Origin of the sequence: Tateyamaria sp. ANG-S1 (genome assembly GCF_000814025.1) — a bacterium.
Taxonomy (GTDB): domain Bacteria; phylum Pseudomonadota; class Alphaproteobacteria; order Rhodobacterales; family Rhodobacteraceae; genus Tateyamaria.
Genome location: NZ_JWLL01000005.1, coordinates 397,753 through 509,731 on the forward strand (window position 1 = coordinate 397,753; position 111,979 = coordinate 509,731).

Genomic DNA, 111,979 nt, shown 5'->3' on the forward strand with positions numbered 1-111,979 from the left:
TGCAACACTCGCCGCCTGTGCCGAAGCCTGTTGTGCGGCAGGTGCCGCAGACGTGTGCGTCGCTGTACTGGCGCGTGTCGTCAAAGACGCCTAGATAACCGGCAAATGTGACTTCGCTCCGAAAAGGACCCGCGCTGTGAAAGCTGTCGAAATTTATACATCGCCCTTGTGTGGCTTCTGCCACGCCGCCAAGCGTTTGCTCAAAGAAAAAGGCGTGGAATTTTCCGAGGTAAATGTCCTCGCCAACCCTGGTCGCAAGGCCGAGATGATCAAGCGCGCCAATGGCGGTCGGACCGTTCCCCAGATCTTTATCGGGGACACCCATGTGGGTGGGTGTGATGACCTTTATGCGCTTGATGGTGCGGGCAAGCTCGACGCGCTGCTTGCATCCTGAATGAAGACAGCGCTGCTGCAACTCAACGTCTCTGACGATCCGATGGCCAACCTGCCGCAGACGATGGAGCTGGTTGAGAAAGCGGCAGACATGGGCGCCACGTTCATCTTGACGCCCGAAGTGACGAACTGCGTTTCGACCAGCCGGACACATCAACAGTTGGTTTTGCAGCCGGAAGAGGATGACCCGACCCTTGCCGCGCTCAGGCGGGTGGCGTCGGACAAGGGTGTCCATATCCTGATCGGCTCACTTGCACTCAAGACGGACGATCCGGATGGGCGGTTTGCCAACCGGTCCTTTCTGATCTGTCCCCGCGGGGACATCCTTGCCCGCTACGACAAGATCCACATGTTTGATGTGACGATCAGCGATACCGAGACCTATCGAGAATCCGCAGGTTATAGGCCTGGCGAGCGCGCAGTTCTCGCGCGCACTGAATTCGCGCCCATTGGCATGGCCGTTTGCTACGACATGCGCTTTCCGCGGTTGTCCGATGCTTTGGTCGGCGCGGGCGCACAAATTCTGACATTTCCATCCGCCTTTTCGCCCGTCACCGGTGCGGCGCATTGGCACAGCTTGCTGCGCGCCCGCGCAATCGAAGCCGGGGCGTGGGTTCTGGCCCCGGCCCAGACAGGCACGCATTCCAGCGCGCAGAACAAGACGCGGACCACATATGGGCATTCACTTGCCGTCGATCCGTGGGGAGAGGTCTTACTTGACGCAGGGACGGCCCCCGGCGTTTATGTCTTTGATCTGGATTTGGAAAAGGTGGCCGAGGCGCGCCGCCGTGTCCCATCAAGGGAAAATGCGCGCCCGTTCGAAGCCCCCTGATGGCGCATGAGCACGGACAAGAACGCACTTGCCATTTCGCTGTTCAGCGAGGTGTTGGCGGCGGACCAAATGGTCCGCAACCGGCTGAGCCGTGTGCTGCCCAAAGGCATGGAAATCTCGCACTTTTCAGTCCTGAACCACCTCGCCTGGCATGAGGGCGAGCGCAGCCCTGCGCAGTTGGCCGAGACGTTCAATGTGACCCGTGGGGCCATGACAAACACGCTCAATCGTCTGGAGTGGGCGGGATACATTCACATCCGCCCCGATTGGGACGACGCGCGTCGCAAGATGGTGGCCATCAGTCCCGCCGGTCGCCGCGCCCGTGATCAGGCGCTAAGTTCTATCGCGCCGGTGGTCGGAGAAGTGATCGACAAGCTGGGCGAGGATCGCGTGCGGTCGACCCTGCCCATTCTACGCCAGTTGCGCGTCGAGATGTCGAATAAGCCTAAGCCGGATTAAGGCTAGCGGTAACGTAGTTCACGCTCAGGTCTGTGTCGGACAGTTTCCAGGCCCAAGTCAGCGGATTGAACACGAATCCCTTGCGATCCACGGGGTCCAGACCAGCGTTCCGCATCAGATCAAACAATTCATCTGGTGTGATGAACTTGTTCCACTCATGCGTACCTTTGGGCAGCCAGCGCATCACATGCTCTGCCCCGATGATCGCCATCATGTAGGATTTCGGGTTCCGGTTGATGGTCGAGCAGATGTGCAGCCCCCCCGGTTTCAGAAGTTGCCGACACGCGGTGAGGTAGCTGAGCGGATCGGCCACATGCTCGACCACCTCCATGTTCAGCACGACGTCGAATTGTTCACCTGCCGCTGCCATATCTTCGGCCGTGGTGTGGCGATAGTCGATGGTCAGGCCGGATTGTTCTGCGTGAACCTTGGCCACGGGGATGTTGCGCTCTGCCGCGTCAGCGCCCACGACTTCGGCTCCCAAACGCGCCATCGGTTCAGATAGCAAACCGCCGCCGCATCCGATGTCGAGAATGCGCAGCCCTTTGAACGCCTCCGGCTCGGTCAGATCCCGGTCAAACTCTGCCGCGATCTGGCTGGTGATATAGTCCAGCCGACAGGGGTTCAGCATGTGCAGCGGCTTGAATTTCCCGTTCGGATCCCACCATTCCGCTGCCATTGCCTCGAATTTTGCGATTTCCGATGGGTCAACGGTGGTTTGATGCGTTTGCATTTGCGTCTCCGTATGCTCATGTGCGTCTTACGCCCTATGTAGGTCAGTAATGGACAAACACAGCGATCAAAAGCGCGCGGTACAATATCTGTATCCGCCCATGGACCCCTACGACCAACGGATGCTGGAGGTTGGGCAGGGGCACCGTATTTATGTAGAGCAATGCGGCAATCCCAACGGGATGCCCGTGGTCGTTTTGCATGGCGGCCCAGGCGGTGGGTGCAGCCCAGCGATGCGGCGCTATTTCGATCCCGAACACTACCGGGTGATTCTGTTTGATCAGCGCGGTTGTGGGCGATCCCGTCCGCATGCGTCGGTGATGAACAACACAACGTGGCATCTGGTTGATGACATCGAGTTGATCCGCAAGACGTTGGGTATCGACGCTTGGATCGTTTTTGGCGGGTCATGGGGCGCGACCCTTGCTCTAATCTATGCCGAGGCGCATCCGTCTCGCGTGCGTAACCTCGTCCTGCGCGGCGTGTTTCTGATGACACAGGCAGAATTGGATTGGTTCTATGGCGGTGGCGCGGGCAAATTCTGGCCCGAGGTCTGGTCGCGGTTCGAAGGGCTGATCCCCGAAGACGAGCGTGGCGATCTGATAGGTGCATATCATCGGCGCCTGTTTTCGGGCGATGTGGCGATGGAGACGCGGTTTGCCCGCGCTTGGTCGTCGTGGGAAAATGCTCTGGCTTCCATCCATTCGTCAGGTGCCGGTGGCGAAGCGCCCGGCGACTATGCCCGCGCCTTTGCCCGGCTTGAGAATCACTATTTCACTAACGCTGGGTTCCTTGAGTTCGACGGCCAGATCCTGGCCCATGCCGGGCGGATCAAGCACATTCCCGGCACCATTGTGCAGGGCCGCTACGATATGATTTGCCCGCCGGACAGCGCCTATGCCTTGTCCAAGGCGTGGCCGCTGGGTGAGCTGAAAATGGTGCGCAATGCCGGTCATGCCTTGTCTGAGCCGGGGATTTCGGCTGAATTGGTGCGCACCATGGACAGGATCGCAGGAAAATGACCCGCATCGACCGCCGCGCGCTATTTGCTTCCGGTGCTGCCGCAGCCTTGCTCGCGGCCACGGGCGCATCGGCGTTGCCACAGCGCGGTGGGCGGTTGCGGGCGGCATTGTCGCCTGAGTTGTTCGAGCGGGCGGTGGCCGCGACGGTCTATGACAACCTGACCGAGATTGCGGCAGATGGCACGTTGCGTGGCGAGCTGGCGACGGATTGGTCGTCGGACGCGGATGCGCGTGTGTGGCGGTTCAAGCTGCGTGAGGGCGTGACCTTCCACGATGGGACACCGTTTGATGCTTCAGCCGTCGCCCATCTGATGTGGGATGTTGAAGCACTGGATGCTCTGACAGTTCAGATCACTCTGGATGCGCCAAACCCGAGCCTGCCTTACCTGCTGGCCCAACCGGGCTTCGAAATTTGCGGGGCGACAGGCACTGGCCTTTATGAAGTGCAAAAGCTGGATGAAGGGCGCCACTTCATCGGGACGCGCTTGGCGGATCACTGGAAACAGGGCGCAGGCTGGTTCGATTCTGTTGAGTTCGTGCAGTTCAGTGCGGACCACGTACGTGGCGAAGCGCTGCGCGACGGGTTGGTCGATGTGGCGGATGTCATTGCGCTGGATGACTATGCAGACCCGCGCGATTTCCAGACGTTACCCAATGCGCACGCCCCGACGCATATTGCCAGCCGGTCAGTCACTGTGCCTGTCACGGTCGGCAAATCCTGGCCACTGGACAACCTGCGCATGTCGGAACGGTGGTGGATGGCCTGAAGGGCTTGCAGACTCAGGGGCACATGCGTATATCCCATTCAACAGCGGCGCGCTGGGGTCCACACCCAACGCTCCACCGGGTAACATCAACGGGCCGCGCGCCCGTTTTTTTGTGCCCTGCACATAGATATTGGACACCATGACCAACGACCTGATTGCCAAAGCTGCCATCGACCGCCGCCTGGCCGAGATCATCACCCCGGTGATCGAGGATCTGGGCTATGAGCTGGTGCGTGTGCGGCTGATGAGCGGCAAGGAAACGACGCTGCAGGTCATGGCCGACAAGCCCGATGGCGGGATTGAGGTCGATGATTGTGCGGCGATTTCGACTGCTGTGAGTGCGACCTTGGATGTCGAGGACCCGATCCTTGACGCCTACACGCTTGAAGTGTCCTCACCTGGCATCGACCGTCCGCTGACGCGGCTCAAGGACTTCGATATGTTCGAAGGGTACGAGGCCAAGCTGGAAACCGATGAGCTGATCGATGGACGTCGCCGCTTCAAAGGCGTGCTGGCCGGGATCGAGGACGATGAGGTTCTGATCAACGTCACGGGTGGCGGCGACGGCGAAGAGATCACCATCGGCCTGAAGTTCGAGTGGTTGAGCGATGCCAAGCTGGTCCTGACGGACGAGCTGATCAAAGAAATGCTGCGCCAGCGCAAAGCCGCGGGCGTGTTGAACGAAGACAATTTCGACGAGATTGAGACCGAAGGGTCAGAGGAGGACAGCTGATGGCCATTACATCTGCAAACCAGCTTGAGCTGCTGCAAACCGCCGAGGCGGTGGCCCGCGAAAAGATGATCGACCCCGCGCTCGTGGTCGAGGCGATGGAAGAATCGCTCGCCCGTGCGGCGAAGTCCCGCTACGGCGCCGAAATGGACATTCGCGTGTCCATCGACCGCAAGACCGGCAAGGCAACCTTTACCCGTGTCCGCACCGTGGTCGAGGAAGAAGAGCTGGAGAACTACCAGGCCGAGTTCACTGTTGAGCAGGCCAAGCAGTACATGGACAACCCAGCCGTCGGTGACACCTTTGTTGAGGAAGTCCCTCCGGTCGAGATGGGCCGGATCGCCGCCCAATCCGCCAAGCAGGTGATTCTGCAGAAGGTCCGCGAGGCTGAGCGGGATCGTCAGTACGAAGAGTTCAAGGATCGTGCGGGCACCATCATCAACGCGCTGGTCAAGCGTGAGGAATACGGCAACGTCATCGTCGATGTGGGTGCGGGCGAAGCAATCCTGCGCCGCAACGAAAAGATCGGCCGCGAATCGTACCGTCCGAATGATCGCATTCGCTGCTACATCAAGGATGTGCGGCGTGAGCAGCGTGGCCCGCAGATCTTTCTGAGCCGCACGGCGCCTGAGTTCATGGCCGAGCTGTTCAAGATGGAAGTGCCCGAGATCTACGACGGCATCATCGAGATCAAAGCGGTTGCCCGTGACCCGGGTTCGCGCGCGAAGATTGCCGTGATTTCCTATGACAACTCCATCGACCCCGTCGGTGCCTGTGTTGGTATGCGTGGTTCCCGCGTGCAGGCCGTTGTGAACGAACTGCAAGGCGAAAAGATCGACATCATTCCATGGAATGAGGACCAGCCGACCTTCCTCGTGAACGCATTGCAGCCCGCCGAGGTCAGCAAGGTGGTTCTGGATGAGGAGGCGGGCAAGATCGAAGTGGTTGTGCCCGAGGAGCAGTTGAGCCTCGCCATTGGTCGCCGTGGTCAGAACGTGCGTCTGGCCTCGCAACTGACCAACCTCGACATCGATATCATGACCGAGGCTGAAGAATCGGCGCGTCGTCAGGCCGAATTCGAAGAGCGCACCAAGCTGTTTATGGACACGTTGGACCTTGACGAATTCTTTGCCCAGCTGCTGGTGTCCGAAGGGTTCACGAACCTGGAAGAGGTCGCTTACGTCGAACTGGACGAACTGTTGGTCATCGACGGCGTGGACGAAGGCACTGCCGAAGAACTGCAGGCCCGTGCCCGCGACGTGCTGGAAGCCCAAGCCAAGGCAGCGCTAGACAATGCGCGCAGCATGGGAGCCGAGGACAGCCTTATTGAATTCGACGGGCTCACACCCCAAATGGTAGAGGCGCTCGCCAAGGACGACGTCAAAACCCTCGAAGATTTTGCAACTTGCGCAGACTGGGAACTGGCCGGTGGCTGGACAACCGTCGATGGCGAACGTCACAAGGACGATGGTGTTCTGGAACCCTTCGACGTGTCGCTGGAAGAGGCGCAGCACCTGATCATGACCGCCCGTGTTCTGCTGGGTTGGGTTGATCCCGCTGAATTGGAAGCCGAAGCCGAGGCTGAAGACGGCGAAGAGCTGACCGAGGAGGCCGAGGCCTGATCTCAGGCCTCGGGTGGGCCTGATGGGTCGCGGTGGCGTCTCAAAGGATCGGTCGGATGGACCGGAGCGCAAGTGCATTGCCACGGGCGAGGTGCAACCCAAGCATGGGTTGATCCGCTTTGTCGTGGGACCCGATGCGCAGATCGTGCCGGACATCGCGGGCAAGCTGCCCGGTCGTGGCATCTATGTTGCGGCGGATCGGGCAGCCTTGGACAAGGCGGTGCAGAAAAAGCTGTTTGCACGGGGTGCCAAGCAACCCGTGCAGGTGCCGGATGATCTGGTGGCTGAGGTTGAGCGGCAATTGGCGCGGCGGGTCATTGACCTGATCGCGCTGTCCCGCAAGGGCGGTCGGGCCGTCGCGGGCTATGAAAAGGTCAAGAACATGCTCCAGATGGAAGAGGCGCAGGTTCTGATCCAGGCGGTCGACGGGTCTGGTCGTGGCAAGTCCAAGTTGAGTACGCCGCATTTCGGCACGTATATCGGCTGGCTGACGGCAGATGAGTTGGGTTTGGCTTTTGGCCGTCAAACTGTGATACATGGGGCGCTCGCCTCTGGTGGACTCACGCAACGTGTTGTAGAGGAAGCCAACCGCTTACGCGGATTCCGCGAAAGTGCAGTGGCTGGCGCCACCGGGCGCGAAAATGACGGCGGCAAGGGCCGCCGGGAAGGATAGACGAGCTTTATGAGCGATACTGACGGGAAAAAGACACTGGGTCTGCGCAGCGGCGCGCGTCCGGGCAATGTGAAACAGAGTTTCAGCCACGGCCGGACCAAGAATGTCGTCGTCGAAACCAAGCGCAAGCGCGTTGTGGTGCCGAAGCCCGGTGCCGCGAAGCCTGCTGGTGCCGGTGGTGCTGCCGGGGGTGACCCCAGCCGTCGCCCGGCGGGCATTTCAGATGCCGAGATGGAGCGCCGCCTGAAGGCTGTTCAAGCGGCCAAGGCGCGTGAAGTCGAAGAAGCCGCCAAGCGCGAGGCCGAAGAAAAGGCCCGCGAAGCCGAACGCGAGCGTCGCCGTGCCGAAGCCGAAGCCAAGGAAAAGGCCGAGCGCGAACGCGAAGAGGCTTTGAAGGCTAAGGAAGAAGAAGAGAAGCGCAAGGCCGCCGAAGCGGCTGCGGCTGCTCAAGCTGCGGCTGCCGCACCTGCCGAAAAAGCGCAACCGGCGCAACGTCAGGCGCAGCCTGCCGCGACCCCGCGCAAGAACGAGCGTGACCGCGATCAGCGGCCCAACAACCGCGGTCGCGACGATGGCGGTCGCCGTTCGGGCAAGCTGACGCTGAACCAGGCGCTGTCCGGTGGCGAAGGTGGACGTCAGCGGTCGATGGCGGCCATGAAGCGCAAACAGGAACGTGCCCGGCAAAAAGCCATGGGCGGTTCGGTCGAGCGTGAAAAGGTTGTACGCGACGTGCAGGTGCCCGAGGCCATCGTCGTGAGCGAGCTTGCCAACCGCATGACCGAAAAGGTCGGCGATGTGGTCAAGGCGCTGATGAACAACGGCATGATGGTCACGCAGAACCAGACCATCGACGCCGACACCGCCGAACTGATCGTCGAGGAGTTCGGCCACCGCGTGCAGCGTGTGTCCGACGCCGATGTCGAGGACGTGATTAAAGAGGTTGAGGACAAGGCAGAAGACCTGCTGGGTCGTCCGCCGGTCATCACCATCATGGGTCACGTCGACCACGGTAAAACATCGCTGCTTGATGCGATTCGTGATGCGAAGGTTGTGGCCGGCGAAGCTGGCGGGATCACGCAGCACATTGGTGCCTACCAGGTCAAAACCGATGATGGCGTGACGCTGTCATTCCTCGATACACCTGGCCACGCGGCGTTTACGTCGATGCGGTCGCGCGGTGCGCAGGTGACGGACATCGTGGTGCTGGTTGTTGCGGCAGATGACGCCGTGATGCCGCAGACGATCGAGGCCATCAACCATGCCAAGGCAGCTGAGGTTCCGATGATCGTTGCGATCAACAAATGCGACAAGCCGGAGGCGAACCCGGACAAGGTGCGCACCGACCTGCTGCAGCACGAAGTGATCGTCGAGAAGATGTCCGGTGAAGTGCAGGACGTCGAAGTGTCTGCCATCACGGGTAAGGGTCTGGATGAACTGCTGGAAGCCATTGCGCTTCAGGCCGAAATTCTGGAACTGAAAGCGAACCCCGACCGCGCGGCCCAAGGTGCTGTGATCGAGGCGCAGCTGGATGTGGGCCGCGGGCCCGTTGCGACCGTTCTGGTTCAGACCGGCACGCTGCGCCAAGGCGATATCTTTGTTGTGGGTGAGCAGTACGGTAAGGTCCGGGCGCTCATCAACGACAAGGGCGAGCGCGTGAAAGAGGCGGGACCGTCTGTTCCGGTTGAGGTGCTTGGCCTGAACGGTACGCCCGAGGCGGGTGACGTTCTGAACGTGACCGAGACCGAAGCGCAAGCGCGCGAGATCGCGGAATATCGCGAGAAAGCGGCCAAGGATAAACGTGCCGCAGCCGGTGCGGCGACAACCCTCGAACAGCTTATGGCCAACGCTAAGGCGGACGAGAACGTCAGCGAACTGCCCATTCTGGTCAAAGCGGACGTGCAGGGTTCTGCCGAGGCTATCGTTCAGGCGATGGAAAAGATCGGCAACGACGAAGTCCGTGTGCGTGTGCTGCACTCCGGTGTGGGCGCGATCACTGAAACCGATGTCGGTCTCGCTGAAGCGAGCCAGGCGCCGATCATGGGCTTCAACGTCCGTGCGAATGCCTCGGCCCGGAACACGGCGAACCAGAAAGGCGTGGAGATTCGGTATTACTCGGTCATCTACGACCTTGTGGATGATGTGAAAGCGGCTGCGTCTGGCCTGCTGAGTGCTGAGATTCGCGAGAACTTCATCGGCTACGCCGAGATCAAGGAAGTCTTCAAAGTTACTGGCGTTGGCAAGGTTGCCGGGTGTCTGGTGACCGAAGGTGTTGCCCGCCGTTCGGCAGGTGTGCGGCTGCTGCGTGATAACGTGGTGATCCACGAAGGCACCCTGAAAACCCTCAAACGATTCAAGGATGAAGTGGCAGAAGTTCAGTCGGGTCAGGAATGCGGTATGGCGTTTGAAAACTACGACGATATTCGCCCGGCCGACGTCATCGAGATTTTCGAGCGGGAAGAAGTCACCCGGACGCTGGACTGATAGGTACCTGCAAGAACGAGAAAAGGGGACGGTATGAAACCGTCCCCTTTTCTATTCAGATCGTCGCGTTATGCAGCTTGCGAAACGGGCATTCCGGAATATTGGGCTCCGTCAACCCGAACAGTCATCCGTCCATCTGGAAGGGTCTTGACGTAAACCCCTTGGATCAAAACGGCGCTGCCCAAAGCAATAGTGCGTAGCATGACTTTCCTCCCCAAAAAGAAAGTTGTGCACTCAACTATAAGTAATTCGGTTAACGAGTCATCAACAATGTCACAAAAATGTCGTTTTTTTTGTCGTTTTGAGAAAGTTGTTACCCAACGTTACAACCAATCCCGAAGAATTGGGATCAAAGGAATGTCCGCTTCCGGCATTGGATAGTTTTTTAGGTCATTCGGTTTGACCCATTTTAGCGCCTGATTTTCGCGAGATTGGGGTGTGCCTTCCCACTTTCTACATGCAAAAAGCGGCATCAAAAGGTGGAAGTCCGCATAGCTGTGGCTGGCAAATGTAAGTGGTGCCAGGCACGACGCCCAGGTGTCTATGCCAAGTTCTTCGTCCAATTCACGAATCAGCGCTGCTTCGGGGCTTTCGCCCGCCTCGACCTTGCCCCCGGGAAACTCCCAAAGGCCGGCCATCGACTTGCCTTCGGGTCGCTGGGCCAGCAATACTCTGCCGTCAACGTCAATCAGCGCGACCGCTGATACCAGCACAACCTTCATGATCGATAATCCGCGTTGATGTCGATGTATCCGTGGGTCAAATCGCAGGTCCAGACCGTGGCCGATCCTTCGCCCATACCGCAATCCACGCGGATGCGAATGTTGTCCTGCTTCATATGTGCGGCGGCGTCCTCTTCGCGATAGGTCGGGCTGACCCAACCGTTTTCTGCCACGAGTATATCGCCGAACCAGATGGACAGTGTATCGCGGTCTGCCGGAGCGCCTGACTTACCAACGGCCATCACAACGCGGCCCCAATTGGGATCCTCGCCTGCGATAGCGGTTTTGACCAAGGGCGAATTTGCGATCGACAGACCATGGGTCTTGGCCGCCGACGCATCTGTGCAGCCTGTGACATCAATCGTGATGAACTTCGTAGCACCCTCTCCATCGCGCACCACTTGATGCGAGAGGTCGAGCATGACGGCTTGCAAAGCCTCTTCGAACTCTGCGTTGCCGGTGACGTCAACGCCGCTCCACCCTGTCGCGGCAACGATCAGGCTGTCCGACGTCGAGGTATCGCTATCCACTGTGATGCAGTTGAACGTCGTATCTGCTGCGGCGCCCACCATGTCCTGCAATGCGCTCTGCGACACCTGTGCATCGGTAAAGATGTAAACCAACATCGTCGCCATGTCGGGGGCAATCATGCCGCTGCCTTTCGCGATACCTGCAATCTTCACGGGCTTTCCGTTGGCGTTGATCGTGCGCGTGGCACCCTTGGGATAGGTGTCTGTGGTCATGATGGCAGACGCCGCAACTGCAATGGCGTCCGCGGATTGCAGCGTAACCAGATTGGACAGATGTGCTGTGATCCGCTCGTGCGGCAGCGGTTCGCCGATGACGCCGGTTGATGCGGTGAATATCCGTTCTGCGGGCAATCCGGTGGCTTGCGCTGTCGCATCGACAACAGCGGCCACTGCATCCACCCCGTTGCGTCCGGTGAATGCGTTGGCATTGCCTGCATTCACCAGAATGGCAGCGCCTGCGTCCTGTCGCCCGCCCAGTTTGGCCTGGCAATCCAGAACCGGTGCCGCGCGGGTCGAAGATTTGGTGAAAACGCCAGCGACGCTTGTGCCGGGGGCACAGATAGCCAGCATGACGTCCAGCCGTCCGGAATACCGGACGCCAGCCTCGACCGCGGCAAAGGTGATGCCGTCAATCTGTGGCAGCTTGGGAAACGTCTCGGGCGCCAGCGGCGAGCGAGGCAGCGCACCAGCCATCCCTTATTCCACCAGTCCCAGATCGGACAGGATCTCGGGATCAAGGTCAGCAGCGCCCGATTGGTCGATCTGAGCGTTTGCTGTCAGGGATGCGACGTATTCTTCGACCGCTGCATCGCGTACTTCCGCAAGCAACTCTTCGCGGACGTCATCCAGTTTGGGCGCATCGGGCACCCGCGTTTCGTTCAAAATGATGACGTGCCAGCCGAACTGCGTTTGCACCGGGTCGGAAACCTCGCCCACTTCCAGGGAGATCACGGCAGCTTCGAAACTCGGCACCATCGCACCTGCGCCAAACCAGCCAAGCTGTCCGCCATTGGGCCCGGACGGACCGGTCGATTTTTCCCGCGCGGTGGCGGCAAAGTCTGCTCCGCCGTCAAGCTCCGCCTTAATGGCTTTGGCTTCTTCCTCTGTCTCCACCAGAATGTGCGAGGCGTTGTACTCTTCCTGAGGGGTCACGCCTTCGTACTTTGCTTCATAGGCGGCCTGAATTGCTTCGTCCGTCAGCTTTTCCTGAAACAGCGTTTCCAGCTCTTCGCCCGCGGTGAGTGACCGCGTCTCGTTCTCGATCTGCAGCAAAGTCCGTTTGGGCAGGTCGCCGTCGAAAGACTGCGCCAAAAGCGTCTGGTTGATCAGTTGCTCAAGGATACCGCTGAACAGAACATCGTTCGGCAATTGTTGGAACTGCTGGGGCAGCGATGCGCGCGCCACGATCATGTGACCGACCGTGATGTCGGTCCCGTTTACCGTGGCAACAACCGTGTCTGCATCCTGCGCTGTTGCCGGGGTGGCCAGGGCTGCAATCAAACCCAGCGCGGGCAGCGAGAAGAAACGTTTATTCATGTAACAGTCCTTGGGGCTCTTGCGCCCCACCCGGGGCGCGCATTGACACGGTTTCACGTGACCCTTACATCGCCCTATGGACGCGGCCGGGGCCGATTTTCGCCCACCGTTATTATGGGCTTGGCACGCGCCCGGCAAGCAGTTGCTGTATAGACACTAACGATCGGCTGGAGAACGTATGCTCGGTTTCGGTACCCTCACGAAGAAGGTGTTTGGCACCCCCAATGATCGCAAGATCAAGAGCACGCGCCCGCTGGTTGAAAAGATCAACGCGCTAGAGCCGGAATTCGAGGCGCTGAGCGATGAGGGTCTGAAGGACAGGACACAGGCCCTTGCCGAACGCGCCATGGGTGGTGAAAGCCTGGACGACCTGCTGCCCGAAGCCTTCGCCAACTGCCGCGAGGCGGCGAAGCGTACGCTGGGCCTGCGCGCCTATGACACGCAACTTCTGGGCGCGATCTTTCTGCACCAGGGCAATATCGCCGAGCAGAAGACCGGTGAGGGCAAGACCCTGACCGCAACCTTTGCCACGTATCTGAATGCGCTGACGGGCAAGGGCGTGCATGTGGTCACGGTCAACGACTATCTGGTTCAGCGCGATGCAGAATGGATGGGTAAAGTGTTTTCGGCCCTTGGGCTGACAACGGGTGTTGCCATCGCTGGCATGGATGAAGAGGCCAAGCGCGCTGCCTATGCCTGCGACGTAACCTACGCCACCAACAACGAGCTGGGCTTCGATTATCTGCGCGACAACATGAAGCCGTCCATCGAAGAGATGGTGCAGCGCGGCCACAACTTCGCAATTGTGGATGAGGTCGACAGTATCCTGATCGATGAGGCGCGCACGCCGCTGGTCATCTCCGGCCCGCTGCAGGACCGGTCCGAGATGTACGTGACCATCGACGGCATCATCCCGTTGATCGAGGATGATCACTATACCCTCGACGAAAAGCAGAAGAACGTGACCTTCACTGACGAAGGCAACGAGTTCGTCGAAGAGCAGTTGCGCGTCCGTGGCCTGATTGAAGAGGGGGCGTCGCTTTACGATCCGGAAAGCACCACAATCGTTCACCACGTGAACCAGGGTCTGCGCGCGCACAAGCTGTTTCAGAAGGACAAGGACTATATCGTCCGCGACAGTCAGGTTGTCCTGATCGACGAATTTACCGGTCGGATGATGACGGGCCGCCGCCTGTCCGATGGTTTGCACCAGGCGATCGAAGCCAAAGAAGGCGTGCAGATCCAGCCCGAGAACCAGACGCTCGCGTCTGTGACCTTCCAGAACTACTTCCGGCTTTACGAAAAGCTTGCAGGCATGACCGGCACTGCTGCGACCGAAGCGGAAGAGTTCCAGACAATCTACGGCCTTGGTGTGGTCGAAGTGCCAACCCACAAGCCCATCGCACGACTGGACGAAGACGATCAGGTCTATCGCACCGGGCAGGAAAAATACAAAGCCATGATCGGTGAGATCAAGGCGGCGCATGAAAAGGGGCAACCGATTCTGGTCGGCACCACATCCATCGACAAGTCCGAAATGTTCTCGGAAGCGCTCAAGTCCGAAGGGATTGCGCACAACGTCCTGAACGCGCGCCAGCACGAGCAGGAGGCGCAGATCATCGCGGATGCGGGCAAATTCGGCGCCGTAACCATCGCAACCAACATGGCCGGGCGGGGCACGGACATTCAGCTTGGCGGCAATGTCGAGATGAAGGTACTGGAAGCCATCACCGCCGATCCCGAGGCTGATCCGGAAGATACGCGCAAGCGCATCGAAGCCGAACACGAGGACGAAAAGCGGAAGGTGCTTACCGCTGGTGGCCTCTTCGTTCTTGCGTCCGAACGGCACGAAAGCCGCCGGATCGACAACCAATTGCGCGGCCGGTCTGGTCGTCAGGGTGATCCGGGGCGCACGTCCTTCTATTTGAGCCTGGAAGATGACTTGATGCGCATCTTCGGCTCTGACCGGTTGGACAAGGTGCTGAAGACGCTTGGCCTGGAAGAAGGCGAAGCCATCGTGCACCCTTGGGTGAACAAGTCTCTTGAACGGGCGCAGGCCAAGGTCGAGGGGCGTAACTTCGACATCCGCAAGCAGCTTCTGAAGTTTGACGACGTGATGAACGATCAGCGCCGCGTGATCTTTTCGCAGCGCCGTGAGATCATGGAAGCCAAGGACTTGTCGGAAATCACCTCTGACATGCGGGACGAGGTCATTGACGACCTGATTGATCAATACATGCCCCCCAACAGCTATGCTGATCAGTGGGACACCGAAGCACTCTATGCAGCGGTCATTGAAAACCTTGGCATCGATGTACCTGTCATGGAATGGTGCGAAGAAGAGGGCGTTGACGATGAACAGGTCCGCGAGCGCCTGATCGAAGCCAGCGACAAGATGCTTGCCGAAAAGGCCGAAGCCTTTGGCGAAGAGAACATGCGCAGCATCGAAAAGCAGCTGATCCTGCAGGCGATTGATGGCAAGTGGCGCGAGCATCTGCTGACACTTGAACACCTGCGGTCTGTGGTCGGGTTCCGCGGCTATGCCCAACGCGATCCGCTGAACGAATACAAGAACGAGGCGTTCCAGCTGTTCGAAGGGATGCTTGAAAGCCTCCGCAGCGAGGTCACCAACAAACTGTCCCGTATCCGTCCGCTCACTGACGAGGAACGCGAACAGATGATGGCCCAGATGGCGGCCCAACAACAGCAGGTGGCTGATGTCTCCACACCGAACGCGCCACCGGCACCGACGGAAGAGGCCGTTGCCAACGGGTTCGATGAAAATGACCGAAGTACGTGGGGCAATCCGGGTCGGAATGACCTCTGCCCATGCGGTTCCGGCAAGAAGTTCAAGCATTGCCACGGCGCGTTTGTCTGATCTGCGCGCCGTATTCCTGCCGTAAAGACTCCCCACCGCCGTCATAAGACAGCCCGCTTCGTCGATCATCCTGACCATGAACCAATCCGTGGGAAGGGAATGGGACGATGCGATACCTCAAAGAGATCGCAACCGGCGTGGCGACGCTGGCAATTGCGGTCGGCATTGGCTTTGTTATGCAAAGTGGCGAAGCCGCCAAAGAACGATATGGAGCGGCTGCGCGTAACGCACCCGCGCCAGTGGATGAGACATTCACGGGTACGTCTGGCACCGACATCTTGCTGGAAGTGCAGGAGATTGAGCTGACGTCCGCTTCGGACCCGGCCGCTGTGCCGGTTCCACAGACCGATTCAAACGTGCAGCGCGTTTCAGTTCCGGCCACGACCGATAGACCGGAAGAGAGCGACTTCCTGCCGCGTGCCGCGGGATGTGAGATGCGCGCCGAAGCCCAGGTTGGCCCGGCTGCGATGGTTTTGCTGTCCCTCGCGGCACCCTGTGCGGCCAACGAACGGCTGACCGTGCATCACAACGGGATGATGTTCACTGAAACCACCGACGCTAGTGGCAATCTGAACCTGACCGTTCCAGCGCTGTCAGAGCAGGCGGTTTTCATCATGGCGTTTTCCAACGGTGACGGCGCGGTAGCGCAGGCCAACGTGCCTGATGTGGCGCAGTACGACCGGACGACCCTGCAATGGCGTGGACAAGCAGGTTTTGAACTGCATGCCCGCGAATTCGGTGCGTCCTATGGTCAGAACGGTCATGTCTGGTCTGGTACGTCTCAGAACATCGAAGGAATGATGACGGGCGAGAACGGTTACCTCATGCGTCTTGGCGATACGCAATTGGATGAGCCCCTGATGGCGGAGATTTACACCTACCCATCTGGCACATCCGCGAAATCGGGCACTATTGATCTGAGTGTCGAGGCCGAGGTCACGCTCAACAACTGTGGTATGGAGGTTGAGGCGCAGTCGCTTGAAATAATGGCGGATGGCGCGATGAAAACCCAGGATCTGACCCTCGCCGTTCCCGGTTGTGATGCCGTAGGCAGTTTTCTGGTGTTGAACAATTTGGTCGCAGACCTGAAAGTCGCAAGCAACTGACCGCAGCGACAACAGGCTTGATATGGCTTTGATACGTGCGGCGATTTTCGCCGCACTTTCTCTTTGGGGGATCGCTTGCTTTGCGCAGGACGTGACACTGACTTCGCCGGATGGACAGGTGGAGTTGAGCGGCACGCTTCTGGGCTTTGACGGTGAGTTCTATCGCATCGAAACCATCTATGGCGAGCTGACCGTGGATGGGTCCGGTGTGCTGTGCGAAGGACCGGCCTGCCCAAACCTGCAGGACTTCGTCGCTGAGATCAGCGTATCCGGATCCTCCACGATGGGGGCGGTTCTGATGCCCGCATTGATCGAAGGCTTCGCGCTGCGCAACAACTACACGGCCTCACGTGAGGTCGTTGACGCGCGCAATTTCACATACACCCTATTGGATACGGATAGCGGCAAACCCGTCGCGCGTTTCTACTTTCACGTCTCGACCACGGACGAAGGGTTTGCTGACCTGCTGGCCAACGACGCTGATATCGTCATGGCTTTGCGCGAAATTCGTCCCGATGAACGCCAGCGTGCCCGTGATGCCGGGATGGGCGACATGACGGAGGCCAACCGCAGCCGCGTTCTGGCGCTGGATGCGATGGTGCCGATTGTTTCGCCGTCGAACCCGGTAGACAGGATTTCGCCGCAAGACCTCGCCTCTGTCTTTGCAGGGCGCATCACCAACTGGACCGACCTTGGTGGAGCAGATGCACCGATTGCCCTACATCTGCCGGGCGCGCGAACGGGCCTTGGGCAGTCGGTGGAAGATGATGTCATGGGGCCAGCCCGGTCCACATTCGCCGAAGGGATCGAACGTCACGACCGCGGGCTGGACGTGGTGAACGCGGTGCTACGCGATCCTTTTGCCATTGGGATTGCAAGTTATGCCGATACGGGCGATGCCCGCGCGCTTACCCTGACAGGAGCCTGCGGTTTTTCGTTGTCGGCGGCGCGCGGTACGATCAAGACCGAGGACTATCCCCTCACGGCACCGATGTTTCTGTACCTTCCTGCGCGTCGGTTGCCCAAGATCGGGCGCGAATTTCTGGCTTTTACCCGCGGTCCGTCGGCGCAAGTTGTGATCCGGCGTGCAGGCTTTGTGGATCAGGCGCCAGAGGAGGTTTCGATCAATGATCAGGGTTACCGCTTTGCAAATGCAGTGACTTCTGCTGGTCCGGAGGTGTCGCTGGAGGAGTTGCAACGCATGACCCGGACGCTGTACGGCATGGCGCGTCTAACGACGTCGTTCCGGTTTGAGGCAGGGTCGGTGAGGCTCGATGCGCAATCGCGATCGAATGTGCAGCAATTGGCCCGCGCGCTTGAGCAGGGAAAGTATGATGCGCGGCAGATTTTGCTGGTGGGATTCAGCGACGGTGACGGGCCCGCAGCCGCCAATCGCGACATTGCAATGCGCCGGGCAGAGGCGGTGCGGAGGGCGGTTGAAACGGCTGCTCAGACCGCGAATTTCGAGCGATTTCAAATGGATGTGGATGCGTTTGGGGAGGCGCTGCCGATGGCCTGTGATGACAGCGCGTGGGGGCGGCAGGCCAATCGGCGGGTCGAGGTTTGGGTGCGCTAGAGGTACCCCTCGGACTTGAAGCTCAGCTCGCGGCTTTTGCCGACGATCAGGTGGTCGTGGACAGTGATGCCCAAGGCGGAACAAGCCATTTCCATCTTGGCTGTCATGTCGATGTCAGACTGGCTCGGGGTTGGATCGCCCGAGGGGTGATTGTGCACCAGGATCAGGGCGGAGGCGTTGAGTTCGAGTGCGCGTTTCGCCACCTCGCGTGGGTATACCGGCACGTGATCGACAGTGCCCTTGGCCTGCTCCTCGTCCGCGATCAGGACGTTTTTTCGATCAAGATACAGAACTCGAAACTGCTCGGTCTCGCGGTGAGCCATGGTGGTGTGACAGTAGTCGATCAGGGCGTCCCAACTTGAAATAGCGTTCTTTTTCAAAACTTTGGCGCGTGCCATTCGATGGGCCGCTGCTTCAACGATCTTCAACTCGCAGATCACGGCGTGGCCCACACCTTTGAAGGATTGCAACCGGTCCACGGGTGCCGTGATCACACGGTTGAAGTCGCCAAATTCCGCCATCAGGGCATGCGCCAGCGGCTTGACGTCCTGGCGTGGGATGGCCCGGAACAAGACGAGTTCAAGCATTTCGTAGTCGGGCAAGGCCGCCGCGCCGCCTGCCATGAAGCGGGTGCGCAGACGCTTGCGGTGATCGGCCATGTAGGATGGAGTGCGGCCCTTTGGCAGCGCAACCGGATCGGCTTCGTCCAGATCGAAAGGGAGCGGCTGTTCAGAGAAATGGGACATGCCCAAACGTGCGGCGAAGTTGGTTAGCGGGAAGTTAATTTTGCGGCCAAAACAGGGTGTCACCCCCCGTGCAGCATGCGTACACCCCCTGTGCACCCCCCATGCACCCCCACCGCGCGGTGAGATGCGGGGTCGCGCAACGCATCGCTGCGTTCAAACGGTGATTCGAACGCATGTTCCTGGCTGTTGTGTTGGTTAGGGTTGGAGCAGTGTAAGGCGGATCTTGATCCGCCTTACTGATGCTAGCCTTTCATCGAATCCCAGAAGGATTTGACGCTGGAAAAGAAGCTGGAGGATTCGGGGTTGTTCTCTTCCGAGAGGTCCTCGAATTCACGCAGTAGTTCCTTTTGGCGGGCTGTCAGGTTGACCGGTGTTTCGACCGCGAGTTCGATGAACATGTCCCCGGTTGCACCGCCGCGCAGGGCTGGCATGCCCTTGCTGCGCAAGCGCATCTGGCGACCCGATTGCGAGCCCGCCGGGATTTGAACACGGCCACGGCCACCGTCGATGGTGGGCACCTCGATGCTGCCACCGAGTGCGGCTGTCCCCATGCTGACCGGGACGCGGCAGAACAGGTTCGTGCCGTCGCGTTCGAACAGCTTGTGATCGGCCACGTCGATAAAGATGTAGAGATCGCCGGACGGTCCGCCGCGCATCCCTGCCTCGCCCTCGCCAGCCAGGCGGATGCGGGTACCGGTTTCGACACCGGCGGGGATGTTCACGGACAGGGCGCGGTCCTTCTCGACCCGGCCTGCGCCGCCGCAGGCGCGGCAGGGGTCCTTGATGATCTGACCGAGACCCGAACATGTAGGACAGGTGCGTTCCACGGTAAAGAAACCCTGCTGCGCACGCACCTTGCCCATGCCCGAACATGTGGGGCAGGTCGTTGGTTCGGACCCATCTTCGGCACCCGTGCCGGTACAGGCGTCACATTGGACAGAGGTCGGGACGTTGATGGTTTTCTGCATTCCTGCAAATGCGTCTTCGAGCGAGACGCGCAGGTTGTAGCGCAGGTCGGACCCGCGTGATGCGCGTTGGCGCCCGCCGCCGCCACCGCGTTGGCCGCCCATGAAGTCACCGAAAAGATCGTCGAATACGTCTGAGAACGCCGAGCCGAAGTCGCCCTGACCGCCGCCAAAGCCGCCGCCGGGGCGTCCGCCGCCACCGCCCATGCCGCCCTCGAATGCGGCGTGGCCGAATCGGTCATAGGCCGCTTTCTTATCGGCGTCCTTGAGGACTTCGTAGGCTTCGTTGGCTTCCTTGAACTGCGCTTCGGCGTTGGGGTTGTCCGCGTTGCGGTCGGGGTGCAGTTCCTTGGCCTTGCGGCGGTAGCCTTTCTTGATCTCGTCGGCCGAGGCGCCTTTCGAGACGCCAAGCACCTCGTAATAGTCACGTTTTGCCATGGATCATGTCCTTTGCTGGAACGTCTGAGGCCGGCCTAATAGGGGCCGGCCTCGTGATTGGTTCCTCTGAGGCCCAAAATCAGGCGCGTTTGTTATCGTCGAGATCTTCGAACTCTGCGTCGACGATGTCGTCATCGTCTGCGCGGGGCTCATCCGCAGCCTGCGGCTCGTCTTCGCCGTCTTCCTGCGCGGCTTTATAGATCGCTTCACCCAGTTTCATGGCCGCTTCAGTCACGTTCTGGATACCCGACTTGATCTTGTCGGCGTTTTCGCTTTCCAGCTCGTCCTTGAGCGCGGCGATGGCCAGTTCGATCGCTTCGACCGTGGTCGGGTCGACCTTGTCCGAATGCTCTTCCAGCGACTTTTCGGTCGAGTGGATGAGGCTTTCGGCCTGGTTGGTCGCTTCGACCAGCTCCTTGCGGGCCTTGTCGGCTTCGGCGTTTTCTTCGGCGTCTTTGACCATTTGTTCGATGTCTTCGTCCGAGAGGCCACCGGAGGCTTGGATCGTGATCTTCTGTTCCTTGCCCGTGCCCTTGTCCATCGCGCCGACCGACACGATGCCGTTGGCGTCGATGTCGAAGGTCACTTCGATCTGGGGCATGCCGCGTGGGGCGGGCGGGATGTTTTCAAGGTTGAAGGCACCCAGCAGCTTGTTGTCGGACGCCATTTCACGCTCACCCTGGAAGACCCGGATGGTCACGGCGTTCTGGTTGTCTTCGGCTGTCGAGAAAATCTGCGATTTCTTCGTCGGGATCGTGGTGTTGCGGTCGATCAGGCGGGTGAACACGCCACCCAGCGTCTCGATGCCCAGCGACAGCGGGGTCACGTCGAGCAGGACAACGTCTTTCACGTCACCTTGCAGAACACCGGCCTGGATGGCCGCACCCATGGCGACCACTTCGTCGGGGTTCACACCCTTGTGGGGTTCTTTGCCGAAGAACTTGGTCACTTCCTCGATCACTTTGGGCATGCGGGTCATACCGCCGACCAGAACCACTTCGTCGATGTCCGAGGCGGACAGCCCGGCATCCTTGAGCGCGGCCTGGCAGGGTTTCATCGAGGATTTGATCAGGTCACCGACCAGCTGTTCCAGCTTGGCGCGGGTCAGTTTCATGACCATGTGCAGCGGCTGGCCGTTCGACCCCATCGAGATGAACGGCTGGTTGATTTCGGTCTGGTTGGCCGAGGAAAGCTCGATCTTGGCCTTTTCGGCGGCTTCCTTCAGGCGTTGCAGCGCCATCTTGTCCGCGGTCAGGTCAACAGAGTGTTCTTTTTTGAACTCGTCGGCGAGGTAGTTGACGATGCGCATGTCGAAGTCTTCACCACCGAGGAACGTGTCACCGTTGGTGGATTTCACTTCGAAGAGGCCCTCGTCGATTTCGAGGATGGTCACGTCGAATGTACCGCCACCAAGGTCATAAACTGCGATGGTTTGCGAGTTCTCTTTGTCCAGGCCGTAGGCCAATGCGGCGGCTGTCGGTTCGTTGATGATCCGCAGCACTTCGAGGCCCGCGATCTTGCCGGCATCTTTGGTGGCCTGGCGCTGGGCGTCGTTGAAATAGGCGGGGACGGTGATGACCGCTTGGGTCACCTCTTCGCCGAGATACGATTCGGCGGTCTCTTTCATCTTGCCCAGGATGAAGGCGGAAATCTGGCTGGGCGAGTATTTCTCACCACGCGCTTCGACCCATGCGTCGCCATTGCCGCCGTCGATCACGTTGAAGGGCAGGTTTTTCTTGTCCTTGGCCAGATCCGCGTCGTCGTTGCGTCGGCCAATCAGGCGCTTGACGCCGAAGATGGTGTTGTCGGGGTTCGTGACCGCTTGCCGTTTGGCGGGTTGGCCGACGAGACGTTCGTTTTCGGTGAAAGCGACGATGGACGGGGTTGTCCGCGCGCCTTCCGCGTTTTCGATCACGCGGGGCTGACTGCCATCCATGATGGCGATGCAGCTGTTGGTGGTTCCAAGGTCAATACCAATGACTTTAGCCATGTTTTTCGATCCCTCATATCAGTTCAAGGCGATGACACGAGGCGGCGACCCGTTTCGGCATCGACGCCCCGCATAGGTTTGCGCACGATTTCGTGCGCGCTGCGGCGTATATAAGGAGGGGATATAGGCGCTGCAACCATTCTGACAGGGTGCGAAAGGCCAAAATGTCTACATATTGAGGGGGACATGCGCGATGCGGGTCACGGTGCGGGGATTCGAGATTTACAAAGGGTATCTGGACCCGGCTGCGCAGGCGTCACTTGTGTCGGACGTGCGTCAGGTTGCCGAGGCGGCGCCGATGTTTTCGCCCGAGACGCCATATGGCAAGCCGATGTCGGTGCGCATGACGTCCGCCGGGTCCGTGGGCTGGTATGCGGATCGGTCGGGGTATCGCTATGCGCCGCAGCATCCGAGTGGTGTTGCGTGGCCAGCGATTCCGGAAGCTGTCCTGACGTTATGGACAGATTTGACCGGTCTTGATCGGATGCCGGATTGCTGCCTGATCAACTACTATGGGGAAGGCGCGCGGATGGGCATGCACCAGGACAAGGATGAGGCGGATTTCAAATGGCCGGTCCTTTCGGTATCTCTGGGTGATGCGGGCCTGTTTCGCATCGGGAACACCACGCGCGGGGGCAAGACCGAGTCGCTTTGGTTGGAAAGCGGAGATGTGGTGGTGATGGGGGGCGATGCGCGCCTCACCTATCACGGGGTGGACCGCATCCGCTTTGGATCATCATCGCTGTTGCCAAAAGGTGGGCGGATCAACCTGACCTGCCGTGTAGTGCACGCAGATTTGTAAAAGTTTGACGTCACGTTATTGAACCGTCCAGTTCAGTTCATAGGTGTGGTGCAGCACGCACCACTCCCCTGCGCGCTTTGACGACATGACGTTCCCAACCACGCGGCACTGGCTTTGCGTGAACAATCGCGTTCGCCTGTGCAGCCACTACATGACTGGACACATATCGTGAGACATCCCCAAAGACTTGTTCCCTTGTTTGCAGGCCTTGCCGGGCTGATTGCTTTGCCAGCTGTCGCAGATACGGTCTACACCTCGCCCGGTGGCGCGACCTTTACCCCCTATGGGCACCTGAATTTCGGTATCACGTCCTTTGATGACGGGCAGGATGAGACCAGTCAGTTCACGGACAATGCGGCGTCCACCTCGCGCCTTGGCTTTCGTCTGCGCCAGCAATTTGGCGAAAGCGAACTGACATTCCGGTTCGAGACATCCATCGGCTTTGCGTCGAGTGACGATTTCAGTCAGACGTCTGATCCTGACGACTTCGACTGGGACCAGACAAACCTGCGGCACGTGGACCTGATCTATGACACGGGTCGGTTCGGGACGTTCTATCTGGGTCAGGGCAGTATGGCGTCCGATGGGATCGGTCAGTTCGACACCTCGGGCACAGGCTTGGCCGCATCGGTCGCCATCGGTGACGTCGCAGGCGGGTTCGAGTTGCGCGAGGCCAACGGGGCATTGAGCGGTATCGAGATCGGGGACGCCTTTGCCACGTTTGACGGCACCCGCGCAGGCCGCATTCGGTATGACACGCCCGAGTTCAATGGCTTCACGTTGTCTATCGCGGCGGGTGAAAACATTCTGAGCGATAACAATGATGACGAGTTTTACGACATCGCCTTTAGCTATGAGGGCGACATTGGCCCCACCCAAGTGTCGGCCGGTGTGGGCTATTCCGTGCGTGAACGTCCCGGCAGCGAAGACCGCGAAGACACATTCGGCTCGGTCGCCGTGATGTTGCAAAATGGGCTGAACTTCGCCCTTTCCGCGGGCGATCGGAATACGGCGGGTAACTATGTCTATGCCAAGGTTGGGTATGAAACCGATTGGTTTGATGTGGGATCAACCGCTTTGTCCCTGGACTACTTCAGTGGATCGGATGCTGTATCGAACGGGGACGATGCAGAATCCTTTGGTATCGCGGTGGTGCAGGACTTTGATCGCCAGAACATTGAGGCCTATTTCGGCTTCCGCGACTATTCGTACTCTGACACGAGCGGTACGCAGTTTCAGGATGCGTCATCTTATATCATCGGGGCGCGTTGGAGCTTTTGATCTGACCGGCCTTGGAGCGCGCGGTGCTATCGCCGCGCGTTCCAGCTGATCGAGGCGTGGCGCCGCGTATAAAACTCGCCCATCAGCCCGATCATCAACAGCACAACGCCCACCCACCATGCGTATTCCCAAGTTGAGTAACGCGGGTTGTAGTTGATGAAGGTGAAGCCGCGCGACTGGTCAATAATGTGAAACAGCGGGTTCCAGTCGAACATGGCCAGCATGAAACTGGGCAACGTATTGGCGACGAACATCTTGCCTGACGCGATCATGTTGGCGCGCTGGTAGATGGTTGAGAAAATCGACACGAATGTCGGAAACCACGGTTTGATCGCAAGCAGGACCACGCCGAGCGCACAGCCGGTGAACCACGCCAGCAGCAGCATACCGAACGCCGCAAAGGGTTGTTCGATATGAATGGGCGTGAACGCGACATGGTAGATGAACAGAATCACAAACAGAGACAGCACTTGGATATAGAGCGCGCCGAGTGCAGCCGAGCAGATGGACACGATGGTGTTCATCGGCGCGTGTTGCATCATGGGACTGGCCGGACCTTCGGCACCCATGACCGCGCCCAGTGACTTCACATGTGTCATGTACAGGAAGATGCCTGTCATGATGTAGAGCAGAAAGTCGCCCCGGATCGCAGCACCGCGCAGGCCGAGGATCGAGAACATCACGTAGAATGCCAACACGAAGATGGCGGCCTGCAACATATTGAGCGCAATCGCCATAAAGGCGTTGTTGTGGCTTTTCCGCACGCTCCGCACGATCGAGTGATAGATCACCTCGAACATTGCGACGGCGCTGCCCAGGCCCGTCTGCGGTTTGCGCGTTGATTGAAACATAAGCGGTTTTGCCTCGTGCGGTGCGAAAGTCGCAGGGAAATCTTGCCGTTCCGTTATCGCGCGACCATAAGGACGACGCGGGCCGTTTTCAACAAATGCCCGACAATGGAGACTTTTTGATGACCTATGATGATTTGATCCCGGTGATACGCAAGCTGGCACTCGAGGCGGGCGACAAGATCATGGAGATCTATGACGCCGACGATTTCGATGTGAAAGTCAAATCCGATGACAGCCCTGTGACCGAAGCCGACGAGGCGGCGGATGCGCTGATCTCGGCGGGTCTGCGCGCTGCCTTTCCTGATGTGATGCTGGTGACTGAAGAACAGGCCGCCACGCACGACACGACCGGCACCACCTTCCTGATTGTCGATCCGCTGGATGGGACCAAGGAGTTCGTGCATCGCCGTGGCGACTTCACCGTCAACATTGCGCTGGTCGAAGATGGCGCGCCGACCCGTGGTGTCGTCTATGCGCCCGCCAAGGGGCGGATGTTCTACACGCAGGCCGATGGTCAAACGGTCGAAGAAACTGGCGCGCTGGACAAGGATACCGTGGGTGAGGTCACGCCTCTGTCCGTTGCCGACAGCGACAATACCGCATTGATGGTTGTCGCCTCCAAATCCCACCGGGATCAGGCGACGGATGACTACATCAACAAATATGCAGTCAAAGACATGAAAAGCGCGGGATCGTCCCTGAAATTCTGCCTTGTGGCGACGGGCGAAGCGGACATTTACCCGCGCGTTGGCCGTACGATGGAATGGGACACCGCCGCAGGGCATGCCGTGTTGAAGGGTGCAGGCGGCAAGGTGGTTCGGTTCGATGACCACTCCCCCCTTGCTTATGGCAAGGACGGATATGCGAACCCGTTCTTCATCGCCTATGCGCCTGCGGTGGACCTGAAACCGGCCTGATGTCCGTACTGATCGTCATTCCGGCCCGCTATGCGTCGTCCCGCTATCCGGGCAAGCCGCTTGTGCCTTTGACCGGTGCGACCGGGCAGGCACAAACGCTGATCGAGCGCAGCTGGCGGGCTGCCATGGCGGTGAGCGGGGTCGACCGCGTCGTGGTTGCGACCGACGATGATCGGATCAAGGCGGCGTCCGAAGCGTTCGGCGCCGAGGTCGTGATGACATCCGAAGCCTGTCAGAATGGGACTGAGCGCTGCGCCGAAGCGCATGCCGCGCTGGGCGGTGGATATGACGTGGTTGTCAATCTGCAGGGCGATGCGCCGTTGACCCCCGCCTGGTTCATCGAAGATCTTGTCGCTGGTCTGAACGCTGCGCCAGAGGCCGAGATCGCAACGCCGGTGCTGCGCTGTGACGGTGCCACGCTGCGCGGGTTTCTGGAGGATCGCAAAGCCGGGCGTGTTGGAGGTACCACCGCGGTGTTCGGCGCGTCGGGGCAAGCGCTGTATTTTTCGAAGGAAGTGATTCCCTTCACCAACGAAACCTACGCAGACGATGCGGACACACCGGTGTTCCACCATGTCGGGGTCTATGCTTATCGTCCGGATGCACTGGCTGCCTATTCCGGCTGGTCTGTTGGACCGCTTGAGAGCCTGGAAGGTTTGGAGCAGTTGCGGTTCCTTGAGAACGGGCGGCAGGTCCTGTGTGTCGAGGTCGAGGCGCGGGGGCGGCAGTTCTGGGAGCTGAACAACCCGGCGGATGTGCCCAAGATCGAGGCGATGATGGCGGAGATGGGTGTGGCATGACCCAACCCAAGGTCAGTGTTGTGGTGGTCAGCCGCGACCGGCCAGATGCGCTGACCTGGTGCCTGACGGGACTGTCGCAACTTCAGTACACCGCGTTTGAAATTGTCGTCGTCGCCGATCCACCGGGGTATGAGGCCGTTCAGGCGGGCCCCTTTGCAGATCAGGTCAAGCTGGTTCCCTTCGACCGCCCGAATATCTCGGAGGCGCGCAATCTTGGGATCAGCCACGCCGCCGGTGACATTGTCGCTTTCATTGATGATGACGCTGTGCCTGAACCCAGCTGGCTGCATCAGCTGATTGCCCCGGTATCCCGACCTGACGTGGCGGCGATGGGCGGTTTCGTGCGCGGGCGCAACGGTATCTCGTGGCAGTGGCAAGCCCGTACAGTCGATGAAACCGGTGCAACCGAAGCGCTGGAAGTCAGTCCGCACCGGGCGACGGTTCTGACACCAAAGGGTGCTCGCGCCATCAAGACCGAAGGGACGAACATGGCCGTGCGCCGTGACGTGTTGGTCGCGCTTGAGGGGTTTGATCCGGGTTTTGCCTTTTACCTTGATGAAACGGACCTGAACCTGCGCTTGAAACGGGCGGGCTATGCCACCGCCTTGGTGCCTGGGGCCGAGGTGCATCATGGATTTGCTGCAAGCCCACGGCGGCGCAAGGATCGCGTGCCCCGCGATCTGTTTGATATCGGGTCAAGCTGGGCCGTTTTTCAGCGCAAGTATCTGCAAGAGGCGCAGCGCCGCGACCACTGGCGGCACCTCAGGGAACATGAGCGCAGGCGCGTGCTGGAGCATATGGTGTCCGGACGGCTTTTGCCGCGAGACGTGCGCTATCTCATGGCGCGTCTTGATCAGGGGTACAGCCAGGGTTTGATGCGGCAACGCGGCGGTGCTCAGATTTCGAACAGTCCGGTGTCAGCATTCAAACCGTTTCCGGCGTCGCAGCGCGCATCGATCGTACTGGCGGGCCGAAGCTGGCAGCGCAAAAAGTTGCGGGCCGAAGCTGCCGAGAGAGCGCAGAGCGGAGACATCGTGACCTTGTTCCTGTTCTCGCCAACGGCGCTCTATCACACGGTCCGATTTGACCCTGCCGGATTCTGGGAGCAACGGGGTGGTGTGTTTGGTCGCTCTGTGCGAGAAGCGCCCTTGTTTCGAATGTTTACATTTTCTGAGCGGGTCGCGGCGGAAACACGCCGCATCGGCAAACAAAGGCTGATTTTTTGATGCTCTTGGCGCCTACAGGCAATATTTATCCGTCGTGGATGACCCATCAGGTTTTGGACATTTTTTTATCGTGATTTAGTAGTAAGACACGATCAAACCCGGATAACTTTTAAGTTCAGAGGATGATTATGCGAAAAAAGGTAACCAAAGCGATCTTTCCGGTGGCAGGTTTGGGCACGCGGTTCTTGCCGGCGACCAAATCCGTCCCGAAAGAGATCATGACACTCGTTGATCGTCCGCTGATCCAGTATGCCATTGATGAAGCCCGCGCCGCTGGCATCAAGGAATTCATCTTTGTTACATCGCGCGGCAAGGGCGCACTTGAGGACTACTTTGATCATTCGCCAACCCTGGAACAGGAGTTGCGCAAGAAGGGCAAGGACGACTTGCTGGACGTGCTCAAGGGCACCAACATGGATAGCGGTGCAATCGCGTATATCCGTCAGCACAAGGCGCTTGGCCTGGGCCACGCGGTCTGGTGCGCGCGGCGTCTGATCGGCAATGAACCCTTTGCCGTGATCCTGCCCGATGACGTGATTGCCGCAGACACGCCGTGCCTGCAGCAAATGGTCGAGGCTTACAACGAAACCGGCGGCAACGTGGTTGCCGCCATGGAGGTGCCGCCCGAGCGTGCGTCGTCCTATGGTGTCTTGGACATCAAGGAAGACATGGGTCATCTGGTCGAAGCCAAGGGCATGGTTGAGAAACCGGCTCCGGGCGAGGCACCCTCGAACCTGGCGGTCATTGGCCGCTACATTCTCACGACCAAGGTGCTGCGTTCCCTGAACCAGATGAAGTCGGGTGCGGGTGGTGAAATTCAGCTGACCGACGCGATCGCGAGCGAGATTGGCGGCGAAGATGGGGTCTATGGCTACCGCTTCCGTGGTCAGCGGTTCGACTGCGGTTCGAAGTCGGGCTTCTTGCAAGCGACTGTTGCGTTCGGCCTGGCCCGCGAAGAATTGCGGGATGACCTTTTGGGTTATATCCGTGATGTTGTCCAAATGGACAAGGCGGCCGAATAGAACGGAACGACAGCTTGGCACATTTGCTTGTCACTGGTGGAGCCGGTTACATCGGCTCCCACGCATGCAAGGCGTTGCGGAACGCGGGCTTTGTTCCCGTCACCTTTGACAACCTGGAAACCGGCTGGAGCGATGCCGTAAAGTTTGGGCCGTTTGTGCAGGGCGATCTTTTGGACCGTGCGGCCGTTGACCGCGCCTTTGCCGAATACAGTCCTGTTGCAGTCATGCACTTTGCCGCGCTCAGCCAGGTTGGCGAGAGCATGCAGGACCCAGGTCGCTACTGGCGCAACAACGTTATGGGTTCGCTGACGCTGATTGAAGCTGCCGTGGCTGCGGGGTGTCTGGATTTCGTATTCTCCTCGACCTGCGCCACCTATGGCGATCAGGACAATGTCGTGCTGGATGAAAGCAGTGCGCAACTGCCGATCAACGCCTATGGCGCATCAAAGCGCGCCATCGAGGATATGCTGCGCGACTTTGAAGCGGCCCATGGGCTGCGCCATGTGATTTTTCGCTATTTCAACGTGGCGGGTGCCGATCCAGAGGGCGAGGTGGGTGAGTTCCACCAACCTGAGACGCATCTTGTCTCCCTGATGCTTGATGCCATTGCTGGCAAGCGTGATGCGCTGACCGTTTACGGTACCGACTATGACACGCCTGACGGCACGTGCATTCGTGACTACGTGCATGTGTGCGATCTGGTGGACGCGCATGTGCTGGGCCTGAAGTGGTTGCAGGACGGCAAGGGCAGTCGGGTGTTCAATCTGGGCACCGGCAGTGGCTTTTCCGTGCGGGAAGTGATTGATCATTCGCGTGCTGTCACGAACAAGAGCGTGCCGTACGTAGACGGGGAACGGCGCCCCGGCGATTGCACCAAGCTGGTGTCGGGTTCCACGCGCGCCGAGGCCGAACTGGGTTGGACGCCGAAGCGGTCAACGCTAGACATCATGATCAAAGACGCCTGGAGATGGCACCAAACTGGGCACTACGACGCATAAACCCCCTACTGCACGCCTGCTGGATCTGACACGGCTGATGCGCCGGGTGGGGCGTGTGTTGACAGGGGTGGACCGGGTTGAGCGTGCTTACCTGCTTGCACTGCAGGACGCGCCGGAACCGCTCTATGGCCTCGTCCGATCAAGATATGGGTACATTCTGCTGGATCCGGGTGGCGTTGCTGAAATGACGCCGATCCTGTCCGGTCGCGCGAACAAGGGTCAGTGCGCGAGGGCGTGGCAGGTCGCGCGCCGCGCCGCCGTGTCGCGTGGATTACCTTGGGCACTGCCCCGCATGTTGCGGAAGCATGTCCCAGCGGGCAGTGCTTACCTGAACACCGGTCATTCGAATGTCACTGAGCGTGTCCTGCGTGCCATGGAAAGCGCCGAAATCTCCATCGCGGTGTTTGTTCACGATGTTATTCCGCTGGAGTTTCCCCACTTCCAGCGTGACGGATCTGTCACACCATTTCGGGCGATGATCGACCGCGTCGCGGCGCGTGCGGACCTGGTTATCTACAATTCCGACGACACGAAGACACGGGCCGAAGCACATATGCCGGACCGCATACCGCAATCTATTGTCGCCCATCTGGGAACAGAGATTGCCTCTCCGCAGCCCGAGGATCTGCCAAAGGACCTGCCGCCCGAGGGTCCTTACTTTGTCACACCGGGCACGATTGAGCCGCGCAAAAACCATGCCTTTCTGCTCGATCTATGGGACGAAATGGGTGCGGATGCGCCTGTTCTTGTCATTGCTGGGTCGCGCGGGTGGAAGAATGAAGCCGTCTTTTCGCGTCTCGACGCGCTGGGCAAGGGAAGCCGTGTCAGGGAAGTGTCCGGGCTCAGCGACGGTGCGTTAAGCGCTCTGGTCAGTGGTGCGGCTGGCGTTTTGTTGCCCTCTCATGCCGAAGGGTTCGGGCTTCCTGCGGTCGAGGCTGCGGCTCTTGGTGTTCCTGTGGTGGTGAACACGCTGGATGTCTATGGCGAGTTCCTCGGCGACATACCCATTTACGCAGACGTTTCAGATCGTTATCTGTGGATAAGGACAATCAAAACACTGACCGAAGCAGGGCAACGCACGTATCAGGATCACACGTTTGATTTGCCCAGTTGGGAGGCGCACTTCAAGACTGTGTTAAGGTTGACCTGATAGGCGCGGACAAGGCCGGACCTCTCGGCCGGCACAGGACGGGGTAATTTGGGTGCTTGGCAGTCATATAGGCTGAGGCTTCAGCGTAAGCGGTGGCGTATCCGGGCGTTCCGGAAGCGCAGGGAATTGTCGCGTATCGTAGACCGCACGGATCAGATCCGCCCCTCTGACCTGTTGTGCTTTTCCACCCAACGGAACGAAGCGATCCGGCTGCCGTATTTCCTGAACTACTACCGCGACATGGGCATCAACCATTTCCTGATCGTGGACAATGACAGTTCGGACGGGTCGCTTGATTATCTTGCTCAGCAGCCCGATGTGTCCGTCTGGTCGACCAAGGCCAGCTACAAACGCTCGCGCTTTGGCGTGGACTGGTTGAACTGGCTTCAGATGAAGTACGGGCATGGTCACTGGACGCTGGTTGTCGATCCGGATGAGTTCCTTGTCTATCCGTTCTGCGACACGCGGCCATTGCGGGCGCTGACCGATTGGCTGGACGCCTCTTCGATCAAGTCGTTTTCGGCCATGCTGCTCGACATGTACCCGAAAGGGCGCTTGGATGCGCAGCCCTATGTTGCCGGGCAGAACCCGATGGAGATTGCCAGCTGGTTCGACAGCGGCAACTATACGATTTCGAAGAACCATGCGCTGGGAAATCTGTGGATTCAGGGCGGCCCCCGGGCACGTGTCTTTTTCCCCGACGAACCGGCCCGCGCGCCTGCGCTGAACAAGATACCGCTGGTCAAGTGGGACCGGCGCTATGCCTATGCCAGCTCGACCCATATGCTGTTGCCCCGTGGTCTGAACCAGGTGTTTGACGAATGGGGTGGTGAAAAGGCCTCGGGCGTTTTGTTGCATGCCAAGTTTCTCGACACGTTCACGGCCAAGGCGGCCGAGGAACTGGCCCGCAAGCAACACTATTCGGCTTCGGTTGAATACAAGGCGTATGCTGCAACCATGCGCGATGATCCGGATCTGTGGTGCAAGTGGTCCGAAAAGTACATCAACTGGCGCCAGCTTGAGATTCTGGGCCTGATGTCCAAGGGCAACTGGGCATGAGCGTCGGTATCGTCATGCTGGTGCATACCGCACTTGATCGCGCCGAACAGGCGGCGCGGTTCTGGGCCACCGGTGGCTGCCCGGTGGTCATCCATGTCGACGTAAACGTGCGGAAGCCGATATTTGAGGCTTTTGCAAAGGCGCTGTCTGACGTGCCAATGATCAAGTTTTCAAAGCGGTTCCGCTGTGAATGGGGCACCTGGGGCATCGTGGCCGCCAGTCAGGCCGCATCAGAGATGATGCTGGATAGCTTTCCGGATATGCGTCATGTCTACCTGGCGTCCGGGTCCTGTTTGCCGCTGCGCCCGGTCGATGAACTGGTCGATTACCTTGCCGATCGACCCCGGACGGATTTCATCGAAAGCGCTACCACGGCCGATGTCCCCTGGACCGTCGGTGGTCTGGACCACGAACGTTTTACCCTGCGCTTTCCATTCTCGTGGAAGCGGAACCGGTTCCTGTTTGATAAATACGTCGACCTGCAGCGCAAGTTTGGCATGAAGCGCAAGCTTCCAGCGGGCATTGTGCCGCATATGGGCAGCCAATGGTGGTGCCTGACGCGCCAAACCCTTTCGGCGATCCTTCAAGGCCCCGACCGTCAGGAATACGATGCCTATTTCAAGCAGGTGTGGATCCCGGACGAAAGCTATTATCAGACACTGGCGCGGCAATATTCGATTGAGATCGAAAGCAGGTCACTGACCCTGTCCAAGTTCGATTTCCAGGGCAAGCCTCACATTTTTTATGATGATCACCTGCAGCTTTTGCGCCGGTCCGACTGTTTTGTCGCGCGCAAGATCTGGCCCCATGCCAATCGTCTGTATGACGCATTCCTGACTGATCCGGCAGGCGCGATGAAGCGGACCGAGCCCAACCCGGGCAAGATTGACCGCATCTTTGCCAAGGCTGTTGAGCGCCGTACGCGCGGTCGGCCCGGGCTTTACATGCAAAGCCGTTTTCCGAACGAAGACTGGGAAAACGGGGTAACGGCGGCGCCTTATTCGGTCTTTCAGGGCTTTACCGAAATCTTTGAGAATTTCGAGCCATGGTTGGCCAAGGCAACGGGCGCGCGGGTGCATGGTCATCTGTTCCATCCCAAGCGCGTCGAGTTTGCGGATGGTGAGACGACGCTGAACGGTGCCCTCAGCAACAGCCCCAAAACGCGCGATTACAACGCCAATGCCTTTCTGACCAACCTGATCTGGAACACGCGCGGCGAACGGCAATGCTTCCAATTTGGCCCCGATGACAATCAGGCCGTCAATTGGAAGATCGCCAAGGACCCGAACGCGCAAATCTCAGTTATCTCGGGCGCCTGGTCGGTTCCTCTTTTTCGGTCGAACCTGAACTTCATGGACATCCGGAAAGAGGCAGCGCGCCTGCAAAAGATCGAAAGCGATCACCTTGACGTGTTGCGGTCGCCCTATGCCAAGGCGCGCATTCGCATCTGGACCATGGCCGAATTTGTCGAGGCACCGATGGAGCCCTTGCAGGGCATATTGGACGAGATTGGCCTGACCCACGCCCGTCGCTTGTCCGAGGTGCCGAAGCTCGCAAACCTGACGGGTTTTGGTCAGTTCCTGCAAAACCTGAAAAACCAGGGCATGCACCCGTATTTGATGGGTGATTTTCCCGTGGCACTCGGCCCCAAGGTGGCCGAGGCTCCGCCACGCAAACCTTACTTGGTGCGTTAATTCTCTATGGCCAATTTCGACTATTTCGTTGTGTTCGCAGAGATGCGCACAGGGTCCAATTTTCTTGAGACGAACCTGAACGCCTTTGACGGCATCTCGTGTCACGGAGAGGCTTTCAACCCGTTTTTCATCGGTTACCCGAACAAGGATGACATTCTGGGCGTCACGTTGGCCGCACGGGATGACAATCCGAAAACCCTGTTGCGCGCGATAAAGAAAGCGCCGGATCTGAACGGGTTTCGTTATTTCCACAACCATGATCCGCGCATCTTTGACAAGATCATGGACGATCCAAAATGCGCCAAGATCGTGCTGACGCGCAATCCGGTTGACAGCTATGTCTCTTGGAAGATTGCGCGGGCCACCGGCCAATGGAAGCTGACGGATGCCAAGGCGCGCAAGGATGGCAGAGCCACATTTGATGCAGACGAGTTCGCGGCCCATCTGGGTGCGCTGCAGGATTTTCAGGTGACCTTGCTGAACCGTCTGCAGGCATCGGGCCAGACCGCATTCTACCTTGCCTACGAGGATTTGCAGAGCTTGAGCGCCATGAACGGCCTGGCCAAGTGGTTGGGTGCGAACAGTACGCTTGAGGCATTGGACAAGAGCCTAAAGGTGCAAAACCCCAGTGCGTTGTCTGACAAGGTCAGCAATTTCCGGCATATGACCGATGCGTTGTCCGGTCTGGACCGGTTCAATCTGACGCGCACACCGAATTTCGAACCGCGGCGTGGTGCGGCTGTGCCCACTTACTTCGCCAGCCAGACTGCCCCGCTCATGTATCTTCCGGTTCGTGGTTGGCCAGAGGATCAGGCGCTGCGTTGGATGCAGGCGATAGATGGGGTTGAGGGCGCTAAGCCTGCATCGAAGTTGTCACAGAATGAAATGCGGGATTGGATGCGTGCCCATCCGGGCCACCGCAGTTTCAGTGTCCTGCGCAATCCGCTGGCCCGTGCCCACGCTGTGTTCTGCCACCGCATTCTGAATACGGGCCAGGGCGGCTACGGCGGCATCCGTTCCGTTCTGATCAAGCGGTACAAGATGGTCCTGCCCGATGATCCGGGCGCGGCCACCTACGACAAGGCTGCGCACAGGGATGCGTTCGCGGCCTTCCTGACGTTTCTCAAGGCCAATCTAAATGGCCAGACATCTGTGCGGGTGGACCCAGATTGGGCAAGCCAAGCCAAGATTATCGAGGGGTTTGCCGAGTTTGTCCTGCCGGATCGGTTGGTCCGCGCTGAAACGATGGCTGACGAATTGGCTGAACTGGGCGCAGCGGTCGGGCTGAACTCTGTGCCCGAACCCGGCGCTGCGGCTGCCGACGCGCCCTATCAATTGATCGACATTTACGATTCACAAATCGAAGAGATGTGTCGCGCCGTTTACGCTCGCGACTACCTGATGTTCGGCTTCAAAGACTGGGCGCCGGCCTAGGCGGCCTGCGCAGGTTTCGCTTCGTTCAGGATTGCAAAAAGCGTGCTGGCGTCGGGATTGGCGCGCAGCTTGGTGCAAATGGCCGGGTCGCGCAATGTGCGCGACACCAAGGCCAGCGCCTTGAGATGTTCAACGCCCGCCTCTTCGGGCGCAAACAAGGCAAAGGCGATGTCGACCGGCTGACGGTCAACCGCGTCGAAATCAATGGGCTTGTCGAGCAGAACAAACGCGCCGATCACGTCCGAGACGTCATCAAGCCGTGCATGGGGCAGCGCAACGCCATTGCCCACACCCGTGGGCCCCAATGCCTCGCGTGCGATCAAGGATTCGACCACTTGCCCGGCATTCACGTCATAGGCGCTTTGCACAAGATCACCGATCTCGTGAAAAAGCCGCTTCTTGGACGAGGCGGAGGTCACGACCTTGACCGCCTCGGGTTTCAAAAGGGTCCCAAAATTCATTCTGCTCGCTTGTCGGTGCGCCGTGGCACCGATCCCTTACGGGTCGATCCAGCCAATGTTCCCGTCATCGCGACGGTAGACCACGTTCAGCCCGTCTTTCCCTTCGTTTCGGAACACCAGCACAGGGGCGCCCGCCAATTCCATTTGCATGACCGCTTCACCGACCGAAAGGGATGGGATCTTGGTTTCCATCTCGGCCACGATCATTGGCTGCAGGGTCTCAGGCTCCGAGTCGCCTGCGCCATCGTCAGAGGCGAGGATATAAGAGGCTGCGCCGGAGAGTTCAACCGGCTGCGCGCGTTCCTTGTGATGGTCCTTGAGCCGCCGCTTGTAGCGCCGCAACTGCTTTTCCATTTTATCGGAACAGCCGTCAAAAGCGGCATAGATTTCAGTGGCATGGGCCTTGGCCTGGGCGGTCAGGCCGGTAGACAGGTGCACGGTCGCCTCGCAGACGAATTCATGTGCCGACTTGGAAAACACGACTTGGGCATTGGTCGGGCGTTCGGCATATTTCTGCACAACTGCCCCCAAATCATCCCGTACATGGGTTTGCAGCGCTTCGCCGATGTCGATCTGTTTGCCACTGATTTGATACTGCATTCTTGCTCCTTCTGGTATGTCCGCGACGCACGTCCTTGACCACCAAGTCATTGGCGGCGCTGACGTATCTAGAATGGCGGATTTGGCCTGTCGTGACCCTGATCTATGTCAACACGCCTCGGATGGGCGACGACATTGCAGATCATGGACAGCGTGACAGCCATACCGGTATTGCACGCCAAAAGTGCACCCGGAGTCAATGAAAAGCGGTTGTGTCGGTTACCCGATCCGGAAGTTCTCGCCCAGATAGACGCGGCGCACATTCTCGTTCTGTACCACGTCGTGTGGTGTGCCGGACATCAACACCTGCCCATCGTGCAGAATATAAGCGCGGTCCACGATTTCGAGCGTTTCACGCACATTGTGGTCCGTGATCAGCACGCCAATCCCACGCTTTTTCAGATCGCCAACCAGATGCCGGATGTCTCCGACAGAAATCGGGTCCACCCCGGCAAAGGGTTCGTCCAAAAGCAGGTATTTCGGATCCGCTGCGAGTGATCGCGCAATCTCCACCCGGCGCCGTTCCCCGCCAGACAGGGCCAGCGCGGGGGCGCGGCGCAAATGTTCGATCGAAAACTCGCTTAGTAACTCTTCGAGCCGTTCGCGCCGTTTGTGGCGATCCGGTTCAGTGATGTCGAGGATGGCAAGGATGTTGTCCTGCACGCTCAGCCCGCGAAAGATGCTCATCTCTTGCGGCAGATACCCGATCCCCATTTGCGCACGGCGATACATGGGCAGGTTGGTGACATCCGCACCGTCCAGCGTGACGGAACCACCCTCGGCAGTGACGAGGCCTGCGACAGCATAAAAGGTTGTCGTTTTGCCGGAACCGTTTGGCCCCAGCAATGCCACGACCTCGCCCCGGTTCAGCTCCATGGAAAAGTCCCGGATCACCAGCTTCTTGCGGTAGGACTTGCGCAAATGCGAAATGCGCAGACCGGATGAGCCCTCCGCCACTTTCAGGTCAGGGGCCGCCATCAGTCGCTACCGGTTTGCAGGATCGTTTTGACGCTGCCCTGCATCCGTGCGGTGCCGTCTTCGAGGTTGACGGTCATCCGTTCGGACGCAATCGCGCTTTGCCCTTGGGTCAGCAGTACGTCACCGGTCATCACGATCAGTCCGGTGTCGATGCTGTAATCAGCACGTTGGGATTCGGCCGCATCCGGGCCAGATACCAACGTGACGCCACCGGTTGCTTCCATCCGTTCGATCCCCGCCTGATTATCGCGATAGATCACAAGCACGCGGGGTGCAGACAGGCGCATCTCACCCTGACCGATGACCACGTTGCCCGTGAACACCGCGGCCCCCGTTTCCTGATCCACGTTCAATTCGTCCGCACTCACCTCGACGGGGGCGGACGTATCCTGCTGGATCGCGCCAAAGGCAACCTGGGTGCCCTGTGCGTAAAGTGGAGTGATCAGACCCATCAGGATCAGGCAGGCTATGGCACGCAAAAAAGTCACGGGTCTATTCTTCTTCCAAGTCTTGCGGGCGGTATATCAACTTTACGCCGTTTGTGAAAACCAATTGGGCGTTCTCGCCCCCGCCCGGCTTTTCCAGACGCATGTTGCCAGCTTCCAACGTGCCGGACAGGCCCGTTCCATTCACTGGCCCGGGCGATATGACGGTCATGTTTTCGAAGTCGGTCAGCAGTTCTTCGGAGTTTAGCTTGTATCCGGTCGATGTGGTGATCACGACGTTGCCTTCAAGCGATGAGGCGCCGCGCATCATGTCGAAGGCTCCCCTGTCCGAAAACAAAACCACGCGCGTCCCTCCCGCGAGGTCGATATGCGCGGCTAGCTCTGTGGCGGTGTTGCTCTGACCATCGGCAGTCACCATCGTCCCGGCAGAGACCGAGATACGGTCGCCGCTGCTGGAGGTGCCGGAAAAGAACGGCGCCGTTACTTGCTGGCCCTGCAATCGTTCCTGAATCTCTGTCTCTGCGAACGGGACCGACGCCATCGGATCGATGTTGCGCGACAGCAGGAACAGCGTGGACAGCAGGGCAAGCGCCGCTAGCGGCAGCAGCACCTTGAGCCAGGCGACGAGCTTTGAATACCTGTCCATGCCATGTCCTTAACCCAGCCCCACGCGCAAACAGTCGTGGATGTGAATGAGGCCCAGCGGCGTGCTGCCATTGTCCTCTTCCGCCACGAACAGGCACGTCACCGACCGCTCACCGGCGCGCCCGTTCATGATACTGACCGCTTCTTGCGCCAGAATGTCCGGGCCTATTGTTCTAGGAGAAATGGTCATCACGTCGCGGGCCTTCAAGCCCAGCAACCGGTCGCTCATATGACGTCGCAGGTCACCGTCGGTGATGATGCCAACGAGGCTGCCCACGCCGTTTGTGACCCCAACAACGCCAAAGCCCTTTTCGCTGATCTCAAGCAGTGCGTCGGCCATGGTCGTGTCCTCACCAACCAGCGGCATGGAGGTGCCGCCGTGCATCAGGTCGGATACGCGCGTCAATTGGGCGCCCAACTTGCCACCGGGGTGGAAGTCGCGGAAATGCTCGGCGGTAAATTCCCGATGCTCCATCAGTGCTACGGCGAGCGCATCCCCCAGCGCGAGTGTCAGCGTGGTCGATGTTGTGGGCACAACGCCTGTGCCGCACGCTTCACCCAGATCGGGCAATTGCAGGACGACATCGCACGCGACGCCCAACGCGCTTTTCGGTGCCTTGGTAATGCCGATCAGCGGAATGTCGAACCGCCGGGAAAAGGCGATCATGTTCGCCAGTTCGGGTGCTTCGCCGGAGTTCGAGATTGCCAGTACCACATCAGCCCGCGTCACCATGCCCAGATCGCCATGGCTCGCCTCGGCCGGATGCACAAATTGTGCGGGCGTGCCCGTGCTGGCCAGCGTCGCGGCAATCTTGCGCGCAATATGCCCTGACTTTCCGATCCCCGTCACGATCACCCGGCCTGTCGCGTTCAGCAGAACGTCGATGGCCGCGCGAAAGGTTTCATCCAGACCGTCAGCCAGGATGCCAAGCGCGTCTGCTTCCGTCCGGATCACCCGCCGTGCGGTGTCGATGAAAGGGGTCTTGCCGCTCATGAGTGGGCGAAGATGTCCGTGTCGGGCCAGCCCGCCAGGTCCAGACGCGCGCGCATGGGCAGGAAGTCGAAACATGCCTGCGCGATCTCCATCCGTCCCTCGCGCTCTAACCGCTCGTTGAGCGCCTCGCGCAGTTTGTGCAGGTACAGAACGTCCGATGCCGCATATTCCAACTGCGCATCGGTCAGTGTGTCGGCACCCCAGTCGCTGGATTGCTGCTGCTTCGAGATGTCGATGCCCAGCATTTCCTGAAGCAGGTTCTTCAACCCATGCCGGTCAGTGTATGTGCGGATCAGGCGGCTCGCGATCTTGGTGCAATAGACGGGTGCTGTGACCGCGCCAAAGGCGTTCAACATCGCCGCAATGTCGAAGCGACCGAAGTGAAAGAGCTTGAGTACGTTCGGGTCTTCGAGCAAGCGGCACAGGTTCGGTGCCTCGGTCTGTCCCAGCTTGATCTGCACGATGTGTGCGTTGCCGTCACCGCCCGATAGCTGCACCACACACAGCCTGTCGCGGTGCGGGTTCAGGCCCATGGTTTCGCAGTCGATGGCGACGACCGGTCCCAAATCAAGGTCATCGGGCAGGTCGGAAATATGCAAATGGTTCGTCATGCGCCCGCTATAACGCGCGTTTCGCCCTTGGGAAAGCGCGCTTTAGGCGGGTTTTATCGCATCCAGTGCGGGGCGCGGATACCGCTCCAGCAAGGTTTGCACCAGCGCCCGGCAGTCATGGCCCCGCCAATCGGGCGAATGGGCTGTCCGTGGCAAGTCCGGGTGTTTCAGGGTCAGCCGCCGCCAGGCGTGCACGATCAGCACCCGCAACGCTGCGGTTTGAACGGGCGTCATGTCCTGATCCAGTTCTTCCGAGATGTCGGTCAGAACGGCGTGCAGCGACTTGTAGGCGTCGCGCATCCCCTCCGTCTCGATCTGTGATCCCAGCCAAGGGGGCAGGCTGTCTGGCGTGAGGCGCATGGCGTCTGACGGCAGCGGTTCGGTTGAACTGCATAGAAACAGGCGGGATGCGATCTGTGCAAACCTGGTTGGATCAAGCTCTGTGTTGCCCTGCATCAGAATGGCCACAGCCTCGGTCGCCTGACCGCCACCATAGATGCGCCCGCGTGCCGCATCACTGTCCGACCGTCCCTTGGCGGTCAGACTGTGCAGGCTATTGCGCCCCTGTTTCGCCGAACTCACCCACCCGTCGCTGCGCAGGCGGTGCAGGGCCACGCGCGACGCCTCGGGCTTGATCCCGATCTCGCCCATGATGGCCGAAAGCGTCGGCCCATTCAGCGGCTGATCCGGCGCCAGATCGCCAAAAACAGTCACTAACAAGGACCAAACCCGTAACGGGCCAAGGTCGCTCAGGCTTTGAAGGGCTTGGGAATAAGCGTCAGTAGGCATTCATGGTCAGCAGTTCATACTCTGCCACCACATCATCATCTTGGTTGGTCAATGTCACGTGCCAACGCACTTCGCCGTAGTCATCGTTCCGCGGCGTCTTTGCCTTGACCGTCAGGCGTACCTTTATGCTGTCGCCTGCTTCCACCGGCTTCATGAAGCGCAGGTTGTCGAGGCCCGTGTTCGCCAGTACCGGCCCCGGATCGGGCTGCACGAACAGACCGGCGGCAAAACTGAGCAACAGATAGCCATGCGCCACGCGACCCGGGAAAAACGGGTTCGCCTTGGCTGCCGCATCGTCCATATGAGCATAGAATGTATCGCCGGTGAAATGAGCAAACGTCTCGATGTCGTCCAATGTCACCATGCGCGATGGGCTGTTGAATGTGTCGCCCAAAGCCAGATCGTCAAAGCGCCGGGTGAAGGGGTGAGGTTTGTCAGATGCCTCTGTCCCGCCTGGCACCCAACGCTGCCCGATGGCCGTCAGGATGTCGGGATTGCCCTGAATGGCCGTGCGCTGCATATAGTGTTTGACTGCGCGAATACCGCCCAGTTCCTCACCACCGCCCGCGCGGCCCGGTCCGCCATGCACCATGTGCGGCAAGGGCGCACCATGCCCTGTCGCCTCCGCCATGCTGTCGCGGTTGTTGAAATAAAGCCGCCCGTGGAACGCGGCAGAGGCCATCGTGATCTCACGCGCCACATCTGGGTCGTGGGTGATGACGGATGCGACCAGCGATCCCTTGCCCCGGTTCAGCAATTCCGCAGCGTGGCCCAAATCGCGGTATGGCATGATTGTCGAAACTGGGCCAAAGGCTTCGACATCATGCACCGCTTGCGCCGCGTCCGGATCGGCACAGTGAAACAGCATCGGCGGTAGAAAGGCACCCTTGCTGCCCGCCATGGCAAAATCGTCCGGGTTACCAAATACTCGTTCCGCCTCTGATCCGATCTGTGCAGCCTTTTCCAAAACATCGTTTTTCTGCGTGTTAGAGACCAATGCACCCATTTTCGTGGCCTCATCACGCGGATCGCCAATGGTCACGTTCTCAAGCCGCGCGCGGATTGCTGCCACCACTGCATCCACTTGCGCCTCTGGCACCATGATCCGCCGAATGGCCGTGCATTTCTGCCCGGCCTTCGCCGTCATCTCCCGCTGCACTTCCTTCACGAACAGATCGAACTCAGCGCTTCCAGGTTTGGCATCCGGCCCGAGAACGCTCGCGTTCAGACTGTCCTGTTCCGCAGTAAAGCGCACCGCGTTATCCAGCAAGTTCGCGTTGCTCCGCAGCTTGCGCGCCGTGTCGGCGGACCCTGTGAATGTCACCACATCCTGGCAATCCAGATGATCCAGTAGATCGCCAACGCCGCCAGACACAAGCTGCAACGCGCCTTCGGGCAGATACCCGCTGTCAATCATCAGGCGCACGCAGGCTTCGGTGACATAGGACGTCGCTGTCGCAGGCTTCACAATCGCGGGCACACCGGCCAGCAGTGTGGGAGCCACCTTTTCCAGCATCCCCCAGACCGGGAAGTTGAAGGCGTTGATATGCAGCGCAGCGCCTTGCAGCGGGGTACAGATGTGCTGGCCAAAAAACTGACCGCCACGCCCCAACTGCTCGGGCGGGCCATCCAGATACACCTGCGCATCCGGCATCTCGCGCCGACCTTTCGACGCAAACACCAGCATGGTGCCGATCCCACCATCAATGTCGATCAGGTGGTCGGACTGCGTGGCCCCCGTGTCAAAGCTGAGGTCATAAAGCACCTGCCGATGCTCCCGCAGATGCAGGGCCAGCGCCTTGAGCATCTTGGCCCGTTCATGAAATGTCATCGCGCGCAGGGTAGGGCCGCCAACATCGCGGGCATAGGCGCGCATCGCTTGCACATCCAGCGCGTCATTCCCGGCCTCGGCAATGACGTCACCGGTGATGGCGCTTGCAATCGACCGCGCCCCGGCCCCCGGCGGCACCCAGGCGCCCGCCGCAAATGAATGAACCTGGCGCATGATAGCCCCCTAGTGTTGATCGTAGTCGATGCTGAGCGTGTCGCTGATCGGATAGCACTGGCAGGTCAGGACAAAGCCTGCCTCGACCTCGTAATCCTCAAGCGCATGGTTGGTCAGCATCTCGTATTCGCCGTCCGTCACCTTGGCTTTGCAGGTCGAACAAACGCCCGCTTTGCAGGCGAATGGCGCGTCGAGGGAATTGGCCAAAGCAGTCTCTAACACCGACGAATCCTTGGCCATCTCCATCTGATGTGTTGTACCGTCCAGCGTGATCTGCACGGTCGTTTCCGCCGCGCCCTCGGCCCGCGCGCTGACGGCTTGTTTTGCCAAACGACCCTGCTGGCCCGCGCCAAAGAGCTCGAATTTGATCTGATCCTTGGTTAGCCCGTGCGTCTCCAGCGCCTCAGAAATGGCAAGCATCATCGGCTCTGGCCCGCAGATAAAGGCGGTGTCGACCGCCCCAACATCAATCCAGGATTTGAAGAGCAGCGCGCATTTCTCCTGATCGACACGGCCGGAAAACAGGTCGATGTCCTGCCCGGTTTCCAGCACGTGGATCAGTGTCAGGCGGCCCATGTAGCGGTTCTTCAGATCCTCCAGTTCCTCGCGGAACATGATCGTGTGGACCGCCCGATTGGCATAAACGAGGGTAAATGTGCTGTCTGGCTCGCGCGCAAGTACGGTTTTCAGGATCGATAGGACTGGCGTGATCCCGGACCCACCAGCAAAACCAAGGTAGGATTTGCACTTGTTAGGGTTTATTTCGGTGCCAAACTGCCCCATCGGCGCCATGGCGTGCAACGTGTCGCCCACCTGCAGCTCGGTATTGGCAAAGGTCGAAAATGCGCCGCCGTCGACGCGCTTGACCCCAACCTGCAGCTTGCCGTCATCCAGCCCGGCGCAGATGGAATAGTTCCGACGCAGCTCGGTCCCGTCGAAATCCTGTTTGAAGGTCAGGTACTGGCCGGGTGTGAAACGAAAGGTATCCGGTTCATCCGGTTGCAGCGTCAGCACCACCGCATCGCGGATCGTGCGGTGGATATCTGTTACAGTCAGAGGGTGGAATTGCGCCATGGTCAGCCTGTCAGTAGTGGCGGAACAGCTTGGCTGAGATACGCCAGGTGCCGTCATCCAGCTGAATGATCTGGAAGTGATTTTCGAAGGACATGCCCAGCAAGTTGCGTTCGGTGATCGAGGCTGTCGCGATCTTGTCATCGACCTTCAGCCCGGTGATCTCACCGCTGTAGTCGTCGCCGACCTCATTTGCCTCAAGTGCGCCGTAAAATGGTTCCGGCCCGCCATGTAGCAAGTCCGGCCCGAGCCAGCCGGTCATGACGGCGCCATCGTGAAACACGGTTCTCAATAGGTCGATGTCGCGGGTGCGGGTGCCTTCGATATAGGCTTCGACAACCGCGCGTGCGGATGCTGTGACATCGGTCATGGCAAGTCCTCCGTTAAATGCACTTGAAGTAATCAAAGGGTTCCAGGCAATCCGTGCAGCGCCATTGCGCCTTGCACGGGGTCGAGCCGAACTGGCTGATCTTCTCGACCTGGCTCGACTGGCAACGAGGGCATCGCTTTGGCCCGCCCGCGGGTTGCGGTGGCGCGATGCCATAGCTCTCCAGCTTGGCCTTGCCGGTGTCCGTCATCCAGTCGGTTGTCCAGGGCGGGGCGATTTGCCTTTTTAGAGACAGGTTTTCGATCCCTTTCGCATGCAGCGCGGTCTCAATCTCCATGTTGATGATGCTGGTGGCAGGGCAGCCGGAATAGGTGGGGGTCACGGTCACTTCCAGCGTGTCGTCCAGCCACTGCACGTTCCGGATGATCCCCAGATCGACCAGCGAGATGACCGGGATTTCCGGGTCCGGGATGGCTGCAAGCCAGGTCCAGACCTCTTCCACCGATGCGCGCGTCGTCACCATGTCGCATCCGGGTGGCTGCGGGGCAGCACCTGCATCGTCGCCAGCATGTGGCCCAGATGTTCGGTATGCCGCGCCCCGGTCTTGCCGCCCATATGCGCAAAGTCACTGTCGGGGCGTGACAAGGTCGCCTCCGCCAAAACAGTCTCTAAATAAGCGTCAAATGCGGGTCTCAGGGCCGACACGTCCATCAGATCGTCTTCATCCGTGCTGAACATCTCGCCCACATAAGGCCATAGCCGATCCAACGCCGCCTGCATCCGCTCATGGCTTTCCTCAGTTCCGTCGCCCAACGCGATGACGGTATCGGAAGAGCGTTCGCGATGATACGTCACCTCTTTCACAGACTTCTGGGCGATGGCGGCAATCTCGGCATCCTCATGCTCGGTTAAGGCCTTCAACGCCTCCAGATGCCACGCATCGAACAGGAATTGCCGCATCATGGTGACGCCGAAATCCCGGTTCGGCTGCTCGACCACCAAGAGGTTGCGAAAGTCCCACGCATCGCGGTGATAGGCGAGCGTGTCAGCAGTCCGCCCCTTGCCCTCACGTTCAGCAGCAAGGCCAAGCCAAAGCTGCGTTTGCCCGATCAAATCAAGCGCCGTGTTGGCGAGCGCAATGTCTTCCTCCAGCGCCGGCGCATGGCCGCACCATTCCGACACTCGCTGGCCCAGCACCAGTGTGTTGTCCCCCATGCGGATGAGACCCTGGACGCTCACATCGCCCCCACATCATCAGGAATGTCGAAGAAAGTCGGGTGGCGATACACCTTGTCATCCGCCGGGTCATAGAGTGACCCCTTGTCGTCGGGAGATGATGCCGTGATGTCGGCGGCAGGCACCACCCAGATGCTCACCCCTTCCTTGCGACGGGTATAAACGTCGCGCGCGTTTTGGATTGCGTGCTCGGCATCAGCGGCATGAAGCGAGCCGACATGCCGGTGGCTCAGCCCGTGCTGACCGCGAATGAACACTTCCCAAAGGGGCCATTCCTGTTTCATTCCGCCGCCACCTTTGCTGCCCGTTTTTTCGCGGCATGCGCCAGCCGCGCCTCGCGCACCCATGCGCCATCGTCCCACGCTTTCTGCCGCGCCTCGATCCGCTCGACCGAACAGGGGCCGTTGCCCTTCAGCACGTCAAAGAACTCGGACCAGTCCGGCTCGGCAAAGTCGTAGCCGCCCTTTTCCTCGTTCCATGCAAGCGTCTCGTCCGGGATCGTGAGGCCCAGATACTCCGCCTGCGGCACCGTCTGATCCACGAATTTCTGGCGCAGCTCGTCGTTGGAATTCATCTTGATCTTCCACGCCATCGATTGCTCGGAATGCACGCTTTCCTTGTCCGATGGACCAAACATCATAAGGGACGGATACCAGAACCGGTTCAGCGCATCCTGCGCCATGCGCTTCTGCGCTTCGGTCCCGTTCGCCATCTTCATCATGATGTCGAAGCCCTGACGCTGGTGGAACGACTCTTCCTTGCAAATGCGCACCATCGACCGAGCATATGGGCCGTACGATGTGCGCTGCAACGGCACTTGATTCATGATGGCGGCTCCATCAACCAACCAGCCAACCGCACCCATATCGGCCCATGTTAGGGTCGGATACGCAAAGATGGAGGAGTACTTCATCCGCCCATCCAGCAGCATTTCGGTCAGCTCATCGCGGCTCACACCCAGCGTCTCGGCGGCGCAATACAGGTACAGACCATGTCCGGCCTCATCCTGCACCTTGGCCAGCAGGATCGCCTTGCGTTCCAGCGTGGGCGCACGTGTGATCCAGTTGCCTTCGGGCAGCTGGCCGACAATCTCGGAATGCGCATGTTGACTGATCTGTCGGATCAACGTCTTGCGATAGCCTGCGGGCATCCAATCCTTCGGCTCGATCTTTTCGCCTGCGTCGATACGCGCCTGAAATGCGGCCAGCTTTTCAGGATCGTCCTGCGTCGCTTCGGATGTGATCATCTGTGCATACATCGTCTCAAGCCCTTTCGAGTATCATGGCGACCCCTTGCCCCACACCCACACACATGGTGCAGAGGGCATAGCGGCCGCCGGTGCGTTTCAATTGATAGGCGGCGGTCATCACCAACCGTGCGCCTGACATGCCCAGCGGATGCCCAATCGCGATGGCGCCGCCCTGCGCATTCACGCGCGGATCGTCATCGGCGACCCCAAAGCTACGCAGCGTCGCCAGCCCCTGCGAAGCAAAGGCCTCGTTCAACTCTATCACATCCATCTGGTCGATGCTGAGGCCCGCGCGCTTCAGCACCTTCTCCGATGCAGGCACCGGCCCGATCCCCATCACGCGCGGCTCAACCCCGGCGGCGCACATGCCAACGATCCGCGCCATAGGTGTCAGGCCCTGCGCCTCTGCCGCCTCGGTCGAGGCAATGAGCATCGCTGCCGCACCGTCATTCACGCCGGAGGCATTGCCTGCCGTCACGCTCAACTCTGTCCCGTTGATCCCACGCAAGCCCGCCAGCTTCTCTGCACTTGTACTGGGGCGCGGGTGCTCATCCGTATCCACCAAAACCGGCTCGCCCTTGCGCTGCGGGATCGTCACCGGCGCAATTTCCTCGGCAAAGGCGCCAGCCTCGTGTGCCGCAGCCCAACGCGCCTGCGACCGGGTGGCAAAGGCATCCTGCGCCTCGCGCTCGACCTTCCAGTCAGCCGCAACGTTGTCAGCGGTCTGCGGCATGGAATCGATGCCATATTCCGACTTCATCTTCGGGTTCACAAAACGCCAGCCGATGGTTGTGTCGTACACCTGATTTGCACGCGAAAACGCGGCTTCCGCCTTTGGCATGACAAAAGGCGCGCGGCTCATGCTTTCGATCCCGCCGGCGATGACCATATCCATGTCGCCCGCCTTGATCCCACGCGCCGCGATGCCGACGGCGTCCATGCCCGACGCACACAGCCGGTTCACCGTTATCCCCGGCACATCCACCGGCAGACCCGCCAGCAATCCGGCCATACGCGCCACATTGCGATTGTCCTCGCCCGCCTGATTGGCGCAGCCCATGACGACATCATCGATGGCGGCCCAGTCAACATCCGGATTGCGCGCCATCAAGGCAGCAATCGGCGCTGCCGCCAGATCATCGGCCCGAACGCCGGACAAAGCACCGCCATATCGCCCGATAGGCGTGCGCTGCGCGTCACAAATCCATGCGTCCATGAAACTCCTCCTGACGGGAAAGTAGGGCAGTCGCCGATTCCGATCAATCATAAATGTTACACAGATGCTTGATTGGTGGAAAATTTGTAACGCTTTATCACGCCCACTGGACCATTCCGCACCGGCAAGGTTCTATGTCGCCACATCAGCCACTTGATACGGACCCCGCCATGGACCGCGCCGCAATTGTTCACGACAACTTCCACCGGCGGCTCAAGGCCAGCGATCTGCCTTCGGGCGAGGGCGCAGGCGACATGGAGCCCGACGTGCTTCTGTCTCTCTACCGCGCGCAATGCCTGTCCCGGCAACTCGACCGCACCAGTCGTGCGATGCAGAAGGCAGGGCAGGGATACTACACCATCGGCTCCAGCGGGCATGAGGGGATGGCGGGCGTTGCCCACGCCCTGCGCCCCACCGATATGGCGTTCCTGCATTACCGCGACGCGGCGTTTCAGATCGCGCGCGCGGGGCAGGTGCCCGATCAGAACCCCGCATGGGACATCCTGCTCAGCTTTGCGGCGTCCTCTGAGGACCCAATGTCCGGCGGTCGCCATAAGGTGCTCGGGTCCAAGGCACTCAACATCCCGCCCCAAACCTCGACAATCGCGAGCCATCTGCCCAAGGCGGTGGGCGCTGCCTATTCCATTGGCCTTTCCAAACGGCAGCGCCCGGAACACGCGCACCTGCCCGATGACGCGATCATCATGTGCAGTTTCGGCGATGCCTCTGCCAACCACTCCACGGCCCAGGGCGCGATTAACACCGCCTGCTGGACCAGCTTCCAAAACGTACCGCTGCCCCTGCTGTTCGTGTGCGAGGACAATGGAATTGGCATATCGACCCCCACACCCTCCGGCTGGATCGCCGCCAACTTCTCCGCCAAGCCGGGCCTGACCTATTTCGCCTGTGACGGCCTCAATGTCGCGGAAACCGCGCGCGTCGCGGCTGAGGTGGCTGCGTTCGTCCGGCGGCACAAACGCCCCGCCTTCCTGCACATCCGGACCGTGCGGCTCTATGGACACGCGGGCTCCGACGTCGAGGCGACCTACCGTGCCAAGGCTCAGATCGAAGCTGATGAGGGCAACGACCCGCTCCTTCACACGGTCCGTCTTTTGCGCGACATCGGTGCGTCCACGCCCGAGGACGCGTTGGCCCTTTATGCAGAGATAGGCAAAGAGTGCGAAGTGCTCTCCGCCAAGGCGACGAAACGCCCCCGTCTGCAAATTGCCGCAGATGTCAGTGCCAGCCTGATCCCGCCAAAGCGCACATGCGCGCCCACGAACGGCCCGTCCACCTTGCAACGCAGCAAAATCTTCGGCACCGACCTGCGCAGCAGCGAAGAACCGCAGGTGATGAGCAAACTGATCTCTTGGGCCCTCACCGACCTCATGCTCGAACACCCCGAAATCGTCATGGCAGGCGAGGACATCGGCAAAAAGGGCGGCGTCTACGGCGCGACACAGAAACTGCAATCCCGCTTCGGCCCCCACCGCGTCATCGACACACTACTCGACGAACAATCCATCCTCGGCCTTGCCATCGGCATGGCCCACAACGGCTTCATCCCGATCCCCGAAATTCAGTTTCTTGCTTACCTCCACAATGCCGAGGATCAGTTGAGGGGCGAGGCGGCCACACTCCCCTTCTTCTCCAACGGCCAATACGCCAACCCCATGGTCCTGCGAATCGCCGGTCTGGGCTATCAGCGCGGCTTCGGCGGCCACTTCCACAACGACAACTCCCTTGCCGTCCTGCGTGACATCCCTGGCATCGTCATCGCTTGCCCCTCGCGCGGCGATGACGCGGCCAAGATGCTCCGCGAAGCGGTGCGGCTGGCCCGCGAAGAGCAGCGCGTCGTGGTCTTCATCGAACCCATAGCCCTCTACCCCATGCGTGACCTGCAAACCGAAGGCGACAGAGCGTGGATGTCGACCTACCCTGCGCCCGACGAACGGATCGCGCTGGGCGAGGTCGGGGTCAGTGGAAATGGAACGGATCTCGCCATCATAACATACGGAAACGGACGGTACCTGTCGGAACAAGCCGCCAAGCGCCTGCGCAGCGAGGGCATCAATGCGCGCATCATCGACATGCGCTGGCTCGCACCCATGCCCGAAGCTGCCCTGATCGAACAGGCCCAAGCGTGCCGCGCCGCTCTCATCGTAGACGAATGCCGCCGGACCGGCAGCCAGTCCGAGGCGCTCATGACCCTCTTCACCGACGCAGGCATCCCAAACATCGCCCGCATCACGGCCGAGGATTGCTTCATCGCCACTGGCCCCGCCTATGCTGCCACACTCCCATCGACAGACGGCATCGTGGACGCCGCCAGAACCCTCTGCGCCAAGTCTTGAGATTCCGGTTTCACGAAATTCACCCTAGCCCTTGATCGCCCCTTTCCCTCCGGTCCACAGTCGCGCCAACAGGGAGAGAGGACAGCACCCATGACGCATCAGGCAGCGTTCTACCGCGGCGGCAAACACTTCACGGTCGAGGCGGTCGAAACACCCCAGCCCGGCCCCGGTCAGGTACAGATCGACGTCGCCTATTGCGGGATTTGCGGCACTGACCTGCATATCTACCTCGGTCACATGGACGGGCGCGTCGGCTTTGAGCGGACCATCGGGCACGAGATGTCAGGCGTCATCGCAGCCATCGGTGAAGGTGTCGAAGGGTTCACGGCAGGCCAACCCATCGTCGTCCGTCCACTCGATCACTGCGGCGTATGCCCGGCGTGCAAAGCCGGGCACGAGCACATCTGCCACAACCTGAAATTCATCGGCATCGACAGCGACGGGGCATTCCAGCAAAAATGGAACGTCCCCGCCCACACGGTCCATATCCTCCCCAAAGACCTCAACCTCGCCCACGCTGCCCTCATCGAACCGCTCGCTGTGGCTGTCCACGACGTCGACCGCGGCAAGGTCCAGCCGGGCGAAGACGTCCTTGTCATTGGCGGCGGCCCCATCGGCATGCTCGTTGCTATGGCCGCGCGCAACGCGGGCGCGAACGTCACGGTGGCCGAGATCAACGACAACCGCCTCGCTTTCGCGGAGAAGGTCGGCTTCACGACCATGGACCCCAAAACCACCGATGTCGCCAAGGCGATGCACGACGCCACGGGCGGCAAGGGGGCCGACGTCGTCTTCGAAGTGTCTGGCAGCCAACCTGGCGTCGATTTGATGACCGCTGCTGCTTCCACACGAGGGCGTATTGTCATGGTCGCCATCCACGCCAGTAAACCCCAGATCGACATGTTTCAGTTCTTCTGGCGCGAGCTCGACCTGATCGGTGCCCGTGTCTACCGGCCTGAAGACTACGACAAGGCCATGGACCTGCTCGCCAAAGGCGTCGTCGATTGCGACGCCTTTATCACCGACATTCAGGGGCTGAACGACATCGAGGGCGCGTTCAAAATGCTCACCGAGAACCCCAACGCCATGAAATCCATGATCCGCGTGACGGAGGGCCTGTAAATGCCAGTTCTCGACAGTTTCGACCTCACCGGCAAAACCGCCCTCGTCACCGGCGCAAAACGTGGGATTGGACGCGGGATGGCCGAAGCCCTTGCCGAAGCCGGCGCCGACATCATCGGCGTCAGCGCAACCCTCGAACCGGGCTCAGACATACAGCAAACCGTCGAAGCTATGGGTCGTAAATTCGCACCATACGCCTGCGACTTCTCTGACCGCAGCGCCGTCAAAGCCTTTGCCGCCCAAGTCCTGCAAGACCACCCGCAGATAGACATCCTGATCAACAACGCGGGCACGATCCTGCGCACCCCCGCCGCCGACCATCCCGACGACATGTGGGATACGGTGATCGAGGTGAACCTGAACGCGCAGTTCATCCTCACCCGCGAGGTCGGGAAAACTATGGTCGCGCGCGGATCGGGTAAGATTATCTTCACCGCCTCTCTGCTCACGTTCCAAGGCGGGATCACAGTGCCGGGCTATGCGGCGTCCAAAGGTGGGATTGGCCAGCTCACTATGGCTTTTGCTAACGAATGGGCAGGCAAGGGCGTAAACGTCAACGCCATCGCCCCCGGCTATATCGACACCGACAACACCGAAGCGCTGCGCAACGACCCCGTGCGATCCAAATCCATACTAGAACGTATTCCGGCAGGTCGATGGGGCAAACCGGACGACTTCAAGGGCCCGGCTGTCTTCCTCGCCTCCGATGCCTCCGCTTACATGCACGGCCACGTTATGCTGGTCGATGGTGGTTGGATGGGCCGCTAGTCCGTGATCGGATTAGGGCCGGAATAGGTCCAGCGATAGTCCGGCGGGGTCGGGCCCTTGTTGCGACCCCCTTGCTGTTGCTGTTCCCACGCATGAGACAGAACACCGACGCTGCGGGACAGGCAAAACAGCCCGCGCGCCAGTGGCGCGGGAAAGCCCAACTCAGCAAAAATCACAGCCGTCGCTCCGTCAATGTTCATCGGCACAGGCCTGCCCTTTTCTGCGGCAAGCGCCATTTCAATGCTGCGCGCCACCGCAGCATAACGTCCGGATACGATACCGTATGTCTTGGCATCATCGACAAGCGCCAAAAGCCGTGGCGCGCGTGGATCAACCGGCTTGTGAAACCGATGGCCAAAGCCCGGCAAAAACGGACCGTGCTCCGCCCGCCAAGTATCCAGCACATCGGTCAGCGGCGCATCCGACGCCTCAACCAGATGGTACAACTCCACCGCCTGCTCGCCTGCCCCTCCATGCACGTCATCAAGCATGTTCACCGCCGATGCGATGGCGCCGTTCAACGGCAATCCGCACGTCACCGCCATCCGCGCCGCAGCAATTGAAGGCGCTTGTGGCCCATGATCGACCGCTGCGACCAGCGCTGCCTCGAACAGCTTGGCCTGAGCCTCGGATGGCATGTCCCCTCGCACCATCAGCCAGATCATCTGGGGAAAGCTGACGTTGCCGATCAGGTCCTCAATCGGATGCCCACGCATCCGGATCTGCCCGGGCGCCATGTCGATAATGTCAGTGGACCACCAATCAGAAACGTCACTCATATCGCCCCCTTGTCCGCCAGCGCGGCGATGTCCTCAACGCTCAGCCCCAAACTTCTCCAAACTTCGCCCGCATGCTCTCCAAGCTGTGGTGGTGGTGTCGCTACTTTCAACGGGGTCCCATCTAATTTGACGCCGGTATTAACGACCTCAATGTCGTGCCCCACACCGGGCACATCTGCATAGTGGGTCATCAAACCGCGCTCCGCCACCTGTGGATGCGCCAGCACGTCTGGCACCGACATCACGGCTCCGGCGGGCACACCGATGGCGTTCAACGCCTGCGCCAAGTCCCGCGCCGAGCGATCCGCCAGCGCATCTTCAATCTCCGAACGCAATTCCATACGGTTCCGTTTGCGATTTTCCCTCGTGTGGTACTCCGGCTTGTCTCGCAGCGCAGCCAAGCCCAGGAAGTCCGTCAGCAAAACCCACTGCTCATCCTTGTTCGCCGCGATATTGATCAGCCCGTCACCCGTCCGAAACGTCCCCGACGGGGCAGAGGTAGGATTCTCGTTCCCATTGGCCCCCGGCTCAACACCCGCAATCACGTGATTAGAGACAACCCACCCCATTGTCGCCAACACGCTTTCCAGCATCGAGCAGTCGATAAACGCCCCACGGGGACGCGCGTTCAGGGCCGATGCCACAGCAAAGGCCGCCGTCATCCCGCCAACCGTGTCGGCGACCGGATAGCCCACGCGCAAGGGCGCGCTGTCGCCATCTCCGGTGATCGACATGACGCCCGAAACGCCCTGCACAATCTGGTCGTAAGCCGGGCGATCCACCCACGGTCCGTCCTGCCCAAAACCCGAGATGGCGCAGTAGATCAGATCGGGTTTGTGCCCTTTCAGAACCTCATACCCAAGGCCCAATCGCGTCATCACACCCGGGCGAAAGTTCTCGACCACGACATCTGCCGTCTCGACCAGCCGTAGAAACAGCGCCTTTCCTTCGGGATGCTTGAAGTTCAATGTGACGGATTTTTTCCCTGCATTCTGTGCAAGGAAAGACACCCCCATCCCCTTCGCATTCAACTCGGGATCGGCACCCAATTGGCGGGCCAGATCACCGCGCCCCGGCGCTTCGACCTTGATCACTTCGGCGCCCATATGCGCCAGTTGGTGGCAGCAAAACGGCCCTGCCAGAACGTTGGTTAGATCAAGAACGCGGACTCCGTCCAACGGGGCAGGGCGGGGGTTCACCTCGCCGTACCCGTGGGGATCAATCCCCATCCGCCACCCCGGCCGCCCGCGCCCGGGCGCGCCGCGCGCGGTAGCTGGGCAGGATGACCAGCAAGCAGGCGATAACCAACAAGCCCAGCGTCATTGGGCGTTCCCAGATAAAGCTGATCCCGTCATAAAGTTGCATGGACCGGCTGAAGTTGTCCTCAAGCATCCCGCCAAGGATGAAGCCGATCAACAGTGGAGCAAGCGGGTAGTCCGCAAAGCGCAGGATCGTGGCGCAGATGCCGAAGCCGACGAGCAGCAGCAGTTCGGTCGCGTTGTTCTGCCCGATATAGGCCCCCATCAGTGTGAAGAAGAGGATGAAGGGGATCAGGAAGTTGCGCGGCACCGCAAGGATTTTCGCGATATAGGGGATCAGCGGCAGGTTCAGGATCAGAAGGATCAGGTTGCCGATATACATCGAGATAATAACGGCCCAGAAGATCTGCGGGTCGTCGACCATCAGGCGTGGGCCGGGTGTTACATTCAGTGCGATGAGCGCGCCGAGTAGGATCGCCGTGGTGCCTGAGCCGGGGATGCCGAGGGTCAGAAGCGGTACAAACGATCCGGTGCAGGCGGCGTTATTGGCGGTCTCCGGCGCGGCGAGGCCTTTGACGGAGCCTTTGCCGAACTCTTGCTTCTCCTTCTCGGGCGCGATGTTGCGTTCAACCGCATAGCCGAGGAATGAGGCGATGGTCGCGCCTGCGCCCGGCAGGACACCGATGAAGAAGCCTTGCAGGGACTGACGGCCAACGACCGGCGCGATGGATTTTGCCTCGTCTTTTGTGATCCGTAGGTCCTTGATGTCTCCGGACTGGCCAGTCTTGGAACGGCTGGGGTCCATTACGAGGTACAGCGCTTCGGGCAATGCGAACATGGCCATGGCAAGCGTGATGAAGGCAAAGCCCGATTGCAGGTCCATCAGGCCCATGGTGAAGCGGGGCATGTTGAACAGTGCACCTTCGCCCACTGTCGCCATGATAAGGCCAAGCAGGGTCATCATGATCGCTTTTGCCACTTGGCCCGTGCCAGCGAAGGCCGCGATGGCCGAAAGGCCGACGACCATAAGCGCGAAGTATTCGGCCGAGTGGAACAGCAGCGCGACCGACGACAGCATCGGCGCAAAGATCATCAACAGGATGGCTCCGATGGAGCCGCCGCAGAAGGACGCGATAGCGGCGATGGTGAGCGCTTTGCCCGCCTTGCCGTCGCGGGCCATCGGGTAGCCATCAAAGCTGGTCGCCACCGTGCCCGCGACCCCTGGCGCGTTGAGCAGGATGGATGAGGTCGAGCCGCCGAAGATCGCGCCGTAGTAAACGCCCGCGAGCAGGATGAGGGCGGCGGAGGGGTCGCCGAGCGAGATGGCGACGGGGATCATGATGGCAATGATCGACATCGGGCCAAGGCCGGGCAGCATGCCGATGAATGTGCCGATCAGGCAGCCGCCGATGACCATCAAGAGGTTCTGGAGGGAGAAGGCCGTTTGCAGGCCGATCAGGATACCTTCGAGCATGTCTTTACACCCCCATGAATGCAGGCAACGGGCGCAGGAAGATGCCAAGGACGACCTGCACGAGATACCAGACGACGCCGGTGGCGATGCCCGCGACCACGATCATCGTGATCCAGCGGCGTTCGCCGAGGATCACGGAGCCCATGACGAGGAAGCCGACGGTGGCGATGATGAACCCGGCGGGGCGGAGGAGCAGGGCATATGCGACCATGAGACCGAGGAGCAGACCGGCCTGGCCGAGTTTGAACTCCTTGAGCTGGCGGTAGACGATGACGGAGGGGTTTTCCTCGCGCGGTTTGTCGGACTTCTCAAGCCCGAGTACGATGATCAGACCGACGATGATGCCCATGACGCTCAGCACCTTGGGGAAGGTCGAGGGCCAGATGGGATTGCGCTGCATGAAAGGAGCCAGGCTGCCGTCCATGGTGAACCACGCGGCGTAGCCGTAGGCGGCGAAGATGCCCAAAAGGATCAGTCCGATCCAGCGATCGAGTGCCATGATGTCCCCCCGATTGATCTGTCCCCGCGGGGACACCCCTGATTTCATTGAAGAAAAGGGTTAATTTTACTTAATCTTAACGGATTTCGCCCGTTTTTGGCAGGTGTGGGACCATGCCAGCCCCACACCCAAGAGCGATCAGATCAGAGGAAGCCGAGCTTCTTCATCAGGTCGCCGATGACCTGTTCCTGATCTTCGAGGAAGGCTTTGAACTCGTCCCCGTTGTTGTGGATGTTGACCCAACCGTTGCGCGCACGCACGTCTTCCCACTCCGGGGTGTCATACATCTTGGTCAGCGCGTCCTGGTACATGGCCAGCTTGTCTTCGGGCAGACCCGGGGCGCCAAAGAAACCGCGCCAGTTCACGAACTCGGTGTCGATCCCTTGCTCTTTCATGGTCATGGCGTCGGGGGCTGCGTCCACGCGCTCTGGTGCTGTCACGCCGATGATCTTCACTTCGCCTGCGTTGGCCAGATCAACCGCTTCGGAAAAGCCGGTGGAGAGTGCTGCGATTTCACCCGACAGGAGCGCCGCCATGGCTTTGCCGCCCGCGTCATAGGGGATGTATTTCACGCCCAGCGCGTCCTTGCCTGCAGCTTCCATCACCATGGCCGCCACGAGGTGGTCCATGCCGCCGGGAACCGAACCACCGCCGATGGCGGTGCTGTTGGGGTCCGCATCATAGGCGGCCAGCAGGTCTTCCATCGAGTTGATGGGGCTGTCCTTGCCCACCACCATGGCGGCGTAGTCACCGATGGTGCCAGCGACCAGCGTCAGATCGCGGAAGTTATGCGGGAACACGCCTGTCAGCGAGCGGATCACGATGGGGGTCGAGTTGACCATCAGCGTGCCATGGTTGCTGTCTGCGTTTTCGATCAGGTAGCCGATGGCCTTGCCACCGCCGCCGCCCGACATGTTTTCGAACGATGCGTTGCCGACAAGGCCCGCACCTGTCAGCGCCTCACCGGTGCCGCGCGCGGTGCCGTCCCAACCGCCACCGGCGCCGCCGGGGATCAGGAAGTGGATGCTGTCGACGACCTGATGGCCGTCTGCGAATGCTGCGCCACCCAGGCCAAATGCCATAGCTGCGCCAAGCAGGGCCCTGCGGCCCATTGCCAATGATTTCATTGGTGTCCTCCCATTTGACTTCGCGCGCTTTCACGCGAATGTTGCCCTGAAAACATGCGAACCTGACACAGACCTGTCATGGAGCCGCAACAGGGGCGGATCGGATGAAATACCTGCTGATCGAGGACAATGCCGAACTTGCGGGCGCGCTGTGTACCCGGATGCGTCTGGATGGGCATGTGATCGACCACGCCTGTACATTGTCGGAAGGGTCGGACTTTTTGAGCGTGGGGGAGTACGATCTGATCCTGCTGGACATCATGCTGCCGGATGGCGACGGGCGTGCCTTTCTTGAGCGTCATCGGGCGCAGGCGGGGGATACGCCGGTCATTGTGCTCACCGCTCGGTCCGAGGTGTCGGATCGGGTGAGCATGCTGGATCTGGGGGCGGATGATTACCTGACGAAGCCGTTTGATCATGCCGAGTTGCAGGCGCGGTGTCGGGCTGTTTTGCGCCGGCGCACGGGATCGGCGCAGACGGTCATTCGGCGGGGCGATGCGGCGCTGGATCCGGTGGCGTCTGTTTTGCGCATTGGCGAGGCCGAGGTGACCTTGCGCAATCGGGAACTGCGCCTGCTGGAGCTGTTCATGAACGCGCCGGGCCAGATCTTTTCCAAGGACAAGCTGGTGGATCGGTTGTTTTCCTATGATGGGACGGTGACCGAGAACGCGATCGAGGTTTATGTGGGGCGGCTGCGCAAGCATCTGGAGCCGTCGAGCCTGACCATTTCGACCCATCGGGGTCTGGGGTACCGGTTGGATGAGGGGTAGGGCGACATCCCTGCGCCGTCGGCTGACCTGGACCCTGATCGGTGGGGCGGCGGTGTTGGCGGTGCTGTTTTATCTGGTGGTCCGCACCTACGCCCAGCAGATCGCGCAGCAGGGGCAGGACCGGATACTTGAGGCGTCGCTGACATCTCTTATGGATGCGGCGGTGGTGCGCGAGGGGCAGGTGGAGGTGGACGTGCCCTATGCCGCGTTTGCCATGCTGGACACGGCCGCCGATGACCGGGTTTTTTATGCCATCCATCAGGGTGCGGAGTTGCTGACTGGGTATGATGGCTTGGTCGAGGGGCCGTTTGCTGCGATGGCCGGACCTGTGTTCGATACGGTTGGCTTTGCCGGGACTGATCTGCGTTTGGCCCGCTTGACGCGGGTTTTGCCTGCCAGTCCCGCGCCGGTGATGCTGACTGTGAGTGTGGCGCAGACGCGGGATAGTCTGGCGGGAACATTGTGGGCGATTTCGGTGAATGCGGCGTTGTTTGGCGGTGCGTTTTTCGTATTGGCGGCGGGTATGGCATTGTGGACATCGCGATCCACCATGCGCCCGCTGAGCCAGATGGCGGAGGCTGTGGCGCGGCGGGGGCCGCGGGATCTGCGGCCCGTGGTGCGGGCGGTGCCGACCGAGCTGTCGCCGCTTGTGACCTCCCTCAATTCACTGATGACCCGGCTGAATGCGTCGCTCACCCAGTCCGAGACCTTTATTGCCGAGGCGGCGCATCGCGTGCGGACGCCGCTGGCCACCGTGCGCACTCACGCAGAGGCGACGCTGATGCGGGTGGATCGGGATGAGAATCGCGCGGCCTTGCGGTCCATGATCCGGGCCATCGACGAAAGCAGCCGCGCGGCGGGGCAGCTTTTGGACCATGCCATGGTCAGCTTTCGTGGTGATCAGATGGAGCGGAGCGCGGTTGATCTGGTCGGGATTTGCCGCGAGTTGGTGGATCGGCTGACCCCGGTGGCCGAGATGAAGGATCTGGAACTGGTTTTGCAGGCGGATGGGCCTGTCGTTGTGCAGGCTGACCCGATCCTGATCCAGAACGCCGTGCGCAACCTGATCGACAATGCGCTGAAGTATTCCCCGGCCGAGGGGGCCGTGCGGATCGAGGTGCAGGCGGATCCGGTGGCGATTGTCGTGTGTGACGAGGGGGCCGGGTTCCCTGTTGCGCAGATTGCGGAGTTGTCCCAGCGGTTTCAGCGGGGGGCCAATGCGGGCGATACGGTGGGCTCGGGTCTGGGCCTGACCATCGCGCGGGATGTGGCGGAGGCGCATGGGGGACGGTTGGAATTGGCGAATGTCGAGGGGGGCGGGGCGTGCGCAACTTTGTATTTGTGATCCTGTGCCTTTGGGCCAGTCTGGCCGCTGCTGCGGAACTGGAAGACCGGCAGACCTTTCATGGCGAGAACGGCGTGACCCTGCGCGTATTGTCGAGCACGGATACGGATATTTTCGCGCCCATTCTCGAAGGGTTCATCGCCCGCAATCCGTCTGTATCTATCGACTATGCCGTCGCGGGTTCGGCGGACATTGTGACGTTGATTGAGGACTGTCCCGACTGCTTTGACGTGGTGATTTCCAGCGCCATGGACCTGCAATTGAAGCTGGCCAATGATGGGCTCGCGCGGCGGTTACCGGGGCTGGCGCGCAGCAGTGATACCCAATGGCGCCAAAGCCTGTTCGGGTTCACGCTGGAGCCTGCGACCATGGTGCTGAACCGTGCGGCATTCGAGGGGCGCAAGATGCCCACGACGCGGCAGGAGTTGATCGAGGCCTTGCGCGCAGAGCCGGAGCGTTTTCGCGGGCGGTTGGGGACCTACGATGTGCGGTTGTCGGGGCTGGGGTACTTGTTTGCCACACAGGATGCCCGCACGTCCGAGACGTTCTGGCGGTTGATGGAGGTGTTCGGGAACCTTGATGCCCGGCTCTACTGTTGTTCGGGTGATATGATCGACGACTTGGCGTCGGGTGAGTTGTTCGTCGCCTACAACGTGCTGGGCAGCTACACACAGACGCGGCCCGAGACGCTGGACAAGGTCGCCGTCATCACGCCCGAGGATTTTGCCACGACGATGATGCGTACGGCGCTTGTGCTCGATACGACAGAACTGGGTGAGACGGCGGCGGCGCTTGTGGCGTATCTGACGTCTGGCGCGTGGGCGGCGCAGGATCGGCCGGGCTTTCCGCTGCCTTCCCTGCGGGATGCAGAGGCGCAAATGTTGAGCGTGGTCAGCCTGGACCCTGGATTGCTCGTATATCTGGACCGTCTGAAGCGCGCGCTTTTCCTTGAGGCGTGGGCCTCGGCCCTGCTGCGCTAGGTGGTTTCTATGCAGTGGCGGCGGAAGGCACGTTTGAGCATGTCCAGCTCTTCGCGCAGAAGCGCTACTTCGTTGCGGATGTCGTCGCCAAGGGCTTCGCCCGCGATCAATGTGAAGTCGCCCAACTTTTCGTCATCGGTCCCGTCGGTGATGACAAAGACCTGAACACCATCGGCGATGGCCTCTGCCGGAATCGGGACTTGCAACAGCCATCCGCCATTTTCGCCCTGTTCGGTCACCTGCACGTCCGGCACTTCGGTTTCCTGATGCGTCACCTTGATCTGGGGCACGCCGGTTCCGTTTTGCTGGATCCGGGCCTGCCAGATCCCGTGCTGCATCTTGATCGGGGTCAGGGTCAGTGTGCTCATGCGGTCCCTTTCATCACAGTGCCGCGCGCGGGCGGCGCGAGAAGGTCAGATCGCGCAGCGTGACCTGGTTCATTTCCGGCCCTTCAAAGATGAGGTCGATCCAGGCCCCTTCCACCCGCTTCTCGTTCAGCTTGGAATAGGCGAGGTCAAACTCGACCGTCACGTCCGCCTCGTGCAGCGGCAACTCGCGCACGATTTGTTCGGTGTTGGGACCGTGGCGGACGTTGAGCCGGGCAAAGATTTCGATGGGTTTTTCCATCTCCACAATGGTGTTCATGCCCAGCAGGTGGTTCTTGGTCAGGCCGTTGACGGCGTCGCCGGGCAAGTTGACCACAAGCGACAGGAACGAGCCGTCGAATTTGAAAACGTCGAGCCGGACACCGTAGGGCGCAAGGTCTTCCTCGCGCCGGTTGCGCAATTGGCGCAGGGTCATCTCGCTGAATTCGCAGTCGTGAAACAGCGTCACCTCACTGCCCAGCATCGACTTTGTCTGAACCGAAGACATGCCGGGGGTGCCCAGTGATCCGCGCCACAGCTCAGGCCGCCATGACCATTCGGTGTTGTGCGGGTGGGGAAAGGCCGAAGATCCGATGGCAGGCAGTCCAAGCCGTTCGTCGGCGCGGTGGATCAGCCGATCAAGATGCGTGCGCAGCAGGCGCGCGGCAGACCGCAGGCTGCGCAATTCACCCAAATCCGTGGTCTTTGCATTCCGCGCGGCGCGCGCCCAGCGGCGCATCATCCGCTTGTGCGCGATCCGGTCGATGAAAGAGATGCGGTTGCCTGCCATGTGCCCTGCGCAAATGCGTGTCGCGGTGCACTATCTATGCCAAAGGTTTCACTCGAATAAACCCGCGAAGAGACCTGTGGGTCGCTGTTAGGGGGTTGGCGTTGCAGAATTGCCTTGGGGTGCTACCACAGCGATAACCGACTGTGCCTGTGTCCGTTCCACCGTTTGCGTCAGCAGGCTTTGCCCCATCAGGTCGAGTGCCGCGCTGTCAGCATTTTCATATGCGGCGAGGCCGAGCACGTGGTTGCCCACCTGTGCAGCACCGCGCCAATAGGTTGTGCGCATATCGGCGCTGGGCGGTCCGCCCGTCACCTGTACCAGTGCCAGCGGTCCGTCGTCGCTGCGTTGCAGGACGGTTTCGGAGGCGCCTTCGAACTGGGCTGTGCTGATCGCGGCCGCGCCTGCCGCGGGCACCGTGGTGGCGGTTATGATCGCCAGCGGCGCCTCTGCCGTTTGTCGTCCCCCCAGCGTGTCGCAGCGCGCCATCAGCGCAAAGCTGTCGCGCAGGCTGCGCCTGTCGACGCAGAACCCGGGCGGTGGCATCAGTTTGATCGCGCCACCGCTCAGTTCTGCGTTGCTGAGCGCAAAGTTTTGCCCCGAACCGCCCAGATCGAGCCCTGCGAAGTCTTCGCAAGCGGCAAGGCCAAGCAGAGCGGCGCCGAGCAGGAGGCCCTTACAGGTCCCAGTACTCATGCCGTTCCGCTTTTGCTCCGGGATGTGTGACTGCGCCCTTGTACGTTTCGCCCACAAGCTGCGCATATTTCCACAGCGCGCCCGAGGCATAGATGTTTTCGCGTGGGCCGGACCAGTTGGCTTTGCGTTCCGCCAGTTCCTCGTCCGTGAGGTCCACGTTGATTGTGCCTTCGATCGCGTTGATCGTGATCACGTCGCCATCTTTCAGCAGGGCAATGGGGCCGCCATGGGCTGCTTCGGGGCCGACGTGGCCGATGCAGAAGCCGCGTGTTGCGCCCGAGAAACGGCCGTCGGTGATCAGCGCCACCTTCTTGCCCATGCCCTGGCCGGACAGGGCCGCCGTGGTGGCCAGCATCTCGCGCATGCCGGGGCCACCGGACGGTCCCTCGTTGCGGATGACGAACACGTCGCCTTCCTCGTAGGTGCGGTTCTGGACCGCATCAAAGGCATCCTGTTCGCATTCGAAGACGCGCGCCGGACCGGTGAAGATCTGGTGCTGGGCTTCCATGCCCGCGACCTTCACGATGGCACCTTCGGGGGCCACGTTGCCCTTCAGGCCAACAACGCCACCGGTCTTGGTGATCGGGTTTTCGATGGGGTGGATGACACGGCCATCAGCTTCGAGGCTGATCTTGTCCAGTTCTTCGCCGATGGAGTAGCCGGTTGCGGTGATGCAATCCTCGTGGATCAGGCCCGCTTTGCGCAGTTCCTTCATCACGACATAGATGCCGCCGACTTCATACATGTCCTTGGCAACGTATTGACCGCCCGGTTTGAGGTCGACGAAGTAGGGCGTGTCGCGGAAGATTTCGCAGACGTCATCAAGGTAGAAGTCGATCCCGGCCTCGTGCGCCATGGCGGGCAGGTGCAGACCGGCGTTGGTCGAGCCACCCGTGCAGGCCACGACGCGGGCCGCGTTTTCGAAGGCTTTGCGCGTGCAGATGTCGCGGGCGCGGATGTTTTTCTCGATCAGGTTCATGACCGCGGCGCCGGACGCTTCGCCGTATTGGTCACGGGATTCGTACGGTGCCGGGGCACCCGCGGAGTTGGGCAGGGCGAGGCCGATGGCTTCGGACACGCAGGCCATCGTGTTGGCGGTGAACTGGCCGCCGCACGCCCCGGCAGAGGGGCAGGCGACGCGCTCGAGGATGTCGAGCTCCGCCTCGGTCATAGCACCGCTTTGCTGCTGGCCGACGGCTTCGAACATGTCCTGCACGGTCAGATCGCGGTTGGCGTAGGCCTCGGGCACCTTGGCACCTACGGGTGCGCGGCCCGGAAGGATGGATCCGCCGTAGAGGAAGACGGACGGTACGTTGAGACGGATCATCGCCATCATCATGCCAGGCAGAGATTTGTCGCAACCGGCCAGACCCACGATGGCGTCATAGCAGTGGCCGCGCATGGTCAGCTCAACCGTGTCTGCGATGGCTTCGCGGGAGGCGAGCGAGGAGCGCATGCCCTCGTGCCCCATGGCAAGGCCGTCGGTGACGGTGATGGTGGTGAACTCGCGTGGGGTGCCGCTGGCCGACTTCACGCCCATCTTCACCGCTTGGGCCTGCCGGTTCAGGGCGATGTTGCACGGAGCCGCTTCGTTCCAGCAGGTGGCCACACCAACGAGAGGTTGGTGAATCTCCTGCTCCGTCATGCCCATGGCATAGTAGTAGGACCGGTGCGGCGCGCGTGCGGGCCCTTCGGTCACGTGGCGGCTGGGTAGCTTGGACTTGTCGAACTTGCCTGTAAGCATCTGGCGTCTCCCCCGAAAAAGCGTCTGGACTGCAATAGCCATTGGCCCGCTGCGCTGCAAGCGCTCGCGGTTGTAATAGGTGGGGGCTGGCACTAGGTTCTGCGGACGGGTCGCGCCCGGTTGCTTTTCCAACCGTTTGGACAGGGGTGCGGGCCATCAGGACGTGCCATGGATTCCACCATATTCGCTTTCATCTGGAAGCATTCCAAGCGTGATCAATTGATGTTGCTGGGGCTGACGCTTGTCACGTTCCCGTTTCTCTATGCCACGCTGGAATTGCCGAAGCGGATTATCAACGACGCGATTGGTGCGACCAGCAGTATCGTAGATGTGTTCGGCCTTGAGCTGACGCAAATCCAGTTCCTGCTGGCTTTGTGCTTTGGTTATCTGGGTGCCGTGCTGGCCCACGGCCTGCTGAAGATGCGCTTGAATACGATGAAGGGTGTGACGGCCGAACGGCTCCTGCGTCGCTTCCGCTTCCAGTTGATCAGCCGCATGCTGCGCTTTCCGCGCAGCTACTTCCGTTCGACCAGCCAGGGTGAGTTGGTCAGCATGGTCACGTCCGAGGCCGAGCCGATGGGCGGGCTGATGGGCGACATGGTGGCACAGCCTGTGTTCCAGGCAGGCCAGATGCTGATCATCGTGGTGTTTCTGTTCCTGCAATCGGTGTGGTTCGGGCTGGCCGGTATCGCGCTTATCCCGTTGCAGGCATGGATCATTCCGATGCTGCAGCGCCAGATCAACCTGCTGAACAAGGAACGTATCCGCGAGATTCGATCCTTCTCTTCCGAGATTGGGGAGAGTGCTGCAGGTATTTCGGATCTGCGCACCAATGGTGGCCTGCGGTATCGCCTTGCGCAGTTCACCGACCGGCTGAGCAAGCTGTTCGAGGTGCGCTTCCAGATCTACCAGAAAAAGTTCTTTATGAAGTTTCTGAACAACTTCATCACGCAGCTTACGCCGTTCTTTTTCTACTCGGTCGGGGGCGTGCTGGCCATTCGCGGTGAAATCACCGTGGGGGCGCTGGTGGCGGCGATCGCGGCCTACAAGGACCTGTCGAGCCCCTGGAAGGAACTGCTGACCTACTACAACCAGACGCAGGATATGTCCCTGCGGTGGGAGATCGTGACTGACCGGTTTGCGCCGCGCGACATGATTGATGAGAGGTTGTTCGAGGGCGAGCCGGACGTCATTCCACACCTGCAAGGCGACATCGTTCTGGACAACGTGACCGTCCGCAATGCCGAAAACACGCCCGTGCTTGAGCGCATCGACCTTACGATTCCCAAAGGCGCGCGGGTGGCCATTCAGGTCAAGAACCAGACCGAACGAACTGCCATTGCCGAGCTATTGGTGCGAGAGGTGCTGCCGACCCGTGGGTCGATCACCATCGCCGGTCACGATCTGTCGACCTTGCACCAGGAGGTCGTGTCGGCCCGCATCGGATATGCGCAATCGCGCCCCTATCTGTTCGATGGCACATTGGGCACCAACCTGTTGATGCCGCTGATGACGCGACCCAACACGGTCCCGTGGGGGCAGGGCCGCAAGGATCGCTACATGACCGAAGCGCTGCGGTCCGGCAACAGCCCGGACCGGGTCGATACCGAGTGGGTCGATCCCGCCCTTGCCGGTCTGGGCACCGAGGATGAGGTGCGCGCGTGGTGGTTTGCGCTGGTCGAGGCGATGGGCATCGACGAATTCATGTTCCGTCGTATGCTGGTCAGCCGCATGGATCCCAAGCAGCATCCGGAGCTGGCCAAGGCCATCGTTGCGTTGCGCCCGGTCGTTGAAGAGCGCTTGCGCGAGCAAGGGTTGAGCGATGCGGTTTATCGCTTCGATCCCGAAGAGTTCAACCCGGCGGTTCCGCTTGGCGGCAACCTGCTTTTTGCAGCGCCCTCCCGCGATATTTCGCAACAGGGGCTGGCGCGGGACGAACGGTTCATCAATCTGGTGTTTGAACACGGGCTTGCCGAACAAGGCATCGCCATCTCGCAAACCCTGATCGAGACGCTGCACCAGACCTTTGGCCGTGATGGCACGAGCCACCCGCTGTTTACCGCACTCAACATCGAGGAAGAGATGTATGAGCAACTGGTCGATATTTCCGCCCGCCGCCGCGAACGTGGGGATGTGGCGCTGACCGATGATGAGTTTGCGCTACTTCTGACCGTGCCATTTGCCTTTACCGCCGAACAGATTGGTCCGGCGTTCCCCGAAAGCTTCAAAAAAGAGATTGTGCAGATCCGTAAGACCAGAGGCTCCGCCCTGCGTGAGCAGACGCAGGAGTTCTTTATTCCCATTGCACCGGAGACATATCTGCCGCGTCTCACGCTGGTGGAAAACACCCTGTATGGTCGGATTTCGATGTTTGCCGGTGCCAAGGAAGAAGTAATCGAGGACCTCGTGGCCGATGTTGTGAAAGAGCACGATCTGCGCCGTCAGGTGGCCGAGACGGTGTTCGATATTCGCACCGGTCTGGGCGGCACGAACCTGCCTACCATCTTTCATGAACGGGCGGCGTTTTCCCGGGCGGGGATCAAGCGCCCGGACATCCTTCTCCTGGACCGCGCGCTTGCCAGCCACGGCAGCGAAGAGCGTCGCAAAACCCGAGAAGCGCTGCGCGAGCTGCTGCCAGACTCCACGCTGATTTTTTTGGAAGAGAGCTTTAACAACCCCGACGCCTACGACCTGTTTGTCGAGATCAAGGATGGGCGGATTGACGGCGTTCAGGCCCATGACGAAGACGACGAGGAAGCCGACGATCTGAGCCGCAAGCTGCGTGTGATTTCGCGAGCGGACCTCTTTTCGGGCGTCAACAGTCGTAACCAGCGCCTGCTGGCTTTTGCCGCGCAGTGGTACACCGCCGAACCGGGGCAGCGCATCTTTTCCATGGAGGAAAAGCCCGATGCTGCCTATCTGTGCGTCAAGGGAAGTGCCGTGCTGAGCTACGACGGTGAGAATGGCGAAGACCGACATGTGACCACGATTGAGCCTGGCCGCCTGATCGGCGATCTGGCCATCATCCTGAACGAGCCGCGGCAACTGCATTTGACGGCCCTGACCGAAGCGACTTTCCTGCGCATCGGTGCGGCCGAATTCCGCGCTGTTCTGGAGGAGGACGCCACCGTGCTGCGCAGCCTGCTGAACACCGTTGCCAGCCATTTGACCGGCGCTGCCGAGTTGCTGCGTCAGGCCAATGTGCAGATCCCCCAGGACGAGGGGCCGCCACCGCCGCCATTGGATCGCTGATGGGTGTTCTGAGTTTCGACTATCGCCCACATGCGCTGATGATTGATCCGGCGCGCGACCGGGCGCAGCTTTGGCGACTGGCCTTTGGCATCGTATTGGTTGCCGGTTTCTTTCTGGTGCTCAGCAATCTTGTCTTGGGCACGATTCTTGGGCTGCTTGAGCCGCAAACTGCCAGTGCGGTGTTGCGGGATGCGCAGACGGGTCGGACCGCGGGCGGGATGCTGTTGCTGTTGTTCCAGTTGGGTCTGTTGGGTGTTGCCGCGGCCATGGTCGTGATCATGGTGCACAAGAGGCAGCCCGCGACGCTGATTGGCCCCATTGGTCTGGCGGTGCGTCAGTTCGGTGCGGTGTTGTTCATGATGGTGCTGCTCACCATCGCGCTGTGGGTTTTGCCGCCCTATGACATGGGTGAGGGGACGTTGACCCTTAACATGTCGGTCAGCCGCTGGCTGCTCTTGCTGCCCATCGCCATCGTTGCGGTGCTTGTGCAGATCGGGGCGGAAGAGATCGTGTTTCGCGGTTATCTGCAGCAGCAACTTGCGGCGCGGTTCCGTTCGCCTTTGATCTGGATGATCCTGCCTGCCGTCTTGTTCGGTGCCGGGCACTACCTGCCCGAAAGTGCTGGCAGCAATGCGTTGACGATTGCGATCTGGGCGACTGTTTTTGGTGTCCTTATGGCCGATCTGACGGCTCGCTCCGGCACGCTTGGTCCCGCGATGGCGGTGCACTTCGCCAACAACATCTCGGCTATGGTGTTGACGGCCACGCCGGACGAGATGTCGGGCCTTGCGCTTTACGTTTTGCCGTTCGGGATGGCGGACGAGGCGGCGATGGCCGCTTGGCTGCCTGTTGATTTCGGTTTCATGCTGGTGAGCTGGTTGGCCGCGCGTCTTGCCATCCGCGCTTGATTGCATTTGACGCTGCCCCGGATTATCTGACGGAACGGAACCGCAGCAGGAAGCCCACATGAACTGGATCACCAACTATGTCCGGCCCCGGATCAACTCGATCTTTTCGCGGCGCGAGACCCCGGACAATCTGTGGACCAAGTGTGACAACTGCGGCACGATGCTGTTTCACCGCGAGCTGTCGGACAACCTGAATGTCTGCACCAACTGCGGGCACCACATGGCGGTCACGCCCCGCGACCGCTTCACGGCGCTGTTCGACGGCGGCATCTTTACCGAGGTCGAGGTGCCTGCGCCGCTGACCGACCCGCTGCAATTCCGGGACCAGAAGAAGTATCCCGATCGCATGAAGGCGGCGCAGAAATCGACGGGCGAGAACGAAGCGATGCTGGTCGCCCGGGGCGAGATTGGGCGCACGCCCATCGTCGCCTGCGCGCAGGACTTTTCGTTCATGGGTGGATCCATGGGCATGTATGTGGGCAACGCCATCATCGCGGCCGCCGAAGAGGCGGTGAAGTTGAAGCGCCCGCTGGTTTTGTTTTCAGCCGCCGGTGGCGCACGGATGCAGGAGGGGATCCTGAGCCTGATGCAGATGCCACGCACGACTGTTGCGGTGCAGATGCTGAAAGAGGCGAACCTGCCTTACATCGTCGTACTGACCCATCCCACCACGGGTGGTGTGACGGCCAGCTATGCGATGCTGGGCGACGTTCATATCGCCGAACCCAACGCGCTGATCTGCTTTGCCGGGCCGCGGGTGATCGAACAAACCATTCGCGAAAAACTGCCCGAAGGGTTCCAGCGGGCCGAGTACCTGCTGGACCACGGCATGCTTGACCGCGTGACCAAGCGGACCGAGATGCGGGATGAGTTGATCACCATCACCCGGATGCTCATGGGCGAGCCGCCTGCTGTCAAAGGCGACTTGCCAGCCCCCGCGCCCCTGCCTGTCGAAGAACCCGCTGCCGAGGATGCGGCAAAGGAATGAGCACCGGTTCCGACGCCATTCTCGAACGGATGATGGCGCTGCACCCCAAGGTCATCGACCTGACGCTGGACCGCGTGTGGCGGCTGCTGGAGGCGTTGGGTAATCCGCAGAATGACCTGCCTCCGGTGATCCACGTCGCCGGTACGAACGGCAAGGGGTCGACCCAGGCCATGATCCGCGCGGGTCTGGAAGCGGCGGGACATCGCGTCCATGCCTACACCTCGCCCCATCTGGCGCGGTTTCACGAGCGTATCCGGCTGGCAGGAACGCTGATCTCCGAGCCTGATCTGACCGCCTATCTTGATGAATGCTACGAGGCGAACGGTGGTGCCGACATCACCTATTTCGAGATCACGACGTGCGCCGCGATCCTTGCGTTCGCCCGGACGCCTGCGGACTACACGCTGCTTGAGGTCGGGCTGGGTGGGCGTTTGGACGCCACAAACGTCATTGACACGCCCAAGCTGACGATCATCACGCCGGTGTCCATGGATCACGAGGCATTCCTGGGCAACACGCTGGCCAAGATTGCAGGCGAAAAGGCGGGGATCATCAAGCGGGGCGTGCCCGTGATCGTGGGTCCGCAAGAGGATGACGGTCTGGACGTGATTGAGGCGCAGGCCACGCGGCTGGGCGCCCCTGTGTTGGCCTATGGCCAGCATTGGCACGCGGTGCCTGAACGCGATGGCATGGTCTATCAGGATGAGGTGGGTCTGCTCGACCTGCCGCGCCCCGTCTTGCCGGGGGATCACCAGATACAGAATGCGGGGATTGCGCTGGCCGCGTTGCGCCATCTGGGCTGTGATGCCTCTGCCTGCGAGGCGGCAGTGACCCAAGCGCAATGGCCCGCACGGATGCAACGGCTGCGCACCGGGCCGCTGGTCGACCAGGCGGGCGAGGCCGAGCTTTGGTTGGATGGCGGGCACAACCCTGCGGCCGGTGTGGCCCTGGCCAGTGTCCTGAGCGGCTTGCCCAAGCGTCCGACGCACCTGATCTGCGGTATGCTCAACACCAAGGATGCGCGCGGCTACCTGCGTCCGCTCGCGTCGCATGTGGACAGTCTGACCGCGCTCTCCATCCCCGGTGAAAAGAACACGCTTCCAGCGTCTGAGACGGCGCAAGCGGCGCGCGATGTTGGGATGGTAGCGCACGAGGCCGAGGATGCTACAGCCGCGCTACAGGCGATCATTGCACGCGATCCGCACGCGCGTGTCCTGATTTGCGGATCGTTGTACCTGGCTGGTGCGATCCTGCGCGAAAACGGCTGACCTACATTCATCGCCGGTGTCTCAATATTTCGGCACGCCCGCATTATGTTGACCATTCGGTGCCGAATTTGCTACATCTAGCGCAGTTTTTCACCCTAACGTGGAACAACCGCGACGGGTTTGCTTGTGGGGAAGCAGTATGTTCAGGCGAAAAAATGCGGGCGAATTGCCGTCCCAGGTCACGGATGATGCAGAGGACTACGCATCGTCCAACATGAAGATGCTGGTCATCGCTGCCGCCTTCTTGATGGTGACGATTGTCTTGATCCTCTTGCAACCCGGCAGTGCGATAGAACCGGCGCAGACATTTGCAGAGAGCCCCGTGGTGGATGATCTGAGTGCATCCGAAGCGGAGGTGACGCGCGCCGATGCATCCCTGCTTGATCTGCAGGTGGTGTCCGCGTCCGAAGCGGTCAGCCGACAGTTGCGCCAGCCCATTCGCCTGACCGATACCGATGCGCGGCACACGGACCTGCGCAGCCTGACATCAGCGGTGTTGATCGGGTTCGGATACACTCCGCAGCAAGGCGACCGGCTGCAAGCGCTGCTGGTGCAGGCCCTGACCGAAGGGCAATCGAATGCCTATATTGACGCATTGCTGAACACCGCTGCGGCGCGCAACGAATTTACCTTACCGCGCAAGCTGACGACGGCAGCAGGGCGGCTGGACACCGAAGCGTTGCTGGTGGCCCTGGTGCGTCAGTCGCAGGGCTAGGCGGCCCAGTCCGCGCTTTGCATTTCTCGCAGGCGCGAGGCTGTGCGTTCGAACTCGAACGTGCCTTCACCCTCAAGGTACAGCATTTCCGGTGTGTCGGCGGCAGAGCAGATCAGCCGAACATGCGCCTCATACAGCGCGTCGATCAGGGTGACAAAGCGCTTGGCTTCGTTGAAATTGCTGCGGCCCAGACACGGGATGTCGTCGACCATCAGCACCTTGCAGGCGTCGGCGATGGCGAGGTAGTCGCCCGGCCCAAGCGGCTTGGAACACAGGTCAAAGAAACTGCTGCGCCCGATGCCGTTGCGGAATTGCGGGATGGTGACGGTGCGCCCCTTGATTGTCAGGTCGAGCGGTTCAGCCCGCCCGCCTGACAGGTCCGCCCAGATCGCGTCCATCTCGGCCCGCGCGGTTGCGCCAAGGGGCGAGAAGTAGACCGGGCTGCCCGACAGTCGGTCCTGTCTGTAGTCGGTGGGAGAGGCGAGTTCCCAAACGACCATCTTGTCCTTGAGCAGGTCGATGAATGGCACAAAAAGCTGTCGGTTCAGCCCGTCCTTGTACAGATCATCGGGCACCCGGTTGGATGTCGTCACGACGACGACACCGGCGGCAAACAGCGCCTCGAACAGACGGCCTACGATCATCGCATCGGTGATGTCGGTGATCTGCATTTCATCAAAGGCGAGCAGCCGGACTGAGGCGGCAACATCTGCGGCCACAGGCGCAATGGCATCATCCACGCCGCGCTGGCGGGCTGCGTGCATCGCGGCGTGGATCTCCTGCATGAAGGCGTGGAAATGCACCCGGCGTGCAGGCACATCCACACGCGAGGCAAAGAAGTCCATCAGCATCGACTTGCCGCGCCCGACACCGCCCCACAGGTACAGCCCCTTGGGTGGCTCGGGGGCCTTTCGGAACAGCCCCTTCTTGACCGGTGCGGCCAGCGCCGCGCGGATGCGTTCAAACTCGGGCAACACGGCCAGTTGCGCCGGGTCGGGCTGCAACTCGCCCTTGTCCACAAGCGCTTGGTATTCTGTCAGCAAATCACTCATCGCTGCCTGTCGTAGCGTGCAGGTCCCCACATGGGAAGCGCCGTCCGTTCAGGAATAGTGATGCGTAGACCAAGAATTCCTGATTTGACCCAAGTGCCTGCGTCCATACAGTCGGTGGGCACGCTTGAAGGTAATCCCATGTCCGCACGTACGCCCCTGTTCACCCCTGTCCTGATTGTCGGCTGCGTGATCATCATGGTCAGCTTTGCGGTCCGCGCGTCTTTCGGCGTGTTCCAGATCCCGATTGCCGAGGAGTTCGGCTGGTTACGCACCGAGTTTTCACTCGCCATTGCGATCCAGAACCTGGCTTGGGGGATTGGGCAGCCCATCTTTGGCGCGATTGCGGAGAAGATCGGGGATCGCAAGGCCATCATCATGGGTGCGCTGACCTATGCGGCGGGTATGGTCCTGTCCGCGTGGTCGACGACCCCGCTGGAGCACCAGCTTTATGCCTGGCTTGTGGGTTTCGGCGTGGCTGGCACCGGTTTTGGTGTGATCCTGGCGGTCGTGGGCCGGGCGTCGAGCGACGATAATCGGTCGATGAGCCTTGCTATTGCCACTGCGGCCGGATCCGCCGGTCAGGTCTTTGGCGCGCCGATGGCCGAATGGATGCTGACCATGATGACCTGGCAAAGTGTGTTCGTGATCTTTGCCGCGGCCATCCTTGCCCTGATCCTGTGTCTGCCACTGATGCGGGCGCCTGCCATGGCGTCAAAGGCCGAGCTTGAGGAAAGCATGGGCGCCATTCTGATCAAGGCGTTCAAGGACCCGTCCTACACACTGATTTTCCTCGGCTTCTTTTCCTGCGGGTATCAATTGGCCTTTGTCACGGCGCACTTTCCCGCCTTTGTGACAGAGGTGTGCGGACCCATTCTGCCGGGCAGCATGTTGCACAACATTGGCATCACCACGACGTCGGCGCTGGGGGCGTGGGCGATTTCGTTGATCGGGCTGGCCAATATTGCCGGTACGCTGGCTGCGGGTTGGGCGGGCAAACGGTTTTCCAAGAAGTACCTGTTGGCGGGCATCTACACCGCCCGCACGCTCGTGGCGGCGCTGTTCATCATCTTCCCAATGACGCCGGTGACGGTGATCGTCTTCTCCATCGCGATGGGGTCGCTGTGGCTGGCAACGGTGCCGCTGACCAGCGGGCTGGTCGCGCATATCTACGGGCTGCGCTACATGGGTACGCTCTATGGCATCGTGTTCTTCAGCCACCAACTTGGCTCTTTCCTTGGGGTTTGGCTGGGTGGCCGGATGTACGATCTCTATGGCTCGTATGAACAGGTGTGGTGGATTGGTGTCGCCGTGGGCGCGTTCAGCGCCATCGTACATTTGCCGATCCGGGAACGGCCATTGGCGCAACCATCCGCTGCCTAACCGCGTGAGGCGCGGATTGCGTCCAGAACAGCATCGGTGTGGGTGTGGGGCAGACCGTGAGCAGCCTCGGGGATGACGGCCTGTTGCGCCGCCGGGTTCCATGCGGTCAAGGTGTCCTGACAGGTCAACAGTATCACATCGTCCTGCGCACCCCAGACGGCAAGCACTGGCACACCGGCGGCGGCGATGGCTTTGTGCTGATCTTCACAGGTGTCGCGCAGCAGGCCGCGCAGGCTGGACAAGACGGCGGGAAAGAACCCGCGCCGCGCCGTTTCCGCGTGTTGCAGATCGCATATGTCGTCCACTGACGATGGCGCGCCCGCCTCTTTCGAGATGCCGCGCCGCAAGATCCAAGGATAGGTAGCAAGGAACACCCAGTCGCCGATCAATCGCAGATCGCGGGCGAACATGAGTTTTCCACTTTCCAGTTTGAACATCCCGGCTGGTGCCAGAAGGATCAATTGCGTGACGGATTGTGGCCGTCTGGCAGCAAAATGCGCGGCAATGGCACCGCCCATAGAGTAGCCCAAAAGGGTCACCGGTTCCGTAACGCTCTCATGCGCCAGCAAATCGACAAGCTGCTGATCGAAGAAGTCCGCAGTCTGGCTGCCCTGCACCCGATCCGAATAGCCGCGCCCGTAAAGGTCATAGATCAGGACACGAAAGCCCAGCAGGGCAAGCCCCTTCGCCATCCCGTACCAGACAAAGGACGGTGTGGTCAGTCCATGTATGCACACCGCGACGGGCCCGCGGTCCGGTCCCAGCCATTCGAAATGCGTGGTGCCTTGGGACAGCAGGGCGAACTGCCCCGACGCCTTGGCCCGGTCCGCGTCCGTTATGCCCTTGCGCGTCCATTCGATGGTGAGCGGGATCGCGATGACCCCCAGAACGATCAGGATCGCCCACATCAAGAGGCGGTCCATCGATCCAGGATGTACCGGCTGGTCATCAGGTCCAAATGCGCGCCGCCGCCGTTCTTGAATAGGGTGATGTCGTCCGGGTCGCGGGTGAAGGCGTCCAGATCGTAGTAGTCCGCAAGCAGATGATCGCGGGTGATGGTGCCAGCCTCCAGAGGGATCTTTACCTCTCCGATATGCCCGACAGTGGTATCAAAACTGTCAACAAATATGCGCGATTTCAGCAGGGCGGTATCGTCAACCTCTCGCATATCGGGGCGGTAGGCACCGATCAGGTCGATATGCTGGCCGGGTTGCAGCCAGTCGCCCTGGATCAGCGGTTCAGTGGACATTGTCGCGCTGGTGATGATGTCGGCGCTGCGCACGGCTTGTTCCAGATCGTTTGCAACTGTCAGCGTCGGGCGTTCCGACGCCATGGTCAGCGCGTTGGCGCGGGTGCGGTTCCAGACCTGAAAATGGGCGTCCGGGAAAATGGTAGAGTAGGCATCATGCAGCGCGCGGCCCACGGTGCCAGCGCCCACGATCAGGATGTTGCGGCTGTCGGGCCGGGCCAACTTGCGCGCAGCGAGCAGACTGTCGCCCGCTGTCTTCCACTTGGTCACCAGATGAAAGTCGATGATGGCTTGCAAGGTCCCGTCGCGGTCGGAATACAGGTTCACGCCGCCATTGATCATCGGCGCACCGCGCCCCGGATTGCCGGGAAAGACGGTGGCCGTCTTGACCGCCATGCCCATCCCGTCGATCCACGCCGCGCGGCTGAGCAATGTATCAGGATCGCGGTAAAGGAACGTGTCGCCGATCTCGGCCTTGGGCAGTGCGTGGCCCGCCGCGAGCGCGTCGGTCAGGCCGATCCAGTCCAGCACCGCCTCGCCCTCCGCAAAGGGGATATAGGGGACGGAGGTCACGCCGCCTCGCTTTCGGTCAGCAACCCTTCGGTCACAAGGCGCTTGGCCCAGCCTTCCGGCCCCTTGAAATGATGCGTTCGCCAGCCGCGCATCTGGGCGGCGGCGATGTTGTCGCTGCGGTCGTCGGTAAACAGCAGGCTTTCGCCACGCAGGCCGCTGGCGTCTTCCAGCATCTGGTAGATCGTTGGGTCGGGTTTGACCACTTTCATGTGGCCGGAGATGAAATCGCGATCAAACTGGCGCATGAAGGGGTAATCCTTGGCCGCGCGATCATAGGTATCAACACCGAAATTGGTCAGGCTGAAGACCGGGACGCCATTGGCCCGCAAGGCGCCCATCAGCTTTACGGAATGGTCAATCTGGGGCGAGGCCATCTCGATCCAGCGGTCGTGCCACATCCGGATTTCCGTGACCCATTCGGGGTGCTTGGCGGCAAGATCATGGACTGACCGGGCGAAAGGTGCGCCGCGGTCTACCTCAAGGTTCATGCCATCCAGATCGACTTCGTTGAACAGCTGGCGCCGCCGCTCTTCCCCGATCACGCTGTCGTAGAACCGTTCGGGCTGCCATTCGATCAGCACGTTGCCGATGTCGAACACGACGGCTTGGATGGTCATCTTTTCGCTGCTCTCAATTCTCGTTCCAGTGCGTCCAGAAAACGCGATCTGTCGGCCTTGGTAAAGCCCTTGCCACCGCCTTGGCGGAACGGGTCGGCGGCGCGCAGGTCGGCCATCAGGTCGCGGGTGGCAAGGACATTGCCGATATTGGCCTGCGTCAGCGCCTCACCGTTGTGTTTCAAAACCCGTGCACCCGCTTCCACGCATTTGGCGGCAAGGGGGATGTCACCGGTCACCACCACGTCGCCGGGTCCGGCCCGGTCGGCGATCCACATGTCGGCGATGTCGGGTCCTTCGGGCACGATAACAGTCTCGATCAAGGGGTTTTGAGACGGGCGCAGCCCGCCGTTCGACACCACTTTCATCGGGACCTTGTGCCGTGTTGCGACCCGCTCTGCCTCGGCCTTTACCGGGCAGGCATCGGCGTCGATATAGAGCGTCGTCATGCCCAAAGGTGTTCGGCGTGGAAGGCGACGTGATCTTCCATGAAGGTCGAGACGAAGAAGTAGGAGTGGTCGTATCCCGGCTGCATCCGGAACTGGATCTGCTGGCGGCGTGCGGCGGCAGCTTCGGCGAGTGCTTCGGGTTTCAGAAGGTCGATGAACTGGTCGTTTGTGCCGGTGTCGATCAGCATCGGACCGTCAAAGCCACGCTCCCGCATGCACAGGGTCGCATCGTGGGGCGACCACAACTCTTCATTGTTCCCCAAATATGCAGAAAGCTGCTTGCGTCCCCAATCGCTGGCCGTGGGGTTTGTGATCGGTGAAAACGCCGACACAGACCGGAACTGTCCCCGCGGGGACATCGCCATGGTCAGCGCGCCGTGTCCGCCCATGGAATGGCCTGTGATCGACTGGCGATCCATGTCGATGTCGAAGTTGCGTTCCAGCAGGACAGGCAACTCGTCCATCACATAGTCCCACATGCGGTAATGGGAGGCCCACGGCTCTTCGGTGGCGTTCACGTAAAACCCGGCACCCTTCCCCAGATCATAGCCATCGTCATCTGCCACCTCATCGCCGCGCGGTGAGGTGTCGGGGAAGCACAGTGCAATGCCGTGCTCGGCCGCCCACGCCTGTGCGCCCGCCTTGGTCATGGCGTTCTCATGGGTGCAGGTCAGGCCCGACAGGTACCAGAGCAGGGGGACGGGTCCATCCTTGGCCTCGGCCGGTAGGAACAGGCCAAAGGTCATGTCGCAGGAACAGGCGGTCGAGGCGTGTGTGTAGACCGCCTGCGTGCCGCCGAAGCAGGCGTTTTCAGAGACAGTATCCATGGGCATGTTCCTTTCGTTTTCCCATCGCTACCGGGGGTTGGCGCGTGCGGCAAGTTGCAGGAGCCTCCGGCGGGAGTTTATTTGGCAAGATGAAGTTGGATCAGCTCACCCATGCGATCACCGCTGTGAGGGTTGCCACGCTGAGCGTGGTCGAGACGAGGATGGCGGCAGAGACCCGTTGCGGGGCGACGCCGTAGTGCTGGGCCAGCATGTAGATGTTGCCCGCCACGGGCATGGCAGCGCAGGCGATGATCATCGCGGCCCCGAACGGTTCCACGTTGAAGAGGAATATGGCCGAGAAGGCGACAAAGGCCGGGTGCAGCACCAGTTTGCAGAAGCTGAGCCAGCCTGCGATCTGGATGCGCTCCGCTGATTTTGACGCAAGCGACGCGCCAATGGCAAAGAGGGCACCGGGTGTGGCCGCACCGCCGAGGATGGTCAGGAAGTCGTTCATCGGATCGGGGATGGGGATTCGAAAGCCAGACCACATGAGCCCCAGCGCCATGGCGACGATCATCGGATTTTTCAGCAGGCCGATGCCGATGGTCTTGATGATCGCAGGTGACATACGCCCGTCGCGGCCCACGGTGATCAGGATGACGATCAGGCTGGAAAAGACGATGAGATCCGTGGCGAGCACCAGCATGACCGGGCCGATGGCTTCCGGGCCGAAGAGGAGGGCGAGCATGGGCAGGCCCAGGAATCCGGCGTTGCCGATGACGGCGCATTGCGCCTCGACCGCGTTGGTCTGCACGTCGAGCCCGCGCAGGAAGCCGACCATCGTGGCGATGCCGTAGACGAATGCGGTGCCCCACAGGTAAGCGGCCACCAGCCGCCCGTCCCACACCTGCGCCAGCTCTAGGTTCGCGGCAAAGCGGAAGATCATCGCGGACAGGGCGAAGTAGAAGACGAACTTGGTCAGATAGGCCGTCGCCTCCTCGGTGAAGAACCGCGTGCGGCCTGCCCAGTAGCCAAGGCCGATCAATGCGAAAAAGGGCAGGGTCTTCAAAAGGATGGGCAACATGGATCAGGCATAGCGCGTGTTGCGCTGCCTATCCACTGTCGATGGCCCCGCTTGCCGTGAAAAGCGCCATTGCATTCTGCGGGACATGGAAGCGGTGGGCGGAGCAAGGCGCACGTTTGATTTTCTTATAGAAACTGAACGAAACGGTTTATATTGTGCAGTATCCCGCCACACAGGAAGCCAGATGAACGACGCAACGCCTATTGTCCGCAGGGGCCGAAAGTTTGACCAGGTTCTGGAGGGCGCGCGCGATGTGTTCATGGTGGATGGGTTCGAAGGGGCGAGCGTGGACGACATTGCCCGCGCCGCAGGCGTCAGCAAGGCGACGCTTTACAGCTACTTTCCCGACAAGCGGCTGCTGTTCATGGAGGTGGCGAATTCCGAATGTGCGCGTCAAAGCCAGGATGCCATCGACAATATCGATATGAATGCGCCGCCTCGGGATGTTTTGAATCAGGCGGGCAAGCATTTTCTCAAGTTCATCACGTCCAAATTCGGCCAGCAGGTGTTTCGCATTTGCGTGGCGGAATCGGATCGTTTCCCCGAGATTGGGCGCGCATTTTACAAGTCCGGGCCCGAACGTATGCGCGCTGAAATGGGCGAGTATTTCGAGGCGGCCGTGGCGCGCGGGGACTTGAAGATCGATGACTATACCCTTGCCGCCGACCAGTTTGGTGAGCTGTGCAAGGCCGACCTCTGGCCGCGGCTGATGTTCGGGGTGATCGACAGTGTCACGGATGAGGACATCGACCGGGTGGTCGACAGCGCGGTCAAGACGTTCCTGGCGCGCTACGGCGCGTGATGTCGCAGGCGGGCTGACTCGACTCAAAGGGCCGACTCGGCCTAGTTTGCGATAAGAACAAATTGCGAACATTTGGTGATGCCCAACCGTCGTATCCTGTCCATCTGGTTCCCCCGGCTGGGGGCCGAGCGTCTGATCCGGCGCCAGCCTGTGCTGGCCGATCAGCCTGTGGCCGTGGTCGAGGAGCAGCAGAATATGCAGGTCATCACCGCCCTGAACGGAGTGGCGCAGGCCGATGGTTTGCAGGTGGGCCAGCCTGTGCGCGACGCTCATGCTATGTGCCTGAGATTATTGACATTTCCCCGTTCCATGCAGGAAGAGAAACGGTTCTTGGAGGCGCTGCAGCGCTGGGCGGGCAAGTTTTCCCCCTGGGTCGCGCCCGAGGATGGGGATGCCCTTGTCATTGATCTGACCGGATGCGCACATCTCTTTGGGGGAGAGCGCGAGTTGATGCAGGTGGTGCAGGATGATTGCACCGATCTGGGGTTGAGTGTGCTGTTGGGGCTGGCGGATACCCGCGGCGCGGCGTGGGCGCTGGCGCGCTATGCGGGTAAGGCGGCGGGGTCTGATCGGTCGGGTGATTCCATTGATCAGGAGGCGCGGGCCACGCGGTCGCGTGCAGGCAAGCGACGGCATTGGACCAAGGGGGGTGCCGCCCCTGCTGTGACCATGCAAGCCACTGATATCAAACGCATTGCGCCGCCCGGACAGACCTATGGCGCGCTGTCCCCGCTACCTATTGCTGCCTTGCGACTGGATGCCGAGATGACGGCACAGTTGGGCCGTCTGGGCTTGCGCCGGGTGGGGGATTTGCTGGGGCAACCGCGGGCCGGATTGGCGCGTCGGTTCGGGCGTGGGTTGGTCATGCGGCTGGATCAGGCGATGGGCAGCGCGCCCGAGCCTGTGTCGCCTGCAAAGCCGCCGGATCACTTTGCGGTTCGCATGACCTTGCCCGACCCGATTGGGCTGGCCGAGGACGTGATGGCGGCCATTGATCGGACCCTGCCTCGGCTATGTAAGATTTTGGAAGATAAGGGAAAAGGCGCGCGGCGGGTGATGCTGCAAGCCTATCGCAGCGACCATGCGGTTGAGGTGGTCGAGATCGGGCTGGCCCGCCCGACCCATGACCCGCACCGCATCCGCCCGCTGCTGGAGATGAAGATCGAGGAAATCGATGCGGGTTTTGGCATCGACATGATCCGGGTGCTGGCCACGCTGGTGGAGCCTGTCCACGACGTGATGACCGTGGGCCACCGCGAGGCGGGGGCGGCGGTGCAGGCGCGGCTGAACAACGCCAATGCGATGGATGATCTGATCGGGCGGCTGGGCGCACGGGTGGGCTTGGATTCCATCCGACGCTTTGAACCGGCGGACAGCCATATCCCTGAAAAATCACATAAAATCATGTCGGCGGCCTGGTCGAAACCGCATGAGGGACCGTGGCCCATGCCCACGAATCCGCGCCCCTTGCTGCTGTGGCACCCTGAACCTGTGCAGGCGCCGAACACGCCGAAACTGCCCGAAAATTTCCGCTGGCGGGGCATGAATCTGACCCGGCACCGCGCCATCGGGCCCGAGCGGATCGCGCCGGAATGGTGGCTGGACGATCCGAACTGGCGGTCAGGTACGCGGGACTATTGGGTGACGGACACGACGGACGGGCAGCGGTTGTGGCTGTTCTATGCGCATGGCGGCGCGATGTCGGCGGGGTGGTTTTGTCACGGATCCTTTGCCTGACCGTACGGTGGGGTTAATGCAGCGTGCGGTGGGTCCGAGCGTGCGAAACTGCGAAGTTTCGACGGGAAACTGCGATATTTGGGCAGGGCAAACAGGGGCGAAATCAGGCTGTTTTGCGGAAACTGCACATTTTCCGCGTCAAACTGCGTGTTTTAGCCCCCGATGATCAGAGGGCACCGGTTAACCATTCGGTAAGGTGCGATGTCGCGTTAACCTTGATAAATATCCGGTGAATTTCGGGCAGTCTTTGCCTGTCTACAGACCAGACAAAACGGTCCTTTTGGCAGGTCGCGGCGATCAAGGATGCGCTACGCTTCCTGACTTTGTGGGTGCGTCGACGATGTAGCCTGCAACCGGGTGTCGCGGTAGCCGCTGGCCGCGACCGACGCGCAAAGCGGTTTCCATTGACAGCCACCACATGCGCCTTGCACCCGTTCGACGGCATATGAGCCACGCAGGTTGGCGAGCTGCGCGGCGCCAAGCGTCAGCCGGTCGCCAGCGACAAGATCGCGTTCGAGGGTGGATGCGACCTCTGCCAGTGCAATCTGGTCGCGCCGCCGGACACTGGCCGTGTGGCAGTGCCCGTCGCCCCCTTCGAGAAGGGGGGCACAGATGTCATCGGGTCCTTCGACGATCAGGACGTCTTCGCCGTCGCTGAGACGGGCGGCGATCCTGTCGAGGTTCGCGACAAAGGCCGGGGTGTAGCCTTTGCCCACATAGGTCAGCACGCACAGCAGATGGTGCGCGCGCAGGCGGACCGTCACGAACCGGGCGCGCGTTTGGCCCGTTTGGCCAGACCGAGCAGGACCATTGCGCCAAGTGCGGATTTCAGCACGCCCCCGACGATGAAGGGCAGCACGCCGCCTGTGATCGCTGCTTCGACACCGATCAGAACTGCCAGCCATGCGGCACCCACGACGAGGCAGAGCGCGTTGCCTGCCAGCATTGCGGCGAAGGCGAGGCCAAGGCGGTGGCCGTTCCAGCCGCGTTCCACGAGCCAGCCGGTCAGCGCACCCGCGAGGATGAACGCGAAGAGGTAGCCGCCGGTCGGGCCGATGAAGTGATGCGCCCCGGCAGCACCGCCTGCGAGGACGGGAAGGCCAAGGGCCCCCTGACCGAGCCAGGCGATGATGGTCGCCCCGCCCAGCCGCCATCCGTAGAGCGCGCCGATCAGTGTTACCGCAAAGGTTTGCATCGTCACCGGGACGGGCACCATCGGCACCTCGATATAGGACGACAGCGCGAGGAACAGCGTGCCGCAGATCACAAATGTGGCCTTCCAAAGAGAGGACATTTCACCGATCCCGATGGGACTGCCGACTGTATGTGTGGATGTGGACAAGGGTTTGGCTCTTTTTTGTTGGACTGCGATCAAGGGTGCGAGTGACCAAGGTACTGTGGTCGAAGGACATTATGTTGGAAAGCAGGCGACATGCTGCGTCGGCTGTTACTTGCCGAAAGCATGGGGGTGTTTCAAGGGCAGTTGTGGCTCTGGCAGAGGGCGCCGGGCTATTTGCATCAGCGGTTGGTTCTTGGACCGGGTGCGGAGGGCAGGTATGCCAACATACCTATGACCGGTTTGGGAGGGATGTGCAGATGCAGTTTGATGAGGACCGGGTGCGCGCCGCGCTTGAGACCGCATGGTCGTTGGACACGGCGCAGCAATGGTCGAAGGAGAACCCGGCCAATGGGCAATGCAATGTCACCAGCGCCGTGATCCACGACCTGTTTGGGGGGCACGTTCTGCGGACGCCCTGTGCGGGCGTCTGGCATTACTACAACCGTATTGATGGTCAGCGTTGTGATCTGACCGACAGTCAGTTTGTCCGGCCGGGTGCGCGTTTTGCTGTGCCTGATCCCTATCAGGATGAAGTGACGGACCGTGATGCGGCTATGGAGGGCATTCCGGAGCGCGAATACGAGGCGTTGAAGGTGGCGCTGCTGGATCGGTTGTCGTGATCGTTGGCGTGGCTGTGCGCCCTATCGCTTGTCCACGATCCGCACCGCCTTGCCCTGTGACCGTTCCACGCTGCCGGGGTGGGCGACATCGACTTTGACGCTGATCCCGATGGTTTGCTTGATCCGTGACGCCAGCGCGCGGGCGGCGTCGGTGCTGTCGCCCCCGTTCGTCGCCTCGCACAGCACGCGCATCTGGTCCATGCGGTCGGGTTTGGTCAGTTCGATCTGGAAGTGTGGGGCGAGGCCGGGGGTGGCCATCAGGCATTCCTCGATCTGCGTCGGGAAGACGTTGACGCCGCGCAGGATGATCATGTCGTCGCTGCGACCTGTGACCTTTTCCATGCGCCGCATGGAGCGGGCGGTGCCGGGCAGGAGCCGGGTCAGGTCGCGGGTGCGGTAGCGGATGATTGGGAACGCTTCCTTGGTCAGCGAGGTGAAGACAAGTTCGCCCATTTCGCCGTCTTCGACGGGTTGCCCCGTGTTCGGGTCGATGATTTCGGGGAAGAAGTGGTCTTCCCAGATGTGCAGGCCGTCTTTGGTCTCAACACATTCCATGGAGACACCGGGGCCGATGACTTCCGACAGGCCGTATATGTCGACGGCGTGCATGTCGAAGGCCTGTTCGATTTCGGTGCGCATGGCGTTGGTCCATGGTTCGGCGCCGAAGATGCCAACTTCGAGCGAGGAGGCGCGGGGATCGAGGTTTTGGGCATCGAATTCGTCGAGGACCGAGAGCGCGTAGGACGGCGTGACGGTGATCCCCTTGGGTTTGAAGTCTTCGATCAGGCGCACCTGCCGGGGGGTCATGCCGCCGGAGATGGGGATGGTGGTGAGCCCCAGTGCGTCTGCACCGAGGTGGATGCCAAGCCCGCCGGTGAAGAGGCCGTAGCCGTAGGCGTTGTGCAGGAGGTCGCCCGGTTGCAGGCCCGCTGCGCGCAGGGACCGTGCGACCACGTTGCCCCAGTTTTTGAGGTCGTTCTCGGTGTAGCCGACGACTGTGGGCTGGCCTGTGGTGCCGGAGGAGGCGTGGATGCGTTTTACATCCTTACGGGGGACGGCGAACATGCCGAACGGGTAGTTGGCGCGCAGGTCCTGTTTGGTGGTGAAGGGGAATTTGGCGAGATCGCTGAGGGACGTGAGGTCATCGGGGTGGATGCCTGCGGCGTCGAAGGCTGCTTTGTAGTGTGGCACGTTTTGGTAGGCGTGGTTCAGAGACCATTTGAGCCGGTCGAGTTGCAGCGCCGCGATCTCGTCCCGGCTGGCGATTTCGATGGGGTCCAGGGTGTGCTTGGCTGGGGTAAGGTCTTTCATTCCGTGTCCTCCTCGAAATGGGTGCCGGAGATTTCGCGGGAGAGGCCGCGGAAAAGGGCGATTTGGCGATGGTCGTCCCCGGTGACTGTGACGTCGTAGGTGCCGGAGCGGCCCTGGCGTGCGATTTCCGTCGCTTTGGCTGTCAGCACCTCGTCCAGCTGGCCGGGGGCGAGGTAGGTGATCTGGTTGGAGTGCGCGACCGTGAGCCGGTTGTAGCTGTTGCAGGCGAAGGCAAAGGCGCTGTCGGCCAGCGTGAAGATCATGCCGCCGTGGCATATGCCGTGGCCGTTGAGCATGTGTTTGCGCACCTGCATTGTCAGGGTCGCGGTGCCGGGGCCGATGTTTTCGATCCGCATGCCGAGGGCCTGACTGGCCTCGTCTGTGGCCCACATGGCATCCGCGCAGCGCTGGGCGCGCTCTTCGGGGGTCATCCGGCATCCTCCCCTATGCGTTTCAGACTTGCCCGACTTTGCCGCCATTTTGTAACGTATTCAAGCGTGTTGGCACGGCTCTTGAATTTGTGAGCGGGCCGCGCAAGTGTGGTGCCATGACGCTTCAGACGCCACCCCCGTCCAATCTTCGCGAAATGCCGAGCCCGCAGGTGGCTTTTCACAGAACCGAACTGTCCGTGATCCTGTCGCTTTATGGCCGTATGGTCGCGGCGGGGGAATGGCGGGATTACGGGATTTCCTGTTTGCGCGATGTGGCCGTGTTTTCGGTGTTTCGGCGGACGGCGGAGAACCCGATGTACCGGATTGAGAAGCGGCCCAAGCTGCGCGGGAAGCAGGGGATGTATGCCGTCATCGGCATGGACGGGCAGGTGCTGCGCCGGGGGCAGGATTTGAAGACCGTGTTGCGCGTGCTGGAGCGTAAGTTGATCCGGGCGGTTGACTGAATTGTCCGCTGGCGCGGGCGCGATTTATTTTTGCTGACGAGGGGGCTGTCTGCCCCCTCGAGCTCCCCCGAAGGTATTTTTGGCCAGAAGAAAGGGTTAGGGGCGTTTGTGGCTGGTGAGGTCGCCGTCGCCGTTTGTTTTGATCCGTTTGATGGCGGGGGCGATGGGTTCTTCGACCACGGACATGTGGGTGGCGTTGGCGTGGATCATGTGGGTGGGGCTGGTGACGAGCGCCACGTGTCCCTTCCAGAAGAGGAGGTCGCCCGGTTGGTAGGGGCCGGTGGCGTCCTTGAACGCGGATTCCTGTTGGTCGCTGTCGCCGGGGCATGGGATGCCTGCCGTCGTGAGTGCGATTTGGGCGAGGCCGGAACAGTCGATGCCGGCGCGTGTGTTGCCGCCCCAAAGGTACGGCGTGCCGAGGAAGAGGCGGGCCGTGTCGATGGGGTTTGCGCTGTAGGGCAGGGGTGACAGGTTGGCCTTGGGCACGTGGCCGAAGGCGGTTTCGATGTAGTCCGTTGTGTCTGACAGGGCGGTCAGTTTGGTGCCGAAGGTCAGGCTCGCTGTGTCCGGCGATTTGAACGTCGCGCGGTCGTAGCTGTGTGCGGCGGGGGTTGTGACCATGTGGGTTGGGGTCGTCACTGGGCCGATGGCGTTGGCTGGGACAAAGCCGATATAGCCGTCGAGGTCGGCGCGGATATAGGCGTGGCCATCGGTTTGGCCTAGCATTGTCACATGCGCCCCGGCGATGAGTTGCCTGTCGCGAGGCCCGTTTGGGGCGCGGAGCAGGTCCACAAAAGGCGCTGTGATCTGGCCGGGGGCTGTGCCGTCCACCAGATGCGGGTCGGGGACGGTCCGGCGGTCTGTCACAGCTTGAGCATCTTTGGCAGCGCGTCGAGCAGGGCGCGGGTGCCCTGGCCGACGCCGCCCTTGGGCCGGGCGGGCGCGCTGCTGGGTTGCCAGCCGTAGATGTCAAAATGGATGTACGGGGCGCTGTCCACGAAGCGGCGCAGGAACAGGGCGGCTGTGATGGAGCCCGCAAACCCGCCCTTGGGGGCGTTGTCGAGGTCGGCGATGCCGGGTTCGATCATGGATTCGTAGGGCGCGTGGAAGGGCATGCGCCAGACCGGGTCGGCGGTTGTGGTCGCTGCCTCTTCGAGTGCCGCTGAAAGCGGCGTCTCATCGGTGTAGTAAGGGGCGAGGTCGGGGCCGACGGCCACACGGGCCGCGCCGGTGAGCGTGGCCATGGAGATGATAAGGTCTGGTGCGTCTTCATCCGCGAGGGCCAGTGCGTCGGCGAGCACGAGCCGCCCTTCGGCGTCGGTGTTGTTAATCTCGACCGTGAGGCCCTTGCGGCTGGTCAGGATATCCTGCGGACGGAAGGCGTTGCCGGAGACGCTGTTTTCCACCGCCGGGATCAGGACACGGAGTTGCACGGGCAGGCCGGTGGCCATGATCATATGCGCAAGGCCGAGGACGGCGGCAGATCCGCCCATGTCCTTTTTCATCAGGCCCATGGAGGCGCCGGGTTTGAGGTTCAGCCCGCCGGTGTCAAAGCAGACCCCCTTGCCCACTAGCGTGAGTTTTGGCCCCGTGTCGCCCCATGTCATGTCGATCAGCCGGGGCGCGCGGTCGGCGGCGCGGCCCACGGTGTGGATCATCGGGAAGTTTTGCGCCAGCAGGTCGTCGCCCGTGATGACCGTGATGGCGGCACCATGGGTTTCGGCCAGATCGCGGGCGGCCTGTTCCAGATCGGGTGGGCCCATGTCAGAGGCCGGGGTGTTGATGAGGGTGCGGGTCAGCGCCTCGCCCCCGGCGATGGCTTCGGTGCGCGTGGCGTCGATGCCTTCTGGGGCCACGAGGCGCGCAGCCATCGGGGACTGGTCCTTGTACCGGTCAAAGCGGTAGGTGGCGAGCAGCCATCCCAGTGCTTCGGTTTGCAGCGCGTCCGAGGGCAGGTCGGAGATCAGCCGGTATGTCCCCTTAGGCAGCTTGGCTGCCGCTGCTGCAATGTGAAAGCGGCCCCGTGCGCGGGTCGTTTCATTGCCATAGCCCAGCAGCGCATCCGTGCCACCGGGCAACAGCAAGGCTTGGCCTATGGCAGCGGTGAAGCTGTGCGCCTCGACCCACGCTTGCACCTCTTCGGGCTGTTCGGCCAGCCAGTCCGACAGGGCGCTGTCTGTCAAAAGATGGGCGGACCGGGTGGTGTCATCCGGTGTGGCAAAGCTAAGCGTCATAGCGGCGTGGTCCTGCAGGGTCTGTTGTCGCAGACCCTAGGACACACACGCATAAATGGCACCCCACCCGAGCCCATTTCGGCGAAATGGTGTGGCGCGTGTGCCGTAGAGGTTTGCCGGATGACGCGAGGCCCACCTTAGATCTGTATGTCTTGCAGGTCCCAGATGGCCGTAAGCGATCCTTCGCCGGTGCGCAGCAGGCGGCCCAGCGTGGCAGCGAGCGCGACCTGATCGCGCGCCTCGGTGCATTGCACGACGTCCTTGGCCACACGTGCGAGCACATCCATGCCGATCTGGTCGGCAATGGCGATCAGCGACTTGGCGGAGCGCCGCAGCTCTTCCAGCTCTCCCTTGCGGTAGAGCCGGTCGCAATGGGCCATGCGCAGGGCCAGTTCCTCCATCGCGCGGCACACGACATCTTCGGCATTGACCGGGTCCATTTCGCCGTAGAGCGCATGCAAACGGTCGTGATTGACCTGCACGGATTCGTGCAGTTGAATTTGTGTTACTGTTGACAAAACGTCACCTCTTCTCACCCAAAAGTCGTCCGCCCCCACGGCTGAATTCAGGCATAGGTCACAGACCCTTCCCAAATCGTTATGTTGGCTGTGTCTTTTCGCTCGAATTTGTTTTGAATTCCGGATAACCACCGCGCGCAATAGAGGTGGGTCATGGTGCCGGGGAGACCGCGTGCTGACATGGCCGAAGACGGCGGGACTTTGATTTTCGACCGGCTGAAGCCGGCGCAGACGAGGGGACAGACGTGGACCAGATTCTGAGCCTTGCGGCGACAAACCTGTTGTCGCCCATTATCCTGAGTTTTGCCCTGGGCGTGGCTGCGTCACTGGCGCGGTCGGACCTGAATATCCCCGAAGCTGTGGCCAAGGGGATGTCGATTTACCTGCTTTTTGCCATTGGCTTCAAAGGTGGGGTCAGCGTTGCCGATCACGGCATTGACGGGACGCTGGCCGCGTCGCTGTTGGCGGGGATTGTTCTGTCGGCTGCGCTGCCCATCGTGGCCTTTGGGCTGTTGCAGGTGATGGGGAACCTGAGCCGGTTGGATGCGGCGGCGGTGGCCGCGCACTATGGGTCGATTTCGATTGTGACCTTTGTGGCGGCGACATCCGTTCTGGACAGCAGCGGGATTGCGTCCGAAGGGTATATGGTCGCCGTCGCTGCGGCGATGGAGGCCCCTGCGATCCTGTCGGCGCTTTGGCTGATCTCGCGCGGGGGGGACAGCCGCCGGATGGATCCCGAGCTGATGCGGGAGATCCTGCTGAACGGGTCGATCGTGTTGCTGGTGGGCAGCTTTTTCATCGGCTGGATCACCGGGAACGAGGGACTGGCCAAGATCGAAGCCTTTATTGTGTCGCCGTTCCAGGGGGTTCTGTGCCTGTTCCTGCTGGATATGGGGCTGGTGGCGGGCCGTGGCCTGCGCGGCGGGTCGGGTGTGTTGAAGCCCGGTGTGCTGACCTTTGGTGTTGTGATGCCGCTGGTGGGGGCGACCTTTGGCTGTATCGTGGGGCTGCTTTTGGGTGTGAGCACGGGGGGCGTGGCGCTCTTCATGGTGCTTTCAGCTTCGGCCAGCTATATTGCGGTGCCTGCGGCGATGCGCGTGGCGCTGCCGGAGGCGAACCCGTCGATCTACCTGACCCTGTCGCTGGGGGTCACGTTCCCATTCAACCTGACGCTCGGCATCCCCATCTATGTTGCTGTCGCAAGCGCGCTGACCGGAGGATAAGCGGATGCAGACCCATAAGGCCAAACGTGTTGCCATTATCATCGAACAGGTGATGCAGAGCCGTCTGACCGATGCCATGGAAAAGGCGGGTGTGACCGGCTGGACCGTGTTGCCTGTGTTGGGCGGGTCGGGTGATTCCGGCACCTGGAGCCGTGAGGGGCAGGTGAGCCGGGGCACCGGCATGGTGCAGGTGCTGTGCGTGATCAAGCCCGAGCGGCTGGATGGGTTGCTGGACGCGGCCTTTGCCGTGGTGGAGCGGCATATCGGGATTGTCACCGTCAGCGATTGCGAAGTGCTGCGGGCCGAACGGTTCTGAGTGGAAAAAAGGGGCGACGCCTCCCACCGGATGCGCCGCCCGTACCACTCGTTACCCCACAGATCCGCGCGTCACTCACCCCATTCACTGGTTCCTTCTCCGCACGGATATGGCTGGCATATGCCTGTCTTTCATCTGTGTGTGCGTGACATGCGCACCGGTCCGAAACACCTGATGGTCCGGGCGCGTGTTCGCGGGATGAAAGGTGGCGTTCTGCCGTATTCCGGGCGCATGTGCCTGCTGCCGCGCCCTGCCGGGCGGTACGCTGACATGCGCGTTGGTCTGCCCGGTGCCATCTGTATGGCAGGTTGAAATTACCAATACCTTGCGCTGAAAGACCCAGATTTAACGAATGGGAGCGTCAGGGGTTTTATCGAATTGGATCAGGGGTTTAGGGGCTTGAGACAGTTAGCTAAAGTTGGACTTATTGCCCGCGAAAGCCTGCCAGACTTGCGCTGCGTGCGCCCTTGTTAGGACAACAGAAACCACGTTCGCCCGGAATCGGCTATCGCAGTACCTTGCCTTCGGGCCATGTCAGTTGCGTTTCGATGTTGATGATCTGGCGCGCTCCGGCGTCCAGCGACAGTTGCCACTCCAGAATGCCGCGTTGGTCGTTCACCGCCTGCACGCCCGGGCGCGGTGTTGCGGTCCAGTCGATGACCAGATCTTCCTGCTCGGAAATGGGCACGGCGTCGCGCACGGAAATGTCCCATGTGCGGTCGGTCAGGTTCTCGACCTCGATCCTCACGTTTTCCGTTTCCTCATTGGAACGGGTGATGATCCCGCGATCCCCTTCGTTTCGGTCGAGCACGGTGCGTTTCAGGCGGAGCCCGTCGATGCGGCCAAAGAACAGCTCGGTCTCGGCATTGGGAGGCAGGGCGTCGATGCGGGTTTGCCCGACAAGCTGGCCGTCAACAGACAGGGTGGCACGCCCGGGCAACAGGATTTCTGGCGTCGTGTTGGTGATTTGCGCCAGACGGAAGGCGGTGTCGTCAAAGCGGGGGATGGCGCGGGCGCTGAGCGTTGCTGCCATGTTGAGTGTATCGAGCGCGATCTCAAGCTCTTCGCTTTGTGCGCGGATGGTGACGGGGGTGGGCAGGGTGTAGGAGATGCCGATGCCGTCGAAACTGGCGGCTGCCACTTCTTCCGTGATCACCGGTGCTTCGATGATGGGTTCGGCCATGCCCATCGCGCCATCGGCCTGCAGGCGGGAGAGCTCGCGTTTCTGTGCTACCGGGTCTTCGATCCGGCGGAGTTGCGGCCAGAGGTGGCTGGGTTCGGATTGGGCGAGGGGGTCGAGAGTGGAGAGTGTGAGTTTGATATCGGTCCAGTCTTCGGCCGTGAATTGTGTGATGAGGGCGCTGCGCGCGATGGACAGCGATGTGTCGTCTACGAGGTCAAAGGCATAGGATGGGGCCCAGGCGACCCCGTCGGTCAGGTAAGACATGTCGAGCGTGGCTTCGACAGGTTCCGGGACGGTGACATTCAGCGCCAGCGTGGCGGGGGCGGTTTTTGTGGGCGTTGCGGCATCGAGTGCGGCCTGCGCCTGCGCGACAGCAAATTCCAGATCGAGACGGTCGCGGCGCAGCTGTCGCGCCTCTGCTTCGGCGGTGCGGATGGCGGCGCGGGCAGCGGTGCCGTCGCTTGCGATCAACTGGCCGATGGCGCGGAGCGTGTCCACATCCGTGGCCGCATCGTCGGGCACTCTCAAGCCGTTCAGGAACAGGATTTGATCTTGGGCTGCTTGGGCCGAGGCAAGGGTCAGCGCAATTTGGTCGTCGAGCGCGGCCAGGGCTTCGGTTGCGGTGTCCAGTGCATCTTTGGCAGCGCGCCATTCGGGCGTGCGGGGCGCACGGTAGGGCGTGTCGGGCCGTTGTGTCCAACTGCGGGCCGTGATCGTCGCGCCCGTCATGTCGATATTCATCGCATCAAGCGACAGGGTCGGGTCCATGTCGCGCAGTTCGAGTGTGTGTTGGCCTGCGGGCAGCGCGACCGTGGTGGTGCGGGACACGAGCGCTCCTTGGGCATAGACCGTCGCGGCCACGGGCGGGGCCTGCACCACGATGGTGTCGGCAAGGGCAGGTAGGGGCAGGAGGGCGAGGATCAGGGCAAGGCGCATTGGGTGGCTTTCCTATCGGCGGGGTGCTGTCAGGGTGCCGGTATGTGTGCTGTGAGGAAAGGGGAATTTCGGCTTGTTTCGCCCGCGATGCCGTGGGGCGAGATACGAGGCGTTAACCTTGTTCGCGCAGGTTCGGCGCATGTCATTTGAACAGATCATGATCCGCGTGCCTGATTCCCTGTTGTCTGATGCGCGTCGTTTGGCGCGTGAGAAAGACGTCACGCTTGGTCAGCTTGTGCGGGATGCGCTGGATCAGGAGGTCCGCCGGGCGCGGCCGAAGACGCGCAATTGCGCGGATGAGGCGCTCGTCGCGCGCTTGCAGCGGCTCCTCGCTGCGGACATTGCTGCAGCAACATCTTGGGCGCAATTGGAACGTGTTTTGCGGTGTCGGGGCTTTGCCTTGCGCCCGGCGGGTGGAGGGCTGACATTGCATGACGCACAGGGCACACGCCTGTGCAAAAGCTCGGAAATCGGATTTGGCTACGCTCGCCTCGTCAAACGGTTTGGCGCTGTGATGCCGGGCCACCCGCATCGGATGGCCCATCTTTTGTCTGGCTCCACCAGGGTGGAGGAACCAGACAGTTTTGATGTGATCGAGCCGTTCTAGCCCTTTTTCAGAACCCGCTGGCCCAGCACCTCGGCAATCTGCACCGCGTTCAGGGCAGCGCCCTTGCGCAGGTTGTCCGACACGCACCAGAAGTTCAGGCCGTTGTCGATTGTGCTGTCCTGCCGGATGCGGCTGATGAACGTGGCGAAGTCGCCCACGCACTCGATCGGCGTGACGTAGCCGCCGTCTTCGCGCTTGTCGATCACCATGATACCTGGTGCTTCGCGCAGGATGTCGCGGGCTTCGTCCTCGTCCAGGAAGTCTTCGGTTTCGATGTTGATCGATTCCGAGTGGCCGACGAAGACCGGCACGCGCACGCATGTTGCCGTGACCTTGATCGACGGATCGACGATTTTCTTCGTCTCGGCGACCATCTTCCACTCTTCCTTGGTCGAGCCATCGTCCATGAAGACATCGATATGCGGGATCACGTTGAAGGCGATCTGCTTCTGGAACTTCTTGGGCTCAACCTCGGACGTGGGGTTGTAGACCGCCTTGGTCTGGTCCCAAAGCTCGTCCATCCCCTCCTTGCCCGCGCCGGACACGGATTGGTAGGTGCTGACCACCACGCGCTTGATCTTGGCCCGGTCGTGCAGCGGCTTCAGCGCCACGACCATTTGCGCGGTCGAGCAATTGGGGTTGGCGATGATGTTCTTCTTCGCATACCCCTCGATCGCGTCGGCGTTCACTTCCGGCACGATCAGCGGCACATCGGGGTCGTAGCGGTAAAGCGACGAGTTATCGATGACCACGCAGCCCGCCGCAGCCGCCTTGGGCGCGTATTTCTTGGTCGCGTCGGACCCGATGGCGAAAAGCGCCATGTCCCAGCCCGTGAAGTCGAATGTGTCGAGGTCCTTTGTCGTCAGTGTCTGATCCCCGAAGGACACTTCCGTGCCCAAGGAACGGCGGCTTGCCAGAACGGCCAGCTCGTCCACGGGAAACTGGCGCTCGGCCAGGATGTTCAGCATTTCGCGGCCCACATTGCCGGTGGCGCCTGCGACGACGACACGATACCCCATAATAGACTCCTTTTCGGGTAGGTGCGTGGCCCTTACACCCAATGTCTGCTGGGGGAAAGGGCGTCAGTCGGTGGCATCACGGCTAAGTGCGTAGATGGCCACACCTATCGCCAGCGCAATAGCGAAAAAGCCGAAGATCGCGATGTAGGGGGCGGTGGGGTCGCTGCCTGTCGTCGCCGTGTGGATGCGGCCGGAGATGGTTTGCATAACGCCCACGCCACCGATTCCAAAGAGGTTCATCAGTGTGACCCCGCGCCCGGTCAGGTGCGGGGGAAAGAAACTGCGGGCGTGGGCGATGATGACGGGGAAGGATGCGCCGAGTGCGCCGATGGCTGCAAAGAGCGCGATGGAGGTCCAGGGGCCTGCATCGATCCAGAAGATGACGAGCGCTAGGGCGACGATGGTGAGTGCGTTGCCGGTGAACACGACCCATTTGCGGGTGCCGAAGATGCGGTCGAGCGGGCCATAGGCGATGGTGCCGAGGATCATGGCGAGGCTCATCACCAGTGTGGCGATGCCGATCTGAGCCGTCGTTTGGTCGAACACGTCGCGCAGGTATGGCCCGATCCAGAGGCCGCGTACGGCGGCGACTGGGGCGTAGTTCACGAACATGATGGGAATGATGAACCACAGGACGGGCATGCGCAGGAGGTCGAAGAGGGAGCCTTTGCCCGCCTCTTCGGCCTTGGCCGGGTCGCGGACGGACATGAGGATGCCGAGGGCGACGGTGGCTGAGATTGCGGCGAGCGCCCACATCGTGTTGCGCCAGCCGATGGTATCGACGGCAAAGGCGGTGGGGTAGCTGGAGATCAGGTTGCCGATGGTGCCGATGCCGATCATCAGCGCGGCGAGCGTGGCAAAGCGGGCCGGGTCGAACTCGCGTGCGAAGATGTAGAAGCTGGCCATCAGGACGGGCGAGCAGCCGATGCCGATCAGGGCCATGGCGGCGTGGATGTAGATGGGGCCTTGGGCCACGGCGAAGAGGGCCGCGCCGCCTGCGCCCCCGATGAGGAACAGCCAGCCGCCGGTGCGGCGGGGGCCGAGCGTGTCGAGCGCCTTGCCCACGGGCAGTTGCATGAGCGCGAAGGCGAGGAACCAGTAGCCGGAGGCTGTGGCGAGCACATCGGGCGTGACGCCCAGTTCCGCCTTAAGCGGGCCGGTCAGAACGGCCAGGAAGGCACGAAAGAACTGGCTCAGCACATAGGCCAGCGCCAGCAGGATCAATCCGGTTTGCATGGGGTCCTCACTCCTGCCGCTTGCGTGGCATGGGCGCTGGGCAGGTGCAAGGCGCATTGTGATGGGGCGGGCCCGTGTTAGGGTCGGGGTGAAGAGGGACAAGATGTTTTATGACGACCTGCCGCGATTGGCGGCTTTTGGGGATGTGGCGGATTTGAGCCATTACACAGCCTTGCCCGATGATTGGGTGGTTGGTGTGTCCGACATCGTGGGGTCCACAGATGCGGTCGCAGCAGGCAGGTACAAGACGGTGAACATGATCGGGGCTGCCGTGATTTCGGCCCAGATCAATGCGGCTGGGGGGCGTGCTTTTCCGTTTGTGTTCGGTGGTGACGGTGCCGCCTTTGCCCATCCGCCGGAGTTCGCGGCAGAAGCGGCGCAGGCGCTGGGCGCTGTGCGGGTCTGGGCGCAGGCCGAGTTTGGGATGGGCTTGCGTGTCGGGCTTTTCACTGTCGCTGACATTCGTGCTGCCGGGCCAGAGGTGGCCGTTGCGCGCTATGCTGTGTCGGACGGCGTGGACTATGCCATGTTCGCGGGCGGCGGTGTCAGTTGGGCCGAGGCGCAGATGAAAGCCGGGGCCCAGACGGTGCCTCCTGTCCCCGCGGGGACGCAGCCGGACCTGACGGGGCTTAGCTGTCGCTGGAGCCATATGAAGGCGCGGAACGGGACGATCCTGTCGTTGCTTCTGTCTCCAGTTGAAGGTGGCGATGCCCTGCGCTTTGGTGCCGTGGTCGAAGCGGTGCTGGCCGAGGTTGCGCATTTGGAGCGGGGTGGACACCCTGCACCACCGGAAGGGCCGGGTACGGGTTGGCCGCCGGCCGGGGCCACGTTGGAAGCCCATGCCAGCCATGGCGGTAAGGGCGTGAAGGCCCGTAAGCGGCAGGTGCTGTTCGAGACGTTGATTGCGTGGGTGCTGATCAAGACCGGGATCAAGCTGGGCGGGTTCGATCCGACGCATTACCGCAAGACCGTGGGCGACAATGCCGATTTTCGGAAGTTCGATGACGGGTTGAAGATGACTGTGGATTGCGATGCAGGCACGGTGTCGCGCCTGCGCGCTATGCTGGATAAGGCGCGGGCCGAGGGTGTGGCCCGCTACGGGATGCACACGCAGGATGAGGCGATGATGACCTGCATCGTGCCGTCGATCATGGACGACACGCATGTGCATTTTATCGACGGTGCCGCGGGCGGGTATACGCAAGCCTCTGTTGGGCTGAAGTCCGGATAGAGCGCGGGCCCGTAAGGCGGATGTGTCCTCCGCCTATTTCACCCACCTCTGCGCCAGTTCGCGCAGGCTTTTGGCGAGGATCAGAAGGTCGAGCCCGGTCGCCACGAAACGCGCGCCCCAATCGAGCGCGTCTTGGGTGAACTCGGGCGTTGTGGCGAGGATGCCGGGGGCTTTGCCTGCGGCTTCGATGCGGGCGATGGCCCCCTTGATCGTGGCCTGCACCTCCGGGTGGGTGAGTTGGCCCATGTACCCCATGTCTGCGGAGAGGTCCGCCGGGCCGATGAAGACGCCGTCGATGCCGTCGACCGCCAGGATGTCGTCGAGATTGGCGATGCCCGCGCGGTTTTCGACCTGGATGAGCAGGCAGATTTGATCGTCTGCCGTGGGGCCGTAGTCGGTAATGGCGCCGAACCGGCTGCACCGTGCGCCGGAATAGCCGACGCCGCGCCCGCCTGTGGGTGGGTAGCGGACGTCGTGGACCAGTTGCTGTGCCTGTTCCGCCGTTTCGACCATCGGCACCAGCACCGTTTGTGCGCCCGCGTCGAGCACCTGCTTGATGATCCAAGTCTCGCCCACCGGCACGCGGACGGCGGCGTGGCTGTCGGAGGCTTCCAGCGCCATGAGCTGCATGCGCATGCGCGAGATGTCGTAGGGCGTGTGTTCGCCGTCGATCAGCAGCCAGTCGAAGCCTGCCGTGCCCGCGATTTCGGTGGCAAGCGGGTCGCCGAGTGACAGCCAGCAGCCTATGACGGTTTCGCCGTTTTTGATCGCGGCCTTGAACGGGTTAGTGGGGGCGGGCATGGGCGGTCTCCTTTGTCTGGTCGCACCCTAGACCTGTGGTCGCGCTGGTGGCTACTGGTGAAATGCGGCGCGTGCGCGCCACGTGATTTTATACATCTGCCATCCGGCAGATGGGGTTTGCCTCCGGCGGGAGTTTTTCTGGCAAGATGAAGTTCAGAGGACTTTGATGACGTCTTTTTCCACGGCCAGCATGTAGCCGCGTCTGGCGATGTTTTTGACGAGCAGTTCGCTGACGATCTGGTTGCCGAGGGTGTCGCGCAGGCGTTTGATGCGGGTGGCGCCTGCGGCCTCTTCGCAGTCGGCGGCGGAGCGGCCGGAGATCATCCCTTCGATTTCGGAGCCGGACAGGACGTCGTCGTCTATGCGCGCTTCGGCGAGGATGGACATGGTTTCCATGGCGGCGTCGGTGAGTTTGAAGCCGAGGTTGTTGAGGTAGACTGTGTTTTCCTCGCGGCTGATGAGCAGGGAGTTCACCTGTATGCCTGCCCGCTCGATCTGCGCCATGCGGCGGTTGAAGCCCACGAGCAGGACGAGAAAGACGAGGGCGGCGATCATCATGCCGGTGGCAAAGACCAGAAGGACGAAGATGACCACCCGGTAGCTGGCCAGTGTGTCGGCGAAGGCGGTGCCGGATTGGGCCAGGATTTCCAGCAGCTTGATTTCGGCCTGGCTGGTGAGGTCGGCGTTCTCAATGAACATGCGTTCGACCCGCGCGTCGAAGGCACCAGCGTCGGGCAGGGTGAAAAAGAGGAGGGCCGCGGCCAGGATCAGAAGCAGCACGATGCCCGCGATCCCGAGGATCACGAGCCGCCCGCCTGTGCGCCGCATGTCAGAAGCGGAGGTAGAATTGTCCTGCACTGGCTTTCCTTTGATCGAGGCCTTCGGGACCAAACACGGACTGAACCTGCAGCAAAGTCCAGCCTTGCGCCGCAAGCCGTGATCGGAGTTGTGCGGTTGCATTGCCTGCCGAGCAGGCGCCGGACACCTGCGCGACACCATAGTGCAGGCGCAGGGGGTTGTCCTGTTTGGCCTTGTAGTCCGCGTAGCACTGGGCATGTGCGGTCCCGGCAAGCGCCAGCGACAGGAAGAGGGAGACGGCGATCTGTTTCATGGCCCCAACCTGCGCCGGGTGGGCGGGATATTCAATAACGACAGAGGCGTGGGGCTTGCGTTATTCGATAACAGGGGGGCGTTATTGCCTGTCTTGACGGGGGTGCCCGAGGTTGAGGACAGCACCGGCATACGCCTGGTTTGCCTCGTATCTGTACCCTCTGGAAAGGACGCCTCATGACACTTCGTATTCACCGCCAGTTCATCGGCGCAGTTGCTGCTGCCGCCATTGCCATCACCGGTTTCTCTGCTGCCCCGGCCCGTGCGGGGGATGATGAGGTTGGCGCTGCCCTCGCTGCGCTGTTGGGGTTGGCGATTGTCGGCGCGGTCATTCACGACCGGAACAAGGACAAGAAAAAGCGCCATACGGTGCACACGCCCGTGCATCCCAAGCCGCTGCCCAAGCGAGTGAACCGCAAGCTTTTGCCGCAGCAGTGCCTGCGCAGCTTCAATACGGATCGCGGACACCGGCGCGTCTTTGGCCAGCGGTGTCTGCACAACAACTACAAGTACGCGCACAGCCTGCCAGCGGCGTGCCATCGCGAGTTCTACACGGATCGTGGCTGGCGTCGTGGATATGGTGCGCGCTGCTTGGATCGTCATGGATACCAGTTGGCCCGTCGGTAAGAGCGGGCGGATGGGCCGCGATTGCGTGGCCCACCTTGGCAGGGGCGGTGTTCGGGCACCGCCCCTTTTTCATTGCGTCGCCGGGGCGGCGACACGTGATGTTTGCACTTTCCGCTGGAAAGTGCGTTTTGTGCCTCCGGCGGGGATTTTTTTGAAACAGGGAAGAGGACGGTCTGTGCCTGACTTTGAGATCGAAGCGCGGATTGGGGGCCGTGTAGCTGGGGTTGATGAAGTGGGGCGCGGGCCGCTTGCGGGGCCGGTGACGGCGGCGGCGGTTGTGTTGGACCCGGACGCCATTCCCGAGGGGCTCGACGATTCGAAGAAACTGACCGCCCGCAAGCGCGAGGCGGTGTGGGGCGCGATCCTTGAGAGTGCGGACGTGTCTGTGGCGCATGCGTCCGTGCGGGAGATCGAGGAGCTGAACATTTTGCGCGCCTCGCATCTGGCTATGACCCGTGCCCTCGATGGGCTGCGCAATCGTCCCGATCATGCGTTGATTGATGGGACGATGTTGCCGCGTGATCTGACCCTGCCTGCAACCCCTGTTGTGCGCGGCGATGCGCGGTCGTTGAGCATCGCGGCAGCCTCAATTGTGGCCAAAATATGTCGCGATCGGATCATGGTGGATTTGGCGCAACAGCATCCCGGATATGGCTGGGAGACGAACATGGGATATCCGTCAAAAAGCCACAGGTTGGCGTTGGAAAATCTTGGGGTGACCCCACACCATAGACGAACCTTCAAACCCGTCCACAAGATGTTGTGACAAGGGATTTTCTTAAGTTGTTGATTCAAAATATAAATTGACCGCGAATCGGGTATGACTCATCTTAGCTGCAACCAACGAGCGCAAAATGCGCCGGGGACAGAGGCAGACGATGACGAAACATGTAAAGGGCGCCGAGGCGCTTCCCTTGAACCAAATCCTTGCGGGCGACTGCATTGATATTATGAATAGCCTGCCCGCGGGCAGCGTTGATCTGATCTTTGCCGATCCGCCCTATAACCTGCAATTGAAGGGCGAGCTGCATCGCCCTGACAATTCCAAGGTTGATGCGGTTGATGACCACTGGGACCAGTTCAATTCCTTCCGTGCCTATGACGAGTTCACGACCGCCTGGCTGAAGGCTGCGCGGCGGCTGTTGAAGCCAAATGGCGCGATCTGGGTCATTGGCAGCTATCACAATATTTTCCGCGTCGGTTCTGCCCTGCAGAACGAAGGATACTGGATCCTGAACGACGTGGTGTGGCGCAAGTCGAACCCGATGCCGAATTTCCGTGGCAAGCGGTTCACCAACGCCCACGAGACGATGATCTGGGCCGGAAAGTCGGAAAGCAGCAAGTACACCTTTAACTACGAGGCGTTGAAGGCGCTGAACGAAGGCATCCAGATGCGTTCGGACTGGGTGCTGCCCATTTGCACCGGCCATGAGCGCCTGAAGGACGAGGCGGGCGACAAGGCGCACCCGACGCAAAAGCCCGAGAGCTTGCTGCACCGTGTGCTGGTCGGCTCGACCAACCCGGGCGATGTGGTGCTGGACCCGTTCTTTGGCACCGGCACAACGGGCGCTGTGGCCAAGATGCTGGGCCGTGAGTTCATCGGGATCGAGCGCGAAGAAGCCTACCGCAAGGTGGCCGAGAAGCGCATCGCCAAGGTGCGCAAGTTCGACAAGGAGGCGTTGACCGTTTCCGCCTCCAAACGGGCGCAACCGCGTGTACCCTTCGGCCAATTGGTCGAGCGTGGGATGCTGCGCCCGGGAGAAGAGCTGTATTCGATGAACCGCCGTCACAAGGCCAAGGTCCGCGCCGATGGCACGCTGATCGGTGACGATATCAAGGGATCGATCCATCAGGTCGGCGCCCATCTGGAAGGCGCACCCAGTTGCAACGGCTGGACCTATTGGTGCTTCAAGCGCGACGGGCGGACTGTGCCCATCGACGTTCTGCGCCAGCAAATCCGTTCGGAAATGCACGACTGATTTCACGAGACACCGCCAGGTGCCTGCGGCCTTACCCAAGGCCCATAAGTGGCACTGCACCTATGCCCCGCCTTTTTGGCGGGGCTTTTTTGTTAAAGCGGTTTACATTGGGCGGCAAAGGCCAAGAGGGCGAACACGATGGTGGATGCAAGCAGCGCGTTGCCAATCTCGCGACGCACGGACCGCGAGGATGAAATTCCAGCGCACAGGCACGCGCAGGAAGCGTTGGCCCGCAACAAGCGCGAAGGTATGGATCTGGCGGTGAAGGCCCGTGTGGGGGCGTTGTCCGTCACCGCCGTGATGCTGGTGTTTTTGAACCCGAACTGGGATGTGGTCTGGTACCTGTTCCTGTTGTTTTGTCTGGTTCTGGTTGGCCTGGCGCAGCGCCGCGTGGGCCGTGTCGGGCAATCGCGGGCGGAGTTGGCGTTGCTGTTTGCCGATCTGCTTTTGATGACGCTTGCCTTGCTTGTGCCGAACCCGTTGTTGTCTGATCCGATGCCGACGGCGTTGATCTACAATTTCGAGGTGTTTCAGTACTTTTTCATCCTGCTGGCGGCGGGGGTGCTGACCTATTCCTGGCGGACGATCATCGCGATTGGGAACTGGACCATGGCGTTGTGGCTGGCGGGGACGCTGTGCATCTGGTGGTTTGGCCGCACATTCCCGGAGCTGACCGATGCCGCGAATGCGATGTTTCCGAACCATCCTGATCTGGCCCAGCAGTTTGATCCGAATGACGTGAACTGGGATCTGCGGTTTCAGCAGGTGGTTGTGTTTCTGGTGGTGGCCCTGATCCTTGCCGTCGTCGTGCGTCGTTACCAGATGCTGGTCCTCGACAGTGCCGAGATGGCGCGCGAGCGGACGAACCTGGCGCGCTATTTCTCGCCCTCGATGGTCGAGGAGTTGTCGACCAAGGATGAACCGCTGGGCCAGATCCGCAGTCACGACGCTGCCGTGCTGTTTGTCGATATTGCGGGCTTTACCGCGTACGCCGATAGCCGCCCGGCCGAAGAGGTGATCGAGACCTTGCGCGCCTTTCATGCGCGGATGGAGAGTGAGGTGTTCGCCCATGGCGGGACCCTCGATAAGTATCTGGGCGACGGGTTGATGGCGACCTTTGGCACGCCCTTGCCGCTGGGCGATGATGCGGCGCGGGCCGTGGCTTGCTTGCGTGGCATGGTCGACCGGATGGAGGCGCTGAACACCGACCGGCGCGCTGATGGGTTGCCCGAGATTGACGCCCGCTTTGGTCTGCATTTCGGGCCGGTTGTATTGGGCGACATTGGTGCGAACCGGCTGGAGTTCGCGGTGCTGGGCAATACGGTGAACGTGGCCAACCGGCTCGAGGCGATGACCCGTGATCTGGGGGTGCGTGCCATGGTCAGCGATGCGGCGATGTCCGCAGCGGGTGGAGCGGATGGCTTCCGCCGCGTCCCGGACCAAGCTGTGCGCGGTGTGGCCGAACCCTTGTCCGTCTGGGTGCTGGACTAGCGTGGCAGCGGGTTGGCGGCTTTGTTGTAGGCCGTCCAGTCCGTAATCTCCGGATAGTACATGTCCCGCCACTTCTGCACGCGCGGGTTCATCACCCGTTTCCAGACCTTGGGCATCATCGCGGCGATGGTCATCACCGGGTAGCCGTAGGGAAGCTGTGGGGCGTCCGCCTCGGTGTAGTTTTGCAGAACGGGAAAACGCCGGTCGGGTTTGTAGTGGTGGTCCGAATGCCGTTGCAGGTTGATCAGCAGCCAGTTCGACGCCTTGTGTGCCGCGTTCCACGAATGGCGTGGCTGGACGTGTTCGTATTTGCCGTCTCCCAGATGTTTCCGTGTCAGCCCGTAATGTTCGATGTAGTTGACCAGTTCGAGCTGCCAGATCGCGACGCCTGCTTGCAGCAGGAACAGGCCCACGCCCGCCCAGCCGCCAAGGGCAAAGGCCAGCAGGAAGCAGATCAGTTGCAGATAGGCGTATTTCCAGAACGGGTTTGAGCTGTCGGTTGCGGGCAACTTCTTGCGGGCAAGCATCGCCTTTTCCGCGTTCCAGGCGGACAGGAAGCATTGCTTCAGCACGCGCGGATAGAAGCGGTAAAAACTCTCGCCCATCCGCGCCGTCACCGGGTCGCGCGGGGTGGCCACATAGCGGTGGTGCACCAGCAGGTGTTCGGACCGGAAATGGGAATAAAGCACCATGGCAAGCAGTGCGTCGGCCAGCCAGCGTTCCAGCTTGTTTTTCTGGTGCATCAACTCGTGGCTGTAGTTGATGCCCACGGTCCCGGTGATCACGCCGACGCCGAAGAAGATCGCCAGCTTCTCGACCGTGTTCAGGTGCTCGGCAGGCGCCACATAAGCGATCATGCCGAAGAGCAGCAGGAACTGCGCGGGCACCCAGGCGGTGGTGATGGCGCGGTACCAGAAGAGGTCATCCTCGGTCGTTTCAAGGTCCGCGTTGTCGGTGTTCAGCCCCACCGCCAGGTCGAGGATCGAGAACATGTACCACGTGACCACCGGCAGCAGGATCACGGTCCAGCCGCCATAGATGGCGGTGATGATCGCCAGCGGGATCAGCAGGAACGACAGGGCAAAGGGCAGGGCGTTCTGCACCTTGGCAACGGTTTCCGGGGGCAAGGTCATACTGGTGTCTGTCCTTTGGTTGCGTGCGCCACAGCTTAGGCGGAGGGAGGCAAATCTGCCAAGCGTGACGCTACGCCGCGCTGGTCACGACTGCGCCAGATCGAACGCCTTGCGCATCACGGTGGGCAGGTCGGAGGGGCGAAACTGGTCTCGGGGCAGGAAGTATCCTCGGTCTGGTTCAGCATCGGCAACCTGCGCGACCATCACGTCGAGAATAAGGTGAAAATGCGTAAAGGTGTGCCGCACTTCTCCGTTCAATTTTACCCAATCTGCGGCCATGGGAACGGCGACGGGGCGCGGCTCTGACACATCCACCCAATCGCTGCCGGGCCAGCCCATCATACCGCCGAGCAACCCCTTGTCGGGCCGCGTCTCGACCAACCACGCGCCATCGCTGCGCTGGGCGAGGTAGACGGTGCCGTGACGGATTGGTTTCGCCTTCTTGGGGGTCTTCTTGGGCAACTCTGGCGCTGTGCCCTCAGCCCGCGCCTTGCACGGGTCGCGCCATGGGCAAATACCGCAGGCCGGGGATTTCGGCGTGCAGATCGTGGCACCAAGATCCATGACGGCTTGTGCGTGATCACCGGGGCGCGCGCTGGGCGTCAGCCGGTCAGCATGCTCGGTCAGGATCGGCTTGGCCGCAGGTAAGGGCGTGTGTTCATCGAACATGCGGGCCATCACCCTTTCGACATTGCCGTCCACCACCACGTGCCGCAAATCAAAGGCGATGGAGGCGATGGCCGCCGCCGTATAAGGTCCGATGCCCGGCAGCTTCAGCAAAGCGGCGTGATCCGCCGGGAACGCACCGCCATGATCGGCCACCACCGCACGCGCGCATTTCAACAGGTTGCGCGCGCGAGCGTAGTAGCCAAGGCCCGCCCATTCGCCCATGACCTCTGCATCCTCCGCCGCTGCCAGATCAGCCACCGTCGGCCAGCGCGCAATGAACCGTTTGAAGTATTCCGTGACTGCCGCGACGGTCGTCTGTTGCAACATGATCTCGGACATCCACACGGCGTAAGGGTCCGGACGCACCCCCGCCAGCTTGTCCGCAGGCCCCACGCGCCACGGCATCGCGCGCGCATGTATGTCGTACCAGTCCAGAAGCTCACGGCTGAGGTCACGCAAGATTTATGCTTTCCCACTTGAGATGTCTGGTGATCACGCTTTCATCCGCTATGATCACGCCCGAGTGAGAGGGAACATAGCCATGGTCGCGCGCCGTGCCAGTACAAAAGGGTTCAAGCGGACAGCATCGCTGCTGACCGGGCGGATTCGGAAGGCCAGCGAAAGCCGTGGGTTCGCGCAAAGCCGCCTGCTGACGGATTGGGCCGAGGTTGCGGGGGCCGACGTGGCCGCCATCGCACGGCCCGTTGAAGTGAGCTATGGCCGGGGTGGCATGGGTGCTACGCTAACGCTGCTGACCACTGGCGCGCAGGCACCGATGCTGGAAATGCAGAAGGATCAGCTGCGCCAACGTGTGAACGCTGTCTACGGCTACAATGCCATTGCCCGCATTCGGATCACACAAACGGCAGCGACCGGGTTCGAGGACGGACAGGTCGCCTTTGAACACCGCCGCAAGGACCAGGGCCCCAAGGCCCCAGCCCCTGAAATGACCGCAGCCTCCAGCCAGATGGTGGCCCCGGTCCAGGACGACACATTGCGCGACGCCCTTGAAAAACTGGGCGCGCACATCCTGACAAAACAAAAACAAGGAACACGCACATGAACCGTATCGTTGCCCTTATCGCCGTGCTTGTCGGTGTTGGCGGGTACTTCCTGTACAGCGCGATGCAATCCAGCGGCCCCAATGCGCAGCAACAGGTCCAAGCCGAGCGTTTGCTGGGCGCTGCCAACGCGCAAGAGGCTGCAAGCGACATCGACACCTCGTCGGTCATCGAGATGCAGCTTGGCAACCCGGATGCCCCTGTGACGGTCATCGAATATGCCAGCTACACCTGCCCGCACTGCGCGACCTTCCATTCCGGTCCCTTCAAGCAGCTCAAGGCCGACTATATCGACACGGGCAAGGTCAACTTCATCTATCGCGAGGTTTACTTTGATCGTTTTGGACTGTGGGCCTCGGCCATTGCGCGCTGCGCGGGTACGCCCGAAAGCTTCTTTGGCATCACCGAGATGCTTTATGCAGGTCAGTCCGAATGGGCGCGGGCCGGGGGCGGTGATCCTGCCCAGATCGCGGATGAGCTGCGCAAGATCGGTCGCCTTGCGGGCCTGGACGGCAGCACGCTCGAAGCGTGTCTGACGGATGCCGACAACCTGCGCAAGCTGGTCGCGTGGTATCAGCAGAACGCGGCAGAGGACGGGATCAATTCGACCCCCACCTTTGTCATCAACGGGACCACCTACAACAACATGTCCTATGCAGACATGTCGGGCCTGATCGACGAAGCGGCTGGCAGCTAAGTCAAACTGGAAAGAACGATCAGACGCCCGGCCCTTGGTCGGGCGTTTTGCTTTGCGCAGCAGTGGGGAGGGCGGTGAGGGCGCTGTCCAGCGCGGTCGCATCGTCGAAATGCAAGCGTACCGGCAGCGTGATCACCTTGCTGCGGAACGCCGGTGGCAAGCGGGCTGCGTCCTTTTCTGTTGTCACAAGCTGCGCGCCCACTGTGCGCGCGTCCCGTTCCAGTCGTGTCAGAAAAGCGGTGCTCAGTTTTGCGTGGTCGCCCAAGGCCTCTGTCCGCATCAGGTTCACACCCAGCCCGCGCAGCGTGTCAAAGAACTTCTCGGGTCGTCCGATCCCGGCAAAGGCGATGACGTTCATGCCTGCCCACGGCATCCCGGTTTGCAGTGGTTCGAGCCTTGCGCGGACATGTGGCAGTGCGTCCGGCAAGGTGGTTGCTTCAAATTTGGACTGCGCGGCCTCATCCCCGATGCTGAGCAGCAGGTCAGCGCGGGTCAGGCCGACCGCCGCCGGTTCGCGCAAAGGCCCGGCAGGCAGGCACAACCCGTTGCCAAACCCTGTTTCGGCATCCACCACAACGATGGACAGGTCGTACGCCAGCGCCGGGTTTTGGAACCCGTCGTCGAGGATGATGGCCGTGGCTCCAGCGTCAATCGCGGCCCGTGCGCCTGCGGCCCGGTCGCGCGCGACCCAGGTCCGGGCAAAGGCGCTGAGCAGCAGGGGTTCATCGCCCACACGGTCGGCGCTGTGGTTGGTTGGGTTGACTTCCGTTGGTCCGTTTTCGCTGCCTCCATAGCCGCGGCTGACGATATGCGGTTCATGGAAGGCGTCGCGCAACCGTTCGGCCACCGCGATGACGGTTGGCGTCTTACCCGTGCCACCCGCATTGATGTTGCCCACGCAGATCACCGGGACCGGCATCCGTTCAGGCGTGCCCCGCGCCAGCCGTCGCGCTGTGCCATGTGCATAGAGTGCGCCCAGCGGAGACAGAAGGCGCGCGCGCCAGTCGGGTGTGGGCTGTGACCAGAAGCCGGGCGCACGCATCACCGTTTCTCCGACATGCGGGAATCGAGCCTGGTCTGCGTCAGCGATATGATCCGGTCGAGGCTGTCCGCCCCCCGCGTCACCACGTCCCAGCCCGCCATGGCCATATGGGCGGCGTGATCGGGCGCGATCATCTGGCTGATGGCGCGGCCCAGTGACGGCGTGTCGTTCACGATCCGCGCGGCGCCCGCGTTCATGAGCCGGGTAAAGTCGTCCACGTAGGCGCCGACATTCGGGCCATAGACAATGGCCGATCCGTGGGCCGCCACCGAGTATGGATCGCAGATGTCGGCCCCGGCCTGCATGGAGCCGCCCAGAAAGGTGACGATGGCCACCCGCAGCCACAGGCCCAACTCGGCATCATCATCCGCGATCAACACCTGCGTGTTGTCGTCCGGAAAGGCCCCGTCGCTCCAGTTCGCCACCAAAAGCGATTGCGCAAGGGCGGCGTCCTCTGCCCGCGCCGCGTCCTCCGGATCGGAGAAGTGCAGGATCAGCAGCAGCCGGTGCGAGGATTTCAGCGCCAGCTTGTGGGCCGCGAGGATGGTCGTGCACTCCTGCAGCGACGTGCGGGCTGACAGCCAGGCGGGCCGCCCGGACAGGGTCGCCGTCATGTCGGCCAGATCGCTTTCATGCACGGGCATCATCTTGCCAAAGGGGTGCAGCGGCTCGGCCACCTCCATCGCGCCCACGGGGCGGCCCATTTGCGCGAGCTTCAGATGCGCGCTCTCGTCCCGTGCGGTGACGTGGTTGAACTGGGCCAGCAGCGCGCGGGGGACTTCAGGCAACCAGCGGTCGCGGCGCCCGTCAAAGCCCTCCACATCCGCGTCCACCAGCATCATGTGCGCACCGCTTTCGGCGGTGGACAGGATCAGGTTGGGCAGCAGATCGCCCCAGGCCCAGATTGCAACGTCCGGCTTCCAATGGGCGACAAAGGCGTCGGTGACCACGGGATGATCGGGGGGCATCACGTCCTGCCAGATGTCGGGAACCCCCCGGTCGCCGAACCCGTCATGGGCGGCGGTCAGCAGTACGTGGCAGCCGGGGCGCATATAAAGCAGCCTGTGGGCCAGATCGTTCAGCGCACGATTGTTGCCGGGCTCTGCCGCATGGATCCACACCAGCTCGCCCTCAGGCCGGTCCCGGACCGGCGTGTAGGTGGGCGGTTTGCGGCGCCCCGACAGCGTGCGATAAGCGGTGAGCCCAAGCGACCCGCGCACGCGGGCGTCAGCCAAGCTCTTCGGTTGTTGCAGCGGCGTTTTCCTCGTCCCTCAGGCGGTGCAGATGCGCGATGTAGTAGCGCATGTGGGCGTTGTCCACGGTCCGCTGCGCTTCGGATTTCCAGGCGTCATAGGCCGCCTGATAATTGGGAAAGATCCCCACGATATGCAGGTCGTTCACATCCTTGAACACGTTTTTCGACGGATCGACCAGTTCGCCGCCAAAGACGAGGTGCAGGCGCTGTGTCATCGTTATTTCCTTTGATCACTGGGCTTGGGCATGCCTGCGCGCAGTTTGCGCATATGCCCCCTGGGGTCAAGGCGATCAGGCGCTGTGATCCGGCCCCAATTCCCCCACAAGCGCACGGTGCAGACCGGGCCCACCCGCCACCACACCGTTCAGGGCCGGATGCGCATTGTTAAAGCGCAGGGGCGCGCCCGTGCGGTCCGTAATGGTGCCACCCGCCTCGGCCACGATCAGGGATCCGGCGGCAATGTCCCACTCCCATGTGGGGCGCAGGGTCAGCATCCCGTCGAACTTGCCCTCACCCACCAGCGACAGGCGGTACGCCAGCGAGGGGCGGTAGTGCCGTTCGACCGATGGGGCGGTGTCGCGCCAATGCTTGCTGTCAAATGTCGGGCGCGCCGCCAGCACCTTGCTGCCCGGCGTCATCGCGCCCCGGGTTGCCAGCAGCGGCGCGCCGTTCAGCGTCGCGCCCAGCCCCGTGCCCGCGGCATAAAGCTTGTCGCGCAAGGGCAGGTAGATCGCCGCCGCCGTCACGATGCCCTGATGCGCCACACCGATGGAAATGGCCCAGGTCCGCCCGCCTTCGACAAAGCTGCGGGTGCCGTCGATCGGGTCGATGATGAACACGGTGTCGGCGCTCAGCCGGGCGGCATCATCCTCGGTCTCTTCGGACAGCCAGCCATAGTCGGGCCGGGCCAGACGCAGGGTCCGTTCCAGCACCTCGTTCACGGCCAGATCAGCCTCGGTCACCGGTCCTGCATCGCCGGGCTTGTCCCAGCGCACGGCTGTAGGGCCAGCAAAGCTGGTCGCCACCCGACCCGCAATCCGGGCCGCGTCGATCAGCAAGGGCAGATCAGTTGCCGGCAAGGGTCATTCCGGAAACCAGCAGCGATGGCACCACACGGCTCAGATGCGTGCGCGCATCATTGGCTGGCACGATGGCGCGCAGCATGTCGATCAGATTGCCCGCGATGGTGCATTCATTGACAGGATAGGCGATCTCGCCATTCTCGACCCACATGCCTGCGGCGCCACGGGAATAGTCGCCGGTGTTGGGGTTGATGGTCGACCCGATCATCGAGGTGACAAGCAGACCAGTGCCCATGTCGCGGATCAGGTCATCGCGCGTGGCAGTCCCCGCATCCAGCGTCACGTTCCAGTTCGATGGGCTGGGCGGGGCGGATGTGCCACGCGCCGCATTGCCGGTAGAGGACATGCCAAGTTTCCGGCCCGTGGCCAGATCCAACGTCCAGCCGGTCAACACGCCATCCTGGACAATCACACGGCGCTTGGTGGCCAGTCCCTCGGCATCGAAGGGGCGCGAACCGGAGGTGCGCGGGCGGTGCGGGTCTTCGACCAGGTTCAGGCCATCGGGCAGCACCTGTTGCCCCAGCTTCTCGCGCAGCCACGACGATCCGCGCGCCACGCTCGATCCGTTGGCGGCTGCCAAAAGGTGCCCGATCAGGGTGGACGAAATACGTTCGTCAAACAGCACCGGGAAAGCGCCTGTGGGCGGCTTGCGCGCGTCCAGCCGTTCGACGGTGCGATGGCCCGCCTCGGTCCCGATCTCTTCGGCGCTGCGCAGGTCGGATTGGAAAATGCGGCTGTCGCCGCTGTAGTCCCGCTCCATCCCCGTGCCGGTGCCTGCAATGGCGACGCAGCTTAGCGCGCGGTCGGTGCGGCGGTAGCCGCCGGAAAAACCGTTGCTTGCCGCCAGCCAGACGTCTCGCGCCCCGTACGCGGCAGAGGCTTGCTGGACCTGGCTGACGCCCTTGACCGCCATCGCCGCCGCTTCGGCGGCCAGCGCGTCGGCCTGCAAGGCATCGGCGGCAGGTTCGGCTGTCGGATCGTTCAGTTCCAGGGCGTCGATATCCCAGCCATTTGTCAGCTGATCCGGATCGGCAAGGCCCGCATTGGGATCCTCGGGCGCTTCGCCCGCCATGGCGACGGCACGCATCGCCATCTCTTCGATGGTGCGGTCGCTGATGTCGGAGGCAGAGACATTCGCCTGTTTCTGACCGACGAATACGCGCAGGCCGATGTCGATGGACTCGGACCGTTCCGCCTGCTCCAGCGCGCCAGCACGCACATCGACCGAGACCGATGTGCCCTGCACCGCGATGGTGTCGGCGGCGTCTGCGCCTGCGGACTTTGCAGCGGCAAGCAGCCGTTCGGTCAGGTGTGACAGGTCGGATGGGGTCATGGGTCTGCTCCGCTTGGATGCGCCATCAGGTAGCGGGGCAGGGGGTGGTGTGCAAGGGCGGCGACACGCGCCGCCCCGCTTTGAGTTCGGTCAGCGGATGCGTTGACCGTTGGCCAGTACCTGGCCTTCCGCGTTCACTTCGATCTTTGAATTCAGGGTATCTTCGCCCTCACCCGGGACGGCGAAAAGGCCCATCATCATGCGCGCGCCCATGGCCTGATCCTGGGGCAGCAGGCCCATGCCGACCAGCTTGTCCAAGAGGCCATTGCCGCCCACAAGCGTCAGGTCCATCGCGCCCTCAGGCCGGGGCATCCCGTCAAAGGTTTGCAGGTCGCTGTTGTCAAAGACGAAATCGCCCGCACCCGTCAGCTTTGCGCCTGCGGCGTCAAGCTCAATCTTGTTGATGGTCAGCGCGTTTAGCTCACCGGGCACGGTGTCAGCCTCTTCCAGCACCGCTGCCTGCGCGGGGTCCAGGAAGTCAAACAGCACCTTCGCTTTGCCGCTAAGATCGACCAGCAGCGTGGCCGGATCGCGCGGCAATTGCGAGGTCGGATCAAACAGGCTCCACAGCATGTCGGACATCACGAAATCGCCAAGCGTAACGGCCAGTCCGAAATCCTGTTCTTCGTTGGACTTCTGCAGGGGCATCAGCAACCGCGTTCCTATCTCAGCCGCGGAGAAAGAGATGGGCAGGGGCATTTCGGTGAACAGCATGTTCATCTCGACCCCGCTCTGCGAGATGTCATAGAGCAGACCCTCGGGGCCAAAGCCGACCTCGAATGCAGCGCCTGTGGATGTGGCGTTGGCCGTGCCGCTGCCATCCGTTTCGCTGCTGAAGGACATATCGTAGTTGCCGCCCGCAGTGGTGAAGGACCCGACCGCCTTGAAGCCGTCGTTCAGCATGGCGCTCATGTTCTGCACGTCCGTCTCCAGCGGCAGATCGCCCGAGCCGTTCAGCTTAAGATCGTTCATCGTGCCCTTCAGGGTGAAGGTGTCGTCGCTTTCGGGATCGTTGAACGCCATGTCATAGTCGACCTTGGCCACCGTCATGTCCTGCGTCATCGTGCGCAGATCGCCAACGGATGTCTGCACCGTCTGGGCCAGATCGGCCATGCGGATATCAACCTTTGCAATCTCCGGGCCAACCGACACGCCGTCGACGGTCACGCTTTGCAGGGCCATGGCCGCCGCCTCGGCGGCATAGGTATAGGTCAGGTCGCCGGGATCGCCCGCAGCCACCATGTTGGGCGCGGTTTGGGTCAGGTCGATGACAGCGGTTACCTCCTCGCCCGTCTCGGGCGCGAATGTCATGTTCAGCGCGGTGCTCTCGGGCAGTTCGATGGCGACAGTCCCGTCGTCCTGTTCAACGAAATTGACCGCCTCCAGCACCACCTGGAACGCGCCGCCCCCGGCGTCTTCTTCCATCTCCATGCTGAACGTCATGTTCGACACTGCGATCGACCCGGACCCTGCGGCCTCGGACGCGGTCACGGTGTAGCCCGAGCTTTCCATATAGGACTGCCAGTCGGACCAGACGTCTTCAGCGGTCAGGTCGGCCAGGGCCGCTGACGCAGGCAGGCACAGCGCCAATGCAGTGCCGGAAATGAGATGTGAAATACGAGACATGATAGAATCCTTAGAATGATCTGTTGGCCATATCGTCCGGGACGGCGCGCAATGCGTCAAGGCCACAGGCTGGACCTATGCCGCGCATCGCCGTACCACAAGGGCAACACGTGACTGCGGAGGGTGCAATGCACGATATGAACGGTAAAACAGTGCTGATCACCGGGGCCAGCCGGGGCATCGGGGCCGACACGGCCCGCGTCTTTGCGCAGGCCGGGGCCAATGTTGCGCTTGTCGCGCGGGGCGCTGACGCGATCACCGCCCTCGCGGACGAGATCGGCGCGCAAGCCATCGCACTGCCCTGCGACGTCAGCGATTTTGCCGCCGTGAACGACGCGGTGACACAAACGGTCGCCAAGTTTGGCAGTCTCGACGTGCTGATCGGCAATGCAGGCGCCATCGAACCCATCTCGCACCTCGCCACCGCAGATCCCGAC

At 61.3% G+C, this 111,979-nt stretch carries 112 protein-coding genes (2 of these 112 running past the window's edge); 51 read left to right on the forward strand and 61 right to left on the reverse strand.

Features of this window, described 5'->3' with window-relative positions:
• The 4 genes in view from RA29_RS23830 to RA29_RS09275 are tightly spaced (at most 42 nt apart) and all read left to right on the forward strand, a layout consistent with a single transcriptional unit that may run on beyond the window.
• Positions 1–94 carry the 3' portion of a phosphoribosyltransferase family protein gene (locus RA29_RS23830; RefSeq protein WP_342666408.1) on the forward strand. 368 nt of this gene lie to the left of the window's left edge, so only the last 94 of its 462 coding nucleotides appear in the window; the start codon falls outside the window, past its left edge; its stop codon occupies positions 92–94.
• 42 nt (positions 95–136) lie between these two features.
• On the forward strand, positions 137–394 hold the full coding sequence (gene grxC, locus RA29_RS09265; RefSeq protein ID WP_039685163.1) for a glutaredoxin 3: 258 nt from the start codon (positions 137–139) through the stop codon (positions 392–394).
• Complete coding sequence (locus tag RA29_RS09270) at positions 395–1,225, forward strand: carbon-nitrogen hydrolase family protein (RefSeq protein WP_039685164.1); 831 nt, start codon at positions 395–397, stop codon at positions 1,223–1,225.
• A gap of 6 nt (positions 1,226–1,231) precedes the next feature.
• Positions 1,232–1,684 (forward strand): MarR family winged helix-turn-helix transcriptional regulator, encoded by a 453-nt coding sequence (locus RA29_RS09275; RefSeq protein WP_039685165.1) that lies wholly within the window; start codon positions 1,232–1,234, stop codon positions 1,682–1,684.
• Here the strand turns inward: RA29_RS09275 and ubiG are convergent.
• On the reverse strand, positions 1,671–2,417 hold the full coding sequence (gene ubiG / locus RA29_RS09280; RefSeq protein WP_039685166.1) for a bifunctional 2-polyprenyl-6-hydroxyphenol methylase/3-demethylubiquinol 3-O-methyltransferase UbiG: 747 nt from the start codon (positions 2,415–2,417) through the stop codon (positions 1,671–1,673). The genes RA29_RS09275 and ubiG overlap by 14 nt on opposite strands.
• Before the next feature lie 49 nt (positions 2,418–2,466).
• Between ubiG and pip the strand changes: the two genes are divergently transcribed.
• From pip to infB, 6 genes are all read left to right on the forward strand, one after another.
• Complete coding sequence (gene pip, locus RA29_RS09285) at positions 2,467–3,438, forward strand: prolyl aminopeptidase (protein WP_039685167.1); 972 nt, start codon at positions 2,467–2,469, stop codon at positions 3,436–3,438.
• The gene (locus RA29_RS09290) at positions 3,435–4,205 is read left to right on the forward strand and encodes an ABC transporter substrate-binding protein (RefSeq protein ID WP_039685169.1); all 771 of its coding nucleotides are present in this window, start codon (positions 3,435–3,437) and stop codon (positions 4,203–4,205) included. Before pip ends, RA29_RS09290 begins: the two co-directional genes overlap by 4 nt.
• Positions 4,206–4,344: 139 nt before the next feature.
• Positions 4,345–4,938: a ribosome maturation factor RimP gene (gene rimP / locus RA29_RS09295; RefSeq protein WP_039685170.1), complete on the forward strand. Its 594-nt coding sequence runs from the start codon at positions 4,345–4,347 to the stop codon at positions 4,936–4,938.
• A complete protein-coding gene (nusA, locus tag RA29_RS09300) occupies positions 4,938–6,557 on the forward strand; it encodes a transcription termination factor NusA (RefSeq protein ID WP_039685171.1) in 1,620 nt (539 codons plus the stop codon). Before rimP ends, nusA begins: the two co-directional genes overlap by 1 nt.
• A 22-nt stretch (positions 6,558–6,579) precedes the next feature.
• A complete protein-coding gene (locus tag RA29_RS09305; RefSeq protein WP_039685173.1) occupies positions 6,580–7,230 on the forward strand; it encodes an RNA-binding protein in 651 nt (216 codons plus the stop codon).
• A gap of 9 nt (positions 7,231–7,239) precedes the next feature.
• Positions 7,240–9,711 (forward strand): translation initiation factor IF-2, encoded by a 2,472-nt coding sequence (gene infB / locus RA29_RS09310; RefSeq protein ID WP_039685175.1) that lies wholly within the window; start codon positions 7,240–7,242, stop codon positions 9,709–9,711.
• A gap of 323 nt (positions 9,712–10,034) precedes the next feature.
• On the opposite strand, the gene RA29_RS09315 is transcribed toward infB, so the two are convergent.
• The 3 genes from RA29_RS09315 to RA29_RS09325 are packed head-to-tail and all read right to left on the reverse strand — an operon-like array spanning position 10,035 to position 12,499.
• On the reverse strand, positions 10,035–10,433 hold the full coding sequence (locus tag RA29_RS09315) for a (deoxy)nucleoside triphosphate pyrophosphohydrolase (protein WP_039685177.1): 399 nt from the start codon (positions 10,431–10,433) through the stop codon (positions 10,035–10,037).
• Entirely contained in the window at positions 10,430–11,656 is a 1,227-nt protein-coding gene (gene argJ / locus RA29_RS09320) for a bifunctional glutamate N-acetyltransferase/amino-acid acetyltransferase ArgJ (protein WP_039685179.1), read from the reverse strand. Before argJ ends, RA29_RS09315 begins: the two co-directional genes overlap by 4 nt.
• A 3-nt stretch (positions 11,657–11,659) precedes the next feature.
• On the reverse strand, positions 11,660–12,499 hold the full coding sequence (locus RA29_RS09325; RefSeq protein WP_039685181.1) for a peptidylprolyl isomerase: 840 nt from the start codon (positions 12,497–12,499) through the stop codon (positions 11,660–11,662).
• Between the two features lie 178 nt (positions 12,500–12,677).
• Between RA29_RS09325 and secA the strand changes: the two genes are divergently transcribed.
• From secA to RA29_RS09340, 3 genes are all read left to right on the forward strand, one after another.
• Positions 12,678–15,377 carry a preprotein translocase subunit SecA gene (gene secA / locus RA29_RS09330; protein ID WP_039685183.1) on the forward strand — a complete coding sequence of 900 codons (2,700 nt, stop codon included), beginning with the start codon at positions 12,678–12,680 and terminating at the stop codon, positions 15,375–15,377.
• A gap of 107 nt (positions 15,378–15,484) precedes the next feature.
• Positions 15,485–16,483 (forward strand): hypothetical protein, encoded by a 999-nt coding sequence (locus RA29_RS09335; RefSeq protein ID WP_039685185.1) that lies wholly within the window; start codon positions 15,485–15,487, stop codon positions 16,481–16,483.
• A gap of 22 nt (positions 16,484–16,505) precedes the next feature.
• The gene (locus tag RA29_RS09340) at positions 16,506–18,059 is read left to right on the forward strand and encodes a phosphate ABC transporter substrate-binding/OmpA family protein (protein WP_039685186.1); all 1,554 of its coding nucleotides are present in this window, start codon (positions 16,506–16,508) and stop codon (positions 18,057–18,059) included.
• Here the strand turns inward: RA29_RS09340 and radC are convergent.
• From radC to dnaK, 3 genes are all read right to left on the reverse strand, one after another.
• Positions 18,056–18,805 (reverse strand): DNA repair protein RadC, encoded by a 750-nt coding sequence (gene radC, locus RA29_RS09345; protein WP_152612978.1) that lies wholly within the window; start codon positions 18,803–18,805, stop codon positions 18,056–18,058. The two genes, RA29_RS09340 and radC, sit on opposite strands and share 4 nt — an antisense overlap.
• Before the next feature lie 242 nt (positions 18,806–19,047).
• Entirely contained in the window at positions 19,048–20,208 is a 1,161-nt protein-coding gene (gene dnaJ / locus RA29_RS09350; RefSeq protein ID WP_039685188.1) for a molecular chaperone DnaJ, read from the reverse strand.
• 79 nt (positions 20,209–20,287) lie between these two features.
• On the reverse strand, positions 20,288–22,198 hold the full coding sequence (gene dnaK, locus RA29_RS09355; protein ID WP_039685189.1) for a molecular chaperone DnaK: 1,911 nt from the start codon (positions 22,196–22,198) through the stop codon (positions 20,288–20,290).
• Between the two features lie 193 nt (positions 22,199–22,391).
• Between dnaK and RA29_RS09360 the strand changes: the two genes are divergently transcribed.
• Together RA29_RS09360 and RA29_RS09365 are read left to right on the forward strand one after the other, a co-directional pair.
• The gene (locus RA29_RS09360; protein WP_039685190.1) at positions 22,392–23,000 is read left to right on the forward strand and encodes an alpha-ketoglutarate-dependent dioxygenase AlkB; all 609 of its coding nucleotides are present in this window, start codon (positions 22,392–22,394) and stop codon (positions 22,998–23,000) included.
• A 195-nt stretch (positions 23,001–23,195) separates the two neighbouring features.
• Entirely contained in the window at positions 23,196–24,281 is a 1,086-nt protein-coding gene (locus RA29_RS09365) for a porin (protein WP_039685191.1), read from the forward strand.
• Between the two features lie 26 nt (positions 24,282–24,307).
• Here RA29_RS09365 and RA29_RS09370 read toward each other — a convergent pair whose 3' ends face one another.
• A complete protein-coding gene (locus RA29_RS09370) occupies positions 24,308–25,132 on the reverse strand; it encodes an ABC transporter permease (RefSeq protein WP_039685193.1) in 825 nt (274 codons plus the stop codon).
• Positions 25,133–25,251: 119 nt separating this feature from the next.
• On the opposite strand from RA29_RS09370, the gene cysQ reads away from it, so the two are divergent.
• The 9 genes from cysQ (at position 25,252) to RA29_RS09415 (ending at position 35,432) form a co-directional block, all read left to right on the forward strand.
• Positions 25,252–26,049 carry a 3'(2'),5'-bisphosphate nucleotidase CysQ gene (gene cysQ, locus RA29_RS09375; protein WP_039685928.1) on the forward strand — a complete coding sequence of 266 codons (798 nt, stop codon included), beginning with the start codon at positions 25,252–25,254 and terminating at the stop codon, positions 26,047–26,049.
• The gene (locus RA29_RS09380; protein ID WP_039685195.1) at positions 26,049–26,849 is read left to right on the forward strand and encodes a manno-octulosonate cytidylyltransferase; all 801 of its coding nucleotides are present in this window, start codon (positions 26,049–26,051) and stop codon (positions 26,847–26,849) included. The genes cysQ and RA29_RS09380 overlap by 1 nt, the downstream gene beginning before the upstream one ends.
• On the forward strand, positions 26,846–28,075 hold the full coding sequence (locus RA29_RS09385; RefSeq protein ID WP_039685197.1) for a glycosyltransferase: 1,230 nt from the start codon (positions 26,846–26,848) through the stop codon (positions 28,073–28,075). The genes RA29_RS09380 and RA29_RS09385 overlap by 4 nt, the downstream gene beginning before the upstream one ends.
• 128 nt (positions 28,076–28,203) lie before the next feature.
• Entirely contained in the window at positions 28,204–29,097 is an 894-nt protein-coding gene (gene galU, locus RA29_RS09390) for a UTP--glucose-1-phosphate uridylyltransferase GalU (RefSeq protein WP_039685930.1), read from the forward strand.
• Between the two features lie 14 nt (positions 29,098–29,111).
• The gene (gene galE / locus RA29_RS09395; RefSeq protein WP_039685198.1) at positions 29,112–30,095 is read left to right on the forward strand and encodes a UDP-glucose 4-epimerase GalE; all 984 of its coding nucleotides are present in this window, start codon (positions 29,112–29,114) and stop codon (positions 30,093–30,095) included.
• A 55-nt stretch (positions 30,096–30,150) separates the two neighbouring features.
• Positions 30,151–31,245, forward strand: coding sequence for a glycosyltransferase family 1 protein (locus RA29_RS09400; RefSeq protein WP_241462584.1), 1,095 nt, complete (start codon positions 30,151–30,153; stop codon positions 31,243–31,245).
• A gap of 48 nt (positions 31,246–31,293) precedes the next feature.
• The gene (locus RA29_RS09405; protein WP_039685204.1) at positions 31,294–32,304 is read left to right on the forward strand and encodes a glycosyltransferase family 2 protein; all 1,011 of its coding nucleotides are present in this window, start codon (positions 31,294–31,296) and stop codon (positions 32,302–32,304) included.
• Positions 32,301–33,998, forward strand: a complete 1,698-nt coding sequence (locus RA29_RS09410) for a beta-1,6-N-acetylglucosaminyltransferase (protein ID WP_039685205.1) — start codon at positions 32,301–32,303, stop codon at positions 33,996–33,998. The genes RA29_RS09405 and RA29_RS09410 overlap by 4 nt, the downstream gene beginning before the upstream one ends.
• Before the next feature lie 6 nt (positions 33,999–34,004).
• Positions 34,005–35,432: a nodulation protein NodH gene (locus tag RA29_RS09415; RefSeq protein WP_039685206.1), complete on the forward strand. Its 1,428-nt coding sequence runs from the start codon at positions 34,005–34,007 to the stop codon at positions 35,430–35,432.
• On the opposite strand, the gene RA29_RS09420 is transcribed toward RA29_RS09415, so the two are convergent.
• The 16 genes from RA29_RS09420 to pcaF all read right to left on the reverse strand — a co-directional run bounded on the left by RA29_RS09420 (position 35,429) and on the right by pcaF (position 48,061).
• Positions 35,429–35,893 carry a PTS sugar transporter subunit IIA gene (locus RA29_RS09420; RefSeq protein ID WP_039685207.1) on the reverse strand — a complete coding sequence of 155 codons (465 nt, stop codon included), beginning with the start codon at positions 35,891–35,893 and terminating at the stop codon, positions 35,429–35,431. The two genes, RA29_RS09415 and RA29_RS09420, sit on opposite strands and share 4 nt — an antisense overlap.
• A 36-nt stretch (positions 35,894–35,929) precedes the next feature.
• Positions 35,930–36,493, reverse strand: a complete 564-nt coding sequence (gene raiA / locus RA29_RS09425; protein ID WP_039685208.1) for a ribosome-associated translation inhibitor RaiA — start codon at positions 36,491–36,493, stop codon at positions 35,930–35,932.
• 219 nt (positions 36,494–36,712) lie between these two features.
• Entirely contained in the window at positions 36,713–37,471 is a 759-nt protein-coding gene (gene lptB, locus RA29_RS09430; protein WP_039685209.1) for an LPS export ABC transporter ATP-binding protein, read from the reverse strand.
• Positions 37,471–37,923: a lipopolysaccharide transport periplasmic protein LptA gene (gene lptA, locus RA29_RS09435; protein ID WP_152612994.1), complete on the reverse strand. Its 453-nt coding sequence runs from the start codon at positions 37,921–37,923 to the stop codon at positions 37,471–37,473. Before lptA ends, lptB begins: the two co-directional genes overlap by 1 nt.
• Positions 37,924–37,963: 40 nt before the next feature.
• Entirely contained in the window at positions 37,964–38,563 is a 600-nt protein-coding gene (locus RA29_RS09440) for a hypothetical protein (protein ID WP_039685211.1), read from the reverse strand.
• A 9-nt stretch (positions 38,564–38,572) separates the two neighbouring features.
• Positions 38,573–39,556, reverse strand: coding sequence for a KpsF/GutQ family sugar-phosphate isomerase (locus RA29_RS09445; protein WP_039685212.1), 984 nt, complete (start codon positions 39,554–39,556; stop codon positions 38,573–38,575).
• Positions 39,553–40,167 (reverse strand): ribonuclease D, encoded by a 615-nt coding sequence (locus RA29_RS09450; protein WP_039685213.1) that lies wholly within the window; start codon positions 40,165–40,167, stop codon positions 39,553–39,555. Before RA29_RS09450 ends, RA29_RS09445 begins: the two co-directional genes overlap by 4 nt.
• A 42-nt stretch (positions 40,168–40,209) precedes the next feature.
• A complete protein-coding gene (locus tag RA29_RS09455) occupies positions 40,210–40,956 on the reverse strand; it encodes a PaaX family transcriptional regulator C-terminal domain-containing protein (RefSeq protein ID WP_039685214.1) in 747 nt (248 codons plus the stop codon).
• Positions 40,946–42,961 carry a phenylacetic acid degradation bifunctional protein PaaZ gene (paaZ, locus tag RA29_RS09460; RefSeq protein ID WP_039685215.1) on the reverse strand — a complete coding sequence of 672 codons (2,016 nt, stop codon included), beginning with the start codon at positions 42,959–42,961 and terminating at the stop codon, positions 40,946–40,948. The genes RA29_RS09455 and paaZ overlap by 11 nt, the downstream gene beginning before the upstream one ends.
• A 9-nt stretch (positions 42,962–42,970) precedes the next feature.
• On the reverse strand, positions 42,971–44,035 hold the full coding sequence (locus tag RA29_RS09465) for a 2Fe-2S iron-sulfur cluster-binding protein (protein ID WP_039685216.1): 1,065 nt from the start codon (positions 44,033–44,035) through the stop codon (positions 42,971–42,973).
• A 10-nt stretch (positions 44,036–44,045) separates the two neighbouring features.
• A complete protein-coding gene (locus tag RA29_RS09470) occupies positions 44,046–44,402 on the reverse strand; it encodes a nuclear transport factor 2 family protein (RefSeq protein WP_039685217.1) in 357 nt (118 codons plus the stop codon).
• Positions 44,403–44,415: 13 nt separating this feature from the next.
• On the reverse strand, positions 44,416–44,883 hold the full coding sequence (gene paaD / locus RA29_RS09475) for a 1,2-phenylacetyl-CoA epoxidase subunit PaaD (RefSeq protein WP_082029493.1): 468 nt from the start codon (positions 44,881–44,883) through the stop codon (positions 44,416–44,418).
• The gene (gene paaC, locus RA29_RS09480; protein WP_039685218.1) at positions 44,877–45,575 is read right to left on the reverse strand and encodes a 1,2-phenylacetyl-CoA epoxidase subunit PaaC; all 699 of its coding nucleotides are present in this window, start codon (positions 45,573–45,575) and stop codon (positions 44,877–44,879) included. The genes paaD and paaC overlap by 7 nt, the downstream gene beginning before the upstream one ends.
• A 20-nt stretch (positions 45,576–45,595) precedes the next feature.
• A complete protein-coding gene (gene paaB, locus RA29_RS09485) occupies positions 45,596–45,880 on the reverse strand; it encodes a 1,2-phenylacetyl-CoA epoxidase subunit PaaB (protein WP_039685220.1) in 285 nt (94 codons plus the stop codon).
• Positions 45,877–46,854, reverse strand: coding sequence for a 1,2-phenylacetyl-CoA epoxidase subunit PaaA (gene paaA / locus RA29_RS09490; protein ID WP_039685221.1), 978 nt, complete (start codon positions 46,852–46,854; stop codon positions 45,877–45,879). Before paaA ends, paaB begins: the two co-directional genes overlap by 4 nt.
• Positions 46,855–46,858: 4 nt before the next feature.
• Positions 46,859–48,061 carry a 3-oxoadipyl-CoA thiolase gene (pcaF, locus tag RA29_RS09495; RefSeq protein ID WP_039685222.1) on the reverse strand — a complete coding sequence of 401 codons (1,203 nt, stop codon included), beginning with the start codon at positions 48,059–48,061 and terminating at the stop codon, positions 46,859–46,861.
• A gap of 170 nt (positions 48,062–48,231) precedes the next feature.
• Between pcaF and RA29_RS09500 the strand changes: the two genes are divergently transcribed.
• The 3 genes from RA29_RS09500 to RA29_RS09510 all read left to right on the forward strand — a co-directional run bounded on the left by RA29_RS09500 (position 48,232) and on the right by RA29_RS09510 (position 52,305).
• Entirely contained in the window at positions 48,232–50,415 is a 2,184-nt protein-coding gene (locus RA29_RS09500) for an alpha-ketoacid dehydrogenase subunit alpha/beta (RefSeq protein ID WP_039685223.1), read from the forward strand.
• A 90-nt stretch (positions 50,416–50,505) separates the two neighbouring features.
• Entirely contained in the window at positions 50,506–51,537 is a 1,032-nt protein-coding gene (locus RA29_RS09505) for a (R,R)-butanediol dehydrogenase (RefSeq protein ID WP_039685224.1), read from the forward strand.
• The gene (locus RA29_RS09510) at positions 51,538–52,305 is read left to right on the forward strand and encodes an SDR family NAD(P)-dependent oxidoreductase (RefSeq protein ID WP_039685226.1); all 768 of its coding nucleotides are present in this window, start codon (positions 51,538–51,540) and stop codon (positions 52,303–52,305) included.
• Here RA29_RS09510 and RA29_RS09515 read toward each other — a convergent pair.
• The 5 genes from RA29_RS09515 to RA29_RS09535 all read right to left on the reverse strand — a co-directional run bounded on the left by RA29_RS09515 (position 52,302) and on the right by RA29_RS09535 (position 57,443).
• Positions 52,302–53,084 carry a citryl-CoA lyase gene (locus tag RA29_RS09515; protein WP_039685228.1) on the reverse strand — a complete coding sequence of 261 codons (783 nt, stop codon included), beginning with the start codon at positions 53,082–53,084 and terminating at the stop codon, positions 52,302–52,304. The genes RA29_RS09510 and RA29_RS09515 overlap by 4 nt on opposite strands.
• A complete protein-coding gene (locus RA29_RS09520) occupies positions 53,081–54,313 on the reverse strand; it encodes a CoA transferase (protein WP_052249570.1) in 1,233 nt (410 codons plus the stop codon). The genes RA29_RS09515 and RA29_RS09520 overlap by 4 nt, the downstream gene beginning before the upstream one ends.
• On the reverse strand, positions 54,303–55,817 hold the full coding sequence (locus RA29_RS09525; RefSeq protein ID WP_039685230.1) for a tripartite tricarboxylate transporter permease: 1,515 nt from the start codon (positions 55,815–55,817) through the stop codon (positions 54,303–54,305). The genes RA29_RS09520 and RA29_RS09525 overlap by 11 nt, the downstream gene beginning before the upstream one ends.
• A 4-nt stretch (positions 55,818–55,821) precedes the next feature.
• Positions 55,822–56,316, reverse strand: coding sequence for a tripartite tricarboxylate transporter TctB family protein (locus RA29_RS09530; protein ID WP_039685935.1), 495 nt, complete (start codon positions 56,314–56,316; stop codon positions 55,822–55,824).
• Between the two features lie 143 nt (positions 56,317–56,459).
• Complete coding sequence (locus tag RA29_RS09535; protein ID WP_039685232.1) at positions 56,460–57,443, reverse strand: tripartite tricarboxylate transporter substrate-binding protein; 984 nt, start codon at positions 57,441–57,443, stop codon at positions 56,460–56,462.
• Positions 57,444–57,547: 104 nt separating this feature from the next.
• Between RA29_RS09535 and RA29_RS09540 the strand changes: the two genes are divergently transcribed.
• From RA29_RS09540 to RA29_RS09550, 3 genes are read left to right on the forward strand one after another with little or no spacing between them, the layout of a single operon-like run.
• On the forward strand, positions 57,548–58,213 hold the full coding sequence (locus RA29_RS09540) for a response regulator transcription factor (RefSeq protein ID WP_039685233.1): 666 nt from the start codon (positions 57,548–57,550) through the stop codon (positions 58,211–58,213).
• Entirely contained in the window at positions 58,203–59,558 is a 1,356-nt protein-coding gene (locus RA29_RS09545) for a sensor histidine kinase (protein WP_039685235.1), read from the forward strand. The genes RA29_RS09540 and RA29_RS09545 overlap by 11 nt, the downstream gene beginning before the upstream one ends.
• Entirely contained in the window at positions 59,537–60,538 is a 1,002-nt protein-coding gene (locus RA29_RS09550) for a substrate-binding domain-containing protein (protein WP_039685237.1), read from the forward strand. Before RA29_RS09545 ends, RA29_RS09550 begins: the two co-directional genes overlap by 22 nt.
• Here the strand turns inward: RA29_RS09550 and RA29_RS09555 are convergent.
• From RA29_RS09555 to ilvD, 4 genes are all read right to left on the reverse strand, one after another.
• Complete coding sequence (locus RA29_RS09555) at positions 60,535–60,906, reverse strand: hypothetical protein (RefSeq protein ID WP_039685239.1); 372 nt, start codon at positions 60,904–60,906, stop codon at positions 60,535–60,537. The genes RA29_RS09550 and RA29_RS09555 overlap by 4 nt on opposite strands.
• A 13-nt stretch (positions 60,907–60,919) precedes the next feature.
• Positions 60,920–61,693 carry a DUF6478 family protein gene (locus RA29_RS09560; RefSeq protein WP_039685241.1) on the reverse strand — a complete coding sequence of 258 codons (774 nt, stop codon included), beginning with the start codon at positions 61,691–61,693 and terminating at the stop codon, positions 60,920–60,922.
• 87 nt (positions 61,694–61,780) lie between these two features.
• Complete coding sequence (locus tag RA29_RS21860) at positions 61,781–62,386, reverse strand: hypothetical protein (RefSeq protein ID WP_052249571.1); 606 nt, start codon at positions 62,384–62,386, stop codon at positions 61,781–61,783.
• On the reverse strand, positions 62,367–64,130 hold the full coding sequence (gene ilvD / locus RA29_RS09570) for a dihydroxy-acid dehydratase (protein WP_039685243.1): 1,764 nt from the start codon (positions 64,128–64,130) through the stop codon (positions 62,367–62,369). Before ilvD ends, RA29_RS21860 begins: the two co-directional genes overlap by 20 nt.
• Before the next feature lie 168 nt (positions 64,131–64,298).
• On the opposite strand from ilvD, the gene RA29_RS09575 reads away from it, so the two are divergent.
• From RA29_RS09575 to RA29_RS21865, 5 genes are all read left to right on the forward strand, one after another.
• Positions 64,299–67,382 (forward strand): ABC transporter transmembrane domain-containing protein, encoded by a 3,084-nt coding sequence (locus tag RA29_RS09575; RefSeq protein WP_039685245.1) that lies wholly within the window; start codon positions 64,299–64,301, stop codon positions 67,380–67,382.
• Positions 67,382–68,290 (forward strand): CPBP family intramembrane glutamic endopeptidase, encoded by a 909-nt coding sequence (locus RA29_RS09580; protein WP_039685247.1) that lies wholly within the window; start codon positions 67,382–67,384, stop codon positions 68,288–68,290. Before RA29_RS09575 ends, RA29_RS09580 begins: the two co-directional genes overlap by 1 nt.
• A gap of 58 nt (positions 68,291–68,348) precedes the next feature.
• The gene (accD, locus tag RA29_RS09585) at positions 68,349–69,278 is read left to right on the forward strand and encodes an acetyl-CoA carboxylase, carboxyltransferase subunit beta (RefSeq protein WP_039685249.1); all 930 of its coding nucleotides are present in this window, start codon (positions 68,349–68,351) and stop codon (positions 69,276–69,278) included.
• Positions 69,275–70,546, forward strand: coding sequence for a folylpolyglutamate synthase/dihydrofolate synthase family protein (locus tag RA29_RS09590; RefSeq protein WP_039685251.1), 1,272 nt, complete (start codon positions 69,275–69,277; stop codon positions 70,544–70,546). The genes accD and RA29_RS09590 overlap by 4 nt, the downstream gene beginning before the upstream one ends.
• 139 nt (positions 70,547–70,685) lie before the next feature.
• Positions 70,686–71,261 (forward strand): hypothetical protein, encoded by a 576-nt coding sequence (locus tag RA29_RS21865; protein WP_052249572.1) that lies wholly within the window; start codon positions 70,686–70,688, stop codon positions 71,259–71,261.
• On the opposite strand, the gene zapE is transcribed toward RA29_RS21865, so the two are convergent.
• Positions 71,258–72,313: a cell division protein ZapE gene (gene zapE / locus RA29_RS09600; RefSeq protein WP_039685252.1), complete on the reverse strand. Its 1,056-nt coding sequence runs from the start codon at positions 72,311–72,313 to the stop codon at positions 71,258–71,260. The two genes, RA29_RS21865 and zapE, sit on opposite strands and share 4 nt — an antisense overlap.
• A 138-nt stretch (positions 72,314–72,451) precedes the next feature.
• Here zapE and RA29_RS09605 point away from each other — a divergent pair, with 138 nt between their 5' ends.
• The gene (locus RA29_RS09605; protein WP_039685941.1) at positions 72,452–73,693 is read left to right on the forward strand and encodes an MFS transporter; all 1,242 of its coding nucleotides are present in this window, start codon (positions 72,452–72,454) and stop codon (positions 73,691–73,693) included.
• On the opposite strand, the gene RA29_RS09610 is transcribed toward RA29_RS09605, so the two are convergent.
• From RA29_RS09610 to RA29_RS09635, 6 genes are all read right to left on the reverse strand, one after another.
• Positions 73,690–74,601, reverse strand: coding sequence for an alpha/beta hydrolase (locus tag RA29_RS09610; RefSeq protein ID WP_241462585.1), 912 nt, complete (start codon positions 74,599–74,601; stop codon positions 73,690–73,692). The genes RA29_RS09605 and RA29_RS09610 overlap by 4 nt on opposite strands.
• Complete coding sequence (locus RA29_RS09615; protein ID WP_039685254.1) at positions 74,601–75,515, reverse strand: ornithine cyclodeaminase; 915 nt, start codon at positions 75,513–75,515, stop codon at positions 74,601–74,603. The genes RA29_RS09610 and RA29_RS09615 overlap by 1 nt, the downstream gene beginning before the upstream one ends.
• The gene (locus RA29_RS09620; protein WP_039685256.1) at positions 75,512–76,132 is read right to left on the reverse strand and encodes an HAD family phosphatase; all 621 of its coding nucleotides are present in this window, start codon (positions 76,130–76,132) and stop codon (positions 75,512–75,514) included. The genes RA29_RS09615 and RA29_RS09620 overlap by 4 nt, the downstream gene beginning before the upstream one ends.
• Positions 76,129–76,578, reverse strand: a complete 450-nt coding sequence (locus tag RA29_RS09625; RefSeq protein ID WP_039685258.1) for a YaiI/YqxD family protein — start codon at positions 76,576–76,578, stop codon at positions 76,129–76,131. Before RA29_RS09625 ends, RA29_RS09620 begins: the two co-directional genes overlap by 4 nt.
• Positions 76,575–77,405 (reverse strand): S-formylglutathione hydrolase, encoded by an 831-nt coding sequence (gene fghA / locus RA29_RS09630; RefSeq protein ID WP_039685945.1) that lies wholly within the window; start codon positions 77,403–77,405, stop codon positions 76,575–76,577. The genes RA29_RS09625 and fghA overlap by 4 nt, the downstream gene beginning before the upstream one ends.
• A gap of 100 nt (positions 77,406–77,505) precedes the next feature.
• Positions 77,506–78,429: an AEC family transporter gene (locus RA29_RS09635; protein ID WP_039685260.1), complete on the reverse strand. Its 924-nt coding sequence runs from the start codon at positions 78,427–78,429 to the stop codon at positions 77,506–77,508.
• A gap of 184 nt (positions 78,430–78,613) precedes the next feature.
• Between RA29_RS09635 and RA29_RS09640 the strand changes: the two genes are divergently transcribed.
• Entirely contained in the window at positions 78,614–79,231 is a 618-nt protein-coding gene (locus RA29_RS09640) for a TetR/AcrR family transcriptional regulator (protein WP_039685262.1), read from the forward strand.
• Positions 79,232–79,309: 78 nt separating this feature from the next.
• On the forward strand, positions 79,310–80,968 hold the full coding sequence (locus RA29_RS09645; RefSeq protein WP_039685264.1) for a DNA polymerase Y family protein: 1,659 nt from the start codon (positions 79,310–79,312) through the stop codon (positions 80,966–80,968).
• 308 nt (positions 80,969–81,276) lie between these two features.
• On the opposite strand, the gene RA29_RS09650 is transcribed toward RA29_RS09645, so the two are convergent.
• Positions 81,277–81,732 (reverse strand): DUF1284 domain-containing protein, encoded by a 456-nt coding sequence (locus RA29_RS09650; protein ID WP_039685266.1) that lies wholly within the window; start codon positions 81,730–81,732, stop codon positions 81,277–81,279.
• The gene (locus tag RA29_RS09655; protein ID WP_039685946.1) at positions 81,729–82,310 is read right to left on the reverse strand and encodes a biotin transporter BioY; all 582 of its coding nucleotides are present in this window, start codon (positions 82,308–82,310) and stop codon (positions 81,729–81,731) included. Before RA29_RS09655 ends, RA29_RS09650 begins: the two co-directional genes overlap by 4 nt.
• A gap of 254 nt (positions 82,311–82,564) precedes the next feature.
• On the opposite strand from RA29_RS09655, the gene RA29_RS09660 reads away from it, so the two are divergent.
• Positions 82,565–82,927 carry a hypothetical protein gene (locus RA29_RS09660; RefSeq protein WP_039685267.1) on the forward strand — a complete coding sequence of 121 codons (363 nt, stop codon included), beginning with the start codon at positions 82,565–82,567 and terminating at the stop codon, positions 82,925–82,927.
• Positions 82,928–82,948: 21 nt separating this feature from the next.
• Here the strand turns inward: RA29_RS09660 and paaK are convergent, their stop codons facing one another.
• Positions 82,949–84,238, reverse strand: coding sequence for a phenylacetate--CoA ligase PaaK (paaK, locus tag RA29_RS09665; RefSeq protein ID WP_039685269.1), 1,290 nt, complete (start codon positions 84,236–84,238; stop codon positions 82,949–82,951).
• A complete protein-coding gene (paaI, locus tag RA29_RS09670; protein ID WP_039685270.1) occupies positions 84,235–84,669 on the reverse strand; it encodes a hydroxyphenylacetyl-CoA thioesterase PaaI in 435 nt (144 codons plus the stop codon). Before paaI ends, paaK begins: the two co-directional genes overlap by 4 nt.
• A 116-nt stretch (positions 84,670–84,785) precedes the next feature.
• Here paaI and RA29_RS09675 point away from each other — a divergent pair, with 116 nt between their 5' ends.
• A complete protein-coding gene (locus RA29_RS09675; protein ID WP_039685272.1) occupies positions 84,786–85,133 on the forward strand; it encodes a DUF2794 domain-containing protein in 348 nt (115 codons plus the stop codon).
• Between the two features lie 96 nt (positions 85,134–85,229).
• On the opposite strand, the gene RA29_RS09680 is transcribed toward RA29_RS09675, so the two are convergent.
• The 3 genes from RA29_RS09680 to RA29_RS09690 all read right to left on the reverse strand — a co-directional run bounded on the left by RA29_RS09680 (position 85,230) and on the right by RA29_RS09690 (position 87,885).
• Positions 85,230–86,000, reverse strand: a complete 771-nt coding sequence (locus tag RA29_RS09680) for an NlpC/P60 family protein (RefSeq protein WP_039685274.1) — start codon at positions 85,998–86,000, stop codon at positions 85,230–85,232.
• Positions 85,997–87,367, reverse strand: a complete 1,371-nt coding sequence (locus RA29_RS09685) for a leucyl aminopeptidase family protein (RefSeq protein ID WP_039685288.1) — start codon at positions 87,365–87,367, stop codon at positions 85,997–85,999. The genes RA29_RS09680 and RA29_RS09685 overlap by 4 nt, the downstream gene beginning before the upstream one ends.
• 137 nt (positions 87,368–87,504) lie before the next feature.
• Positions 87,505–87,885 (reverse strand): hypothetical protein, encoded by a 381-nt coding sequence (locus tag RA29_RS09690; protein WP_152612979.1) that lies wholly within the window; start codon positions 87,883–87,885, stop codon positions 87,505–87,507.
• Positions 87,886–88,130: 245 nt separating this feature from the next.
• On the opposite strand from RA29_RS09690, the gene RA29_RS09695 reads away from it, so the two are divergent.
• Together RA29_RS09695 and RA29_RS09700 are read left to right on the forward strand one after the other, a co-directional pair.
• Positions 88,131–89,108, forward strand: coding sequence for a sodium-dependent bicarbonate transport family permease (locus RA29_RS09695; protein ID WP_039685296.1), 978 nt, complete (start codon positions 88,131–88,133; stop codon positions 89,106–89,108).
• A gap of 4 nt (positions 89,109–89,112) precedes the next feature.
• Positions 89,113–89,424 (forward strand): nitrogen regulatory protein P-II, encoded by a 312-nt coding sequence (locus tag RA29_RS09700; RefSeq protein ID WP_039685298.1) that lies wholly within the window; start codon positions 89,113–89,115, stop codon positions 89,422–89,424.
• A gap of 505 nt (positions 89,425–89,929) precedes the next feature.
• Here RA29_RS09700 and RA29_RS09710 read toward each other — a convergent pair.
• Positions 89,930–91,543, reverse strand: coding sequence for a DUF4139 domain-containing protein (locus tag RA29_RS09710; RefSeq protein WP_039685302.1), 1,614 nt, complete (start codon positions 91,541–91,543; stop codon positions 89,930–89,932).
• A gap of 139 nt (positions 91,544–91,682) precedes the next feature.
• Here RA29_RS09710 and RA29_RS21870 point away from each other — a divergent pair, with 139 nt between their 5' ends.
• Positions 91,683–92,150 (forward strand): hypothetical protein, encoded by a 468-nt coding sequence (locus RA29_RS21870; RefSeq protein WP_082029494.1) that lies wholly within the window; start codon positions 91,683–91,685, stop codon positions 92,148–92,150.
• On the opposite strand, the gene RA29_RS09720 is transcribed toward RA29_RS21870, so the two are convergent.
• Positions 92,147–93,169, reverse strand: a complete 1,023-nt coding sequence (locus RA29_RS09720; RefSeq protein WP_039685304.1) for an aspartate-semialdehyde dehydrogenase — start codon at positions 93,167–93,169, stop codon at positions 92,147–92,149. The two genes, RA29_RS21870 and RA29_RS09720, sit on opposite strands and share 4 nt — an antisense overlap.
• Before the next feature lie 63 nt (positions 93,170–93,232).
• The gene (locus RA29_RS09725) at positions 93,233–94,405 is read right to left on the reverse strand and encodes an MFS transporter (RefSeq protein WP_039685306.1); all 1,173 of its coding nucleotides are present in this window, start codon (positions 94,403–94,405) and stop codon (positions 93,233–93,235) included.
• 103 nt (positions 94,406–94,508) lie between these two features.
• Between RA29_RS09725 and RA29_RS09730 the strand changes: the two genes are divergently transcribed.
• Positions 94,509–95,636 (forward strand): DUF3095 domain-containing protein, encoded by a 1,128-nt coding sequence (locus RA29_RS09730; protein WP_039685952.1) that lies wholly within the window; start codon positions 94,509–94,511, stop codon positions 95,634–95,636.
• 33 nt (positions 95,637–95,669) lie between these two features.
• On the opposite strand, the gene RA29_RS09735 is transcribed toward RA29_RS09730, so the two are convergent.
• From RA29_RS09735 to RA29_RS09745, 3 genes are all read right to left on the reverse strand, one after another.
• Positions 95,670–96,437 (reverse strand): HpcH/HpaI aldolase/citrate lyase family protein, encoded by a 768-nt coding sequence (locus tag RA29_RS09735; protein WP_039685308.1) that lies wholly within the window; start codon positions 96,435–96,437, stop codon positions 95,670–95,672.
• 153 nt (positions 96,438–96,590) lie between these two features.
• Positions 96,591–97,295, reverse strand: coding sequence for a histidine kinase (locus RA29_RS09740; protein ID WP_039685310.1), 705 nt, complete (start codon positions 97,293–97,295; stop codon positions 96,591–96,593).
• Positions 97,267–97,548 (reverse strand): hypothetical protein, encoded by a 282-nt coding sequence (locus RA29_RS09745; protein WP_039685312.1) that lies wholly within the window; start codon positions 97,546–97,548, stop codon positions 97,267–97,269. The genes RA29_RS09740 and RA29_RS09745 overlap by 29 nt, the downstream gene beginning before the upstream one ends.
• A gap of 176 nt (positions 97,549–97,724) precedes the next feature.
• Between RA29_RS09745 and RA29_RS09750 the strand changes: the two genes are divergently transcribed.
• The 4 genes from RA29_RS09750 to RA29_RS09765 all read left to right on the forward strand — a co-directional run bounded on the left by RA29_RS09750 (position 97,725) and on the right by RA29_RS09765 (position 101,644).
• Positions 97,725–98,174, forward strand: a complete 450-nt coding sequence (locus RA29_RS09750) for a hypothetical protein (protein WP_039685314.1) — start codon at positions 97,725–97,727, stop codon at positions 98,172–98,174.
• A 175-nt stretch (positions 98,175–98,349) separates the two neighbouring features.
• Positions 98,350–98,940: a ribonuclease HII gene (locus RA29_RS09755; protein WP_039685316.1), complete on the forward strand. Its 591-nt coding sequence runs from the start codon at positions 98,350–98,352 to the stop codon at positions 98,938–98,940.
• A gap of 112 nt (positions 98,941–99,052) precedes the next feature.
• Positions 99,053–100,153 (forward strand): site-specific DNA-methyltransferase, encoded by a 1,101-nt coding sequence (locus RA29_RS09760; protein WP_193743503.1) that lies wholly within the window; start codon positions 99,053–99,055, stop codon positions 100,151–100,153.
• Between the two features lie 138 nt (positions 100,154–100,291).
• Positions 100,292–101,644 (forward strand): adenylate/guanylate cyclase domain-containing protein, encoded by a 1,353-nt coding sequence (locus RA29_RS09765; protein WP_039685319.1) that lies wholly within the window; start codon positions 100,292–100,294, stop codon positions 101,642–101,644.
• Here RA29_RS09765 and RA29_RS09770 read toward each other — a convergent pair.
• Positions 101,641–102,777 carry an alkane 1-monooxygenase gene (locus RA29_RS09770; RefSeq protein WP_039685321.1) on the reverse strand — a complete coding sequence of 379 codons (1,137 nt, stop codon included), beginning with the start codon at positions 102,775–102,777 and terminating at the stop codon, positions 101,641–101,643. The two genes, RA29_RS09765 and RA29_RS09770, sit on opposite strands and share 4 nt — an antisense overlap.
• 84 nt (positions 102,778–102,861) lie before the next feature.
• Positions 102,862–103,905 (reverse strand): A/G-specific adenine glycosylase, encoded by a 1,044-nt coding sequence (gene mutY, locus RA29_RS09775; RefSeq protein ID WP_039685323.1) that lies wholly within the window; start codon positions 103,903–103,905, stop codon positions 102,862–102,864.
• A gap of 82 nt (positions 103,906–103,987) precedes the next feature.
• Here mutY and RA29_RS09780 point away from each other — a divergent pair, with 82 nt between their 5' ends.
• Together RA29_RS09780 and RA29_RS09785 are read left to right on the forward strand one after the other, a co-directional pair.
• Positions 103,988–104,509 (forward strand): DciA family protein, encoded by a 522-nt coding sequence (locus tag RA29_RS09780; protein WP_039685324.1) that lies wholly within the window; start codon positions 103,988–103,990, stop codon positions 104,507–104,509.
• On the forward strand, positions 104,506–105,204 hold the full coding sequence (locus RA29_RS09785; protein WP_039685326.1) for a DsbA family protein: 699 nt from the start codon (positions 104,506–104,508) through the stop codon (positions 105,202–105,204). The genes RA29_RS09780 and RA29_RS09785 overlap by 4 nt, the downstream gene beginning before the upstream one ends.
• A 19-nt stretch (positions 105,205–105,223) precedes the next feature.
• Here RA29_RS09785 and lpxK read toward each other — a convergent pair whose 3' ends face one another.
• The 6 genes from lpxK to RA29_RS09815 all read right to left on the reverse strand — a co-directional run bounded on the left by lpxK (position 105,224) and on the right by RA29_RS09815 (position 111,542).
• The gene (gene lpxK / locus RA29_RS09790; RefSeq protein WP_052249573.1) at positions 105,224–106,246 is read right to left on the reverse strand and encodes a tetraacyldisaccharide 4'-kinase; all 1,023 of its coding nucleotides are present in this window, start codon (positions 106,244–106,246) and stop codon (positions 105,224–105,226) included.
• Positions 106,246–107,481, reverse strand: coding sequence for a glycosyltransferase N-terminal domain-containing protein (locus RA29_RS09795; RefSeq protein ID WP_052249574.1), 1,236 nt, complete (start codon positions 107,479–107,481; stop codon positions 106,246–106,248). The genes lpxK and RA29_RS09795 overlap by 1 nt, the downstream gene beginning before the upstream one ends.
• Positions 107,474–107,716 carry a DUF4170 domain-containing protein gene (locus RA29_RS09800; RefSeq protein WP_039685328.1) on the reverse strand — a complete coding sequence of 81 codons (243 nt, stop codon included), beginning with the start codon at positions 107,714–107,716 and terminating at the stop codon, positions 107,474–107,476. The genes RA29_RS09795 and RA29_RS09800 overlap by 8 nt, the downstream gene beginning before the upstream one ends.
• A 75-nt stretch (positions 107,717–107,791) precedes the next feature.
• A complete protein-coding gene (locus tag RA29_RS09805) occupies positions 107,792–108,580 on the reverse strand; it encodes a 3'(2'),5'-bisphosphate nucleotidase CysQ (protein WP_039685330.1) in 789 nt (262 codons plus the stop codon).
• Positions 108,567–109,916: a TldD/PmbA family protein gene (locus tag RA29_RS09810; protein WP_039685332.1), complete on the reverse strand. Its 1,350-nt coding sequence runs from the start codon at positions 109,914–109,916 to the stop codon at positions 108,567–108,569. Before RA29_RS09810 ends, RA29_RS09805 begins: the two co-directional genes overlap by 14 nt.
• Before the next feature lie 90 nt (positions 109,917–110,006).
• Positions 110,007–111,542 carry a DUF2125 domain-containing protein gene (locus RA29_RS09815; protein ID WP_152612980.1) on the reverse strand — a complete coding sequence of 512 codons (1,536 nt, stop codon included), beginning with the start codon at positions 111,540–111,542 and terminating at the stop codon, positions 110,007–110,009.
• A 128-nt stretch (positions 111,543–111,670) separates the two neighbouring features.
• Between RA29_RS09815 and RA29_RS09820 the strand changes: the two genes are divergently transcribed.
• On the forward strand, positions 111,671–111,979 hold the beginning of the coding sequence (locus RA29_RS09820) for an SDR family oxidoreductase (RefSeq protein WP_039685959.1). It continues 444 nt past the right edge of the window; 309 of the gene's 753 nt are visible here — the first part of the coding sequence; its start codon is at positions 111,671–111,673; the stop codon falls past the right edge of the window.

Excerpts from the sequence above, each read along its gene's own strand:
- RA29_RS09780 (WP_039685324.1), top strand. The coding sequence starts at position 103,988 with ATGGTCGCGCGCCGTGCCAGTACAAAAGGGTTCAAGCGGACAGCATCG.
- nusA (WP_039685171.1), top strand. The coding sequence starts at position 4,938 with ATGGCCATTACATCTGCAAACCAGCTTGAGCTGCTGCAAACCGCCGAG.
- RA29_RS09735 (WP_039685308.1), bottom strand. The coding sequence starts at position 96,437 with ATGCCCGCCCCCACTAACCCGTTCAAGGCCGCGATCAAAAACGGCGAA.
- RA29_RS09590 (WP_039685251.1), top strand. The coding sequence starts at position 69,275 with ATGAGCACCGGTTCCGACGCCATTCTCGAACGGATGATGGCGCTGCAC.
- RA29_RS09580 (WP_039685247.1), top strand. The coding sequence starts at position 67,382 with ATGGGTGTTCTGAGTTTCGACTATCGCCCACATGCGCTGATGATTGAT.
- infB (WP_039685175.1), top strand. The coding sequence starts at position 7,240 with ATGAGCGATACTGACGGGAAAAAGACACTGGGTCTGCGCAGCGGCGCG.
- RA29_RS09465 (WP_039685216.1), bottom strand. The coding sequence starts at position 44,035 with ATGGCGCAATTCCACCCTCTGACTGTAACAGATATCCACCGCACGATC.
- RA29_RS09445 (WP_039685212.1), bottom strand. The coding sequence starts at position 39,556 with ATGAGCGGCAAGACCCCTTTCATCGACACCGCACGGCGGGTGATCCGG.
- paaD (WP_082029493.1), bottom strand. The coding sequence starts at position 44,883 with ATGGTGACGACGCGCGCATCGGTGGAAGAGGTCTGGACCTGGCTTGCA.
- RA29_RS09675 (WP_039685272.1), top strand. The coding sequence starts at position 84,786 with ATGACGCTTCAGACGCCACCCCCGTCCAATCTTCGCGAAATGCCGAGC.
- RA29_RS09605 (WP_039685941.1), top strand. The coding sequence starts at position 72,452 with ATGTCCGCACGTACGCCCCTGTTCACCCCTGTCCTGATTGTCGGCTGC.
- ubiG (WP_039685166.1), bottom strand. The coding sequence starts at position 2,417 with ATGCAAACGCATCAAACCACCGTTGACCCATCGGAAATCGCAAAATTC.
- RA29_RS09635 (WP_039685260.1), bottom strand. The coding sequence starts at position 78,429 with ATGTTGCCCATCCTTTTGAAGACCCTGCCCTTTTTCGCATTGATCGGC.
- RA29_RS09770 (WP_039685321.1), bottom strand. The coding sequence starts at position 102,777 with ATGACCTTGCCCCCGGAAACCGTTGCCAAGGTGCAGAACGCCCTGCCC.
- RA29_RS09360 (WP_039685190.1), top strand. The coding sequence starts at position 22,392 with ATGCGGGTCACGGTGCGGGGATTCGAGATTTACAAAGGGTATCTGGAC.
- RA29_RS21860 (WP_052249571.1), bottom strand. The coding sequence starts at position 62,386 with ATGAGTACTGGGACCTGTAAGGGCCTCCTGCTCGGCGCCGCTCTGCTT.
- RA29_RS09660 (WP_039685267.1), top strand. The coding sequence starts at position 82,565 with ATGCAGTTTGATGAGGACCGGGTGCGCGCCGCGCTTGAGACCGCATGG.
- RA29_RS09370 (WP_039685193.1), bottom strand. The coding sequence starts at position 25,132 with ATGTTTCAATCAACGCGCAAACCGCAGACGGGCCTGGGCAGCGCCGTC.
- RA29_RS09625 (WP_039685258.1), bottom strand. The coding sequence starts at position 76,578 with ATGACGACGCTCTATATCGACGCCGATGCCTGCCCGGTAAAGGCCGAG.
- paaA (WP_039685221.1), bottom strand. The coding sequence starts at position 46,854 with ATGTATGCACAGATGATCACATCCGAAGCGACGCAGGACGATCCTGAA.
- lptA (WP_152612994.1), bottom strand. The coding sequence starts at position 37,923 with ATGGGTCTGATCACTCCACTTTACGCACAGGGCACCCAGGTTGCCTTT.
- RA29_RS09455 (WP_039685214.1), bottom strand. The coding sequence starts at position 40,956 with ATGCCTACTGACGCTTATTCCCAAGCCCTTCAAAGCCTGAGCGACCTT.
- RA29_RS21870 (WP_082029494.1), top strand. The coding sequence starts at position 91,683 with ATGTCATTTGAACAGATCATGATCCGCGTGCCTGATTCCCTGTTGTCT.
- RA29_RS09610 (WP_241462585.1), bottom strand. The coding sequence starts at position 74,601 with ATGTGGGCGATCCTGATCGTTCTGGGGGTCATCGCGATCCCGCTCACC.
- RA29_RS09515 (WP_039685228.1), bottom strand. The coding sequence starts at position 53,084 with ATGAGTGACGTTTCTGATTGGTGGTCCACTGACATTATCGACATGGCG.
- pip (WP_039685167.1), top strand. The coding sequence starts at position 2,467 with ATGGACAAACACAGCGATCAAAAGCGCGCGGTACAATATCTGTATCCG.
- radC (WP_152612978.1), bottom strand. The coding sequence starts at position 18,805 with ATGTCCCATTTCTCTGAACAGCCGCTCCCTTTCGATCTGGACGAAGCC.
- fghA (WP_039685945.1), bottom strand. The coding sequence starts at position 77,405 with ATGGATACTGTCTCTGAAAACGCCTGCTTCGGCGGCACGCAGGCGGTC.
- RA29_RS09530 (WP_039685935.1), bottom strand. The coding sequence starts at position 56,316 with ATGGCACTCGATCGCTGGATCGGACTGATCCTTTTGGGCATCTTCGCC.
- RA29_RS09290 (WP_039685169.1), top strand. The coding sequence starts at position 3,435 with ATGACCCGCATCGACCGCCGCGCGCTATTTGCTTCCGGTGCTGCCGCA.
- RA29_RS09270 (WP_039685164.1), top strand. The coding sequence starts at position 395 with ATGAAGACAGCGCTGCTGCAACTCAACGTCTCTGACGATCCGATGGCC.
- RA29_RS09275 (WP_039685165.1), top strand. The coding sequence starts at position 1,232 with ATGAGCACGGACAAGAACGCACTTGCCATTTCGCTGTTCAGCGAGGTG.
- lptB (WP_039685209.1), bottom strand. The coding sequence starts at position 37,471 with ATGGCGGCCCCTGACCTGAAAGTGGCGGAGGGCTCATCCGGTCTGCGC.
- RA29_RS09685 (WP_039685288.1), bottom strand. The coding sequence starts at position 87,367 with ATGACGCTTAGCTTTGCCACACCGGATGACACCACCCGGTCCGCCCAT.
- RA29_RS09545 (WP_039685235.1), top strand. The coding sequence starts at position 58,203 with ATGAGGGGTAGGGCGACATCCCTGCGCCGTCGGCTGACCTGGACCCTG.
- dnaJ (WP_039685188.1), bottom strand. The coding sequence starts at position 20,208 with ATGGCAAAACGTGACTATTACGAGGTGCTTGGCGTCTCGAAAGGCGCC.
- RA29_RS09575 (WP_039685245.1), top strand. The coding sequence starts at position 64,299 with ATGGATTCCACCATATTCGCTTTCATCTGGAAGCATTCCAAGCGTGAT.
- RA29_RS09730 (WP_039685952.1), top strand. The coding sequence starts at position 94,509 with ATGTTTTATGACGACCTGCCGCGATTGGCGGCTTTTGGGGATGTGGCG.
- RA29_RS09410 (WP_039685205.1), top strand. The coding sequence starts at position 32,301 with ATGAGCGTCGGTATCGTCATGCTGGTGCATACCGCACTTGATCGCGCC.
- RA29_RS09535 (WP_039685232.1), bottom strand. The coding sequence starts at position 57,443 with ATGAAATCATTGGCAATGGGCCGCAGGGCCCTGCTTGGCGCAGCTATG.
- RA29_RS09725 (WP_039685306.1), bottom strand. The coding sequence starts at position 94,405 with ATGCAAACCGGATTGATCCTGCTGGCGCTGGCCTATGTGCTGAGCCAG.
- RA29_RS09505 (WP_039685224.1), top strand. The coding sequence starts at position 50,506 with ATGACGCATCAGGCAGCGTTCTACCGCGGCGGCAAACACTTCACGGTC.
- RA29_RS09450 (WP_039685213.1), bottom strand. The coding sequence starts at position 40,167 with ATGACGAACCATTTGCATATTTCCGACCTGCCCGATGACCTTGATTTG.
- RA29_RS09760 (WP_193743503.1), top strand. The coding sequence starts at position 99,053 with ATGACGAAACATGTAAAGGGCGCCGAGGCGCTTCCCTTGAACCAAATC.
- galU (WP_039685930.1), top strand. The coding sequence starts at position 28,204 with ATGCGAAAAAAGGTAACCAAAGCGATCTTTCCGGTGGCAGGTTTGGGC.
- ilvD (WP_039685243.1), bottom strand. The coding sequence starts at position 64,130 with ATGCTTACAGGCAAGTTCGACAAGTCCAAGCTACCCAGCCGCCACGTG.
- RA29_RS09305 (WP_039685173.1), top strand. The coding sequence starts at position 6,580 with ATGGGTCGCGGTGGCGTCTCAAAGGATCGGTCGGATGGACCGGAGCGC.
- pcaF (WP_039685222.1), bottom strand. The coding sequence starts at position 48,061 with ATGGACGCATGGATTTGTGACGCGCAGCGCACGCCTATCGGGCGATAT.
- RA29_RS09340 (WP_039685186.1), top strand. The coding sequence starts at position 16,506 with ATGGCTTTGATACGTGCGGCGATTTTCGCCGCACTTTCTCTTTGGGGG.
- zapE (WP_039685252.1), bottom strand. The coding sequence starts at position 72,313 with ATGAGTGATTTGCTGACAGAATACCAAGCGCTTGTGGACAAGGGCGAG.
- RA29_RS09525 (WP_039685230.1), bottom strand. The coding sequence starts at position 55,817 with ATGCTCGAAGGTATCCTGATCGGCCTGCAAACGGCCTTCTCCCTCCAG.
- RA29_RS09700 (WP_039685298.1), top strand. The coding sequence starts at position 89,113 with ATGCAGACCCATAAGGCCAAACGTGTTGCCATTATCATCGAACAGGTG.
- RA29_RS09745 (WP_039685312.1), bottom strand. The coding sequence starts at position 97,548 with ATGAAACAGATCGCCGTCTCCCTCTTCCTGTCGCTGGCGCTTGCCGGG.
- RA29_RS09385 (WP_039685197.1), top strand. The coding sequence starts at position 26,846 with ATGACCCAACCCAAGGTCAGTGTTGTGGTGGTCAGCCGCGACCGGCCA.
- RA29_RS09810 (WP_039685332.1), bottom strand. The coding sequence starts at position 109,916 with ATGACCCCATCCGACCTGTCACACCTGACCGAACGGCTGCTTGCCGCT.
- dnaK (WP_039685189.1), bottom strand. The coding sequence starts at position 22,198 with ATGGCTAAAGTCATTGGTATTGACCTTGGAACCACCAACAGCTGCATC.
- RA29_RS09415 (WP_039685206.1), top strand. The coding sequence starts at position 34,005 with ATGGCCAATTTCGACTATTTCGTTGTGTTCGCAGAGATGCGCACAGGG.
- RA29_RS09510 (WP_039685226.1), top strand. The coding sequence starts at position 51,538 with ATGCCAGTTCTCGACAGTTTCGACCTCACCGGCAAAACCGCCCTCGTC.
- RA29_RS09335 (WP_039685185.1), top strand. The coding sequence starts at position 15,485 with ATGCGATACCTCAAAGAGATCGCAACCGGCGTGGCGACGCTGGCAATT.
- RA29_RS09815 (WP_152612980.1), bottom strand. The coding sequence starts at position 111,542 with ATGTCTCGTATTTCACATCTCATTTCCGGCACTGCATTGGCGCTGTGC.
- RA29_RS09555 (WP_039685239.1), bottom strand. The coding sequence starts at position 60,906 with ATGAGCACACTGACCCTGACCCCGATCAAGATGCAGCACGGGATCTGG.
- lpxK (WP_052249573.1), bottom strand. The coding sequence starts at position 106,246 with ATGCGTGCGCCCGGCTTCTGGTCACAGCCCACACCCGACTGGCGCGCG.
- paaC (WP_039685218.1), bottom strand. The coding sequence starts at position 45,575 with ATGGGGGACAACACACTGGTGCTGGGCCAGCGAGTGTCGGAATGGTGC.
- RA29_RS09380 (WP_039685195.1), top strand. The coding sequence starts at position 26,049 with ATGTCCGTACTGATCGTCATTCCGGCCCGCTATGCGTCGTCCCGCTAT.
- RA29_RS09785 (WP_039685326.1), top strand. The coding sequence starts at position 104,506 with ATGAACCGTATCGTTGCCCTTATCGCCGTGCTTGTCGGTGTTGGCGGG.
- RA29_RS09540 (WP_039685233.1), top strand. The coding sequence starts at position 57,548 with ATGAAATACCTGCTGATCGAGGACAATGCCGAACTTGCGGGCGCGCTG.
- raiA (WP_039685208.1), bottom strand. The coding sequence starts at position 36,493 with ATGCAGTATCAAATCAGTGGCAAACAGATCGACATCGGCGAAGCGCTG.
- RA29_RS09470 (WP_039685217.1), bottom strand. The coding sequence starts at position 44,402 with ATGACCGATGTCACAGCATCCGCACGCGCGGTTGTCGAAGCCTATATC.
- accD (WP_039685249.1), top strand. The coding sequence starts at position 68,349 with ATGAACTGGATCACCAACTATGTCCGGCCCCGGATCAACTCGATCTTT.
- RA29_RS09620 (WP_039685256.1), bottom strand. The coding sequence starts at position 76,132 with ATGACCATCCAAGCCGTCGTGTTCGACATCGGCAACGTGCTGATCGAA.
- RA29_RS09315 (WP_039685177.1), bottom strand. The coding sequence starts at position 10,433 with ATGAAGGTTGTGCTGGTATCAGCGGTCGCGCTGATTGACGTTGACGGC.
- RA29_RS09325 (WP_039685181.1), bottom strand. The coding sequence starts at position 12,499 with ATGAATAAACGTTTCTTCTCGCTGCCCGCGCTGGGTTTGATTGCAGCC.
- RA29_RS09645 (WP_039685264.1), top strand. The coding sequence starts at position 79,310 with ATGCCCAACCGTCGTATCCTGTCCATCTGGTTCCCCCGGCTGGGGGCC.
- paaB (WP_039685220.1), bottom strand. The coding sequence starts at position 45,880 with ATGAAACAGGAATGGCCCCTTTGGGAAGTGTTCATTCGCGGTCAGCAC.
- paaI (WP_039685270.1), bottom strand. The coding sequence starts at position 84,669 with ATGACCCCCGAAGAGCGCGCCCAGCGCTGCGCGGATGCCATGTGGGCC.
- secA (WP_039685183.1), top strand. The coding sequence starts at position 12,678 with ATGCTCGGTTTCGGTACCCTCACGAAGAAGGTGTTTGGCACCCCCAAT.
- RA29_RS09640 (WP_039685262.1), top strand. The coding sequence starts at position 78,614 with ATGAACGACGCAACGCCTATTGTCCGCAGGGGCCGAAAGTTTGACCAG.
- RA29_RS09710 (WP_039685302.1), bottom strand. The coding sequence starts at position 91,543 with ATGCGCCTTGCCCTGATCCTCGCCCTCCTGCCCCTACCTGCCCTTGCC.
- paaK (WP_039685269.1), bottom strand. The coding sequence starts at position 84,238 with ATGAAAGACCTTACCCCAGCCAAGCACACCCTGGACCCCATCGAAATC.
- paaZ (WP_039685215.1), bottom strand. The coding sequence starts at position 42,961 with ATGCGCCAGGTTCATTCATTTGCGGCGGGCGCCTGGGTGCCGCCGGGG.
- RA29_RS09800 (WP_039685328.1), bottom strand. The coding sequence starts at position 107,716 with ATGACACAGCGCCTGCACCTCGTCTTTGGCGGCGAACTGGTCGATCCG.
- RA29_RS09500 (WP_039685223.1), top strand. The coding sequence starts at position 48,232 with ATGGACCGCGCCGCAATTGTTCACGACAACTTCCACCGGCGGCTCAAG.
- RA29_RS09765 (WP_039685319.1), top strand. The coding sequence starts at position 100,292 with ATGGTGGATGCAAGCAGCGCGTTGCCAATCTCGCGACGCACGGACCGC.
- cysQ (WP_039685928.1), top strand. The coding sequence starts at position 25,252 with ATGACCTATGATGATTTGATCCCGGTGATACGCAAGCTGGCACTCGAG.
- RA29_RS09440 (WP_039685211.1), bottom strand. The coding sequence starts at position 38,563 with ATGGACAGGTATTCAAAGCTCGTCGCCTGGCTCAAGGTGCTGCTGCCG.
- RA29_RS09520 (WP_052249570.1), bottom strand. The coding sequence starts at position 54,313 with ATGGGGATTGATCCCCACGGGTACGGCGAGGTGAACCCCCGCCCTGCC.
- RA29_RS09720 (WP_039685304.1), bottom strand. The coding sequence starts at position 93,169 with ATGGGGTATCGTGTCGTCGTCGCAGGCGCCACCGGCAATGTGGGCCGC.
- rimP (WP_039685170.1), top strand. The coding sequence starts at position 4,345 with ATGACCAACGACCTGATTGCCAAAGCTGCCATCGACCGCCGCCTGGCC.
- argJ (WP_039685179.1), bottom strand. The coding sequence starts at position 11,656 with ATGGCTGGTGCGCTGCCTCGCTCGCCGCTGGCGCCCGAGACGTTTCCC.
- RA29_RS21865 (WP_052249572.1), top strand. The coding sequence starts at position 70,686 with ATGTTCAGGCGAAAAAATGCGGGCGAATTGCCGTCCCAGGTCACGGAT.
- RA29_RS09560 (WP_039685241.1), bottom strand. The coding sequence starts at position 61,693 with ATGGCAGGCAACCGCATCTCTTTCATCGACCGGATCGCGCACAAGCGG.
- RA29_RS09420 (WP_039685207.1), bottom strand. The coding sequence starts at position 35,893 with ATGAATTTTGGGACCCTTTTGAAACCCGAGGCGGTCAAGGTCGTGACC.
- RA29_RS09750 (WP_039685314.1), top strand. The coding sequence starts at position 97,725 with ATGACACTTCGTATTCACCGCCAGTTCATCGGCGCAGTTGCTGCTGCC.